The 115,343-nt window shown below is 46.1% G+C and carries 109 protein-coding genes, 3 tRNA genes and 2 pseudogenes (2 of these 114 running past the window's edge); 87 read left to right on the forward strand and 27 right to left on the reverse strand.

Annotation, left to right across the window (positions count from 1 at the left end; all coding sequences use genetic code 11):
- A protein-coding gene (locus ACFVRY_RS12835; RefSeq protein WP_387500582.1) for a coiled-coil domain-containing protein crosses the window boundary here: on the reverse strand, positions 1-556 show its 5' portion. The gene continues 650 nt to the left of window position 1, outside the view; only the first 556 of its 1,206 coding nucleotides appear in the window; the start codon lies at positions 554-556; the stop codon falls past the left edge of the window.
- Positions 557-672: 116 nt separating this feature from the next.
- Positions 673-909, reverse strand: coding sequence for a DUF2626 domain-containing protein (locus ACFVRY_RS12840; RefSeq protein ID WP_066364179.1), 237 nt, complete (start codon positions 907-909; stop codon positions 673-675).
- 344 nt (positions 910-1,253) lie between these two features.
- Here ACFVRY_RS12840 and ACFVRY_RS12845 point away from each other — a divergent pair, with 344 nt between their 5' ends.
- From ACFVRY_RS12845 to ACFVRY_RS13020, 36 genes and pseudogenes are all read left to right on the forward strand, one after another.
- A complete protein-coding gene (locus ACFVRY_RS12845) occupies positions 1,254-1,904 on the forward strand; it encodes an RsfA family transcriptional regulator (RefSeq protein WP_387500583.1) in 651 nt (216 codons plus the stop codon).
- 133 nt (positions 1,905-2,037) lie between these two features.
- Positions 2,038-3,018, forward strand: coding sequence for a ketopantoate reductase family protein (locus ACFVRY_RS12850; RefSeq protein WP_387500584.1), 981 nt, complete (start codon positions 2,038-2,040; stop codon positions 3,016-3,018).
- A gap of 16 nt (positions 3,019-3,034) precedes the next feature.
- Positions 3,035-3,412: a DUF3397 domain-containing protein gene (locus ACFVRY_RS12855; RefSeq protein ID WP_387500963.1), complete on the forward strand. Its 378-nt coding sequence runs from the start codon at positions 3,035-3,037 to the stop codon at positions 3,410-3,412.
- A gap of 150 nt (positions 3,413-3,562) precedes the next feature.
- A complete protein-coding gene (locus ACFVRY_RS12860; RefSeq protein ID WP_387500585.1) occupies positions 3,563-5,272 on the forward strand; it encodes a peptide ABC transporter substrate-binding protein in 1,710 nt (569 codons plus the stop codon).
- A gap of 219 nt (positions 5,273-5,491) precedes the next feature.
- Positions 5,492-6,424, forward strand: coding sequence for an ABC transporter permease (locus tag ACFVRY_RS12865; RefSeq protein ID WP_387500586.1), 933 nt, complete (start codon positions 5,492-5,494; stop codon positions 6,422-6,424).
- Between the two features lie 2 nt (positions 6,425-6,426).
- Positions 6,427-7,374 (forward strand): ABC transporter permease, encoded by a 948-nt coding sequence (locus tag ACFVRY_RS12870; RefSeq protein ID WP_387500587.1) that lies wholly within the window; start codon positions 6,427-6,429, stop codon positions 7,372-7,374.
- 567 nt (positions 7,375-7,941) lie between these two features.
- A complete protein-coding gene (locus tag ACFVRY_RS12875; RefSeq protein WP_387500588.1) occupies positions 7,942-8,862 on the forward strand; it encodes an ABC transporter ATP-binding protein in 921 nt (306 codons plus the stop codon).
- 320 nt (positions 8,863-9,182) lie between these two features.
- Positions 9,183-10,814: a bacillithiol biosynthesis cysteine-adding enzyme BshC gene (bshC, locus tag ACFVRY_RS12880; protein WP_387500589.1), complete on the forward strand. Its 1,632-nt coding sequence runs from the start codon at positions 9,183-9,185 to the stop codon at positions 10,812-10,814.
- Positions 10,815-11,088: 274 nt separating this feature from the next.
- A complete protein-coding gene (gene mraZ, locus ACFVRY_RS12885) occupies positions 11,089-11,526 on the forward strand; it encodes a division/cell wall cluster transcriptional repressor MraZ (protein ID WP_387500590.1) in 438 nt (145 codons plus the stop codon).
- Positions 11,527-11,565: 39 nt separating this feature from the next.
- Positions 11,566-12,519 (forward strand): 16S rRNA (cytosine(1402)-N(4))-methyltransferase RsmH, encoded by a 954-nt coding sequence (gene rsmH, locus ACFVRY_RS12890; protein ID WP_387500591.1) that lies wholly within the window; start codon positions 11,566-11,568, stop codon positions 12,517-12,519.
- 23 nt (positions 12,520-12,542) lie between these two features.
- A complete protein-coding gene (locus tag ACFVRY_RS12895; protein WP_066364151.1) occupies positions 12,543-12,935 on the forward strand; it encodes a septum formation initiator family protein in 393 nt (130 codons plus the stop codon).
- Between the two features lie 45 nt (positions 12,936-12,980).
- The gene (locus ACFVRY_RS12900; RefSeq protein WP_387500592.1) at positions 12,981-15,203 is read left to right on the forward strand and encodes a penicillin-binding transpeptidase domain-containing protein; all 2,223 of its coding nucleotides are present in this window, start codon (positions 12,981-12,983) and stop codon (positions 15,201-15,203) included.
- Positions 15,204-15,285: 82 nt separating this feature from the next.
- Positions 15,286-17,211, forward strand: a complete 1,926-nt coding sequence (locus ACFVRY_RS12905; RefSeq protein WP_387500964.1) for a stage V sporulation protein D — start codon at positions 15,286-15,288, stop codon at positions 17,209-17,211.
- Between the two features lie 107 nt (positions 17,212-17,318).
- Complete coding sequence (locus ACFVRY_RS12910; RefSeq protein ID WP_387500593.1) at positions 17,319-18,806, forward strand: UDP-N-acetylmuramoyl-L-alanyl-D-glutamate--2,6-diaminopimelate ligase; 1,488 nt, start codon at positions 17,319-17,321, stop codon at positions 18,804-18,806.
- The gene (locus tag ACFVRY_RS12915; protein WP_387500594.1) at positions 18,803-20,206 is read left to right on the forward strand and encodes a UDP-N-acetylmuramoyl-tripeptide--D-alanyl-D-alanine ligase; all 1,404 of its coding nucleotides are present in this window, start codon (positions 18,803-18,805) and stop codon (positions 20,204-20,206) included. Before ACFVRY_RS12910 ends, ACFVRY_RS12915 begins: the two co-directional genes overlap by 4 nt.
- A 22-nt stretch (positions 20,207-20,228) precedes the next feature.
- Positions 20,229-21,194 carry a phospho-N-acetylmuramoyl-pentapeptide-transferase gene (gene mraY / locus ACFVRY_RS12920; protein ID WP_175372879.1) on the forward strand — a complete coding sequence of 322 codons (966 nt, stop codon included), beginning with the start codon at positions 20,229-20,231 and terminating at the stop codon, positions 21,192-21,194.
- A 3-nt stretch (positions 21,195-21,197) separates the two neighbouring features.
- Positions 21,198-22,619 carry a UDP-N-acetylmuramoyl-L-alanine--D-glutamate ligase gene (murD, locus tag ACFVRY_RS12925; protein WP_387500595.1) on the forward strand — a complete coding sequence of 474 codons (1,422 nt, stop codon included), beginning with the start codon at positions 21,198-21,200 and terminating at the stop codon, positions 22,617-22,619.
- A 48-nt stretch (positions 22,620-22,667) separates the two neighbouring features.
- On the forward strand, positions 22,668-23,765 hold the full coding sequence (spoVE, locus tag ACFVRY_RS12930) for a stage V sporulation protein E (RefSeq protein ID WP_387500596.1): 1,098 nt from the start codon (positions 22,668-22,670) through the stop codon (positions 23,763-23,765).
- 5 nt (positions 23,766-23,770) lie between these two features.
- Positions 23,771-24,883: an undecaprenyldiphospho-muramoylpentapeptide beta-N-acetylglucosaminyltransferase gene (gene murG, locus ACFVRY_RS12935; protein ID WP_066364136.1), complete on the forward strand. Its 1,113-nt coding sequence runs from the start codon at positions 23,771-23,773 to the stop codon at positions 24,881-24,883.
- A 259-nt stretch (positions 24,884-25,142) separates the two neighbouring features.
- Entirely contained in the window at positions 25,143-26,426 is a 1,284-nt protein-coding gene (gene murA / locus ACFVRY_RS12940; protein WP_387500597.1) for a UDP-N-acetylglucosamine 1-carboxyvinyltransferase, read from the forward strand.
- Positions 26,427-26,492: 66 nt separating this feature from the next.
- Positions 26,493-27,242, forward strand: coding sequence for a cell division protein FtsQ/DivIB (locus ACFVRY_RS12945; RefSeq protein ID WP_387500598.1), 750 nt, complete (start codon positions 26,493-26,495; stop codon positions 27,240-27,242).
- A gap of 346 nt (positions 27,243-27,588) precedes the next feature.
- Positions 27,589-28,851: a cell division protein FtsA gene (ftsA, locus tag ACFVRY_RS12950; protein ID WP_066364130.1), complete on the forward strand. Its 1,263-nt coding sequence runs from the start codon at positions 27,589-27,591 to the stop codon at positions 28,849-28,851.
- 63 nt (positions 28,852-28,914) lie between these two features.
- Positions 28,915-30,036 (forward strand): cell division protein FtsZ, encoded by a 1,122-nt coding sequence (gene ftsZ, locus ACFVRY_RS12955; protein ID WP_387500599.1) that lies wholly within the window; start codon positions 28,915-28,917, stop codon positions 30,034-30,036.
- A gap of 82 nt (positions 30,037-30,118) precedes the next feature.
- Positions 30,119-30,516, forward strand: a pseudogene (locus ACFVRY_RS12960) (Rpn family recombination-promoting nuclease/putative transposase); the annotation flags it as partial.
- Positions 30,517-30,900: 384 nt separating this feature from the next.
- Positions 30,901-31,851 carry a sigma-E processing peptidase SpoIIGA gene (gene spoIIGA, locus ACFVRY_RS12965; protein ID WP_387500600.1) on the forward strand — a complete coding sequence of 317 codons (951 nt, stop codon included), beginning with the start codon at positions 30,901-30,903 and terminating at the stop codon, positions 31,849-31,851.
- 82 nt (positions 31,852-31,933) lie between these two features.
- Positions 31,934-32,653, forward strand: a complete 720-nt coding sequence (sigE, locus tag ACFVRY_RS12970) for an RNA polymerase sporulation sigma factor SigE (RefSeq protein ID WP_066364125.1) — start codon at positions 31,934-31,936, stop codon at positions 32,651-32,653.
- A gap of 78 nt (positions 32,654-32,731) precedes the next feature.
- Positions 32,732-33,514: an RNA polymerase sporulation sigma factor SigG gene (gene sigG, locus ACFVRY_RS12975; RefSeq protein ID WP_066364124.1), complete on the forward strand. Its 783-nt coding sequence runs from the start codon at positions 32,732-32,734 to the stop codon at positions 33,512-33,514.
- Between the two features lie 243 nt (positions 33,515-33,757).
- Positions 33,758-34,069: a YlmC/YmxH family sporulation protein gene (locus tag ACFVRY_RS12980; RefSeq protein ID WP_286154934.1), complete on the forward strand. Its 312-nt coding sequence runs from the start codon at positions 33,758-33,760 to the stop codon at positions 34,067-34,069.
- Between the two features lie 135 nt (positions 34,070-34,204).
- A complete protein-coding gene (gene pgeF / locus ACFVRY_RS12985) occupies positions 34,205-35,056 on the forward strand; it encodes a peptidoglycan editing factor PgeF (RefSeq protein ID WP_387500601.1) in 852 nt (283 codons plus the stop codon).
- 9 nt (positions 35,057-35,065) lie between these two features.
- Complete coding sequence (locus ACFVRY_RS12990) at positions 35,066-35,755, forward strand: YggS family pyridoxal phosphate-dependent enzyme (protein ID WP_387500966.1); 690 nt, start codon at positions 35,066-35,068, stop codon at positions 35,753-35,755.
- Positions 35,756-35,758: 3 nt separating this feature from the next.
- A complete protein-coding gene (locus ACFVRY_RS12995; protein WP_066364116.1) occupies positions 35,759-36,208 on the forward strand; it encodes a cell division protein SepF in 450 nt (149 codons plus the stop codon).
- 7 nt (positions 36,209-36,215) lie between these two features.
- On the forward strand, positions 36,216-36,485 hold the full coding sequence (locus ACFVRY_RS13000) for a YggT family protein (protein ID WP_387500602.1): 270 nt from the start codon (positions 36,216-36,218) through the stop codon (positions 36,483-36,485).
- A 6-nt stretch (positions 36,486-36,491) separates the two neighbouring features.
- Positions 36,492-37,274, forward strand: a complete 783-nt coding sequence (locus ACFVRY_RS13005) for a YlmH family RNA-binding protein (RefSeq protein WP_387500967.1) — start codon at positions 36,492-36,494, stop codon at positions 37,272-37,274.
- Positions 37,275-37,496: 222 nt separating this feature from the next.
- Complete coding sequence (locus tag ACFVRY_RS13010) at positions 37,497-37,982, forward strand: DivIVA domain-containing protein (RefSeq protein ID WP_387500603.1); 486 nt, start codon at positions 37,497-37,499, stop codon at positions 37,980-37,982.
- A gap of 1,077 nt (positions 37,983-39,059) precedes the next feature.
- Positions 39,060-42,152, forward strand: a complete 3,093-nt coding sequence (gene ileS / locus ACFVRY_RS13015) for an isoleucine--tRNA ligase (RefSeq protein WP_387500604.1) — start codon at positions 39,060-39,062, stop codon at positions 42,150-42,152.
- A gap of 322 nt (positions 42,153-42,474) precedes the next feature.
- Complete coding sequence (locus ACFVRY_RS13020; protein WP_066365569.1) at positions 42,475-42,777, forward strand: DUF5665 domain-containing protein; 303 nt, start codon at positions 42,475-42,477, stop codon at positions 42,775-42,777.
- A gap of 432 nt (positions 42,778-43,209) precedes the next feature.
- Here ACFVRY_RS13020 and ACFVRY_RS13025 read toward each other — a convergent pair whose 3' ends face one another.
- Positions 43,210-43,944, reverse strand: coding sequence for a TraR/DksA C4-type zinc finger protein (locus ACFVRY_RS13025; protein ID WP_387500605.1), 735 nt, complete (start codon positions 43,942-43,944; stop codon positions 43,210-43,212).
- Between the two features lie 243 nt (positions 43,945-44,187).
- Between ACFVRY_RS13025 and lspA the strand changes: the two genes are divergently transcribed.
- The 4 genes from lspA to ACFVRY_RS13045 all read left to right on the forward strand — a co-directional run bounded on the left by lspA (position 44,188) and on the right by ACFVRY_RS13045 (position 47,813).
- Entirely contained in the window at positions 44,188-44,670 is a 483-nt protein-coding gene (gene lspA / locus ACFVRY_RS13030; protein ID WP_387500969.1) for a signal peptidase II, read from the forward strand.
- Positions 44,671-44,684: 14 nt separating this feature from the next.
- Complete coding sequence (locus tag ACFVRY_RS13035; protein WP_387500606.1) at positions 44,685-45,656, forward strand: RluA family pseudouridine synthase; 972 nt, start codon at positions 44,685-44,687, stop codon at positions 45,654-45,656.
- A gap of 94 nt (positions 45,657-45,750) precedes the next feature.
- Positions 45,751-47,004, forward strand: a complete 1,254-nt coding sequence (locus tag ACFVRY_RS13040; RefSeq protein WP_175372896.1) for an LL-diaminopimelate aminotransferase — start codon at positions 45,751-45,753, stop codon at positions 47,002-47,004.
- 236 nt (positions 47,005-47,240) lie between these two features.
- Positions 47,241-47,813 (forward strand): DUF4352 domain-containing protein, encoded by a 573-nt coding sequence (locus ACFVRY_RS13045; RefSeq protein ID WP_066364099.1) that lies wholly within the window; start codon positions 47,241-47,243, stop codon positions 47,811-47,813.
- A gap of 130 nt (positions 47,814-47,943) precedes the next feature.
- On the opposite strand, the gene ACFVRY_RS13050 is transcribed toward ACFVRY_RS13045, so the two are convergent.
- On the reverse strand, positions 47,944-48,768 hold the full coding sequence (locus tag ACFVRY_RS13050) for a class I SAM-dependent methyltransferase (protein ID WP_387500607.1): 825 nt from the start codon (positions 48,766-48,768) through the stop codon (positions 47,944-47,946).
- A 336-nt stretch (positions 48,769-49,104) separates the two neighbouring features.
- Positions 49,105-49,452 carry a winged helix-turn-helix transcriptional regulator gene (locus ACFVRY_RS13055; protein ID WP_387500608.1) on the reverse strand — a complete coding sequence of 116 codons (348 nt, stop codon included), beginning with the start codon at positions 49,450-49,452 and terminating at the stop codon, positions 49,105-49,107.
- 166 nt (positions 49,453-49,618) lie between these two features.
- Here ACFVRY_RS13055 and ACFVRY_RS13060 point away from each other — a divergent pair, with 166 nt between their 5' ends.
- The 5 genes from ACFVRY_RS13060 (at position 49,619) to ACFVRY_RS13080 (ending at position 54,771) form a co-directional block, all read left to right on the forward strand.
- Positions 49,619-50,629 carry a sigma-70 family RNA polymerase sigma factor gene (locus ACFVRY_RS13060; protein WP_387500609.1) on the forward strand — a complete coding sequence of 337 codons (1,011 nt, stop codon included), beginning with the start codon at positions 49,619-49,621 and terminating at the stop codon, positions 50,627-50,629.
- 147 nt (positions 50,630-50,776) lie between these two features.
- Positions 50,777-51,790, forward strand: coding sequence for a kanamycin nucleotidyltransferase C-terminal domain-containing protein (locus ACFVRY_RS13065; RefSeq protein WP_387500610.1), 1,014 nt, complete (start codon positions 50,777-50,779; stop codon positions 51,788-51,790).
- A gap of 128 nt (positions 51,791-51,918) precedes the next feature.
- Complete coding sequence (locus ACFVRY_RS13070; protein WP_387500611.1) at positions 51,919-52,815, forward strand: serine/threonine protein kinase; 897 nt, start codon at positions 51,919-51,921, stop codon at positions 52,813-52,815.
- Between the two features lie 67 nt (positions 52,816-52,882).
- Complete coding sequence (locus ACFVRY_RS13075) at positions 52,883-53,728, forward strand: GNAT family N-acetyltransferase (protein WP_387500612.1); 846 nt, start codon at positions 52,883-52,885, stop codon at positions 53,726-53,728.
- A 32-nt stretch (positions 53,729-53,760) separates the two neighbouring features.
- Entirely contained in the window at positions 53,761-54,771 is a 1,011-nt protein-coding gene (locus tag ACFVRY_RS13080; protein ID WP_387500613.1) for a phosphotransferase enzyme family protein, read from the forward strand.
- 5 nt (positions 54,772-54,776) lie between these two features.
- Here the strand turns inward: ACFVRY_RS13080 and ACFVRY_RS13085 are convergent, their stop codons facing one another.
- A complete protein-coding gene (locus tag ACFVRY_RS13085) occupies positions 54,777-56,426 on the reverse strand; it encodes an AraC family transcriptional regulator (RefSeq protein WP_387500614.1) in 1,650 nt (549 codons plus the stop codon).
- Entirely contained in the window at positions 56,419-57,396 is a 978-nt protein-coding gene (locus ACFVRY_RS13090) for an ABC transporter substrate-binding protein (RefSeq protein ID WP_387500615.1), read from the reverse strand. The genes ACFVRY_RS13085 and ACFVRY_RS13090 overlap by 8 nt, the downstream gene beginning before the upstream one ends.
- A 431-nt stretch (positions 57,397-57,827) precedes the next feature.
- On the opposite strand from ACFVRY_RS13090, the gene pyrR reads away from it, so the two are divergent.
- The 11 genes from pyrR to ACFVRY_RS13145 all read left to right on the forward strand — a co-directional run bounded on the left by pyrR (position 57,828) and on the right by ACFVRY_RS13145 (position 69,132).
- Positions 57,828-58,412, forward strand: coding sequence for a bifunctional pyr operon transcriptional regulator/uracil phosphoribosyltransferase PyrR (gene pyrR / locus ACFVRY_RS13095; RefSeq protein ID WP_387500616.1), 585 nt, complete (start codon positions 57,828-57,830; stop codon positions 58,410-58,412).
- A 2-nt stretch (positions 58,413-58,414) separates the two neighbouring features.
- Positions 58,415-59,323 (forward strand): aspartate carbamoyltransferase catalytic subunit, encoded by a 909-nt coding sequence (locus ACFVRY_RS13100; RefSeq protein ID WP_387500617.1) that lies wholly within the window; start codon positions 58,415-58,417, stop codon positions 59,321-59,323.
- A 104-nt stretch (positions 59,324-59,427) separates the two neighbouring features.
- A complete protein-coding gene (locus ACFVRY_RS13105) occupies positions 59,428-60,711 on the forward strand; it encodes a dihydroorotase (RefSeq protein WP_387500618.1) in 1,284 nt (427 codons plus the stop codon).
- A gap of 41 nt (positions 60,712-60,752) precedes the next feature.
- The gene (gene carA, locus ACFVRY_RS13110) at positions 60,753-61,931 is read left to right on the forward strand and encodes a glutamine-hydrolyzing carbamoyl-phosphate synthase small subunit (protein ID WP_387500619.1); all 1,179 of its coding nucleotides are present in this window, start codon (positions 60,753-60,755) and stop codon (positions 61,929-61,931) included.
- A 1-nt stretch (position 61,932) separates the two neighbouring features.
- Positions 61,933-65,154: a carbamoyl-phosphate synthase large subunit gene (gene carB, locus ACFVRY_RS13115; RefSeq protein WP_387500621.1), complete on the forward strand. Its 3,222-nt coding sequence runs from the start codon at positions 61,933-61,935 to the stop codon at positions 65,152-65,154.
- Between the two features lie 138 nt (positions 65,155-65,292).
- On the forward strand, positions 65,293-66,066 hold the full coding sequence (pyrF, locus tag ACFVRY_RS13120) for an orotidine-5'-phosphate decarboxylase (RefSeq protein ID WP_387500622.1): 774 nt from the start codon (positions 65,293-65,295) through the stop codon (positions 66,064-66,066).
- On the forward strand, positions 66,063-66,704 hold the full coding sequence (pyrE, locus tag ACFVRY_RS13125; protein ID WP_387500623.1) for an orotate phosphoribosyltransferase: 642 nt from the start codon (positions 66,063-66,065) through the stop codon (positions 66,702-66,704). The genes pyrF and pyrE overlap by 4 nt, the downstream gene beginning before the upstream one ends.
- A 308-nt stretch (positions 66,705-67,012) precedes the next feature.
- On the forward strand, positions 67,013-68,563 hold the full coding sequence (locus tag ACFVRY_RS13130) for an ABC transporter substrate-binding protein (protein WP_387500625.1): 1,551 nt from the start codon (positions 67,013-67,015) through the stop codon (positions 68,561-68,563).
- Between the two features lie 58 nt (positions 68,564-68,621).
- Complete coding sequence (locus ACFVRY_RS13135; protein ID WP_175372781.1) at positions 68,622-68,855, forward strand: hypothetical protein; 234 nt, start codon at positions 68,622-68,624, stop codon at positions 68,853-68,855.
- A gap of 81 nt (positions 68,856-68,936) precedes the next feature.
- Positions 68,937-69,013: transfer RNA gene (locus ACFVRY_RS13140), tRNA-Met, on the forward strand.
- Positions 69,014-69,058: 45 nt separating this feature from the next.
- A tRNA-Ile gene (locus tag ACFVRY_RS13145) sits at positions 69,059-69,132 on the forward strand.
- 86 nt (positions 69,133-69,218) lie between these two features.
- Here the strand turns inward: ACFVRY_RS13145 and ACFVRY_RS13150 are convergent.
- A complete protein-coding gene (locus ACFVRY_RS13150) occupies positions 69,219-70,046 on the reverse strand; it encodes a DUF3862 domain-containing protein (protein ID WP_387500627.1) in 828 nt (275 codons plus the stop codon).
- A gap of 125 nt (positions 70,047-70,171) precedes the next feature.
- On the reverse strand, positions 70,172-70,603 hold the full coding sequence (locus ACFVRY_RS13155; RefSeq protein ID WP_387500628.1) for a type II toxin-antitoxin system HicB family antitoxin: 432 nt from the start codon (positions 70,601-70,603) through the stop codon (positions 70,172-70,174).
- Positions 70,604-71,169: 566 nt separating this feature from the next.
- Here ACFVRY_RS13155 and ACFVRY_RS13160 point away from each other — a divergent pair.
- Together ACFVRY_RS13160 and ACFVRY_RS13165 are read left to right on the forward strand one after the other, a co-directional pair.
- Entirely contained in the window at positions 71,170-72,078 is a 909-nt protein-coding gene (locus ACFVRY_RS13160; protein WP_387500629.1) for an HNH endonuclease, read from the forward strand.
- A 605-nt stretch (positions 72,079-72,683) separates the two neighbouring features.
- Positions 72,684-73,001, forward strand: a complete 318-nt coding sequence (locus ACFVRY_RS13165; protein ID WP_387500630.1) for a hypothetical protein — start codon at positions 72,684-72,686, stop codon at positions 72,999-73,001.
- Between the two features lie 157 nt (positions 73,002-73,158).
- Here ACFVRY_RS13165 and ACFVRY_RS13170 read toward each other — a convergent pair.
- A pseudogene (locus tag ACFVRY_RS13170) lies at positions 73,159-73,282 on the reverse strand (YHYH domain-containing protein); the annotation flags it as partial.
- A 194-nt stretch (positions 73,283-73,476) separates the two neighbouring features.
- Between ACFVRY_RS13170 and ACFVRY_RS13175 the strand changes: the two are divergent.
- Positions 73,477-73,683: a hypothetical protein gene (locus ACFVRY_RS13175; protein ID WP_387500631.1), complete on the forward strand. Its 207-nt coding sequence runs from the start codon at positions 73,477-73,479 to the stop codon at positions 73,681-73,683.
- Between the two features lie 137 nt (positions 73,684-73,820).
- On the opposite strand, the gene ACFVRY_RS13180 is transcribed toward ACFVRY_RS13175, so the two are convergent.
- The 4 genes from ACFVRY_RS13180 to ACFVRY_RS13195 form a co-directional block, all read right to left on the reverse strand.
- A complete protein-coding gene (locus tag ACFVRY_RS13180; RefSeq protein ID WP_387500633.1) occupies positions 73,821-74,183 on the reverse strand; it encodes a hypothetical protein in 363 nt (120 codons plus the stop codon).
- A 162-nt stretch (positions 74,184-74,345) separates the two neighbouring features.
- Positions 74,346-74,519, reverse strand: a complete 174-nt coding sequence (locus tag ACFVRY_RS13185; RefSeq protein ID WP_387500634.1) for a hypothetical protein — start codon at positions 74,517-74,519, stop codon at positions 74,346-74,348.
- 109 nt (positions 74,520-74,628) lie between these two features.
- Entirely contained in the window at positions 74,629-75,141 is a 513-nt protein-coding gene (locus ACFVRY_RS13190) for an ImmA/IrrE family metallo-endopeptidase (RefSeq protein ID WP_387500635.1), read from the reverse strand.
- Positions 75,142-75,313: 172 nt separating this feature from the next.
- The gene (locus tag ACFVRY_RS13195) at positions 75,314-75,490 is read right to left on the reverse strand and encodes a YjfB family protein (RefSeq protein ID WP_387500636.1); all 177 of its coding nucleotides are present in this window, start codon (positions 75,488-75,490) and stop codon (positions 75,314-75,316) included.
- 254 nt (positions 75,491-75,744) lie between these two features.
- Here ACFVRY_RS13195 and ACFVRY_RS13200 point away from each other — a divergent pair, with 254 nt between their 5' ends.
- Both ACFVRY_RS13200 and ACFVRY_RS13205 read left to right on the forward strand, forming a co-directional pair.
- Positions 75,745-75,837, forward strand: a complete 93-nt coding sequence (locus ACFVRY_RS13200; RefSeq protein ID WP_387500971.1) for a YjcZ family sporulation protein — start codon at positions 75,745-75,747, stop codon at positions 75,835-75,837.
- 187 nt (positions 75,838-76,024) lie between these two features.
- On the forward strand, positions 76,025-76,360 hold the full coding sequence (locus ACFVRY_RS13205) for a YolD-like family protein (protein ID WP_387500637.1): 336 nt from the start codon (positions 76,025-76,027) through the stop codon (positions 76,358-76,360).
- Between the two features lie 36 nt (positions 76,361-76,396).
- On the opposite strand, the gene ACFVRY_RS13210 is transcribed toward ACFVRY_RS13205, so the two are convergent.
- Positions 76,397-76,831 carry a DNA-entry nuclease gene (locus ACFVRY_RS13210; protein ID WP_387500638.1) on the reverse strand — a complete coding sequence of 145 codons (435 nt, stop codon included), beginning with the start codon at positions 76,829-76,831 and terminating at the stop codon, positions 76,397-76,399.
- A gap of 136 nt (positions 76,832-76,967) precedes the next feature.
- Between ACFVRY_RS13210 and ACFVRY_RS13215 the strand changes: the two genes are divergently transcribed.
- Together ACFVRY_RS13215 and ACFVRY_RS13220 are read left to right on the forward strand one after the other, a co-directional pair.
- Entirely contained in the window at positions 76,968-77,132 is a 165-nt protein-coding gene (locus ACFVRY_RS13215; RefSeq protein ID WP_387500984.1) for a hypothetical protein, read from the forward strand.
- Between the two features lie 89 nt (positions 77,133-77,221).
- Complete coding sequence (locus ACFVRY_RS13220; protein WP_387500639.1) at positions 77,222-78,706, forward strand: glycosyl hydrolase; 1,485 nt, start codon at positions 77,222-77,224, stop codon at positions 78,704-78,706.
- Between the two features lie 96 nt (positions 78,707-78,802).
- Here the strand turns inward: ACFVRY_RS13220 and ACFVRY_RS13225 are convergent, their stop codons facing one another.
- Entirely contained in the window at positions 78,803-79,291 is a 489-nt protein-coding gene (locus ACFVRY_RS13225; RefSeq protein WP_387500640.1) for a PH domain-containing protein, read from the reverse strand.
- Between the two features lie 178 nt (positions 79,292-79,469).
- Between ACFVRY_RS13225 and ACFVRY_RS13230 the strand changes: the two genes are divergently transcribed.
- Entirely contained in the window at positions 79,470-80,081 is a 612-nt protein-coding gene (locus tag ACFVRY_RS13230; RefSeq protein ID WP_387500641.1) for a hypothetical protein, read from the forward strand.
- 179 nt (positions 80,082-80,260) lie between these two features.
- Positions 80,261-80,596: a YolD-like family protein gene (locus ACFVRY_RS13235; RefSeq protein ID WP_387500642.1), complete on the forward strand. Its 336-nt coding sequence runs from the start codon at positions 80,261-80,263 to the stop codon at positions 80,594-80,596.
- 11 nt (positions 80,597-80,607) lie between these two features.
- Here ACFVRY_RS13235 and ACFVRY_RS13240 read toward each other — a convergent pair whose 3' ends face one another.
- Positions 80,608-80,766: a hypothetical protein gene (locus ACFVRY_RS13240; protein WP_387500643.1), complete on the reverse strand. Its 159-nt coding sequence runs from the start codon at positions 80,764-80,766 to the stop codon at positions 80,608-80,610.
- A 282-nt stretch (positions 80,767-81,048) separates the two neighbouring features.
- On the opposite strand from ACFVRY_RS13240, the gene ACFVRY_RS13245 reads away from it, so the two are divergent.
- The 4 genes from ACFVRY_RS13245 (at position 81,049) to ACFVRY_RS13260 (ending at position 83,586) form a co-directional block, all read left to right on the forward strand.
- Complete coding sequence (locus tag ACFVRY_RS13245) at positions 81,049-81,732, forward strand: M15 family metallopeptidase (protein ID WP_387500644.1); 684 nt, start codon at positions 81,049-81,051, stop codon at positions 81,730-81,732.
- Between the two features lie 75 nt (positions 81,733-81,807).
- Entirely contained in the window at positions 81,808-82,203 is a 396-nt protein-coding gene (locus tag ACFVRY_RS13250; protein WP_387500645.1) for a WGxxGxxG family protein, read from the forward strand.
- 182 nt (positions 82,204-82,385) lie between these two features.
- Positions 82,386-82,471: transfer RNA gene (locus ACFVRY_RS13255), tRNA-Leu, on the forward strand.
- Between the two features lie 173 nt (positions 82,472-82,644).
- A complete protein-coding gene (locus tag ACFVRY_RS13260) occupies positions 82,645-83,586 on the forward strand; it encodes a tyrosine-type recombinase/integrase (protein ID WP_387500646.1) in 942 nt (313 codons plus the stop codon).
- Positions 83,587-83,627: 41 nt separating this feature from the next.
- On the opposite strand, the gene ACFVRY_RS13265 is transcribed toward ACFVRY_RS13260, so the two are convergent.
- Together ACFVRY_RS13265 and ACFVRY_RS13270 are read right to left on the reverse strand one after the other, a co-directional pair.
- Entirely contained in the window at positions 83,628-84,272 is a 645-nt protein-coding gene (locus ACFVRY_RS13265; RefSeq protein ID WP_387500647.1) for a hypothetical protein, read from the reverse strand.
- Positions 84,265-84,843 (reverse strand): helix-turn-helix domain-containing protein, encoded by a 579-nt coding sequence (locus ACFVRY_RS13270; protein WP_387500649.1) that lies wholly within the window; start codon positions 84,841-84,843, stop codon positions 84,265-84,267. Before ACFVRY_RS13270 ends, ACFVRY_RS13265 begins: the two co-directional genes overlap by 8 nt.
- A gap of 236 nt (positions 84,844-85,079) precedes the next feature.
- On the opposite strand from ACFVRY_RS13270, the gene ACFVRY_RS13275 reads away from it, so the two are divergent.
- Positions 85,080-86,129, forward strand: coding sequence for a hypothetical protein (locus ACFVRY_RS13275; RefSeq protein WP_387500650.1), 1,050 nt, complete (start codon positions 85,080-85,082; stop codon positions 86,127-86,129).
- A 67-nt stretch (positions 86,130-86,196) separates the two neighbouring features.
- On the forward strand, positions 86,197-87,153 hold the full coding sequence (locus tag ACFVRY_RS13280; RefSeq protein ID WP_387500652.1) for a hypothetical protein: 957 nt from the start codon (positions 86,197-86,199) through the stop codon (positions 87,151-87,153).
- Here ACFVRY_RS13280 and ACFVRY_RS13285 read toward each other — a convergent pair.
- The 7 genes from ACFVRY_RS13285 to ACFVRY_RS13315 form a co-directional block, all read right to left on the reverse strand.
- Positions 87,128-87,667, reverse strand: a complete 540-nt coding sequence (locus tag ACFVRY_RS13285) for a hypothetical protein (protein WP_387500653.1) — start codon at positions 87,665-87,667, stop codon at positions 87,128-87,130. The two genes, ACFVRY_RS13280 and ACFVRY_RS13285, sit on opposite strands and share 26 nt — an antisense overlap.
- Positions 87,668-87,702: 35 nt before the next feature.
- Positions 87,703-88,656, reverse strand: coding sequence for a hypothetical protein (locus tag ACFVRY_RS13290; protein ID WP_387500654.1), 954 nt, complete (start codon positions 88,654-88,656; stop codon positions 87,703-87,705).
- Between the two features lie 295 nt (positions 88,657-88,951).
- Entirely contained in the window at positions 88,952-89,554 is a 603-nt protein-coding gene (radC, locus tag ACFVRY_RS13295; RefSeq protein ID WP_387500656.1) for a RadC family protein, read from the reverse strand.
- 69 nt (positions 89,555-89,623) lie between these two features.
- Positions 89,624-90,052: a BRO family protein gene (locus ACFVRY_RS13300; RefSeq protein ID WP_387500657.1), complete on the reverse strand. Its 429-nt coding sequence runs from the start codon at positions 90,050-90,052 to the stop codon at positions 89,624-89,626.
- Between the two features lie 92 nt (positions 90,053-90,144).
- A complete protein-coding gene (locus ACFVRY_RS13305; RefSeq protein ID WP_387500658.1) occupies positions 90,145-90,366 on the reverse strand; it encodes a hypothetical protein in 222 nt (73 codons plus the stop codon).
- Positions 90,367-90,462: 96 nt separating this feature from the next.
- The gene (locus ACFVRY_RS13310; protein WP_387500659.1) at positions 90,463-91,008 is read right to left on the reverse strand and encodes a hypothetical protein; all 546 of its coding nucleotides are present in this window, start codon (positions 91,006-91,008) and stop codon (positions 90,463-90,465) included.
- Positions 91,009-91,496: 488 nt separating this feature from the next.
- A complete protein-coding gene (locus ACFVRY_RS13315; RefSeq protein WP_387500660.1) occupies positions 91,497-91,838 on the reverse strand; it encodes a helix-turn-helix domain-containing protein in 342 nt (113 codons plus the stop codon).
- Between the two features lie 227 nt (positions 91,839-92,065).
- Here ACFVRY_RS13315 and ACFVRY_RS13320 point away from each other — a divergent pair, with 227 nt between their 5' ends.
- The 8 genes from ACFVRY_RS13320 to ACFVRY_RS13355 all read left to right on the forward strand — a co-directional run bounded on the left by ACFVRY_RS13320 (position 92,066) and on the right by ACFVRY_RS13355 (position 101,812).
- Complete coding sequence (locus tag ACFVRY_RS13320) at positions 92,066-92,683, forward strand: J domain-containing protein (protein WP_387500972.1); 618 nt, start codon at positions 92,066-92,068, stop codon at positions 92,681-92,683.
- A gap of 193 nt (positions 92,684-92,876) precedes the next feature.
- On the forward strand, positions 92,877-93,296 hold the full coding sequence (locus ACFVRY_RS13325; RefSeq protein WP_387500661.1) for a hypothetical protein: 420 nt from the start codon (positions 92,877-92,879) through the stop codon (positions 93,294-93,296).
- A gap of 228 nt (positions 93,297-93,524) precedes the next feature.
- Positions 93,525-94,595 carry a hypothetical protein gene (locus tag ACFVRY_RS13330; protein ID WP_387500663.1) on the forward strand — a complete coding sequence of 357 codons (1,071 nt, stop codon included), beginning with the start codon at positions 93,525-93,527 and terminating at the stop codon, positions 94,593-94,595.
- 130 nt (positions 94,596-94,725) lie between these two features.
- Entirely contained in the window at positions 94,726-95,445 is a 720-nt protein-coding gene (locus tag ACFVRY_RS13335) for a hypothetical protein (protein WP_387500664.1), read from the forward strand.
- Between the two features lie 151 nt (positions 95,446-95,596).
- Positions 95,597-97,093 carry a type I restriction-modification system subunit M gene (locus tag ACFVRY_RS13340; protein ID WP_387500665.1) on the forward strand — a complete coding sequence of 499 codons (1,497 nt, stop codon included), beginning with the start codon at positions 95,597-95,599 and terminating at the stop codon, positions 97,091-97,093.
- Positions 97,083-98,378: a restriction endonuclease subunit S gene (locus ACFVRY_RS13345; protein WP_387500666.1), complete on the forward strand. Its 1,296-nt coding sequence runs from the start codon at positions 97,083-97,085 to the stop codon at positions 98,376-98,378. The genes ACFVRY_RS13340 and ACFVRY_RS13345 overlap by 11 nt, the downstream gene beginning before the upstream one ends.
- The gene (locus ACFVRY_RS13350) at positions 98,375-101,308 is read left to right on the forward strand and encodes a type I restriction endonuclease subunit R (RefSeq protein WP_387500667.1); all 2,934 of its coding nucleotides are present in this window, start codon (positions 98,375-98,377) and stop codon (positions 101,306-101,308) included. The genes ACFVRY_RS13345 and ACFVRY_RS13350 overlap by 4 nt, the downstream gene beginning before the upstream one ends.
- Before the next feature lie 12 nt (positions 101,309-101,320).
- The gene (locus ACFVRY_RS13355; RefSeq protein WP_387500668.1) at positions 101,321-101,812 is read left to right on the forward strand and encodes a hypothetical protein; all 492 of its coding nucleotides are present in this window, start codon (positions 101,321-101,323) and stop codon (positions 101,810-101,812) included.
- Here ACFVRY_RS13355 and ACFVRY_RS13360 read toward each other — a convergent pair.
- Positions 101,807-102,535 carry a M48 family metallopeptidase gene (locus tag ACFVRY_RS13360; RefSeq protein ID WP_387500669.1) on the reverse strand — a complete coding sequence of 243 codons (729 nt, stop codon included), beginning with the start codon at positions 102,533-102,535 and terminating at the stop codon, positions 101,807-101,809. The two genes, ACFVRY_RS13355 and ACFVRY_RS13360, sit on opposite strands and share 6 nt — an antisense overlap.
- 238 nt (positions 102,536-102,773) lie before the next feature.
- Between ACFVRY_RS13360 and ACFVRY_RS13365 the strand changes: the two genes are divergently transcribed.
- The 8 genes from ACFVRY_RS13365 to ACFVRY_RS13400 all read left to right on the forward strand — a co-directional run.
- Entirely contained in the window at positions 102,774-103,532 is a 759-nt protein-coding gene (locus tag ACFVRY_RS13365; RefSeq protein WP_387500670.1) for an HNH endonuclease, read from the forward strand.
- Positions 103,533-104,612: 1,080 nt separating this feature from the next.
- On the forward strand, positions 104,613-106,850 hold the full coding sequence (locus tag ACFVRY_RS13370; RefSeq protein ID WP_387500671.1) for a penicillin-binding transpeptidase domain-containing protein: 2,238 nt from the start codon (positions 104,613-104,615) through the stop codon (positions 106,848-106,850).
- Positions 106,851-107,869: 1,019 nt separating this feature from the next.
- The gene (locus ACFVRY_RS13375) at positions 107,870-108,832 is read left to right on the forward strand and encodes an SHOCT domain-containing protein (RefSeq protein ID WP_387500672.1); all 963 of its coding nucleotides are present in this window, start codon (positions 107,870-107,872) and stop codon (positions 108,830-108,832) included.
- A 349-nt stretch (positions 108,833-109,181) separates the two neighbouring features.
- Positions 109,182-110,105, forward strand: a complete 924-nt coding sequence (locus ACFVRY_RS13380; RefSeq protein ID WP_387500673.1) for a glycosyltransferase family A protein — start codon at positions 109,182-109,184, stop codon at positions 110,103-110,105.
- A gap of 258 nt (positions 110,106-110,363) precedes the next feature.
- Positions 110,364-110,885 (forward strand): serine O-acetyltransferase, encoded by a 522-nt coding sequence (locus ACFVRY_RS13385; RefSeq protein ID WP_387500675.1) that lies wholly within the window; start codon positions 110,364-110,366, stop codon positions 110,883-110,885.
- 337 nt (positions 110,886-111,222) lie between these two features.
- Positions 111,223-112,233, forward strand: a complete 1,011-nt coding sequence (locus tag ACFVRY_RS13390; RefSeq protein WP_387500676.1) for a LacI family DNA-binding transcriptional regulator — start codon at positions 111,223-111,225, stop codon at positions 112,231-112,233.
- A gap of 179 nt (positions 112,234-112,412) precedes the next feature.
- Entirely contained in the window at positions 112,413-114,758 is a 2,346-nt protein-coding gene (locus tag ACFVRY_RS13395) for a glycoside hydrolase family 65 protein (protein WP_387500677.1), read from the forward strand.
- A 16-nt stretch (positions 114,759-114,774) separates the two neighbouring features.
- Positions 114,775-115,343 carry the 5' portion of an ABC transporter substrate-binding protein gene (locus ACFVRY_RS13400; RefSeq protein ID WP_387500679.1) on the forward strand. It continues 736 nt past the right edge of the window, so 569 of the gene's 1,305 nt are visible here — the first part of the coding sequence; its start codon is at positions 114,775-114,777; its stop codon lies off the right edge, out of view.

Raw genomic sequence — 115,343 nt, forward strand, 5'->3', positions numbered from 1 at the left:
CTTTCAAACTTTTGTATTGTTTCTCATACTGCGATAAAATATCGCGGTCCCGCCCGATGATAATTTCATAGAAATCCCACAGAACAAGCACTCTGCTGATGCTTTTGGCGGACAGAAACGCTTCCAATAGTCCATCCCGATCTCCCATATAATAAGAACGAATAATCGCACCAGCGCGTTCCTGCTGATCTGCAATCGCAGTCTTTTGTTTGGCAGCCTGGATTTCCAACCCCGCCACTTTGTTCTCTAGAACTTCTTGATCACCATTAATCCGGGTGATCTCTTTCTCAATCTCGGTAGAAGACAAGGTCTGCTCCAGCAGCTTGCGGGTCTCTTCATTATCAGTAAGAGAAGCGGGCGGAGGCGCGACAGTACCGACAGGGTCAGCAGACAGATATGCGGAGGGAACCAGTGGCAGGAGTGCGCAGCAGAATAAAATGAGTATGGCTGCAATCATACGGCGTATAGAAGGACGGGAGAGCACCACACCACCACCTTTGCTTGTATAAAATAGTTCAGGATCAGAAGTACCAATATTACTAATGATATGATTCACCCTGCTAAAATAGCATACTCCGTTTTTAAGTCCATGTCCTATAAAAAAAGCATGCAAAAAAACGGAAGAGCCCCTTGCAATAAGGGGACATCGTCCGTTCCATGAGAGAATTACGCTTATAACGGGAGACCCATCTGGAATATCGTCCAGTAGCTAAAGCCAGTGAAGGTCACAATCATGTATCCCCAGAAGAGTAGAATGTATGTCTTTTCAGTAAATTTAAGATACCCCAGGATGACGAAGAATGCGGTTTGCAAAAAGAAGAGCAAGGCCATTTCGGTCAAATTTCCGGCAAAAGCCATCAAGCCGATCGCCAGCGTGAAAAACCCCAACACCCGAAACATGCGGTCCAAGAGCGAGTCCCCCTTCAAATATGTATCTTCATTCCATTTATTTTAATTATACCCGCTGCGGAAATCAGTGTAAACGAATTCATCGAAAAAAAGTGCGGATTTGTGAAAAAATGTGATTTTTACAATTGACACATTTTCTGTAGGAGGGTTCAAGAGAATTAATAAAGCATAATGCGTATGAGGTGTACGTAAAATGGAAATACAATTTAGTATCAAATAGATTCTATGAACTCTTTAAGAGGCATAGAAATGGAGTAAGCAGCTTTTATCCCTATTCACTACCCGGCGGAGCTGCCGGTTATGAAGATGGTTATTTCAAGATGTTGTTAGGAGGTTTGGCTTTTATGACAGCCGTTAGACAGGACGCTTGGAGTACAGAGGATGATCTAATCCTGGCAGAAGTAACTTTGCGCCACATTCGGGAGGGTAGCACTCAGCTTGCTGCTTTTGAAGAAGTGGGAGAAAAAATCGGCAGAACTTCCGCTGCCTGCGGATTCCGCTGGAACAGCTGTGTCCGCAAGAGTTATGAAGATGCGATCAGCATCGCTAAGGGGCAACGCCAGAAACGCAGTTATTTGAAGAAACAACCGGCAGTAAGAGGTGCACAGGTAGCTGGTTTGATTCTGGGAGAAACGGAAGAGGATTACACTAGAAGTGAAGGGCTAACCGAGAACACATTGTCTATTGATGCGGTCATCCGTTTCTTAAGGCAATGGAAGGGAACTTTTCATGAGGCCGGCCGGCAGCTAAAAATGCTTGAGCGGGACCTGCGGGAAAAGGAGGAGGAATTGACCGAACTGCGGACGGAGAATGAGCGTCTGTCTAAGGAAGTCAATCTTGCACAAACCGATTACAGGGTTGTAAATGACGATTATAAAGCATTGATTCAGATTATGGACCGTGCTAGAAGGCTGGCCTTTCTGAATGAAGAAGAAGAGGAACTCAAGACCCGCTTTAAGATGGATGCCAATGGTAATCTGGAGCGAATTGAGTAAAGTTTCTGAGCTTCGAGAATCCCGCAATGTGCAGGTGCAATCACCTGTCTTGCGGGATTTTTGCTTTTGCTTTTGCTGAAGGGGGCGGGATATACTAAGGGGAAACTATGGGTAAATGTGGCAGGGGGCAAGTATGAGAATAGATATTATAGGCGCGGGGTCACTGGGGCTGCTGCTGGCCGGACGGCTTATTTCAACTGGGAACGAGGTCAGACTGTGGTGTCGCGGGAGCCAGCAGGTCCATGCGCTGCTGCACAGCGGGATCAGCATTAGTTATGAGGATGAAGGAACGCCAATTAGAATTAAAAGCGATCTTTTCTATGCAGGTTTGGTTAGCGATTTTACCGAGACCTATCTACGAGAACCTGCTAGCTGCGTTGTAATTACCGTTAAACAAAATGTTTTGCATGATGATTTACCTGGGATATTGCAGCCACTTCGCAACGAGCGTCCTAGTATTGTATGTTTTCAAAATGGAGTTGGACATATTGAGCTGCTGAAAACACTGTTCCCGGAGAGCAATATATACTCAGCTGTAACCACCGAAGGCGCCAAAAGGAAAACATTAACAGAGGTTATTCACGCTGGAAAAGGGGAAGTATGGATAGGGAAGGTTCCAGCAGAAGCCTTCACGGGAGTCACTTTAACGGGGGCTCAGGATAATTTTGAAGCAATTCATTTACTTGAAACACTTTCAGTTGCAGGATTCTCCGCGTTTTTGTCGAATGACATGAATACCATGATTTACCGAAAGCTCTTAATCAATGCTGTAATTAATCCACTTACTGCCCTTTGGCGCATTCCGAACGGGAAATTGCTCGCCTCCGAGGAACGTATACAGATCATGAGAGAACTGTATGATGAAGCCATCGCAGTATATGAAGCATGCGGTATCCCTTATGAAACCGATTCATGGGAGGTCATCGCACAGGTATGCCGATCCACTTCGGGTAATACCTCATCTATGCTTGCGGACGTTCTTGCCGGAAGGGCAACGGAAATCCGCTGGATTAATGGCAGTCTTGTAGAAATGGGAGAGCGTTCCGGCCTGGCGGTTCCACTGCACCGCTGCATGTGCCGACTGGTAGAGGGTATGATCGCGGAGGAGAGGTGAGGTTGCCTTGGAATTTTTGCAGAATTCGTTCGTTACACTAAGTGTTATTCCGGTTGTCCCCTTTTTGCTTGTTTATTTTATCGGAACAGGTATGAAAAAAGACAGGAGAAAGATCTTTTTTCTGGCCATGGATGTTAGCACGATTTTTTTATTGCTATCGGTCTCCGCGCTTTTTAATAACATATTCAGTTCCAAATCCGGCTTCTATCTTATACTACTTATTGTATTAATATCCGCTGGACTGATTGGTGGAGCGCAAAATCGTATGAAAGGAAAAGTGGACGGTAAACGAATTCTACGCGCAGTTTGGCGGCTCAGTTTTATCGTAATGAGTACTTTTTATGTTTTGTTCATGTTCGTAGGCCTCATAAAGTACATATCACAAGCCATGTAATGTTCCACTACTTCGGTGAAGCGTCAACGTCACAAAATTTTAAAGTTTTAAAAAAAATGTGTTTTCAGAAAACATTAGTCTAGATTTTTTTGACCACTGGTTGTATAATCATAAACCATATACCACATTCTATTTAGGGGGAACTGCTAGATGAAGAAGAGTAAAAGTCTATTGCTTATGATTGCTCTAGTTCTTGTAATCGGCACAGCGCTTGCTGGTTGCGGCGGGAACAAAGCAAACAATGGCAACACAGCCAGCCCAACTAACGCGGCAGGCAACACAAACACAGGTAGCGGTGACGAAAAACTGGCTGCTGACCAAACGCTTAGACTTAATATGAGTGCAGATGTACCGACATTTGATCCTGGACAAGCTCAGGACAGCCAAGCGAATGTGGCTCTTAAGTTAATGTATGAAGGTCTAGTGCGTATTGACAAAGATGGAAAAGAAGGCCCAGGCGTTGCTGAAAAATGGGATGTTTCCCCAGATGGATTGGTTTATACATTCCACTTGCGCGACAGCCAATGGAGTAATGGCGATCCGGTAACTGCAAATGATTTCGTGTTTGCATGGAAACGGGTTCTTGACCCAGCAACTGTACCTGCACCACCATATGCACAACAACTGTACTATTTGAAAAATGCAGAACAATTTAACAAAGGTGAAATTAAAGATTTCTCTCAAGTAGGTGTTAAAGCAGTTGATGAGCACACTCTTGAAGTAACTTTGAATAACCCAACTGCATATTTCTTGAACTTGATGTCCTTCTATACCTACTTCCCGGTTCACAAATCGGTAGAGGGTAATGAGAAATGGGCAACTGATCCTAAAACAATGATTACAAACGGACCTTTTAACCTTAGTAGCTGGATTACAGGTCAATCCGTTGAGTATACTAAGAATGATAAGTATTGGGACAAAGATGAAGTTAAATTGAATAAAATCACTGCTACAATTGTAAACGAAGCATCTACAGAAGTTCTTAGTTACAAAAATGGTGAAATTGACCGTTCAGGCGCACCGAATGGTGACATTCCACCAGACCAAATTCCTGTATTGAAAAATGAATTGCCAGATGACTTCACACTGAAGGCAATTGCAAGTATCTACTACTATGAGTTCAATACTAAAGCAGAGCCATTTGACAATGCGAAAATCCGTAAGGCTTTCTCAATGGCAATCAGCCGTCAAGATATCGTTGATAAAGTAACGTTGGGCTCCCAAGTTCCAGCATTCGGCTATATCCCACCAGGTATTAAAGGTGCAGCTGAAGGTAGCGAATTCCGTTCCGACTATAAAGACGACTATTTCACTGAGGATTATACAGAAGCCAAGAAATTGCTTGAAGAAGGTATGAAAGAAAAAGGATATACTACATTGCCACAAGTTACATTGATCTACAATACAAGCGAAGGCCATAAGAAAATTGCTCTTGCCATCGCTGATATGTGGAAAAAGAACCTTGGTGTTGACGTGAAAACTGAAAACCAAGAGTGGGGCGTATTCATTAAAAACCGTCAAAATGGCGATTACCAAGTAGCACGTGCTGGTTGGAACCCAGATTACAACGATCCAATGACATTCTTGGATATGTGGAAAACTGGTAATGGTAACAACGACATTAAGTTCGACAATGCAGAATATAACAAGTTGCTTGATGATGCTTATAAAGAAGTAGACAATACTAAACGTATGGAAAGCTTCCACAAAGCAGAAGAAATTTTGATTAAAGATGAGATGGGTGTTATGCCGATCTACTATTACACTCAAGTTTCTCTTGTGAAACCATACCTCAAGGGCCTCACTTCCCAGTATGACGGTTCTGTAGATTACTCTAGAGCGTATTTGTTGGAACACTAAAAGTTTGCACAAATATTATGTTTTAAAATAAGAGTGCATGTTATAAACTTTAGGGATATATGTGGTAACACATCATATATATCCCGTTTTTTTGTGTAAGTCCAATGATGTGTATTTTTTCCTCATTATCCATAAACATGTATTGGACAAGAGGTCTGGTTTTTCCTACAATTGAAAAGGATTGTTTTTTAACTCGAAAAAGGAGGTGCGCAGTAGGATATGGTGCGTTATTTTTTAAATAAATTTTTCTACATGCTAGTATCTATTTTGATTCTCATCACTGCAACATTTTTTCTAATGAAAGCAATACCTGGCGATCCATTTATGTCTGAAAAGAAAGTTCCACCTGAAGTACAAGCTAGACTTTACCAGCAGTACGGTCTGGACCAACCTGTCTGGAAGCAATATCTGAAGTACATGGGGAATATTGCGCAAGGTGATTTAGGGATCTCTATGAAGCAGTTGAACCAAGATGTAAGTGGCTTGATTGGAAAAACATTCTCTGCTTCTTTAAAACTTGGACTAGTTGCTATAATTGTGTCAGTTGTAGTGGGTGTACTTTTGGGTATGCTTGCCGCCTTGTATCATAGGCGCCTAATTGATAATTTAGCAATGGTGGTGGCGGTCTTAGGTATTGCTGTACCGAGCTTTTTAGTCGCTGCTCTACTCCAGTATGTCTTCTCTTATAAATTGCACATGTTCAGAGTTATGGGCTTCACTGGGCCACTGGATTATGTATTGCCGGTAGCTGCGTTAAGTTTTCAGCCGATTGCATTTATCGCTCGCTTGACACGTTCCAGTATGCTTGAAGTCCTACATGCAGAGTATATTAAAACTGCAAAAGCCAAGGGATTAAGCTGGGCTCACATCATGTTTAAACATGTCATTCGTAACGGAATAATGCCTGTAGTTACCTATGTTGGACCGATGACGGCTAACATTGTAACGGGTTCAGTGGTTATTGAACAAATTTTTGGTATTGGCGGAATCGGAAAGCAATTCGTACAAGCTATTGGTGTTCGAGATTATACGCTCATTATGGGGATAACTATTTTCTACGGAGTGTTACTTATGCTTGCGCGTTTTGCAACAGATATTCTGTATGTGTTTATCGATCCTCGAGTTAAGCTTGTTGGAAGAAAGGAGGGTTAGTTTTGTCTGCAAATCAAACCATATCATCGCAGAGTACACAACTTAAGCCGGAGGATTTCGTGCAGGTTGGTACAGATAAAAAGGTAGCCGAAACTATAGAACGTGAGAGTATTTCTGCTTGGAAAGACTCCATGTACCGTTTGCGTCAAAATAAAATGGCCATGACAGCTTTAATTGCGATGATTATCATTATAATCGCAGCGATTGTTGGTCCGTTTATTTCGAAATTCAATTACTACTCAAATGATTTGTTGAATACTAATCAGCCTCCTTCATCAGAGCATTGGTTTGGAACCGATGATTTGGGACGGGATATGTGGGTACGGACTTGGATGGGCGCACGTATTTCACTTATCGTCGGATTGGCTGCAGCCATGATTGACTTGCTCATCGGGGTTATATACGGTGGAGTCATGGGATATTTTGGCGGGCGTGTAGATGAGATTATGAATAAATTCTCGGAAATTCTTTATTCTATTCCTTACCTGCTTGTTACAATTCTTTTGCTGGTTGTTTTAGAGCCTAGTTTAGGCACAATTATTTTGGCGTTAACAATTACAGGCTGGATTAATATGTCATGGATTGTTCGCGGTGAGATCATGCAACTCAAAAATCGTGAATTTGTTCTCGCTTCACGTTCGATGGGGGCAGGATCTGGTCGTCTATTGTTCCGCCATTTGTTGCCGAATGCAGTGGGGCCGATCATTGTAACCATTACTCTTTCTGTTCCAAATGCGATTTTTGCAGAAGCTTTCTTAAGTTTCCTAGGTCTAGGTGTTCAAGCACCAGTTGCATCACTTGGTTCTATGGTTAACGATGCCAGAACTGGTTGGATGACTTATCCTTGGCGGATGATTTTCCCTGCCGTCGCGATTAGTGTGACTATGCTTGCATTTAACGTTCTAGGTGATGGTCTTCGGGATGCATTGGATCCTAAATTGAAAAAATAAGGATTCTGGGGAAATCAATTTTACAAGTTCAGTGTTTTTCAGCATAACTGTTTAATTCATGATTTCCTCTGATCTTCTCGTTAATTTAAAAAGACATTCAGAAGGGTCATAACATCGAAAACGATTGCTAAAGTTCTGACCCAATATCAAGCATGATCAGCATTTGAGTCCATCATAAGGTATTGGAGTGCTGAACCTGGTTGATATAAATGATACAGGTATCCGTTGTAATCAACATTCTCACAATTTTTCGGGTATGCGATAGTTGTTGGTTACTATCGCGTTATTTTGTGTCCTGAGTGCTGATTAAAGACGAGCGGCGTTTTGCTTAACGTTACTATTCTTCAGAATGTAATGTTGCTTGTAACATGAATGGAAGAGATGTTGTTTTAATTAGCGACACACAGCCTTATTCTTTTAATCACCGATCGTCTATCTGTCACTGTACGTTATTGTGATAAGGTACATACATGTGAATGGTTCGATCCCGGTGTCACAGAATTCAGTATATGTGTATTTGCTGCATTGCTGGAATCTGCATTTGATGGCCAAGGAGGTGCAGTTCTTATGAGTAAGAACTTGATTGAAGTAGAAGGTCTTAAAAAATATTTTAATGTAGGTAAAGGCAAGGTACTTAAAGCGGTTGATAATATCAGCTTTAATATCCGCGAGGGAGAAACGCTGGGTATGGTAGGTGAGTCTGGTTGTGGTAAAACTACAGCAGGACGTACGGTTCTTCGTTTGTATGAGCCTACTGCCGGAAGCGTGAAATATAACGGGACTGACATCTATAAATTATCCTCAGGAAAAATGAAGGCTTTTCGTCGGGATATGCAGATGATCTTTCAGGATCCATATGCATCTCTGAATCCGCGATTTACCGTTTCGGATATTATTGGCGAGGCGTTGGACATCCACGGTATGGCTGGAAGTAGTAGCGAGCGCAAAAAACGTATTGAAGAATTATTGGATATGGTTGGTCTGAATCATGACCATGCCACTCGGTATGCTCATGAATTTTCCGGTGGACAACGTCAACGGATCGGTATTGCTCGAGCGCTTGCCGTCAACCCGAAATTTATTGTTTGTGACGAACCAATTTCTGCACTGGACGTATCCATTCAGGCGCAAGTTGTCAATCTTCTTAAAGAACTTCAAGATCGCATTGGATTGACATACCTCTTTATTGCCCATGATTTATCTATGGTTAAGCACATCAGTGACCGAGTAGCGGTAATGTATCTTGGGAAAATGGTGGAGCTTGCAGAAAGTGAAGAACTGTATTCGAACCCGATACATCCATATACCAAATCATTGCTATCTGCAATACCAGTTCCTGATCCGGAGATTGAGGCGAACAAGAAGCGGATTCATTTCCATGATGAATTGAAAACGCCGATTTATACTCAAGGCCAGAAAGATACTGAGGCGGATTCGCAGTTGGTTGAGGTATCCAAAGGGCATTTTGTGTCCAAAGCGTATGCTTAATATTAAATGAATTTCAAAATCATCATAATAGTATGATGATTTTGAAGTGCACCCCTTAGAATGGCTATTGGATTAACCGCTCGGTTATCTGATGAGATTCTAAGGGGTGCATTTTTATGGTGATTAAAGGATAAGGTTGAGCCTAATGAATGCATACTAAATAAATAAAAATTAAGATCGATAGGTAGTCAGCCCAACCTTGATTTTCGGTTTAAGATAAGTGACTCTTTGACGAAGTCCCCTCCTTTGGATACAATCAGATAGAGTTTATCACTCTGTAATTTATATATAGCAGAGATAGCAGACAGGAGGCTACAGCAATGAAGATTGTAACGGAGCCGCTTGCGGGCGGATCTGCGCTTGCCAGGGACTATATGAACCGTTATGAGACGGTAGAACATTTATACGGTGGTGACTTCCGTAATGAAGGCAGCAGAGTGTTGCGGGCGGAATGGCTGGACAGCCGTGAGGCCTTGCGTGCTGACCGGGCGCAGGTGGCAGCTTGCCTGCGGAGTTATAATGAAGCGCACAATTCACATGAGGCAGTAATGTCTTCGCTTGCACTACTGGAGCAGCCGGGAACGCTGGTAATTTCCGGTGGCCAGCAAAGTGGGTTGTTCACGGGACCACTGCTTGTGATATATAAGGCAATGACAACCATATTGGCGGCAAAAGAAGCCGGAGAGCAATTGGGCCGGCCTGTTGTTCCATTATTTTGGATTGCCGGGGAAGATCATGACTGGGATGAGGTCAATCATACCTATGTGCTGAACCGCAGCGGAGAAATCAGTAAGATCAAGATTGAGAAATCCGGAGATGTGCGTTCATCGGTTAGCGATATCAAGGTTGAAGAAGAAAGCTGGCAGCAAGCCGTAGCTCAACTGGATGAACTGCTGCAGGACAGCGAGTTTAAAGCAGGGATTATGGAATTCATTCGTGAAGCCTCTTCTGCTTCCAATAACATGACAGATCTTTTTGCCAAGCTGATGGGGAATCTGTTTGGAAAATTTGGTCTGATCCTGCTTGATTCTGCTGATCCCTGTCTACGCAAGTTGGAGCAGCCGTTTTTTGAAACGTTGATCCGGGAGAATGGAGAACTGGAGACAGCCTATCTAAATGCGGCTACCGCTATTCGTGATAGCGGGTACGAGCTTCAGGCCGATGTGACAGAAGGTAGTGCCAACCTGTTCTATATTCATGAAGGCACACGCTTGCTGCTACACAAGAAGGATGGTTTCTTTACAGACCGTAAAGGAACTGTATCCTTTTCTAAAGAAGCACTTCTGGATATACTGTATACCCACCCAGAGCGTTTCAGCAATAATGTGCTGACCCGGCCGCTCATGCAAGACTATCTATTGCCTACATTGGCTACGGTGCTTGGACAGGGAGAGATTGCTTACTGGGCCATTCCTCATCAGGCATTCCGTACGTTGGGCGGGACCATGCCGCTGATTATGCCGCGGATGTCTTTCACCCTGGTGGAGGGCACGCTTCAAAAGCATATGGACAAGTACGGAATCGGAGTCCCTGATGTACATCAGGGACTGGACAGTAAGAGACAGGAATGGTTGACTGCGCAGGACGAGCTTCGTCTGGGAGCCCGTTTTGAAGAAACAAAAGCAGCATTCAATGCGCTCTACGAGCCTTTGATTGAACAGCTTGGCACTATACAGGCCGGACTGCTGAAGCTGGGAAGTAATAATAAGGACAAGATCTTGGATCAGATCTCTTTCTTGCAAGCCAAAGCTCTGGATGCTGTCGAGAAGCAGAATGAAGCGGCACTGCGACAGTGGGAACGGATTGAGTTGTCCCTAATGCCGCAAGGAAAGCTGCAGGAGAGAGTCTACAACATCATGTACTACTTGAACCGGTATGGACCAGATTGGCTTGATAATCTAATGGCTGTTCCTGCTGATTACAGCGGTACCCACCGCATGATATATATGTAACTTTGCATAGTGGATACGATGCAGAAGCCGTTCTGCCGGAAGCATATTCCGGTCGGGCGGTTTCTTGCGTGTTTCTGGTAATTTATACAGGGGTGAACAGAGGTCGAACAGGACCTTGGAACCATATGTATAGGCGCTTAGATGTGATTTTACATTTAGGAAACAATTACCTTGGTCTGGAAAAAGGTTTTTGATTTTTAACGGCGAATCTATTATGCTTAGGTGGTGAAAAGTGGGGTAAAGTGGGGATTTGGGGAGCGGGAGTGGGAAAACTATGTTCATGGGTGAATACCAGCATAGTATCGACGAGAAAGGCCGAATTATTATTCCGGCCAAGTTCCGTGAAATGCTCGGAACTTCCTTCGTGGCGACCCGCGGACTTGACTCCTGCCTTTTTGTTTACCCCATGGAAGAATGGGGCATCATGGAGCAAAAGCTCAAAACCCTATCGTTGATGAAATCGGATGCCCGCGCATTCAGCCGCTTTTTTTTCTCGGGAGCGACAGAATGCGTCTGGGACAAGCAGGGCAGGGTAAACTTGCCGGGTAATTTACGGCAGTATGCCAAGCTGGACAAGGACTGTGTTATTCTAGGCGTTTCTAACCGGGTGGAGATCTGGAACAAGGGGCTTTGGGAGCAGTACTTCGAACAGTCAGAAGAATCATTCAACGAGATTGCCGAGAAATTGGTCGATTTCAACTTTGATCTATAAACCACACAAATATCGAATACTGTCCTGGAGGGATGCAGCTTGTTTCATCACATCACGGTGCTTAAAGAAGAAGCGACAGAAGGGCTGCACATCAAAAAAGACGGAATCTATGTAGATTGCACGCTCGGCGGGGCAGGTCACAGCTCACTTATCGCTTCCAAACTCAGCGGAGAAGGCCGTTTAATCTGCTTGGATCAAGATGACTGGGCCCTGAACAACGCCAAGGAAAAACTGGCTGAATACGGGGATAAAGTTGTTCTTGTGAAGACGAATTTCCGTGATTTGGAATATGTGCTTAGAGATGTGCCTTTTGTCCCGAAGAAAGACGGAGTTCCCCAGGTTGACGGGATTCTCTTTGATCTTGGCGTCTCATCGCCCCAGTTCGACGAGGGGGAACGCGGCTTCAGCTACAATCACGATGCGCCGCTGGATATGCGAATGGACCAGTCGGGAATGTTGACTGCAGCTGATATTGTGAACACTTGGTCCGAGCAGGAGATCGCACGCGTTCTTTTCCAATATGGAGAAGAGAAATTCTCGCGACGGATTGCCGGACGCATTGTAGCGCGGAGAGCCGAGAAGACTATAGAGAACACTGGCGAATTAGTAGAGTTGATCAAGGAAGGTATCCCTGCGGCTGCGCGCAGAACTGGCGGACATCCTGCCAAACGTAGTTTCCAGGCCTTGCGCATTGCTGTAAATGATGAATTAGGTGCTTTTGAAGAAGGGTTGCACGGAGCGGTACGCTGCCTGGCGCCTGGAGGAAGAGTATCTGTCATCACCTTCCACTCGTTGGAAGATCGAATTTGCAAGCAGATTCTGAGCAGTTATGTCAGCAAATGCACATGCCCACCTGATTTTCCGCTATGTGTATGCGGTGCTGAAGGCTCGCTCAAGCTGATCAATCGCAAACCACGCTTGCCTTCCGAGGAAGAGCTTGAGCTTAACTCTCGTGCCCGTTCAGCGAAGCTGCGTATTGCAGAGAAATTGTAAATTACGATAAAGGAGAGTCAGAGATGGCCTATACCCGCGGCAACTTGGCAGTCCAGCCCAAAAGAAAAGAAGAAAAAAACCCACTATACCGCGAGAAGACAAAAGTAGTCACCAGGCGAATGGTGCTCCCCATGCAAGAGAAGCTGCTGTACATGCTGACTCTAAGTGTATTTGTCCTGGTAGCCGTCACCCTGATTTGGCGTTACGTTCATATTTACGATTTGAACAAGCAAGCGCAGAAGCTGGATGCTGAAATTGCCAGAGATAAGAAGCAGATCGCTACATACCAGATGGAGAAACAGACGCTGGAACAGTTGATCCCGCAAAAAGCCAAGGAACTGGGATTTGTCCCACCCAATGAGGATACTACGATATTTGTTCCGAAATCAGGAACATCTACTGACGGAGATAACTAGTAAGCGATTGGCAAGATCGCAATAATAGAGTCTGTGAGGTTAGGTATGATTAAAAGAATAAAACTTCGCACGCTGTTTATAGGAGGGTGTATCACCCTCTTTTTTCTTGTTTTGGTCGGAAGGGTATTCTATATCCAGGTGCTAAACGGGGATTTCTGGCAGGAACGGGCACAAAAGCAGTGGGCGCATACCTCCACAATCAAGGCGACCCGCGGGGTGATTACCGACCGCAATGGAAGTACATTGGCCAGCGACGTTCCAGCGTACACTGTTGTTGTAAACCCTGAGGTGATTAACGAGAATGGTATTGGCGAAGAGGTGATCGCCGGGCTTAAGGATCTGCTGAAGAAGCCGGAGAATGAACTGCGGAAACTGGTTGAAGCCAAGGATGAGAACGGTAATTTTTTGAAGAACCGCGAAATTCGTAACGAAGGCTGGAAAATCGATCAGGATCTTTATGAGAAAGTAGTGGCTTTTCGAGATAAGCTGAAAGAAGAGCATAAGATTCAGGAGACGGGGCTCGGATTTGTACGGGAACAGAAAAGGTATTATCCCAAGAATACTTTTGCGGCCCATGTTCTCGGGTATACAGACCGTGACGGCAATGCCGTTATGGGTTTCGAGAAGTACTTTGACGATCAGTTGAAAGGTAAGGATGGTCAGTTACTCTATAAGAGTGACGGTAAGGGAGTCAAGCTGCCCAATGCCGAAGAATCTTATCAACCAGTTGTCAATGGAAACAATTTCAAGCTGACGATTGATAGTACCATTCAGTATTATATCGAAGAGGCAATGAAGAAGGCCTTTAACCAGTATAAGCCAAAGAGCATGACTGTCATCGCGGCAGATCCGAACACAATGGAGATTCTGGGGATGGCGAATATGCCCACCTTCAACCCTAATGCTTTTTGGGAAACTAAAAATCAAGGTGATTTCCGAAATCATGCCATCCAGTCCATTTATGAGCCTGGCTCTACATTCAAGATTGCTACACTGGCCGGGGCAGTGCAAGAGAAGTTGTTCAAGCCTGATGATACATTCATGTCCGGATCGATTCGGATCAAGGGCTATAGCAAGTCACTGCATGATATCAAAAAAGCCGGCTGGGGCCAAATCTCGTTTCTTGAGGGTGTAAAACGCTCCAGTAACGTAGCTTTCGTCAAACTAGGTTATGAAATGCTAGGACAGGATAGACTTTTAAAGTATATTCAAGATTTTGGTTTTAAAGAGAAAACAGGTATCGATTTGCCGGGGGAAGTAACGGGTAGAGTATCGCCCCAATACCCCGTTGAATTTGCCACACTGGCTTATGGTCATGGTAAAGTGCAGGTAACCCCGATCGAACAGTTAACGGCGGTTGCAGCTATTGCCAACGGCGGCAAGCTGATGGTTCCACATGTGGTCAAGGAAGTGACCAACCCGAATACTGGACAGACGGCAGTTACCAAGCCAGAGGTTGTGCGGCAGGTGATTTCGGAGGAAAGCGCTAGGGAGACCGGGGGCTATCTGGAACAGGTTGTTGCTGACCAGACTATCGGTACTGGACGCCATGCTTATATTGAGGGCTACCGGGTAGCAGGGAAGACGGGGACGGCTATTAAGGTTGAGGGTCAGGACTATGTAAAATCCAAAGTACTTGTATCCTTTATTGGCTATGCACCCGTGAATGATCCGAAAATTGCTGTCATCGTCATCATTGACGAGCCGAACGTCGAGGTAGGCGGCGGAACGGCAGCGGGACCAGTGTTCAAGGAGATTGTCTCTCAGTCGCTGCAATACATGGGTGTTCCGAAGAATGTCACCAAAGATGATAAAAACAGCAAAGAACCGGTCAAAGCGGCGGCTCCGGTTCTGCGCACGGCCCCAGATCTTAAAGGGAAAACGATGAAGGAGGCCCGTGAACTTCTGCTTAGCGGTGGATATGATTTCGAGACTGTTGGTCAAGGAGCTTCTGTGGTCAGTCAGTATCCTGCTGGTGGAACGAAGCTTGCTTCAGGCCAGCGGATTTATCTGCTGAGTCAGGAGGGAGATTCGTCGATCATTCCGGACTTGAAGGGACAGTCCTTGCGCGATGCGCTGGAAGTACTCAGCCTTCTCAAGGTTGGAATCGTTGTACAGGGTGAAGGTTATGTAACAGAGCAAGTAGAGAGTACGAAGAATGGCAAGAAGCTTATCACCCTCAAACTAACTCCGCTTAACGAGCCAGGGGGAGATCAGGCAGCTGATCCACCTCCGGACGGAGGTAGTGAGGGCAAAAGCAAACCATAGGCTTGTTCTAACCCCTGTTTGTCCCGAATAGTCATGAAGGTAAGAGCGCATGTCTATTACCTGGGAAACGGGGGAGAACGGTATGAAGGTATCGAAGGTTACAAGCCGGCGAAGAATGTTGTGGACGCTGCTGGGACTGGCTTTGTTGTTTGGTTCGCTGGCAGTTCGGCTGGCTTATGTACAATTGTCCAAAGGCCAGGAATTGACTGCCAAGGCTGAGGATTCTTGGCGCCGGAATATTCCCTTTACCGCCAAGCGCGGTGAAATATTGGACCGCGAAGGTGTTCCGCTGGCCTATAACATCAGTTCACCTACGATCTACGCTATTCCTGTGCAAGTAAAAGATAAAGAGACGACAGCACAGCAGTTGGCACCCTTGCTTGGCATGACCAAGGAGAAGCTTGTGCCTATGCTGTCCCAAAAGAAAGCCTCGGTGAGACTGCAGCCCGGCGGCCGTAAAATTACGATGGAGCTTGCTGCCGAAATTCGTGATTTGAAGCTGCCGGGCATCGTTGTGGCTGAGGATAGCAAACGCTATTACCCCTACGGTGATCTTGCAGCTCATATCCTAGGCTTTACAGGGATAGACAATCAGGGCATTACCGGAGTAGAAAGCATCTATGACAAGCTGCTACAAGGCATTGGTGGTAATATCTCTTATCTCTCCGATGCCGGTGGGCGATTAATGCCAGGTTCCTCTGAGAAGTATTCCAAGCCTCAGGATGGTCTTAATCTGGAACTGACGATTGATAAGCAGATCCAGTCGATTATGGAACGAGAGCTGGATCAGGCGATGGTGAAGTATCAGGCTCAGGGGAGTTGGGCCATTGCCATGAATCCCAAGAATGGCGAGATTCTGGCGATGGCCAGCAGGCCGGGGTATGAGCCAGGGAAGTACAAGGAATATGATGCTCAGACCTATAACCGGAACTTGCCGATCTGGATGACCTACGAGCCAGGGTCCACTTTTAAAATTATTACCCTAGCGGCTGCACTTCAGGAGGGGAAGGTTGATCTGCAGAACGATCACTTTTTTGATCCTGGTTTTATCGAGGTCGGCGGGGCCAGACTCCGTTGCTGGAAGAAAGGCGGCCATGGCAGCCAGACCTTCCTGCAGGTTGTGGAGAACTCTTGCAACCCGGGCTTCGTGGCTCTGGGTCAGCGGCTGGGTAAGGACTCATTGTTCAAATACATCCGGGATTTCGGTTTTGGCAGCAAGACGGGAATTGATTTGAACGGGGAATCGAACGGTATCCTGTTCAAGCCATCGCAGGTGGGTCCCGTCGAGTTGGCAACCACGGCGTTTGGCCAAGGTGTCTCGGTTACACCGATTCAGCAGATCACAGCAGTATCGGCAGCTATTAATGGCGGCAAGTTGTATAAACCGCATGTAGCCAAAGCCTGGATTAACCCGGATACAGGAGAAACCGTCTCAGAGGTGGAACCTGAACTGGTACGGGAGGTTATTTCTGAGGAGACCTCGAAGAAGGTTCGGGCTGCGCTGGAGAGCGTGGTTGCCAAAGGCACTGGCCGCCCGGCTTTTATTGATGGATACCGAGTAGGTGGCAAGACGGGTACTGCACAGAAGGTCATTAATGGCCGCTACTCTCCGACAGAACACATCGTTTCTTTTGTCGGTTTTGCGCCAGCGGATGATCCGCAAATCGTTGTTTATACGGCGGTGGATAATCCGAAAGGCATTCAGTTCGGGGGCGTTGTCGCTGCGCCAATTGTACAGAATATTTTGGAAGACTCCTTGCATTACATGAAGGTGCCTGAACGGACTGATCAGCTAGCCAAGAATTATAAATACGGTGAAACGCCAATTGTGACTGTGCCAGATCTCACCGGCGCCACCGTACAAGATATTTATGAAGATCTGAATATGAACTTTACACTGGCCCGCTCCGGAACGGGTAATACCGTAATCAATCAGGCCCCCAAGCCGGGAGCCAGAGTGGAACGGGGATCGACCATCCGCATTTACATGGGTGCATCACCCGAATAACCAGTAATGGATGGAGTGACAGACCGCCAGAGCGTCAGTATCAAATATGCATCCCAAGAGGTATACTACTATATCTCTTATCCGAAAATGTAGAGTGAGGGATTACTATGAAAGTTAATGAATTGGCTTCCTGTCTCGCTGTATCACGGCTATACGGGGCAGGAGATATTGAGATCAAGAATCTGCAGACTGATTCCCGCCGGGTACAGTCAGGTGACTTGTTCATCTGTCTGCCCGGCCACACTGTAGACGGACATGAATACGCCTCGCAGGCTGTGGCAAACGGAGCTGCTGCTATTGTGGCGGAACGAAGACTTGACCTTGATGTGCCGCAAATTGTAGTAGGCGACAGTCGTTTTGCGATGTCTGTGCTGTCTAATGCCTTTTTCGGTTCCCCGAGCAGCCGTATGCGCATGATCGGTATCACGGGCACCAACGGTAAGACTACGACAACCTATCTTATCGAACGGATCATGGAAGATCATCAGGTGAAGACAGGACTCATCGGAACCATTCAAATGCGCTATGATGGTCAAAGCTATCCGATGTCTGGCACCACGCCGGAATCACTGGAGCTACAGCGCTCACTGAACGATATGGCGACCAAAGGCGTGGAATTATGCGTCATGGAAGTGTCCTCGCATGCGTTGGAGCAAGGACGCGTAAAAGGAACGGATTTCCGCACAGCGATATTTACGAATTTAACCCAGGATCATTTGGATTATCATCATACAATGGAGGAGTACCGGGCAGCCAAGGGGTTGTTCTTCTCCCGTCTGGGCAATGTGATCTCCCCCTGGAAGGAAGAGCGCAAATACGCGGTGCTGAATGCAGATGACGGGGCCAGCGTCTATTTTGCAGCCCAGACAGCTGCGGAAGTCATTACATACGGCATTGACAATGAAGCCAATGTTCGTGCATCCCAAATTTCAATTACTGCAAAAGGAACATCTTTCCATGTGGATACGTTTAAAGGAGAGACGGACATTTCGCTGCGTATGGTCGGCAAGTTCAATGTGTACAACGCGTTGGCTGCCATTACGGCCGCTCTTTTGGAGGATGTGCCGTTAGAGGAGATCAAGGCTAGTCTGGAAGCAGTACCCGGTGTGGCCGGGCGGGTAGAATCAGTAGACGAAGGCCAGGAGTTTGCGGTGATCGTGGATTATGCTCATACCCCGGATGGCCTGGAGAATGTATTGCGCGCGGTGCGGGAGTTTGCAACGGGCAAGGTACTAACCGTCTTCGGCTGCGGCGGGGACAGAGACCGCACCAAACGTCCTCTAATGGGCAAAATCGCTGCCAAGTACAGTGACGCTATCCTTGTTACCTCCGACAATCCGCGTACCGAGGACCCACTGCTGATATTGCAGGATATCGAAGCCGGATTGGTGGAGGATGGGGTTGCACGGGAACGCTACGAACTGATCGCAGACCGAAGGGAAGCTATTAGGAATGCTATTGAAATGGCAAGCCCCGGCGATGTAGTATTGATTGCGGGGAAGGGTCATGAGACCTACCAATTGATCGGCGGAGTGGTTCACGATTTCGATGATCGCGTCGTCGCTAAAGAAGTGATAAGGGGCCGAAACTATTGATTACTAGTACACTTGGAAATATCGCCGCTATGTGCGGGGGGCAACTCTTGGCTCCTGCTACTGCCGATATAGAGGTTGCGGGGGTCGTTACGGATTCTCGCAAAATTGTGCCTGCCTGCCTGTTCGTTCCACTGGTAGGCGAGAAATTCGATGGACATGATTACGGTGCTGCATCGCTTGCGGCAGGGGCGGCTGGCACGCTCTGGCAGCGTGATAGGGGACCTGCCCCTGAGGGTGGAGTCATTCTCGTTGAAGATACGCTAGTAGCTCTTCAGAAGCTGTCCGCTTCTTATCTGGATATCGTGAAGCCTCAGGTCGTAGCCATTACGGGTAGTAACGGCAAAACAACGACCAAGGATATCGTTATGGCCTTACTAGAGAGCCAATATAAGGTTCATAAGACACAAGGTAATTTCAACAATCATATCGGCTTGCCGTTAACGATTCTGTCGATGGCTGCCGATACCGAGATTGCCATCCTGGAGATGGGCATGAGCGGTCGAGGGGAAATTGCTCTGCTGGCCTCACTAGCCCCCCCGGATATCGCTATCATTACCAACATTGGCGAGTCTCATCTACTGCAGCTCGGCTCTCGTAAGGAGATCGCCCGGGCGAAGCTGGAAATTGCTGAAGGCTTGAAGCCTGGCGGCGTGCTCGTTTATAACGGGGATGAGCCACTGCTTGCGGAAGTGATGGAGGAACCAGGGTTCCAGGCTCCGCAAGAGATGAGAACCTTCCGTTTCGGCTTATCCGCAGATAATGATGATTATCCGACAGGTATGATGGCTCACAGTGCGGGAATGAGCTTCACTTCCCATCTTCATGCCGAGTGGGCCTTTACTCTGCCGCTGCCGGGCCGCCATAATGTGGTGAATGCTTTGGCTGCGCTGGCGGTTGCGCGTCACTTCGGCATTACGGAGGAGCATATCGAGCAAGGCCTCGGCGAGCTCCGGCTGACAGGTATGAGGATTGAAGTGATCTCAGTGCCTTGCGGACTAACCCTGCTGAACGATGCCTACAACGCCAGTCCGACATCTATGAGGGCAGCGATTGATGTCATCCAAGCCATGAAGAGCAGCGGCAGCAAAATCGCCGTGCTTGGGGACATGCTGGAACTTGGGCCGGAGGAAGAACGGTTTCACCGTGAAATCGGTAGCTACCTGAATGCCGATGAGCTTGATTTTGTATTTACTTTTGGCCCTCTGTCTACACATATCGCAGAAGCTGCCACCAAGACATTCGGGCCGGACAGAGTATTTGCTTTTACCGATAAAGCGTCTCTGACGGACCTTCTGATCGCCAAAAGCACGCCAAGGGATATTGTGCTCTTCAAGGGCTCAAGAGGCATGCGACTGGAAGAAGTGCTGGGGTCACTGAATGCACATTATCAACAGACATAGAACACTAGGAGGGGGTGTACCCATGGATTATCAATTATTGCTACTTACTATTGCTGTTTCCTTTATCCTTGCGGTCATTGCCGCTCCGCTCTTCATTCCGCTGCTGCGCAGGATGAAATTCGGACAGCAGGTTCGTGACGACGGGCCGCAGAGCCATCTTAAGAAAGCGGGAACACCTACAATGGGCGGAATCGTGATCATTGTAGCCTTTACTTTGTCTTTTCTTAAGTTTTCCGTAGTAAACTCAGATTTTTATGTTCTTCTTGTGGCTGCGCTGGGCTTTGGCCTGATCGGCTTCTTGGATGACTATATCAAAATCGTCTTCAAACGTTCCCTCGGACTAACAGCGCGCCAGAAGCTGATCGGACAGCTCCTCGTGGGAGCTGTAATGTGCTATCTGCTGATTTCTGCGGGTCATAGCACGAGCATCAGTGTACCGGGGACATCATGGAGTTTTGATTGGGGTGGCTGGTTCTACTATCCATTCGTCATCGTCATGATGATGGCCGTCACCAATGCTGTTAATTTTACCGATGGCGTAGATGGTCTGCTGTCCGGGGTTAGTGCGATTGCCCTTGCGGCTTACGCTGTTATTGCCATGCAGACGACTTCCATTGCGGCAGGCGTATGTGCTGCGGCGATGATCGGCGCTGTGCTAGGCTTTCTGGTCTTTAACGCCCATCCGGCCAAGGTGTTCATGGGGGACACGGGGTCGTTCGGGATTGGTGGAGCCATTGGTGCCATAGCGATCGTAACGAAGAGTGAGTTGTTATTCCTAATCATTGGCGGTGTATTTGTAGTAGAAATGCTATCCGTTGTATTGCAGGTAGCTTCCTTCAAAACTCGTGGCAAGCGTATTTTCAAAATGAGCCCGATCCACCATCACTTTGAACTCAGCGGCTGGTCGGAATGGCGGGTCGTCATCTCGTTCTGGGCGGTAAGTCTGGTGCTGGCGGCCGTAGGACTTTATATTAGCAAGGGGTTGTAGACTATGAAACATCCAGATTTGTATCGTGGAGAAGAGGTCGTCGTTCTGGGTCTTGCCAAGAGCGGCGTCCAGGTGGCCAAAGTGCTGCATGAACGCGGCGCCGTAGTTACTGTCAATGATAGAAAAGAAAGAGAACAAAGTCCCGAAGCTTCCGAATTGGAATCTTTGGGAATTTCTGTTATATGTGGTGGGCATCCGGAAGGGTTGATTCATCCTGGCATCAAGCTGGTGGTTAAGAACCCTGGCATTCCATATTCTGTACCTCCCGTGCAAAAAGCGCTGGAACTCGGCATAGAAGTGGTGACAGAGGTTGAAGTAGCTTACCGCCTTTGTGCCGCGCCGATGATTGGTATCACCGGTTCTAACGGCAAGACGACCACAACGACCTGGGTGGGCCAGATGCTGGCTGCGGCGGGCATGAAGCCGATAGTGGCCGGCAACATCGGCACACCACTCTGTCAGGCCGCACAGGAGGCCTCTGAGGACAACTGGATGGTGGTTGAACTTAGCAGCTTCCAGCTTAAAGGGACAGAGACCTTCCGACCGAAGGTAGGCTGTCTGCTTAACGTAGCTGAGACGCATCTGGATTACCATGGGGACATGAAAGACTATGTGGATTCCAAAGCGAAGATTTTTGCCAATCAACTGAATAGCGACACAGCCGTGCTGAACTGGGATGACCCGGTTTGTCGTGAGTTGGTTCCTTATGTAAAAGCAGAACTGCTTCCATTCTCTATGACAGAGGAACTGGTACAGGGTGTCTTTGTTAGCCCATCCTATGTACCAGATGTAGAAGATGATCTGGAACGCGTCATTCTCTATCGGAATTCGGAGGGTCGGGAGATTGAGATCGCTGCGGTAGATTCTATCAGTCTTCCAGGACGCTTCAACGTGGAGAATGCGCTGGCTGCCAGCGCCATTGCCATAGCAGCGGGGGCAGACCCTGCCGGACTGGCAGCGGTTCTAACTTCTTTCCGTGGTGTGGAGCACCGCCTGGAATATGTCGCCGATAAGAACGGTGCTGCGTATTACAACAATTCCAAAGCGACGAATTCCAAAGCGACTACGATGGCGCTGACCTCCTTCCGCCGGCCGGTGGTGTTGATTGCTGGCGGACTGGACCGCGGTTCGGATTATCTGGAGCTGCTGCCTGTCTTAAGCGGCCGTGTTAAGGCCCTTGTGGCGTTGGGAGAGACGAAGGACAAGCTAGTTAACGTGGCGAAGCTGGCAGGATTAAACGCGGTGGTCTCCGTCGATAATGGGAAGAGCGCCGCCGCCGTGCTGGAGCAGGCCGTGCGGGAGGCTTCCGCTCTGTCGGAAGAAGGAGACATTGTTCTCCTGTCACCTGCATGTGCAAGCTGGGACATGTTTACATCCTATGAAGAGCGCGGGCGTATTTTTAAAGAGGCGGTGCATAACCTTTAAGTAGGGGGGCGGATAAGCCCCTACTACGGAAGCAGAGGTGTGCTCCTCATGAACAAATCCCGTCATGCGCCGGATATTTGGCTGCTGATCCCTATTCTTGCCCTGCTGGCTATCGGCATGGTGATGGTATACAGCGCCGGATCCGTCTTGGGCTTTCGCAATTATGGAGACTCGTTTTATTTTGTCAAAAGGCAGCTGTTGTTCGCGGGTCTAGGACTGGTGGTCATGTTTCTTACTGCCAATACGGATTATCGCGTTCTGAAGAAGTTTGCCAAACCGCTTTTGATCGTTTGTTTTGTATTACTGGTGATGGTGTTGATTCCTGGAATCGGGGTCGTGCGCGGCGGGGCGCGCAGTTGGCTGGGCATTAGCTCCTTCGGCATTCAGCCTTCGGAGTTCATGAAGATGGGCATGATCCTGTTCCTGGCCAATTGGCTGGGGCGCGATGATTATGATATTTCCACCTTCACCCGTGGACTGCTACCTCCGCTGGCGCTGATTGGTACAGCTTTTGGTTTGATTATGCTCCAGCCCGACCTTGGGACGGGCACCGTCATGTTCGGCGCCGCATTGATGATGGTCTTCACAGCTGGTGCCCGGATGAAGCATTTGGTATCTCTGGGCATTGCGGGCCTGGCCGGATTTGCCGGGCTGATTGCCACGGCGCCGTATCGTTTACAGCGGATCACGGCGTTCCTGGACCCTTGGTCCGATCCGCTCGGCGCGGGCTATCAGATTATCCAATCGCTGTACGCCATCGGTCCTGGCGGGCTTGGGGGTATGGGGCTTGGAATGAGCCGCCAGAAGTACAGTTATGTGCCGGAACCACAGACTGATTTTATTTTTTCTATATTGGCCGAGGAACTGGGATTTATCGGGGGCTTGGCGGTACTGAGCTTATTCCTGATTCTGATCTGGCGCGGGATGAGGGTGGCGATGAGCCTACCTGACCGCTTTGGGAGCTATCTGGCCGTAGGCATCGTCTGTATGGTGGCTGTGCAGGTCGTCATCAACATTGGTGTGGTTATCGGCCTTATGCCGGTAACGGGCATTACGCTTCCGCTGATCAGCTATGGTGGGTCCTCGTTAACCCTCATGCTCACGGCACTCGGTATTCTACTGAATTTATCCCGTTATGCGAGGTGAAAGGCATGCGTATCGTATTAAGTGGCGGCGGCACAGGTGGACATATCTATCCGGCCGTCGCTGTTGCAAGGCAATTGGAAGCAGAGGACGACCAAGCTGCTTTTCTGTATATTGGCGGCACGCGCGGCCTGGAGAGCAAACTGGTTCCCCAGGAGAACATTCCGTTCAAATCTATTGATATTACCGGCTTCCGCCGCAAGCTGTCTCTGGATAACGTTAAGACCGTTATGCGTTTTCTGAAAGGAGTCAGAGCTTCTAAAGCGATGCTCAAAGAGTTCAAGCCAGATGTAGTGATTGGGACGGGTGGTTATGTCTGCGGGCCTGTCGTGTATGCCGCATCAAGGCTGGGTATCCCAACATTGATTCATGAGCAGAATGCCATTCCTGGTCTGACTAACCGCTTTCTGAGCCGTTATGCGGATACAGTGGCTGTCAGCTTTGAAGGCACGGAGTCCGCGTTTCCTGGAGGGAAACGGGTCATCTATACCGGCAACCCGCGGGCGACTACAGTAACCACGGCAAGCGCACAGCGTGGATATGCATCGCTTGGAATTCCCGAAGACAGCACGGTTGTGCTGGTGGTCGGCGGCAGCCGGGGAGCGAAGGCCATTAATGATGCGATGATTGACATGGCCCCTTTTGTGGGTAAGGGTAATGGAGTTCATTATGTTTATGTGACTGGCGAGCCTTATTTTGAAGAGACCCGCAAAGCTCTGCGGCAAAAATTGGGGAGTATTCCAAACTGGCTGCATGTGCTTCCTTATATTCACAATATGCCGGAAGTACTAGCATGCACGTCCCTGATTGTTAACCGTGCGGGCGCTTCATTTCTTTCGGAGATTACGGCCCTGGGAATTCCTTCTGTACTTATACCTTCTCCTAACGTAACGAATAATCACCAGGAAGCCAATGCCAGACAGCTGGAACGCGAAGGCGCTGCCGTGGTGGTGTTGGAGAAAGAACTGAACGGGCAGGCGCTACATGGAGCTGTTGCCAAGATTATCGGAGATGAGGCTGTTCGCCGTAAAATGTCTGAGTCCTCACTGCGTTTGGGTAAAAGGGATTCTGCCGCGCTGGTTGTCAGTGAGCTGTACAAACTTGTCGGCAAGAAAAAGTAATTCTTGAGCGGCTATAGCACAGCCCGTACGAAAGTGGGGAATAAGTCTGGAATTAGGACTGCGGCGGCGGAAAATGCCTTATTGGCTGCCGCAGTCACACACCCGAGAGATTGAACATAGGATAATCCTATAATCGTGACAATCACCCAGACACTTCCGGCATTGAGATGAGGTCAGGCGGGCGTTCCTGTTCATTTCATGAGGACCCTGGTACCGGAAGTGTTTGTGGTGGGTGAGCGGTAATCTCGGAGGTGATACATTGGACAAATTGGTGATTGAGGGTGGGAGTCCCCTGTCCGGCACCATTCGGATCCATGGAGCAAAAAATGCGGCGCTGCCGATCCTAGCGGCAAGCCTGCTGGCCGAAGGAGTTCACTCACTGCATAATGTGCCGAAGCTGCTGGACACCGTGACCATGCTGGATATTCTAGACCGGCTGGGCTGCAAAAGTGTGCATGAAGACGAGAGGGTGACGATTGACACGTCCTCCGTGTCTACTTCTCATGTTCCAGAGGATTTAATGCGGCAGATGAGGTCCTCGATTTTTCTGATGGGTCCGCTACTCGCCAGATTTGGCGAGGTGAAGATCTATCAGCCGGGGGGCTGCGCTATCGGCGAACGCAAGATTGATCTTCATTTGCAGGGTCTGAAGGCGCTCGGTGCGGTGATCGAGGAAAGTAGCGGCCAAATCTCCTGCAGGGCGGAAAAGCTTACGGGGAGTGATATTCATCTAGACTACCCAAGCGTAGGGGCGACAGAGAATATTATGATGGCTGCGGCCACGGCGGAAGGCACCACAACGATAACCGGTGCGGCCAGGGAACCGGAGATACAGGATCTTCAGCATTTTTTGAACAAGATGGGGGCCCAGATCATGGGTGCAGGGACTGATACCATCACCATTCAAGGGGTGAAGAAGCTTAGTCCCTGTACGTATGAGGTCATTCCGGACCGGATTGTAGCTGGAACCGTAATGATTGCGGCGGCGGCAACACGGGGCAACGTTACGTTGACGCATACTAACGCAGGGCATTTGACCTCGCTTATTCATGTGCTCAAGCGCGCCGGTGTTCAAATTACAGTCTGCAATGATATAATTAATGTCAGTTGTATGGGGCGTCCCCGGGGAGTAGAGCGGATTGTGACCTCTCCTTATCCTTCGTTCCCGACGGACCTCCAGTCTCAGGTGATGGTGCTGCTGTCGCTCGCCGACGGTTTTAGTGTGATCAAAGAAACCGTGTTTGAGGGTCGATTCAAGCACGTGGAGGAAATGGCCCGTATGGGTGCGGATATTTCTATTGACCTGAACCGGGCGTTTATTCGCGGTGTGCAGAGGCTCTACGGGGCTACTGTAGAGGCAACCGACCTGCGGGCGGGGGCAGCGCTTGTGATTGCCGGCCTTGCCGCCAACGGGACGACCATTGTCGAGCAGGCGCATCACATTGACCGGGGCTATGACGGTATTGAGAAGTTGTTTCAGAAACTGGGTGCCCGCATTAGCCGCAAGGTGCCTGTTCCGGGACCGATTGATTTGGCCAATTAAAGCTCCCTGTCTCCTTCGGATGAATTGCTCAGGAAGGAGACAGGGCCTTACTACGGAGAAATGAGAATGCCTAAAACCACTGTGCCTCTCTTGAAAGAGGACAAGCCCAAAAAGAAAATGAGCCGCAAGATTACCTTTATTCTAATCCTGCTGTTCACCGCGCTGCTTGCTATGATTTTTTTTCGTTCGTCTGCTAGCCGGATTACAGAGATAGATTTTGAGGGAAGCAAGTATTCCACGCGAGAAGAATTGCTAGCCCAAAGCGGTCTGCAGACCGGGGGACAGTTCTTTGCTGTCTCGAAGGGTGCTGTGGAGGAAGCTATGATGAAGCTGGATACTGTGCAGAAAGCAACGGTGGACAAGAAGTTTCCTGGCTTAATCTCCATACACATTGAGGAGTATCCCGCGGTGGCTTATGAACTGGATCAGGAAGGCAGCCTTAAGGCCATTCTCTCCAGCGGAGCAGCTGTTAAGGTGAATGAGACTGGGATTGCCGTCGAGAAGCCTATTCTGACCAATTGGAAACCATCGGATCCGTTTAAGGCAAAGTTGTCCCAGGTACTGGCTGGGATTCCTAATGAATTGACTAGCGATATTTCTGAAATTGTACCTTCGCCGACGTTGTCTTTTCCGGATAGAATTAAGCTGTACACACGCTCCAAATTTGAAGTGATTACGGCGATTTCGCTGCTGAAGAATAAGGTTGGCTATCTGAATCAGGTCATAGAAACGGAGCAACCCGGATTGATCACGATGCTAGAGGCGGATTCCTACGTTCCATTCCAACCGGAAGAGGCAGAAACAGAGGGGAAATAGGTACACAAGAGTAAATAGTCCCTACTAATAGATTTAAAAAAATGCTAAAATAGATTTTATGGGTTGTGAGCTCCATCCCTCTTTTTTCTCCGGATTTTTTGGAATCTGAGCATATTTATGGATATATTTTCACTCTTTTGCTTATATTTCTTGTGTAAAATGGTCTGCTTTTTGATTTTTAGCAGAGTCATTTGCTTCTGGGATAGCTGTATTATTATTCCACTCAAAAAATTTGTAGAAAAAAGAGGGAAAGGATTAGGTATGTTGAATATGTACAGAAGATGTTTCCCGAGACCGGGAAAGGCTTTGCAATTTACTTTGATTATAACAGGAGGTGCCATAGGGCTTGAGCAACAATGACATCATTGTTAGTTTGGACATCGGTACATCCAAAGTTCGGGCGATCATTGGTGAAGTTACCAATGGAACCTTTAATATTATTGGCGTTGGATCTGCTGATTCGGAAGGAATACGCAAAGGTGCGATTGTAGATATCGACCAGACTGTGCAATCAATCAAAAGCGCTGTAGATCATGCAGAGCAAATGGTTGGTATTCAAATATCCGAGGTCTATGTCGGGATTACCGGCAACCATATCGGCCTGCAGTCCAGCCACGGTGTTGTGGCCGTTCAGAATGAAGATCGTGAGATCGGTGAAGATGATATTGATCGCGTGATCAAGGCGGCAGAGGTGCTCGCCTTGCCTCCAGAACGCGAAGTGATCGATGTTGTCGCCAAGCAATATATCGTCGATGGCCTCGAGGGCATTCAGGACCCGCGCGGGATGATCGGCGTCCGTCTGGAAGTTGACGCGACCATTATCACCGGTGCGAAGACGCCAATACATAATTTGCTGCGCTGCGTAGAGAAATCAGGACTGAAAGTTAAGGATCTTGTGCTGATGTCTCTTGGCGCTGGCGGATTGGCGCTCTCTAAAGACGAGAAGTCGATGGGAGCGGTCTTGGTCGATATCGGAGCAGGATCAACTACAATTGCCGTATATGAAGAGGGTTCCCTCACTGCAACCTCCACGATTCCGATCGGAGGGGAATTTGTAACCAATGATATTGCTTATGGACTTCGGACACTGACCGATCAGGCGGAGAAGGTGAAGCTGAAATATGGCTGCGCCTGGATCGACGATGCGGCTTCGGATGTAGTCTTCAAGGTGCTGCGTATTGGCAGCAACGTGGAGAAGGAGTTCAATCAGGAGGATCTAGCGGCGATTATTGAACCGCGAGTTCAGGAAATTTTCCATCTAATCCGCAAAGAAGTGAAGCGCCTGGGTTACAGTGAGCTTCCCGGAGGTTATATACTATCGGGCGGCACTGTTTCTATGCCAGGTGTGTTAAAGGTTGCTCAAGCAGAGCTGGCGGCATCTGTACGTATAGCTGTACCCGATTATATCGGTGTGCGCGACCCCGGATTTACCGGTGGTGTCGGCATTCTGCATAATGTGGTCCGCAGATTCCGTGGACGCAGTACCGGCGGAAGCGGCAACAAGAAGACGGCGGCCCGCACGAAGCAGAGTGCCGCTCCAAACCAGGATACCGCTCGGAAGCCTGGCTTGGTAGAACGTTTGAAGAACATGTTCAGCGAGTTTATATAACTGTAAGACCAGATATACTTGGACCGGGCATCCAAGCACTTTTCTAGGGGGAGATGGAACAATATGTTGGAATTTGATTTTGAAATGGAGAGCTTGGCGCAAATAAAAGTCATTGGCGTGGGTGGCGGCGGAAGCAACGCGGTCAACCGAATGATCGAAAATGGCGTTCAAGGCGTCGAGTTCATTACCGTTAACACGGATGCCCAAGCGCTGCATATGGCCAAGTCGGAGCATAAGCTGCAAATTGGGGATAAATTGACTCGTGGACTTGGTGCAGGAGCCAATCCAGAGGTCGGCAAAAAAGCGGCGGAGGAATCCCGCGATTTGATCTCAAACACGCTTAAAGGTGCAGATATGGTGTTTGTTACCGCAGGGATGGGCGGCGGTACAGGAACAGGAGCAGCACCGGTAATTGCTGAAATTGCCAGAGAGTGTGGAGCATTGACTGTAGGCGTGGTGACACGCCCGTTTACCTTTGAAGGTAGAAAGCGTTCCAATCAAGCTGATCTTGGTATTGAAGCTTTGAAAGAAAAGGTCGATACCCTAATCGTTATCCCGAATGATCGACTTCTCGAGATCGTGGACAAGAAGACCCCGATGCTTGAAGCTTTCCGCGAAGCGGACAACGTATTGCGCCAAGCGGTACAGGGTATCTCGGATTTGATTCAGGTTCCCGGCTTAATCAACCTTGACTTTGCAGACGTGAAAACGATCATGACTGAACGTGGTTCAGCACTAATGGGCATCGGGATTGCCAACGGTGAGAACCGTGCTGCGGAAGCTGCACGCAAAGCGATTATGAGCCCGCTCCTGGAGACGTCTATTGAGGGCGCACGCGGAGTTATCATGAATATTACCGGTGGATCTAACCTTTCACTTTATGAGGTTAATGAAGCGGCGGAAATCGTCACTGAGGCCTCAGATCCGGAAGTAAATATGATCTTTGGTGCCATTATCGAAGAGAGTATGAAGGATGAGATCAAAGTTACGGTTATCGCAACTGGCTTTGAACACAAACCTTCACCAATGGCACCTGGTCGTCGTCCGGCAGCTCCGAGCACGAGTACCGAGCCAGCAGCGACGGATAAGAATGCTAATTTGCGTCCGTTCGGCAATCAGAATACTTCTGATCAGCTTGATATTCCAACGTTCCTCCGGAACCGTACACGCGGCAATAATGACTAAATAGAATTTTTAATAAGATATACGGAAGCACCGTATTGCTTTAGCTGACAGCTAGGGCAATGCGGTGTTTTTTGTTGTGCCTGCTGGTAAACCTGCTCTGGATGAGGTGGTACTGCTGAATCCGTATACGGATAAGGATGATCCGCTGGATAAGCAATCTATCTTTGATATATGGGCCAAGACCGTGGATGGCAGACTGATTGATATTGAGATGCAGTTGTTCACCAAGTATGATATTGAAAAACAAACGCTTTATTACTGGAGCAAACGGTATTCTGGACAGCTTCAAGAAAGCGGTAAATACAGAGATCTTAAAAAGTGTGTGACGATCAACATTTTGAATTATAGTTGGTTGCTCGGCGAGAGTATCAAAGTGTTTTTCATTTGCGTGAAGATAATAGCGGCATTGCGCTCATACAGGATATAGAGATTCACTTTCTGGAGGTGCTAAGCATGAATGAACCGGTCATGAAGAAAGCCTGAAAAGTAGGCGTACATGAAGGACAACTAAAGGCCAAGCTGGAGATCGCCAAGAAACGGTTGGCAATGGGGTTAAACCGGGCAGAAATTCGCGAAGCCACTAGACTGGAGTGATGAGGAGATTGAATCTAGTAACCCTTAGATTTAAGGCATTGTAGATGATTATGACTGTATGAAAGGATATTCCAAGGGCCAGCCGGAAACGGCTGGTCTTTTTATGCTGCAATGACGATTGCTGTTCTATAACTCGACAAAAAAACCGCAAGAATGCCCCCCAAGTTTAGACAGACTTTGAATACGAGACTTTCTATACTAATCATATCGTCCAAAAAAGAGAGCCTGCTCTATTGTCCGTTTCGGGAATAGATTGCAGTCTGTAGGCAGGTGAATGTTCTGGTAGTTTATATTGACTTGATATTCGCCGCCAATTTGCTGATTGACGGAGTGTTGCTCTGGCTGACAGGCTGGCTGGTCAAGCTCAAGGTATCTTGGTGGAGGCTTGTGCTGTCTGCTGTCGTTGGAGCGCTGTATGTAGTCATGATGTTTGTACCGGAGCTGACCTTCCTGTATACCTTCCTTATCAAGTTCGGATTGTCAGTGATTATGCTGTGGATTGCCTTTGGGTTCGGGAGCCTTCAGCGCTATCTGCGGACGATGGGCGCTTTTTATATCATCAATTTTGCGGCAGCAGGCGGAATTGTTGGCATTCATTATCTACTGCAGAGCTCAGGTGATATCTGGAATGGCATCATGTTCACGGCGGCAGGCGGGCATGCCTACAGGCTGAAAATCGGTATTTGGTTCGTTATTGCACTTCTGCCGTTGGTGCTGCTCTGCTTCAAGGTGGTACACACTTCTAGGATTAAGCGTGAACAGCTAGAGTCTTATATTGGAGAAGTGACTGTAGAGATTGATGGTGTTACTGTTACCTGTCTTGGTCTGCTGGATACAGGTAACAGGCTAAGTGATCCGTTGACCCGGATTCCCGTCATGGTCATGGAATCGTCGCTCTGGGAGACACAGCTTCCAGCATCTTGGAAGGGGAGGCTGACACAGAGTAGTGCGGACCAACTTTTGCTGGAGACGGACGGGCAGTCCTTTACCTGGCAAGACAGAATTCGGCTGGTCCCTTACCGGGGAGTGAACCGAAGTGCATCGTTTATGCTCGCCCTGAAACCTGACCTTGTGACCATCAAGCTAGATGCAGACACTTTTTGCAGTAAGCGGGTGCTGATCGGGCTGGATGGCGGGACACTTTCGGGAGACGGAGCGTATCGGGCTGTGATACATCCGGATCTGGTTGTGCGGGAAAGTGCCGAGGCGGTGCCTTCCTGATATGGGCATACGACTGACAGACACGTACGTTTCTCAAGGCCATTCTATTACGAGCCAGGCACATCTTGAAGGAGGAACAAGAATGATCAAATGGAAAATTTCGCTGCAGCTACAATATTACCGCATGCTGTTTCTGCTGGGGCTGAAGAGCCAGGAAATTTATTATATCGGCGGGAGCGAGGCCCTGCCACCCCCGTTAACTCGCGAGGAGGAGGAGTTTCTGCTGCAGCGGCTGTCCAGCGGTGATGCGGCGGTACGGGCGATGCTGATTGAGCGAAACCTGCGGCTTGTCGTCTACATTGCCCGCAAATTCGAGAACACTGGCATCAACATCGAAGATCTCGTCTCCATCGGGGCGATCGGACTGATTAAGGCGGTTAATACCTTTGATCCGGAGAAAAAAATCAAACTGGCAACTTATGCCTCGCGTTGTATCGAGAACGAGATCCTGATGTATCTGCGGCGCAACAGCAAAACACGCAGCGAGGTTTCCTTCGACGAGCCGCTGAATATTGACTGGGACGGTAATGAACTGCTGCTGTCTGATGTGCTAGGAACCGAGAATGATACGATTTACCGGAACATTGAAGAACAAGTGGACCGCAAGCTGCTGCAGAAGGCACTGGAGAAGCTGAGCGAGCGGGAACGGCTGATTATGGAGCTGAGATTCGGGCTGCGCGGCGGCGAGGAGAAGACGCAAAAAGACGTGGCTGATCTGCTGGGTATCTCCCAATCCTACATCTCGCGTCTGGAAAAGAGAATTATCAAGCGGCTGCGCAAGGAGTTCAACAAGATGGTCTGAGGTGAGATCATCAAGGAATAAAATGCCGGGCCGGGGAGATAATGTACAGTAATGTTTCTCCTTGGGAGGTTAATCATCATGACCCGTAATAAAGTCGAGATTTGCGGTGTGGACACATCCAAATTGCCCGTTCTAACGAACGTTGAAATGCGTGAATTGTTCACTTCGCTGCAGCAACAGGGGGAGCGATCCGCCAGAGAGAAATTGGTTAACGGCAACCTGAGATTGGTCCTGAGTGTAATTCAGCGGTTCAACAACCGGGGGGAATTCGTGGACGACCTGTTCCAGGTGGGGTGCATCGGGCTTATGAAAGCCATCGACAATTTTGACTTATCGCAAAATGTTAAGTTCTCCACATATGCGGTTCCCATGATCATCGGTGAGATTCGCAGATACTTGCGCGATAACAATCCGATTCGTGTCTCCAGATCACTGCGGGATATTGCCTACAAGGCGCTGCAGGTTCGCGACAGTCTGACCAACCAGAACTCGCGGGAACCGACGATTTTCGAAATTTCGCAAGCCCTTGGTGTACCGAAAGAAGATGTTGTCTTTGCCCTTGATGCCATTCAGGACCCAGTCTCTTTGTTCGAACCGATCTATCATGACGGCGGGGATCCGATTTATGTCATGGACCAGATCAGTGATGACAAGAACAAGGATGTCTCATGGATTGAGGAAATTGCCCTGCGGGAAGCTATGCGAAAGCTTGGTGGCCGGGAAAAGCGGATTCTGTCCATGCGCTTTTTCGAAGGGAAGACCCAAATGGAAGTCGCGGATGAAATCGGTATTTCACAGGCTCAAGTCTCGCGGCTGGAGAAATCCGCGATTCAGCAAATGCAGAAGCATGTTAAATCGTAATTATTTGCTTCACTAAAAAAAGGGATGTTCCTTCAGCCGCATTTAGGGCCTGGGACATTCCTTTTTTCTATGAATACTTCTGTCTTCTGAATAAATGGTGCTTCCAAATTATATTTGTCCAAGGGAGGAAGATTGGGGACGAAATAGACATGTTGCCAAGCTTAGGGATCATATATTGGACTATAGGTCTGTTGGTACAGGGGTGATGAAATGAATCAGGATACTATAGGAGCGGGCAAAAAAATGAAGATCTCTGATTTTCAGACGAAGGATGTCATCAATATCGTGGATGGTAAGCGGCTAGGACAGATCAGTGATTTGGAGCTGGATCTCCGGCGGGGTGTTATTGATGCTATTGTGGTTCCCGGGTATACCCGGTTTATGGGATTGTTCGGCGGCGGTGCAGACCTGATCATTCCCTGGAGGAATATTGTGAAGATCGGCTCGGATGTTGTCCTCGTGAAAATCGAAGAGAACCGGATGCCCCAGGCTGAGGAAGAACGGCAAACGATGTATTTGGAGCGGGGAGACCGCAGTGAACGGCGCATGTATTAATGATGCGTCTTTTTCTTTGGCTGTTTTCTTGCAATCTAGGTCAAAATGCCTGAATTTTCGGAGATCTGCCCTGGATCAAAGGCATTTCTTTGTGGGGAGTTTTGCCCTGTGTTACACTAAGGCGGAGGTGAGGAAATGGAACCGTTTGTACGGAGTGAGGAGTCTCCCATACTGCTGTGGGTGGAACCGTGGGCAGAGGAGCATCCGGAAATAACTGCGGGATTTACTGGCAGAGAGGGTGGGGCTGGCACGGCGCCCTATGATAGTTTTAACTGTGCATTCCATGTCGGGGATAACTCCGCCGATGTAATGAATAACCGGACAAAGCTGGTCGATAATCTGGGATTTGCTCTGGAGGACTGGACCTGCGGCGAGCAAACGCATGGCGCTGTAGTCGCTGTCGTTACTGAGAATGACCGTGGACGTGGGCGTTTAGACAGGGCCTCAGCTTTTCAGGCTACAGATGCAATGGTCACCAACGTTCCGGGTGTACTGCTGACTTCATTCTATGCGGATTGTGTACCGCTGTATTTCTATGATCCCATCAATTGTGCCGTAGGTCTTGCTCATGCAGGCTGGAAAGGGACTGTAGCGGAAATTGCTGCTGCCGCTGTTCAGGCCATGGAGCAAGCGTATGGGAGTCGTCCGGAGGATATTCGTGCCGCCATCGGCCCTTCGATTGGTGATTGCTGTTATGAAGTCGACGATTATGTGATGAATCATATCCGGCGTCTAGAAGCAGAGTGTGGGGAGTCGCCAGGGCTGGGAGGGGTGCTGTACAGCGCTTCTGCTGCGGATAGCAGTAAATGTATGCTGAACTTGAAAGAAATGAATCGACGCATTATGATAAAAGCAGGAATATTGCCGACTCATATCGAATGTACATCATGGTGTACAAGCTGTAATACAGATATTTTCTTTTCATACCGTGCGGAAAATGGGATTACAGGCAGAATGACGAGCTGGATCGGAATAAAGGAGAGTTGAAAGTTGGCTTTGACACTACAGGATAGAATAGCCGAGGTAGAAGAGCGCATAGCGCGCGCCTGTGCGACGAGCGGACGGGACCGCAAGGATATCAAGGTAATCGCGGTTACGAAATACGTTTCCCTGGATACGGTATCCGCTGTGCTGGAAGCAGGGCTGGAGCATGTCGCTGAGAGCCGCTGGCAGAATGCTGAGCATAAGTGGTTGGCCTTGGGAGAGAAAGGGACCTGGCATTTCATCGGTCACTTGCAAACGAACAAGGTAAAAGATGTTATCGGTAAATTTCAATATATACACTCCCTGGACCGCATCTCGCTGGCCCGGGAGCTGCAGCGAAAGGCCGAGAGCATCGGACAGAAGGTCAATGTTTTTCTGCAGGTTAACATCTCGGGTGAGGATACGAAATTTGGCTTGTCTCCTGCTGATGTGCCGGGATTTTTGCAGGAAATCGCTGACCTTGACCGGGTTAACGTGATCGGACTAATGACCATGGCGCCTTATGAGATGGAGCCTGAACTGACTCGCCCTGTCTTCCGTGGACTTCGAGAATTGCGTGATGAGCTGAATCGGCAGGGACTGACACCGGAGCCGATCACGGAACTGTCGATGGGAATGTCAAATGATTTTGAAGTGGCGATAGAGGAAGGAGCTACCTGGGTTCGCTTGGGTACGGTGTTGGTAGGTCACAAGGAGGGATAGGTGATGGGTGTTATGAACCGTTTTATGAGTTTTTTTGGCTTGCAGGAGGAAGAGGAGATTGTGGAGCGGGAGCAGATTTCTTCACGTGAGGAAGATGAGTACGAGCCAACCCCTGTAGAAACCCGCAAGAATCAGCGGACCAACAACGTCGTCAGCATCCACTCACAGAAAAATGTCAAGGTTGTGCTGTATGAGCCCCGCTCCTATGAGGAAGCGCAGGAAATTGCCGATCATCTCCGGGCACACCGGACCGTTGTAATTAACCTGCAACGGGTGCGCAATGACCAGGCTATGCGAATTATTGATTTTCTAAGCGGAACTGTTTATGCCCTGGGTGGAGGAATATCCAAAATCGGGGGCAATATATTTATGTGCACTCCGGATACGGTTGAAATTCAAGGCTCCATCACCGAGATCCTTGGCGACGAACAAGACTATAACAGAATGAGGTGAACGGGCTTTGTATTATGAAGTTAGCTCCATTATTGATATCCTGTTTAATATTTACTTCTACATGATTTTTATCTATATCCTGATGTCCTGGGTTCCTAGTGTTCGTGAGAACTTTATCGGGGAACTGCTAGCGAAGCTGGTTGAACCGTATTTGTCCCCTTTCCGCCGGATTATTCCGCCACTCTTCGGAATGCTGGATATCTCGCCGATCGTTGCGTTGTTTGTCCTCAGATGGGCAGTGTACGGCCTCAAATCTTTGCTGAGTTACGTTCTGTAACCTATGCTGAAGACAGAAATCTACGGGCATTTTCATCCCGACGAGCGGCAGTTTGTGGACAGGACCTGGGACTGGGTGACGGCTGCGGGGCAATATCATGAGAGTAAACTGACTGATTTCCTTGATCCGCGCCAAGGCCATATTCTGCAAAGTTTGGTGAACCGCCACCCTGATGTCATCGTCAGATTGGAAGGTGGGCATGAAGATGCAGAGCGGTGTAGAGCCCTGATTGCGCCAGATTACCGCGAGCTGGATGGCGAAGACATGGAAATGAAAGTGTTAGCGATTACCTCTGGAGAACAGAAATTTCTGGCTCTGGAGCACGGGGATTATATGGGCGCCATTTTGGGCCTTGGAATCAAACGAAGCAAAATCGGTGATATTCATGTGCTTGCGGATGGTTGCCATGTCGTAGTAACAGCAGATATCGCCGATTATCTCACTATGAATCTGCATGGTGTGCATAAGGTTAATGTCAGCACTGAAATCTTGCCGCTTTCCTCGCTGCGTAGCAGTGAGACCAAGCTTGAAATGATGGATTTGACTGTAGCCTCCCTGCGGCTTGACGGCATTGCTGCGGATGTGACCCGTCTTAGCCGGAGCAAAGTTCTTGCGCCGATCAAAAGCGGACGGGTACGGGTGAACTGGAAGGTGGAGGAGGATCCGTCCACCACACTCAAGGAAGGCGATGTGGTATCTCTGCAAGGCTTTGGCCGGTTCAAGGTGCTGGAAGTGGGCGGCTTGACGAAAAAAGGTCGATACCGGGTTCAGGTTGGCAAATTTGTGTGAGTCCCTTTGCAGGAATCCCGCTTTCCTTGTCGAAAATGATTAACTCATGGGAAACAAACGAATTCGAAGCTGGACGCCGATAGTGTAGAAGAGGCGAACCCTAGCCGGCAGAGAGAATGAAACAGCAACTTATGCCTAATACTTGAGTTACAATCTTGCTTCTTTGTCCGCTGCACGGCTGCAGAGGTCAGGAAGGTCCGAAATTTCTAGGAGGTGCACAGCATGCCATTAACGCCGCTCGATATACATAACAAGGAGTTTTCCCGGCGGCTCCGCGGTTATGACGAGGATGAGGTCAACGAGTTTCTGGACCAGGTCATCAAGGATTACGAAAGCGTCATCCGTGAGAACAAGGAACAGCAAAATCAGCTCCTGGCCCTTCAGGAGCGTCTGGACCACTTTGTGAACATCGAGGAGACGTTGTCCAAGACGATCATCATTGCTCAGGAAGCAGCAGATGAAGTGAAGAACAACTCCAAGAAGGAATCGCAGCTGATTATCAAGGAAGCGGAGAAGAACGCTGACCGTATCATTAACGAAGCTTTATCGAAATCCCGCAGGATTTCGATTGAGACTGAAGAGCTGCGTAAGCAGGCCTCTATTTACCGGACACGTTTCCGGACGTTGCTTGAAGCTCAACTGGAACTGCTCTCTCAAGATGACTGGAATGCGCTTGAGAGCCGTGAGGTTACCGAAAACGCATTTTAGGGCGTTTGCCATGCGGTTGACAATTACGTTCAAAGAGGCTATAACTAGAACATATCTACAACCATGTTTATATGTAATTCGATGAAGGGCCAAGTACGACAAGAATCTGTTCCCCAGAGAATCGGTGATTGCTGAGAGCCGATGTTCAGACCCTGCCGGAAAATCTCCCCTTAGAAGCGACGCTGAAGCGCATATCCTGCGTGTGTAAGCCGAGCCGTCTGCCGGACGTTACACCGGACCCGCGTCATAAAGTAACGGCGCGGAACTGAGATCGTGCCTGAATACTCTCCCTCTAAGGAGGTGCTCATGCACTGAATTAGGGTGGTATCGCGAGCGTCGTCTCGCCCCTTGTGGGGCGGGATGACGCTCGTTTTTGCGTGGGGTCATCCCCCTAGTGCGTGGCATCCCCCTAAATCCCCCTTCTAAGGGGGACCCCAAGGGCCGCAGCCCTCTGGACACCCGCAAGTAAATCTCGACGGAAGAAGGTTGGCAAGCGGACAGGTGGTTTGTTCGGCGGGGGAGCGTCCCTTCTTAGGCTCCCCTGGCGGGTTCGCCTGCGGGGCCTCCACGGCGTTAAAGAGCAAGGAGACTGCGCCGCTACGCCTGTCGGAGAGTCCCCGAGCCTCAGGCTGCCTCCTTTGGAGGATCGCGGGCTCGGGTCAGTGTAAGGAGACTGCGCCGCTACGCCTGTCGGAGAGTCCCCGAGCCTCAGGCTGCCTCCTTTGGAGGATCGCGGGCTCGGGTCAGAGCAAGGAGACTGCGACGCTACGCCTGTCGCAGTCCCCGAGCCATAGGCTGCCTCCTTTGGAGGATCGCGGGCTCGGGTCAGAGCAAGGAGACTGCGCCGCTACGCCTAACGCAGTCGAGGCCACGCAGGCGAACCCGTAGGGAAGCCTAAGAAGGGTCGGTCTTCGCGTCAACGTATCAGTTACTGCTCCACCTCAGCCACCCCCACCTCGAGCATTGCTTCCGGGTGTCCAGAGGGCGGCGCCCTCTGGGGCCCTCCCTTGGGAAGGGAGGGTTTGGGAGGGATCGAAAAAGTTTTAAGATCAGAACCAAGGAAGGATTTGACCCTAAATGCAAAAAGTTGATGTCAGAGAAAAAGCGCGGGCTAGAGACGTCCGTATCTTGAAAAAATGGAGCGACGAAAACACGTTCCGCAGATCCATGGAGAACCGCGAAGGTCGTCCGAACTATGTGTTCTATGAAGGCCCTCCTACAGCTAACGGTGCGCCGCATATCGGGCACGTGCTGGGACGCGTAATCAAGGACTTTATCGGCCGTTACCAGACGATGAAGGGCTACCGCGTTGTTCGTAAAGCGGGCTGGGATACACACGGTCTGCCGGTTGAGCTGGGGGTTCAGAAGCAGCTCGGAATCTCTGGGAAACAGGAGATCGAAGAATACGGCATCGAGAAGTTCATCGAGAAATGTAAAGCGAGTGTCTTCGGATACGAGAAGCAATGGCGTGAATTCACGGAAGCAATCGGTTACTGGACCGATCTGGATAACCCGTATATCACCCTGAACAATACGTACATTGAGAGTGTCTGGAACATCCTCGCTACAGTGCATGAGAAAGGTCTTTTGTACCGCGGGCACCGCGTTAGCCCTTACTGTCCGAGTTGTCAGACGACACTGAGCTCCCACGAAGTAGCGCAAGGCTACAAGACGGTCAAAGACCTCAGTGCTACCGCCAAGTTCAAGCTGGATGACAGCGGAGAATATGTACTGGCATGGACGACAACGCCTTGGACGTTGCCGGCGCATATGGCGTTGGCGATGAACCCGGACATGGATTATGTGCGGGTGCAGCAAGAGGATGGCGTGTACATCCTGGCGAAGAATCTGGTGGATGATGTGATGAAGGGTGAGCATACTATCCTTTCCACGCATAAAGGTTCCGAATTTATCGGCAAAACCTATGCCCCTCCATTTGGTTATATCCAGGCTGAGAAAAGCAATGTCATTGTCGGCGCTTCTTTCGTTACGGATGCCAGCGGTACAGGGATTGTACACATGGCTCCGGCGCATGGTGAGGATGACTACAAGACTTGCCGTGAGAACGGCATCAGCTTTGTGAATGTGGTGGATGCTTCCGGTAAATATACGGACTTGATTGCTGATTTTGCCGGACGATTCGTCAAGGATTGCGATCTGGACATCGTTAAGACGTTGTCGGAAAAGGGGCTGCTCTATAGCAAGGAGAAATATGAGCACAGCTATCCGTTCTGCTGGCGCTGCGATACTCCGCTTCTGTATTATGCGACAGACAGCTGGTTCATCAGCACGACAGAGATCAAGGAACAACTCATTGCCAACAACAACGGTGTGAGCTGGTACCCTGAACATGTACGTGATGGACGTTTTGGTAAATTCCTGGAGGAACTGGTGGACTGGAACATCAGCCGTAACCGCTACTGGGGAACACCGCTGAATGTATGGGTTTGCCAGGATACTGGTAAGGAGTTCGCACCGCACAGCATTGCTGAGATGAGAGCGATGGCCGTGGATGAAGTACCAGAGGATATCGAGCTGCACAAACCGTTCGTGGATAACATCAAGCTGCGCAGTCCGTTCAGTGAGGGCGGAGTCATGGTACGTACATCAGAAGTCATCGACGTCTGGTTCGATAGCGGATCGATGCCTTTTGCCCAAAGCCACTATCCGTTTGAAAATGCTGACGCGCTAAATGATCAATATCCGGCGGATATGATCTGTGAAGGGATCGATCAGACTCGTGGCTGGTTCTACAGCTTGCTGGCAGTCTCCACGTTGTTCAAGGGCGTTGCCCCTTACAAGGCGGTTATTGCACATGGGCACATTCTCGATGAGAACGGCCAAAAAATGTCCAAATCGAAGGGCAACGTCATTGACCCATGGGAGATCATGAACGATTACGGTACCGATGCTTTCCGTTGGGCGATCCTGTCCGACAGCGCGCCGTGGAACAATAAACGCTTCTCTCGTGGTCTGGTTGGTGAGACCAAATCCAAAATCGTGGATACACTGGTCAACACGCACGCGTTCCTGACCTTGTATGCCGGTATTGACGGTTTTGATCCAGCGGATCATCCGTTCAAAGTGTCCGATCATAAGCTGGACCGCTGGATTCTCTCCCGTATGAACAGCCTGATCCTTCTGGTAGATAAAGGACTGGCCGTGAATGATTTTGTCAATACGTCAAAAGCGATTGAGAATTTCATCGACGAGCTCAGCAACTGGTATATCCGTCGTTCCCGTGACCGTTTCTGGGGTAGCGGATTGGGCGAGGAAAAGCTGGATGCTTACCGTACGCTCACTCATGTATTGTTGACCACAGCACAATTGATGGCACCGTTCACTCCTATGTTGTCAGAGGATATCTTCACAAACCTTGGCGGCGGAGAAAGCGTCCATCTGGCGGATTACCCGGTAGCCGACGAAAGTCTGATCGACAAAGAGCTGGAGCAGGATATGGAAAGTGCACGGGGCATCGTCGAGCTTGCACGCAACGTGCGTAACGAGACGGGCATCAAGAACCGCCAGCCGCTGTCTGAGCTGATTGTGTCGCTGGATCGCAGCTTCCATGTGGCTGACTATGAGGAAATCATCAAGGATGAGATCAACATCAAGAACATTGTGCTGGAGATCAGCGATAGCGGCTTTGTTGATTTTACCTTGAAGATGAATTTGAAGGTTGCTGGTAAAAAATACGGCAAAAACATCGGCTTCCTGCAAGGCTTCCTGAAGAGCCTGGACAGTGAGGCTACACGCAAAGCCGTACAAGACGGCGTAATCGCTATCGTCTCTCCGGAAGGCGAAGAGCTGCAAATCACTGCCGATGAGCTGCTGGTGGAGAAGCAGGCTAAGCCTGGATTTGCCTCTGCTTCTGGCTACGGTATCACTGTAGCGCTGAACACCGAGATCACGCCTGAGCTGGAGCAAGAGGGCTGGGTGCGCGAGATCGTACGGGCGGTGCAGGATTACCGCAAACGTCTGGATCTGCCGATCGATAAGCGTGTTGCACTGACACTGGATCTTGACGACGAACTAAAGGCGGCGGTTACTGCATTTGAACATGTGCTACGTGAGAACGTCCTGGTTACCACTGTTGAATTAGGTGGGGCACAATCCTTTGAGACCGTGGAAGCCGGAGGCAAATCTATCGGTATTCACATCGGTGCTTAAAAATGTATTACTTGTCCGTTAATGGCATATACTAGCGTCACAAGCATAGACGAACAGTCTTCGGACCGTCCGTCTATGCGTGAGATATAGTTCCTTATATTTCGGCGCAAAATAACGAGCCCGTGCTAAAGGAAAGATATTTCCTTTGCCGGGCTCGTCTGTTTTGTGATGCCAGGAACATGGGAAGGGACGGGTGACAGTGACGGAACAAAAGGAAGACAGCAAAGGTTCAGAGCCTAAAGGGAGAATCTCCATTAAGACCCCGGACAAGATTAAGGGGCACAAGGAAACTCCAGCCTGGGATCCTCGAACCCCCGAAGAAATTCCAACGGAGGAGAAGCTAAATCTCGTTTATCGGATGACTTTCGAACTGGCACAGCAGATGGAGAAGTCGCGGATTGCCCAGTACACAGAACTTCTCTATTCTCCTTGGCGCCTAATTTGGCTGAATGTGCTCTCGGGAACATCACGTGGAGTTGGGATTGCAGTGGGCTTCACGTTTTTTGCAGCAACGATAATTTATGTCCTTCAAGTGCTAGGGGCGCTTAATCTGCCGATTATCGGGGATTACATTGCGGATATCGTGCGGATTGTACAACATCAACTGGAACTGAAGACTTTTTAAAATCCGGGGCCTCTGCGCTGCTCCAACCGCTTGCTTTGATCGGCTTTCTAAAGCTGTTCCATTCTCTCTTCAACCGCTGCAGCGGGGTGTACTGCTTCTTTTCTGCATAGGTAATCCGCAGTTTTCTCATGAGCAGTTGATAACGCCGGTCATCTTGATGACTGAACTGATGGACTTCTTTAAAGTAATTAGGTTTCATTATGCATACTCCTTCTGAGTTGGGTTCGTGATACGCATAGACAGAAAAGAATTGATACAGTTATATAGGCCAACAGATATATAGTTCATCAGAACTATTATACTAGGACATTCTGAACATTTTCTCAAAGTTTTCTTAACAAAAAAAAGAGGAGCCGGTTTATAGCGTCCTGCAACCGTCTCCATCCGATTTATTCTGATGTTTTTCTGTGCATAATTCATGAATAGGTTCTATTAGTCTTCCCCGTCTTCTTTGCCATGAGGGTCAAGCAGGTAACTACCCTCGCCGCTGTCCATATAGTGCTGGTAGCTGCGCCCTCGAACGACCGTTACATTGTTACCTTCGATGTCGGTAGCGATAAAATTTTCCCAAGGCTCTACGAAGCCTTCGGTCTCGTCAGCCTCAATCTCCATGTCTTCATAAGCTCCGATCTCATTGCTTTCTGCCATGGCTGGAGAATTGGAGGTACCCCAGCTCTCGACAATTTGCCAGGCGTCCTCGCCGTCAAAACCATTTTGCTCTTCATTCTCGTCAAGGCTGGTTCGGCCAAAAGGCGGTGTGAGGAATTCCTCTTCAGCAGGACGGTTATTCGGCTTCGTTTGTTTGGGATTATGCTCTTTGCAATAACGGGTAGCAGGGACGACGGCCAAGCGCTCGAATGGAATAGGCTCACCGCCGGTTAGGCAGATGCCATAGGTTCCTTCATCCATCGCTTTCAAGGCTGCATCGATATCTTCAAGTTCATGCTCGTCCCGCTCCAGCAGCGAAATGTCCATGGAACGGTGATACAGGTCGGTAGCGGCATCGCCTGGATGATTATCAATTTCCGATAGCTCCCCTGAGTTGTCGCGCATGGATTCCTGCAGCCCGTAATGCTCATTATTCTGCAGTCTGTGGCGGATATCGGCCCGTTGTTGATGCAGATTTGCCCGAAGTTCCGATAGCTGCTCTGCTGTCAGTTGTGTCATTTGGTGTGCTCCTTTCTGAACCTGCTTCAGAACATCATTCCTTCCCCTTCGCCTGTGCGGGAGGGCTCCTTGATAGGTTGACCGTAGCGAAGGGATTTTAGCGATGGAAAATAGTCCCCAAGAGTCCCTGCACGAAAGCGTCTGCAATAGACGGGTCTTTAGGCCTGTGCTACAATATACGAGTCTTTAATCAGTATTTGACCGCGTAGACGCGGGAAAAATAAGAACGGAGTGACAACTTCTGTGGTGTATTATCTGATAGCTCTCATTGCTTTTTTGATCGACCAGGCAACCAAATATGTAATCGCTACGCGTCTGGAGCTCGGGGAACAAATTCCGGTGATTGGGAACTTCTTTCTGATTACCTCCCACCGCAACCGCGGGGCCGCGTTCGGCATTCTGGAGGGACAGCAGTGGTTCTTCATTTTGGTTACCATTGTGGTTGTCGCCGGTATCGTATGGTATCTGAATAAGGTCAAAGCGACACGCAAATTGCTGCCTACCGCATTAGGTCTTGTACTTGGTGGAGCCGTCGGCAACTTCCTAGATCGGATGTTGAATGGCGAGGTTGTTGATTTTCTGCAATTTAATTTTGGAAGCTATACCTTCCCGATTTTTAATGTCGCGGACTCCTGCATCGTTATCGGTGTGGCGCTGATTATTCTGGATTCGCTGCGTGATATGAAGGGCGGAGAAGAGATAACGGAAGTAAAGGAATCAAAGTAAGTTTACGGAAAGGAATGAATGATTTGAATAATGACGTCAATCAGCAACCGGCAACCGGCCACGAAGAAGAGAGGGACGTCACGGAGTGGACGGTCTCCGGCGAGAATGCCCGGGAGCGTATTGATAAGTATATCACCGAGGCTTGGGAGGAAGAGATATCCCGTTCACAGGTTCAGCTGTGGATCAACGGCGGATATGTTACCGTGAATGGTGCAATGGTCAAAGCCAATCACAAGCTCTGGGAAGGTGATGTGGTAGCGGTCACTGTACCTGAAGCGGAGGTTACGGATCTGGTTGCGGAAAACATCCCACTGGAAGTTGCGTACGAAGACAGCGATGTGATTGTTGTGAACAAGCCGCGCGGAATGGTCGTGCATCCGGCAGTAGGTCATCCCTCAGGAACGCTGGTTAATGCCCTGATGTATCATTGCAAGGACTTGTCCGGCATTAACGGCGAGATCCGCCCAGGCATTGTACACCGCATTGACAAAGATACTTCTGGCCTGATTATGGCTGCCAAGAACGATGCCAGCCACGCTTCGCTGTCTGCTCAGCTGAAGGAACACAGTGTGACCCGTCGTTATATCGCCGTGGTTCAAGGCAATCTGACGCATGACAAGGGAACTATAGACGCACCGATCGGCAGAGATCCGCATGATCGCAAGCTGTACACCGTTACAGAGAAGAACAGCAAAAAATCTGTGACCCATTTTACTGTACTGGAACGGTTTGGTGATTGCACGCTTGTGGAGTTGCAACTGGAGACGGGGCGCACCCACCAGATCCGGGTACATATGAAATTCATTGGTCATCCTTTGTCCGGTGATCCGATCTATGGCCGCAGCAAAGGAACTACGATGAAAGGCCAGGCTTTGCATGCAGCTGTTCTCGGTTTCGTTCATCCATCTACAGGAGAGTATATGGAGTACAGTGCACCACTTCCAGCAGATATGGAAGAATTATTGTTCGCTCTGCGTAGCAGATAAGTACAAATGAAGTGATAATAAATCCATGGTTTTGCAGCACAGTTTACGTCATATTTATGATTAGAACTTTGAAAAAAGCCAGGAGATGACCTTTATGAGTATTGAACAATATCAAGATACATTCATCCAGAGTAACTTTGCAGACCGTATTGGCGGTGCCAATTACGGTAAGGACACTGCGATTTATAAATTCGAGAAAATCAAACGCGCCAAGGCATCCGCGAAGCTGGATTTCCCTGACATCGAACTCATTGACATGGGCGTTGGTGAACCGGACGAAATGGCGGACGCGGGCATTGTTGCCAAATTGGCCGAAGAAGCATCGAAGGAAGAGAATCGCGGCTATTCGGATAATGGTATTCCAGAATTCAAGGCTGCAGCAGCACAATACTTGCACGATGTATTTAGTGTGGAAGGCATTGATCCGGTAACAGAAGTTGTGCATTCCATTGGTTCAAAGCCAGCACTGGCGATGTTACCATCCTGCTTCATTAATCCCGGCGATATCACCATCATGACGGTTCCAGGCTATCCGGTATTGGGCACACACACCAAATATCTGGGTGGACAAGTCTACACGGTGGAATTGAAGAAGGAGAACAAGTTCCTGCCGGATCTGAACGCCATTCCAGAGGATATTGCTAAGAAAGCTAAACTGCTCTATTTGAACTATCCAAACAACCCAACTGGAGCCAGTGCAACGCCTGAGTTCTTTGCTGAAGTAGTAGCTTGGGCCAAGAAATACGATGTTGTCGTGATTCATGATGCACCGTACGCTGCTCTGACCTATGACGGTGTGAAGCCGCTTAGCTTCCTGTCTGTTCCGGGTGCTAAGGATGTCGGGGTTGAGCTGCATTCCCTATCCAAGTCATACAACATGACGGGATGGAGAATTGGCTTTGTAGCCGGCAACCCGCTGATTGTCAAAGCATTCAGCGATGTGAAAGACAACAATGACTCCGGTCAGTTTATCGCTATTCAAAAAGCCGCAGCTTATGGTCTGGCTAACCCTTCGATCACAGAAGCAATCGCAGACAAATATTCCCGCCGTCATAACCTGTTGGTGGATGCGCTGAACAGCCTCGGCTTCCAGGCCGAGAAGCCTAAAGGCTCATTCTTCCTGTACGTGGCTGCGCCGAAAGGCGTGAAGGGCGGACGTCGTTTTGAGACTGGCGAAGACTTCTCGCAGTTCCTGATCCGTGAGAAGCTGATCTCCACCGTACCTTGGGACGATGCCGGAGCCTTCGTACGGTTCTCCGTAACCTTCGTTGCCAAAGGCGAAGAGGAAGAGCACCGCGTGATCTCTGAGATCAAACGCCGGCTCAGCGATGTTGAGTTTGAATTCTAATATAGTGGATATAGCATACCCCGCAGCCGGTAATGGCTGCGGGGTATTGTTTTGTGGAGAAGAATATTATTAATTATGCTAAGGAAAGGAGGATTATAGAAGGTCGATAAGAATTCGTCATGTCCCTCAAAATATTTTTTCGGAAAATATTTCATCCTTATTAAAAATTTCCTATAATTTCCGATATATTGATAGTATAATAAATGGTTCAAACTACCTAATTAGGAGGGTTTTACTTGAAGAAGATTTTTAAAATGGGGTGTCTAGGATTCATCGCTTTAATTGTACTAGCTATTGTCATTGGTTTATTTTCCAAAGATAAGGATAGTTCAAGTAATACAACTGACAAGGCTAATACCCCTGCAAGCTCTGTAGGTACAAAGGGTAACTCTAAAGAAGAAGTAAAAAAATTGGCAAAGAAGGGGGAAGAACTGCAGGTTGGGGATGTCGTATTTAAAGTTAACAAAGTAACCACTACCAATAAAATTAAAGATGGACAATTGTTTTCCTATTCCCCAAGTGCTGAAGGAAGTACTTTCCTTGTAGTAAATGTAACTGTTAAAAATGCTGGTAAGAAGATGATCACCACGGACTCCTCATACTTTCAGCTCCTAAAAGACGAGGTTACATATGCACCGTCAACGTTGATTACTTCTTCCGGAGACTATTTTTTATATAAGGGAATCAATCCCGGGTTGGCTCAGACAGGCAATGTAGTATTTGAAATTCCGGAAGATCTGACTGGCTTTATTTTAAATGTCCAGACTGGATTCTGGGGAACTGAGCAAGGCCAGATTGAATTGAAATAATAAAATATGGATTATGAGCCACCAATAAAGAAAGAGCCATCCGACAAAGGATGGCTCTTAAATTTACCGTTCCAGTCAGCACGGGGAACAGCGTATCCCAATAGTGCTAAGCCCAAAATATTCGAATAGTCTATAAAGGCTTTGTCCCACACGCCATAAAAAATAGCATCATGGCATGAGCTTCCGGAGAACTAACAAAATGGTCATAGGATTTATTTAATTCCTCAAATTCAGATGAAGTAATAATTCCATGCTTATAGAAATCAGCAAAACGGTTGATATCAAATTGTCGTTTGAAACCCTCGATATTATGTAAATCACTATGTTGGATGAGTGCGTCCATATCCACGTCTATAAAGCCTGAATCGGATAGAATCCGCGGCAAGCTTCTTCCAATATTCCGGTTACCACCTCTTGAAGCCTGTAATTGTGACAGCTTTTTCAATATTGATGGTAAAACATCTAATTCAGGTTGAATAGCACCAAATACCCCATCATCTATATCAATAATAATGAGCTTCCCACCCGGTTTTAAGACACGGCTAAGTTCTTCCGCAGCTTGCAATGGATCATGAAGATGAAGAAATATTAATCGTGCAATAACAAAGTCATAGTGATTGTCAGGTAGTCCAGTATTGTAAATCGATGCATTAACAAAATTAAGTCTTGATTCAGGGATATGACTTAGCCTCTGTCTAGCCTTTTCAAGTAGAATATCATCAATATCCAATGCGGTAATTTGACTCTGTGGTAATTCGTCCAGTAGTTGTTCAGTAACAAATCCGGGGCCACTTCCAACTTCCAATACCTTGATCCCATCCTCTAGTCCAAACCATTTTAGGGTGCGGTATTCTTTTTCCCAACCCATCAACGCTTGTTCTTTTAAGCGTAATAATTCTGCGTCTGCTCCAATACTAACATTCTGAAAGTTATATGTTGATTTACGTTCTTCCAATGATATTCCCTCCTGTTAGATTATGAGATTATTGGAATAAAACAATCATAACATCGCTTGGAATAAAAGTGAAAATTATTACAGTGAAGACTTGTTCAATAGGTTTTCAATAAACCAAGGTTTAATCGGCCTGGAATTTTTTTATCATCGAAATCCACTAAGTTTTTGTACAGGGTGACAAATTGCTTGGTTTGTTTTGGGTCTATGGTTACCTGTAAGTTATCCCAATTCAATTCCTCGGGACTGATAAGTCTTTGTGGTTACTATCATCATTTAGTTCGGTTTTTCCCAATATAAAAAAGAAGTATTTCCTTGTCGGGAGATACTTCTTTTAATTTAAACCAGAATGGGTGGTTTGTTGTTCATTCCCCAATCGCAAATCATATCTAACAATGGAATCAGAGAAAGGCCACGTTCAGATAGTGAATATTCAACTTTTGGAGGGACTTGGGGATATTCCTTCCGTAGGATAAGGCCATCAGCCTCCAGTTCTTTTAACATAATGCTCAAGGTTTTAAAAGAAATGGTACCGATACTTCGCTTCAGCTCATTATGCCGTAAAACCTTATTTTCAGACAGCCAATACAAAATAATCATTTTGTATTTACCGCCGATCAAAGACAATGTATATCCAAAACCAGTATCTTTTAGCGTCACGCCAGTAGGAACACAGCTTTCAGTCATAAGTTACACTCTCCTATAGGAACATACATGTTCTAATTATATATACTTTATATATTACAGTGTAATTGAAAAGAGGTAAACAAGGTTATTCCAAATAAATTTATAATAGTTAAGACGGTTTCTTAATTCTTCTTACGTCTAATGTTATGAACTTAATTTGAGGAGGATGAAAGTGGGTTGTTCGGATACAGAGCTGGTAAATAGGGTGTGTAAAGGAGAGGTTGATGCATTCGGTGAACTTATCAGCAAATATGCCAATGCTGTTTACGGGGTAGCTTACGGCAAATTGGGTGATTTTCACACTGCACAGGATGTTGCACAAGAGGTCTTTGTCAAGACATTCAAAAAGTTGTCCGACATAAAGGAACCCGAAAAACTTAGCAGTTGGCTATATGCGGTTACCACAAGGGAATGCATGGATTGGTTTAGGGCCAACAAACACAAGGAAGTGTACAAATTAGCAGAACAAGTAGATACTCCGCAGCTAGAAAGCACCGAAGATCAATTATTAAAGAAAGAACTTCGCATTGAGGTATGGAACGCTCTGAACACCCTATCCGAAGCTAACCGTACAGTCACAATTCTGTACTATATTGATGAATATAAGATTAGGGAGATTAGTGATTTCCTTGGCATATCCGTCGATGCAGTAGAGAGCAGACTTCGCAGATCAAGAACGGCATTAAAAAGGGAGATGTTAAGCATGGTAAATGATAATCTCAGCCAGAACAGATTGAATGAGGAGTTTAAGAAGAAGGTATTTCAAGATGAAAGAATGCCAGAAACGCAGTTCCGGCGTGTGGCTATGGGCGGCAGTGATTTTGACGACAGCGATCTGAACACAACAAGATTCTATAACATTAATCTGGAGGGTTCCAGTTTTGATGATATCAATATGAGCAAGACCGTCTTTAATAATATAAACATGCATCTTGCGAAATTTGTTGAGGTTGGATTGTGGGAGATTGAGGTGAGTAATTGTCAGATGGGAGGAGCTCATTTTCATGATATAAAGATGCATGGAGAACCGAACAGGTTCGAAAACTGCGAATTACAGGGGAGCTCCTTCCTAAACTGCAATCTTTCAAACGTAGATATAAAAGACTGCGATATCTCGGGGCTTAAAGTTAATGGGGTGTCCATCGAAGCCCTTTTAGAGAGCTATAATAACAAATAAACTAGTGGGCTGTTTAAATACAAAGGCCATTCTGTTCTCAGGATGGTCTTTGTTAATTCCTAATTATAATTAAACTTTACCGAAATAATTCCACAGACTTTAGTATTATAAAATGGGATATCCATTTATATACAAAGGGGAATTGAAATGCTGAATGTATTTGATGTTGCCAAGTCACTTTTGAATCATATAGAGAAAGTCTACGCTGAAGAGATTGCGATTGTTGCTTACTATGGGTCATACGCGCAGGGGACCGCGACGAAACGTTCTGACTTGGACTTCTTTTTTATACCAGCCACACCGAAAGGTTATGACGCAAGTGTTCAGTTTATCATTGATGACATAAGCTTTGATTTCTGGCCGATTAGTTGGGAACGTGCGGAGAGAATGGCTTCGTTTCAAGAGGATAAAACGACGATTATCACGGATTGTAAGCTCCTCTATACTCGTTCGGATGAAGAGCGGAAAAGATTTATGAAGCTGCGAGAGACCACCTCTGCATTGCAGGCCTCTGAGAATGCGCAAAAGATGATAGAGAAGGCTGAAGCCGAGCTCCGTGATGTTTATGTGCATTTGTATAAGCTGACCCGCGCTAAAGAATCTGGTTCTTTAACGTTCTACAGAACAGAAGCACACGGCATTCTAACAAAGGTATTTCAAAGCCTTGCCTTGTTAAATCGGACGTATTATTCAAAAGGCTTTGGTAAAAACAAGGAACAAATATTAAGTCTACAGATCAAGCCAGCTCGCTTGGAAACCTATATAGAAATGATTACAAGAAGCGGCGTGAACGCCGATATTCTTGAGGCATGTGAAGCACTTGCGGCAGATACACTAGAGCTAATCCTTGCGCAAAAAGAAAAGCACTACAGCAAACCTGCTTACCCCGATAGAATGAAGGGCTTTTACGAAGAGGAAAAGGGGGTTCTGGATAAAATCATTACCGCTTGTGAAAGAAATGATTTCGATACCGCATTTTTCTCTGCTGTCCATGTACAGGATTCGATCGCTGCCTTTTTATTTTACGCTGAAACCGGGCAATGGCCTAGCGATTATACCACTGATTTTACATACCAGGAGCAATACAGACAATTGGGATTCCCCGATCTGGTGTCATTTCTTCACTGTCATGATCTATCGGCAATTACAAGCAGCTACTGAACGGCTAAGCTTGATGTTAGAAGCCTCTCTCCAAGGCAAAGGGGTTGAAATCAATCGTTTTGAGAACATTGAGCAGTTTGTAGCGTTTCTTCAAGAAAAGGAAGCAGCCAGACTGGGGAGGCAATAGAATGGATCCTATTTTCACTAAGACAAGCGGTGCACCCGTTACCTATTCTTTCGATGAGGTTACCTTTCAGCTTCAAGAACAACACGATTTTGCATGGCTGCGGTCTCTAGGCAAAGTATTCTGCGTGTTTGATCAACAGGATTCAGGTAATATCTGTTTCGGAATGGAGAAGGATGGGGAGAAGAAATTCGTTAAGTATGCAGGAGCCAGGCCGCTAGATTTTTCGGGAAATCCTCAAGAGGCTGTGTCGCGGTTAATTGCGGCTGTTCCGTTGTACGCTGCTTTAAATCATCGGAATCTTATTCAGCTCAAGGATCATTTCCGTACCGCTAACGGATACGCAGCAGTCTTTGAATGGTTCGAAGGGGAGTGTCTTCATTCGCATTGGTCCTTCGCAGGTGAAGCAAAACATAACCATCCGGACTCGCCATTTTATAAATACAAGCATTTGCCCCTTGAAAAGCGTCTGGAATCTCTGAATGCCATGTTTGAATTTCATACTTTTGTTGAAGCACAAGGGTATGTCGCAGTTGATTTTTACGATGGAAGTATTTTATACGATTTTTCACATGATATAACGAAAATATGTGATATTGATTTCTATAGAAAAGCTCCTGCTGTGAATGATATAGGGGAAAATTTCTGGGGTGCCACAAGATCAAAAGCGCCTGAAGAGTTTATATTAGGTGCGCCTATTGATGCACAGACCAATGTTTTCACGATGGGCGCTATTGCCTTTGGTTTGTTAGGCGGAGAAAAGGATCACGCTTTCTCTAAATGGGAAGCAGGGAGGCCTCTCTACGAAGTAGCACTGCGAGCAGTTAGTGAAGATCGAGAATTGAGGTACGACAATGTCAGCACGTTCAAATGCTTCTGGGATGAAGCAAAGGGCTTGTAAATTGCAATGATGGAACAGCATGTTTGCTAAATTGCTTTGCTTAAATACACTCAAGGAGGTAGATAAGATGATAGAGCTATCTGATGAGGAGTACATTCGCGTTCTGCCACTGTTGAAGAATCAAGCGTATGAACCTGTGTTTGCCTATTCCGTAATTGATCATAATCAGTCTGGAAAAGTGTTTGTGGATCACCGTGAGAATCCTGCCACCAGTCTTATCGTCAATTCATATGGGCAGTACCTTTTGGCCGGGAATGGCAGCGATGAGCATTTTATGAACGATATAGTTGAATATTTACTAAATGAACAGAACCATTCAACGTACTATGATCTTTATGTTACAACGCCGGAACTGCTATCTCTAATTAGCGAAAGGCTAGCGGGGCGGACTGTTTTGTTGCACCGATCTTCTTTTACATTCGATCCATCCCGATTCCAGAATCTTAAAACTACTCTAAAAGCATTGCCCGAGCATTATGTAATGAAATCAATGGATGACACGCTGTTCAACAAATATCGAAATGAAATGGACTCTTCCTATGACTCGCTATGGAATTCGTCCCAACATTTTATCGAGCGAGGATTTGGTTATTGCATAATGATGAATGATCATTTCGCTAGCGTGTGCAATTCTTTTTTTGTAGGTGGAGGGTATGCGGATATTGATATCGTAACGGTGGATGAATACCAGAAGCAAGGGTTAGCAACACTTACAGGTGCAGCATTTATCGAGCATTGTTTGAAGCATGATGTAGTGCCAAACTATAATTGCGACGCAGGCAATCAACGTTCGATTCAGTTAGCGACAAAATTAGGATTTGTAAGAAATTATGATTTTCCAATGTTATGGTGGCATCAGGACAAAATAATCATTAGTAATTATTTGGAAAAATTCAATTATTCAAACCAGTAGAAAATCCTGAAACCTAACGCTATGGAGGTACGATGAAAAATAATATTGCTTTAACCAATGAGCTACTTGAGATAGCGGCACAACTTTTTAACACGAGCAGCAATGAGCTCTCTTATATAGGAGGCAGTCAGAATATCGTCTACGAGTATGAGCGGGAGGGAACAAGCTTTATTCTGAGATTTACGCCAAGTGCCAATCGTTCTGACAGTTTGGTCCAAAGTGAACTGGATTGGATTATGTTCCTCGCAAATGCAGGGATTGCAGTGTCCAGACCTATACTTTCGAACAAGGGGCGATGGACGGAGGTTATTCATTTTCCTGGCGGGTATTATACCTGTGTGTCTTTTGAAAAAGCTCAGGGAAAAAAGGTTGAGTATCCGGATTGTCTTCAGGATGTTGAGCTGTACGAGCAATTGGGCCGGCTGACAGGTAAGCTGCATGCTTTGTCCGAAAGATATCGTCCTCAAGAGGGGATTGTCAAAAGACAGGACTGGAGCCGGAATTGGTTCCTGCAAAATATTGACTTGCTTCCTGGGTCACAGGTCAGCGTTCGTGAGAGTTATTTGGCCCTGGTCAAGACCCTTAGCGCGTTACCCAAAGATAATAGCTCATACGGATTGATTCATGGTGACATCAATGTTGGAAACTTTCGGATAGATGAACATGGGGAGATTACTCTATTTGATTTTGATGAAGCGCAGTATAGTTGGTTTGTGGAGGATATAGCGATACAGCTCTATTATTTGGTATATGTCTATGGCGGTGATGACGGGCAGGTTTACCGGGAGGAGCAAACCCGCCGATTCATGAGTCACTTTATGAAGGGTTATCGCTTAGAGCATACATTAGATGAATATTGGATCGGGCAAATCCCCTTATTTTTAAGATTAAGAGAATTGATCGTATACATAGGTTCATTTCGAAACTGGGACGGAGATGAAATCTTCAGCAGTTCCGACAATCAATGGTTTAAGGACTGGATTGCAGAAAGTAGATTCCGGATCGAGAACGAAATTCCTATTGTGAATATTTGGGGGGATTAATTGACTCATAATCTTGTTCCCATATCAACATCCAAAATCCCAGGCACACTACTTATAAATCGGTCAAAATGATCCGCAGCGTACTCCCCCCAGGGCGCTTCAAACCAGGAATAGCCTGTGATGAGGTGAATCTTATGTTCACGGACAGCTTCTAGCCTGTTCCAGGCATCTGACCCTAAGAGCTTGGTCCATAGTGCTTGGGAGACGGGATCTTCATTAAGGTGTACGATAATACGGTTCGCGCTGAAACTCTGAAGCTCAGGGGCTTCTACAGGTTTTTTCCAATCAAATTCAGCGACGGCTGGCGGCATAGAGAACCGTAGATCGTCGTAGAAGACGGTACCTGCGCTTTTTCCCCATACATATAATTGGTCACAACTTATGAGTACAACGAGCAGTGAATCTTGGCCTATTATCGGCTGTAATTGCTCTCGTATCGCTGCTACTTTGCGATCATAATGACTTAGCCATTTCAGGGCCACGTTCGTTCTACCCAGAAATTCTGCGATAAGGCACAGGTGCTGGCGCCAGCTTGCTCCAGAAGGAAGTAGCAGCAATGGGGCAATCGTTTCAAGTCTGACCTGCTCCTCTGGAGGGATTAAGCTGTCCATACCGATGATATAGTGGGGTTTAGCTTGCTTCAAAGCTTCCCAGTTAAAATCATATTGATGGCTTAATGGAACCTTCACTTCGTATTTATATTTGGTTCTATAGTAATCTGTCCAGTAATGATCAATCGGTGCGGCAAAAGGGATGATCTGCAGCGCAAGCAACTGACCGAAGTTGACCCAACTGTAGGCGGCGACTCTGCATTTCTGATTGCGCTGGTAGACAGCGGGAGCAAGTCCGGTTTGTTTTTTGAATAGACTGCTAAAATAGGTTTCGCTCTTATAGCCTATTTGATAAGCGATGCTACTGATAGAGGGAGAGTCAGGATTGTCTAGTAGCCGTTTGGCCTCCATAAGCCGCAGGTCCGTCCTGTATTCCATCACCCCTCTGCCATAACGCTCTTTAAATAATCGCATGAAATGGAACCGGCTCAGTCCGGCTATTCCCGCCAGGCTATCTATTCTAATATCGCTCTGATAGTGCCGTTCAAGCTCCAGACGGGCACTTTCCAGCGCAAGGGCAGTCTGTTGCTCCTGATAACCAATTACAAGACTGAGCAGCTCCAGAAGTCCGGCTTCACAGCGAAGCTGAGCGGAGGGGGAGTTCTTATTACTCCAATGGGTTTTGATGATGTCGTACAGATGGGCGACCGCCGAAGACGGGCTAATCATCGCTTCCCCGCGAAAAGGAAAAGTAACGTCTGCTCGAGTGCTCTTACTGGTTTCTTTTTCTAGCGGAAGCGTTTGGACTTGAAAATATAACAGCAGGAGTTCCAGCTCACTGCCAGAATAATTAGTCACTTCGACCAACTGGCCAGGCGTACATACAAATAAGGAGCTTGCGTGAATAGGGTGAAAATGTCCATCAATCACTAGACGTCCACGATCCGATGAGGAGAGCAGCAGTACATGCGACTGGGTCTCTATGAATTTTCGTTCCGGCCAATGCGGGCGTGAGTGGTCCTTGATGCATACGACATCCAGCAGCTTGTAATAAAAGTGACCCGCAGCAAAATGCTGCAGGTCGAGGCTATTCCTATTATTCATGGATATACCGTACAATATCGTCGATGACTAAACCGTTTGCAATAGGGTTGGCATTGAACCAATGTCCGGAGTCCACTGCAAACACATGACCAGATTTGACAGCAGGCAATTCCTGCCACAGCGGATTGTTTTCAGGTGGCTTAGCTCGTCCTTCACCGGAGAGTACGAAGATATAGTCGACATCTTTCAGCTGTGGAAGTGTCTCAAGTGAGTAAGTCTCATAACTTCCGTTAATTAGACTAGGTGCTTTAAAGCCGAAGGCATCATACAGCATAGCTCCCCCGAAGAAGCCTGGACCGAACAGGTTATAACCTTTTTCATCTCCGCCTTGGAGCAGAATGGCTGTTTTGTCAGTGAGTGTACCACCCAGTTGTTTTTTCGCATCGCTAAGTTTCTTGTCATAGTCGGCCAGCGCTTGGTTCGCCGCATCCTCTTTACCTAATAAGGCACCCAGCTTCTGAAGATTGCCTCTCCAATCGCTATCGTTATCAGAAAGCACGAAGGTTGGTGCAATCTTGGCAAATTGCTCATAATCTCCATTTCGGAGATAAGAGGGTGAGAGGAAAATAATGAGATCGGGATTATAGGACAGTGTCTCTTCTGACTTAAGACCTCCATCCACGTTCAGTACTGGCACATCACCAAGCTTGTCCTGTAAGTAATGTTGAGGCGCACCTTTATAGCCCCATTGAGCGACTGGTTTCATGCCGAGTGCTGTAAGAGGGTCCTCCAAGAAAGAAGCGATGATTCGCTGCGGATGATTAGGTACTTTCACTTCATTCCCGAGGGCATCTGTTAACAAGCGATATCCATCATCATTCGAAGCAGTGTCGGCTGACTCCGATTGGGCCGAGGGAGACGGTGCAGAAGTAGAAGTGGACTGACCCTCGTTGGAATTGCCGCAAGCGCTCAGTACACTGATGATTAAAATAGTAACGATTAAATACATGAAACAGTTCTTCGATGTCATTTTGTATATACCCCTTATCATGAGATTGATTATCATTATCTTTTAACAGTATAGTGGGAGGCCGGACGTTTGTGAATAACCGATAATGCTCTCTTCTATAGAAGGACAGCACAATGACTGTATGTGCTATAACCCTGTGGGGCGTCACTTCTTCCCGAAACCATCTCTGGGAGTTGACATGCCATCATCATTCTGTCATACTTCTGTTAAATGAATAGCGCCTTTAATTCAGTCCCGTGAGACTGGCAAGGTAACGTGAATCGAGGTTCGCGACTCTTAGAATGGTATCCGTATGACTATACGGAAGTCTTTTTATGTGCGCAGCCGTCATCTTCTTCATGTGTGGATTCCACTCCTTGCCTGTTTCAGGCAAGGAGTTTTTTGTTTTCCAAGGAACTTGAAGTGGCGTTCAAACAGAGAGGATGACAATCATGGTTACTGAAAAAAACGTCATTATGGACGAAACGGCGATTCGCCGGGCATTATCACGAATTGCGCATGAGATTTTGGAGAAGAACAAAGGTATTGAGAACTGCTTGTTAGTGGGCATTCGCACTCGGGGCGTGTATCTGGCACGCCGGATTGCAGAGCGAATCAAGGAGATTGAAGGGGTAGCCATTCCTTACGGTGAGCTGGATATCACCCATTATCGCGATGACCGTAGTGATGAGGGCAAGAGCAATAGTGAAGCGGGAGCCTCGGCGGTAGTAAGCAGCAATCTGATGTTGAATGCGGATAGCACCGGCATCCAAGATCAAAAAGTTATTCTGTGCGACGATGTACTCTACACCGGACGGACCATTCGGGCGGCGATGGATGCCCTGATGGACTGCGGCAGGCCGCGCATGATTCAACTAGCGGTGCTTGCGGATCGTGGTCACCGTGAGCTGCCGATCCGACCAGACTATGTCGGCAAGAACGTACCTACCTCCAAACATGAGCAAATCGAAGTGGCGCTGAAGGAATATGACGGTAAAGATGAAGTGTCCATCATTTCGCAATGGGAGGAAAAATAATCATGATGACAGCAACCAAGGTGAAGGAACGCAGTTTGCTCGGCTTAAAAGATCTGGATCGCTCAGAGATCGAACAACTGCTGGAGAGAACGTCCCATTGGGATAATCAGAGTCAGAAATTAACACCCGTTCTGAAATCGCGGTTTGTGTCCAACATGTTTTTTGAGAATAGTACCCGTACCCGCTTCTCATTCGAAATGGCTGAGAAGCGCCTCGGTGCACAAGTATTGAACTTCACGGCTGCCGCTTCCAGTGTAGAAAAAGGTGAATCCATCTACGACACGGTACGGACGCTGGAGTCGATGGGCATTGATGCCGGTGTAATCCGGCTCAAGCCAGCGGGTGTGCTGGAGCAGCTTGCGGAGAAAGTAGCCATCCCGCTGATCAACGCGGGTGATGGTAACAACGAGCATCCGACACAAGCGTTGCTGGATATGTACACCATGACTAGGCACTTCGGCGCTCTGAAAGGCCTGAAGGTGTCGATCATCGGAGATATCCTGCACAGCCGTGTGGCTCGCTCCAACCTATGGGGGTTGACCAAGATGGGAGCACAGGTGCAGTTCTGCGCACCGGAGAATATGAAGGCACCCGAGCTTGCAGACTACGCGCCATATGTTTCCATGGAAGACGCAATGCAAGCTGATGTTGTAATGATGCTACGGGTACAGCTCGAGCGTCATGCTAGCGGAATTCTGCAGTCGGCAGAAGAATATCGCCGCCAGTTTGGCCTGACCGAAGAACGCGCCTCGAAGCTCAGTGAAGGCACGATCATCATGCATCCTGCACCAGTGAATCGGAACGTTGAGATTGATGATGCAGTGGTAGAATGCAGCCAGTCGCGCATCTTCCCGCAAATGTCCAACGGAGTGCCGGTACGGATGGCTGTACTCGAAAGAGCGCTTCTCTAAAAAAAGCTAACATTAACCGATTAATAAATATACACAATGATGAATTTTTATTATATAATAACGGGGAAGCTTGCGGCAGTGGTCTGCAGGCAAAAAGGAGAATCATGACAGTGATCATTAAAAACGCCAGCGTATTGAATAAGGAAGGCAAGCCGGAGCGAAAACACATCGTCATTGAGGACGGAGTGATCTCCGCTCTTATAGATGGAAATGAGGAAGTAACCGGAACTACTGAGATCGTTGATGCAGAAGGAAAGCTGCTGATTCCCGGCCTGATTGATATGCATGTGCATCTGCGTGAACCAGGATTCGAACACAAGGAAACGATTGAAACGGGCAGTCGTTCGGCAGCCAAGGGCGGTTTTACCACCATCGCCTGTATGCCGAATACGCGTCCGGTGACGGACAGCCCGGAAGTGGTGCAATTGGTTAAAGACAAGGCGCGTGAAGCCGGTCTAGTAAAGGTCCTGCCTTATGCAGCGATCACGAAGAATGAGCTAGGCAGAGAGCTGACTGATTTTCCAGCGCTGAAGGAAGCTGGAGCGATTGGGTTTACAGATGACGGTGTGGGTGTACAGAGCGCGCAAATGATGAAAGACGCCATGAAGCTCGCTGCAAAGTTGGATATGCCGGTGATTGCCCACTGTGAGGATAACTCGCTGGTAGAGGGTGGCTGTGTGGCTGAAGGCAAGTTTGCAGACCAGCATGGTCTGATCGGAATTCCGAATGAGTCGGAGGCGATCCATGTTGGACGTGATATTTTGCTCGCGGAAGCGACCGGGGTCCACTATCATGTCTGCCATGTCAGCACTGAGCAGTCAGTAAGGCTGATTCGTCAAGCCAAGGAGATCGGGATTAAGGTAACCGCTGAGGTATGTCCGCACCATCTGCTGCTCTCGGAAGAGGATATTCCGGGTTTGGATGCCAATTGGAAAATGAACCCGCCGCTTCGTTCCCGATGTGACGTAGATGCTTGTATCGAAGGTCTGCTGGATGGTACGCTCGATATGATCGTTACCGATCACGCACCACACAGCGAAGAGGAGAAAGCTAAGGGCATGCAGCTTGCGCCATTCGGTATTGTAGGCTTTGAGACAGCGTTCCCGCTGCTCTACACGGCTTTTGTAGCCACAGGCAAATGGGACTTGTCCCTGCTGGTCCAGCGGATGACGGCTGATCCGGCTCGCGTATTTCGATTGAATACCGGGGTATTGGAAGCTGGAGCGCCTGCAGATTTGACACTTATTGATCTGGAACAGGAGAAGGAAGTGAACCCCGCGGATTTTGCGACGAAGGGTCGGAATACTCCTTTTGCCGGATGGAAGCTTAAAGGTTGGCCAGTAAGCACCTGGGTGGATGGCAAGCTGGTCTGGAATGAGACAAACTAACTAACTTTTATAATAGAAACAACAAGAAGGAGTGGAAGGGAATGCAGGCAAGATTGTTGCTGCAGGATGGCACGCTGTTTACAGGTACCGCATTTGGTGCCGAGGGCGAGAAGACAGGCGAGGTAGTATTTAACACAGGAATTACAGGATATCAAGAGGTACTGTCGGATCCTTCTTACTGCGGTCAGATCGTTACCATGACCTATCCGTTGATCGGAAACTACGGCATCACCCGCGATGATTTCGAATCGGCACGTCCGTTTGTACACGGATTTGTGGTGCGTCGGCATGAGACGGTGCCAAGTAACTGGCGCGCAGAATACAGCGTAGACGATCTGCTGAAAGAATATGGCATTCCCGGCATCAGCGGAATTGACACTCGGATGCTGACCCGTATCATTCGTCACTACGGAACAATGAAAGCAATCCTGACCACGTCCAACAAACGGGTAGAGGAACTGCAGGAAATGATGGGTGATACCAGTATTGAGGAACTGCGCAACCAGGTAGCACGCACCTCTACACCGAACACTTACATTAGTCCTGGCAACAAGGAAAGAATCGTACTCGTCGATTACGGTGCTAAGACAGGTATTCTGCGCGAGCTGAACAACCGCGGTTGTGACGTTGTAGTCGTACCGCATGATGTGACAGCAGACGAGATTCGCCGCCTGAATCCGGACGGTATTCAACTGTCCAACGGCCCTGGGGACCCTAAAGACGTACCTTACGCGGTACAAACGATCTCCGAGTTGCTTGGTGAATATCCGATCTTCGGTATCTGCTTGGGTCACCAATTGTTCGCACTGGCTTGCGGTGCTGATACTGAGAAGCTGAAGTTCGGGCACCGCGGCGGGAATCACCCGGTCAAGGAACTGGAAAGCGGACGTTGCTTCATCACTTCGCAGAACCACGGCTACACCGTTAATGAAGATTCCATCACTAGCACAGAGCTGGAAGTTACACATATCAACAATAACGATAAGACAGTCGAAGGACTAAAACATACCCGTTACCCTGCTTTCTCAGTGCAATATCACCCAGAAGCAGCGCCGGGACCGCATGACAGTAGCTATTTGTTCGACCGTTTCCTGCAAATGATTGCAGACCATAAGGCGAGCAAGCCTGTCAGCACGCGTCAGGCGCAGCTTGCAGCCAACGCCAGAATCACGGCGCCGCAGCCCACGCCCCAGCTTGAAGCCGTGAAAGGAGCAAGATAACATGCCTAAGAATGATAAGCTCAAAAAGATACTGGTGATCGGCTCCGGTCCGATCGTTATCGGCCAAGCAGCCGAGTTCGACTATGCAGGAACTCAGGCTTGCCAAGCCCTGAAAGAAGAAGGCGTTGAAGTGGTGCTGATTAACAGTAACCCGGCGACCATCATGACCGATACGAATATGGCTGACAAGGTCTATATTGAACCTATTACTCTTGAATTTGTCACCGGCATTATCCGCCAGGAGCGTCCGGACGGCTTGCTGCCAACGCTTGGTGGACAGACTGGTTTGAATATGGCTGTAGAACTGGCCCGTGCAGGTGTGCTGGAGCAGGAGAATGTGAAGCTGCTCGGTACCCAGCTTGAGTCCATTGAGAAAGCTGAAGACCGCGACTTGTTCCGTGATCTGATGCGTGAATTGGAACAGCCGGTTCCAGAGAGTACAATTATCACTACGCTGGAAGAAGCCCTGAGCTTCGCCGATGAGATTGGCTATCCGCTGATTGTCCGTCCTGCCTACACTTTGGGTGGTACAGGCGGCGGTATCTGTGATAACGAAGAGGAACTGCGTGAGACTGTTAAGGCAGGTATCCGTTACAGTCCAATCGGACAATGTCTGGTTGAGAAGAGCATCGCCGGCATGAAGGAAGTCGAGTATGAAGTTATGCGCGATGCCAACGATAACTGTATCGTGGTCTGCAACATGGAGAACTTTGATCCGGTGGGTGTACATACCGGGGACAGTATCGTTGTGGCGCCAAGCCAGACGCTGTCTGACCGTGAGTACCAAATGCTGCGCAGCGCGTCGCTCAAGATTATCCGTGCGCTGAACATCGAAGGCGGCTGTAACGTACAGTTCGCGCTTGATCCGCAAAGCTATCAATACTATGTCATTGAAGTGAACCCGCGTGTTAGCCGTTCCTCGGCACTGGCTTCCAAGGCAACAGGCTATCCGATTGCGAAGATGGCTGCTAAAATTGCCCTCGGCTACACGCTGGATGAAATCGTCAACCCGGTAACCGGGCAGACTTATGCCTGCTTCGAGCCTACCCTTGACTATATCGTGAGCAAAATCCCACGCTGGCCGTTCGACAAGTTCACGTCGGCTAACCGCAAGCTGGGCACACAGATGAAAGCGACAGGAGAGGTTATGGCGATCGGCCGTACCTTCGAAGAGTCCATTCATAAAGCGGTTCGTTCCCTGGAGATCGGCGTTCACCGCTTCCGTCTGCCAGGTGCAGAGAAGCTGGAAGAACAGGTCCTGAGAGATCGGTTAGCAAAAGCCGATGATGAGCGTCTGTTCTTGATCGCCGAGGCATTCCGCCGCGGCTACGGATTGCAAGAGGTTCAGGATATCACTAATGTAGACTGGTGGTTCCTCTCCAAGATTGAAGGTTTGGTGAACTTCGAGAGCGTCATTCGCGGGGAAGAAAGTCTGACAGCGGAAACGTTGTATGAAGCTAAGCGGTTTGGCTTCACTGACCGGGCTATCGCCGAGATCCGTGCTGAAGGTGACCCTAACGGCAAGCAAACGAAGGAATCTGAAGTGCGGGCATTGCGCCTCAGCCAGGGGCTGAAGCCGGTGTTCAAGATGGTAGATACCTGTGCGGCTGAGTTTGAGGCTTCCACACCTTACTACTACTCCACCTATGAGACCGAGAATGAAGTGACGCCTTCTGACAAGCAGAAAGTAATCGTGCTCGGTTCTGGTCCGATCCGTATCGGACAGGGGATTGAATTCGACTACTCCACTGTACACGCGGTATGGGCGATTCAGAAGGCTGGCTACGAAGCCGTAATTATCAATAACAATCCGGAGACCGTATCTACAGACTTCAACACATCGGACCGGTTGTATTTTGAACCACTGTTCTTTGAAGATGTAATGAACGTAGTAGAGCAGGAGAACCCGATTGGGGTAATCGTTCAGTTCGGTGGACAAACCGCGATCAACCTTGCGGCACCACTGAGTGCTGCCGGGGTGAAGATCCTCGGAACAAGTCTGGAAAGTATCGACGAGGCGGAGAACCGCAAGAAGTTCGAAGCACTGCTCTCCCGTCTTGACATTGCACAACCGAAGGGTAAGACGGTTACGACTGTCGATCAAGCCGTTGAAACCGCACAGTCGCTGGGGTATCCGGTATTGGTTCGCCCATCCTATGTACTTGGTGGACGTGCGATGGAGATTGTCTACAACGATACTGAGCTGCTGAGCTACATGGTGGAAGCTGTGAAGGTGAATCCAGAGCATCCAGTACTGATTGACCGTTACATGCTGGGTAAAGAGGTTGAGGTAGACGCCATCTGCGACGGAGAGACTGTAGTCATTCCGGGCATCATGGAGCACGTGGAACGGGCAGGGGTTCACTCCGGTGACTCTATCGCCGTCTATCCGCCGCAATATCTGGATGAAGGTCTGAAGCAGAAGATTTCGGAAATTACAATCAAGATTGCCAAGGAACTGAAGACGATCGGATTGGTAAACATTCAGTTCGTTATTTATAAAAATGAAGTTTATGTCATCGAGGTTAACCCGCGCTCCTCGCGTACGGTTCCGTTCCTCAGTAAAGTGACTGGTATTCCTATGGCTCACCTGGCGACCAAAGTTATTCTTGGCGGTAAGCTCAAGGAAGATGGCTACCAAGAAGGACTATGGCCGGAAAGCGATTATGTATCGGTTAAAGTGCCGGTGTTCTCCTTTGCCAAGCTGCGCCGTGTAGAGCCTACACTGGGGCCGGAAATGAAATCTACCGGTGAAGTTATGGGTCGCGACAAGCTGTATGCCAAAGCATTGTATAAAGGTCTCATCGGAGCGGGTATGAAGATCCCGGCTACGGGAGCCATTATCGTGACGGTAGCTGACAAGGACAAAGCCGAAGCTGTTGAACTGATGAAGGGCTTCCATGCGATGGGTTACAAAATCATTGCTACAGGCGGTACAGCAATTGCCCTTGAAGATGCAGGCCTGAATGTCATGAACGTGAACAAGCTCGGCGAGGGCGAGCCGAACATCATCGACTTGATTCGTGGCGGACAAGCGAATTTTGTCTTCAACACCCTGACTAAGGGTAAAACACCAGAGCGTGACGGATTCCGTATCCGCCGTGAAGCGGTAGAGAACGGCGTGGTCTGCATGACCTCCCTCGACACCGTAGCGGCGCTGCTGAGAATGCTGCAGACAATCAACTTCTCGTCGCAGTCCATGCCTGCATTCGTCGGTCAATAAAGAACTGAATAGACAGCATTGATCATGCTACAGGGACGGTTTGCGGATGATTCGCAGACCGTCCCGCCATGACCGGGCCATGAAGAAGATGGATGAGGTCCTCGTGGACAAGGTGAAACTGAAATAGGAGCGGTGGTTATGGCTTACGAGAAAGAACAAGAGGTGAAGCCAGGGCACGATGTTGCATGGTCAGACATGGCTAAGCGGCTGATGATTGCTTTGGATTACCCGGATGTAGGAAGTGCAAGACTGCTTATGGAGAAGCTGGAAGGCATTCCATGCTATATGAAAGTAGGTATGCAGCTGTTCTATGCGGCAGGGCCGGAGTTCGTACGGGAGCTGAAAGACCGAGGCTACTCTGTATTCCTGGATGTTAAAATGCATGATATCCCGAACACGGTAAAAGGCGGAGCAGGCAGCATTACAAGACTGGGCGCGAATATGTTCAACGTGCATGCCGGAGGCGGCAAGGCCATGATGGCGGCAGCCCGTGAGGGCGCAGCAGCTGCAGTCAGCGCTAATCCGGAGCTTGACATGCCGGTGATTATTGCGGTGACCCAGTTGACTAGCACCAGTCAGGAAGTCATGAACGGGGAAATTGGAATCCCTGGCAATGTAGGCGATACGGTGGTTCGGTATGCCAAGCTGGCTGCGGAAGCGGGCTTAGATGGCGTTGTAGCCTCTCCGCAGGAGTCAGCGGCCATTGCGTCCGCCTGCGGCCCGAATTTTCGCACAGTGACCCCTGGCATCCGGCCAGCGGGCTCATCCATGGATGACCAGACGAGAGTCCTGACACCGGGACAAGCGATCCGGCAAGGCAGCCACTATCTTGTCATCGGTCGACCGATTACGGCGGCATCTGATCCGCGTCAAGCGGCATTAACCATTATTGAGGAGATGATTCAAGCGTGAGCCAATTTTCAAATAAAAGTGAACAAGTCGCTTCATATTTGCTGGAGATCGGGGCGGTAAACCTGCGTCCCCAAGAGCCGTTTACCTGGACTTCCGGTATTAAGTCGCCCATCTACTGTGATAACCGTCTGACCTTATCGTATCCAGAGGTTCGTAACTATATCGCTGATGCATTTGCCGAGCTGATTAAGAGCCGTTACCCGGACGCTGAAGTGATTGCCGGAACAGCAACAGCGGGTATCCCGCATGCGGCTTGGGTAGCTGATAAGCTGAATCTGCCTATGGCATATATCCGTGACAAGGCCAAAGGTCACGGTAAGCAGAACCAGATCGAGGGCCTGATTGCTCCAGGGCAGAAGGTTATTGTCATTGAGGACCTGATCTCCACTGGTGGCAGCTCCATTAAGGCCGCGCAGGCGGTTGAGGAGGCCGGTGGCGAACCACTGGCGGTATTGGCTATTTTCAGCTATGAGCTAGATCGGGCCACACAGGCGTTCACGGATGCAGAGATTCCGCTGCTGAGCTTGTCCAATTACACCACGTTGATTGATGTTGCACTGTCTCAGAGCAAAATTGCTGCAAGTGATGTGGATCTTCTACATTCCTGGAGAAAAGATCCTGCGGCGTTTGGAGTATAACGGATATTTTACAGTCCCTCGCCTTGGTGCGCAGGGGCTTTTTTTTACAAAAGAATGTATATGTTTTCGCTATAAATCATTTTTATATTTCTCGCTGAAACGGATACCGTCCCCTTTGCGGACGGCGAAGCCGGTTCTACTTGTTCCAATATAAGGGGATTTGATGAAAGATTCGTTGTTTAACTTTAAATTTGCTGTAACTTTCATGATGCTATAAACCTATATAATACATAAAGAAGGAATGGATGATTACTCCAGTAACCAAGGATTCATGATCTATTGTTTATTAAGTTCAGGAGGGATATGTAGTGAAATTTAATAGGAATACAACTGACAAGAAACGAAAGGCTATCCGCCGGGTGAGTCTGGGTCTCAGTGCAGCATTGTTGCTGCCATTGGCGTCATCGAGCTTACATACGGCGTGGGCAGAATCAGGGCAAGGCCATGCTCAGCAGAAAGAACGTGTGCTGCGGATCGGTAGCTTGTGGAGCGGAGAAGAGGATACCTATTTTCGGCAACAGTTTACGGATCTGTATGAATTGAAGCATCCAGAGGTCAAGCTTGAGATTGTGCCCGCTATAAACAGTAGTGACACCCGTTTCAATCCTGGCCCGCAAGCACCCGCAGGTAACAACCTGGAGAGCATTCGTAAGCTCATGGGCGGAGACAAACCTGTGGATGTTATTGTCGGGGACAGCACGCTCATCAAGAGCCTGAGAGACCACAATATGCTCAAGCCGCTTCAGCCGCTGATTGATCGTGACCATTATGATATTAGCAATATGGCGCCGACGATGCTGGATGGTATCCGCGAGCTCGGTAATGGCAGCCTGTACGCTCTGGCACCGACCTTTAATTCCAGTGCTTTGTATTATAACAAAGCTATTTTTGACGAGGCGGGGTTGCCTTATCCAACGAATGGAATGACCTGGGATGAAGTCTTCACACTGGCGACGAAGGTTGTCAATGCTTCCAAGGTGGCCAAAGTGTCTGGTCATCCCGCCAGCCGTGTCTACGGATTCTCCATGAGCCGTTATTCCAGCGATCCATTCTGGGATTTGTTGACCTATATATCGCCGCTTCAACTGACCATGTACGATAACAAAGGCGAGAAGATGACTGTCAACAGTCAGCCATGGAAAAAAGCATGGACAACCTATAGTGAACTTGTACATAAGGGGATTATTCCCGGGTTTGTTAGCGATGAGTCTGTCGGTAGTCCCGAGAGCAATGGCTTCAACCCGCTTCAGGGAGATATGTTCGCGACAGGCAAGGCTGCCATGGTTATCGGAGAGTATGGCTATGTGAAAGAATTGGCGGATATTGAGCGAAACGCCTCCAAAATCCCCAACTACAAGCTGACGGAGTGGGGCATTGTGAATGTACCTTCGCATGCGGAGAAGCCGGGGGTGTCATCTGGCACTTGGCTGGGAAATATGATGGCGATCAGTGCTAATGCACCCGATCAAGAGGATGCCTGGGACCTGATTAAGTTCGTGAACAGCAACGAAGTGGCGAAAATCAAAGCCCATAACAACTACGAATTGACATCCCGCAAAGACTACATTACTTCCAGTCAGCCGGGTCTGGATTTGCAGCCTTTTTATACACAGAAACCACTGCCTGCCGGTGATCCCGCTATGGATCAACTAGAGGCGCAGAAGCCGGGAATTACCCAAATCAGCGATGCCGGCCGACAGTTGTTCATCGAAGTATATAACGGCCGCCAGTCCGTAGATCGGGCACTGAAAACTTGGGAATCTCAGGGCAATAAGATGCTTGAGAAGCTGAAAAAATCCCCTGCGTCCACCTTTGATCTGGAGGATGGCTGGTTTTCGCAAGGTGCTGTAAGGAATTAACCAGTATTTATTCCAAATAAAAGGTTCAAAGCCGCCGGGGGTTTCGGCGGCTTATTTTATGAAAACTGGGTATGATAAGCTCATGAAGGAATCCCATTATTTTGCCGACAAAGGAGCCGAATACAGCATGAACTGGATATACTTCGCCAAGTTGTTCCGAACCCGATTTCAAGCCGGATGTCTAGCCAAACGACTGGAGCAGGACGGATGGATTTACGGCTATCATGACCCACGTTTCGTGGAAATTTACCGCTCTCGCAAGGGGAAGTACGGGGTACGTTTCCTCCCTTGAGAAGTTTTTCTAATTTCTCTTGACATAGAGGTATCATGTAATGTATATTAATTATTGTCGCTGTTTGAATTTAATGAATGACGCGGGGTGGAGCAGCTCGGTAGCTCGTCGGGCTCATAACCCGAAGGCCGCAGGTTCAAATCCTGCCCCCGCAACCAATTTTATTCATCCTCAGCACTCCTAAATACGGATATTTTAGATCCGGGCCCTTAGCTCAGTTGGTTAGAGCGGTCGGCTCATAACCGATTGGTCGGGGGTTCGAGTCCCTCAGGGCCCACTTCGCTAAAACCCTTACATTGTAAGGGTTTTTTGCTGTTTTAAGGCTCACGCCCCGTCAACCTTAATTGGTCGGCGGGGCTTTTTTTATTTCAATCCTAACTGAGCTTTGTTTAGAAGTTTATCTCCCTGGAACATGAAGTTTGCATTTGCTCCTAGACTGCCTTCACCATAGTAAACGACCATTATAGTGTAAAACTCGGTTCCCTTTTCCCCTCCCTCAGATAATACTTCACCTGGGCCACCAATAATCTGCTGAACTTTTTTGTATGACATTCCGTTTTCAATTTTTTCGTATTCCGACTTAGTGATTGTAGGTGGGTTTTCCTTTGTTGGTTCTTCTTTAGCTACTACAGGTTTAGCGGCTTTATGAAGCTCCGGGAAATCTTCTCCGCCTAATTCTGTGTAAATCTTTTTTACATTCTCCGTGTCGTCGGCGGCTACAGCTGCAGCTAAATCCATGAATTTTCCTTTGTCATCATTTGTAATCTTGTCGGCCTGTTGTTTTATAACTCCAGAGCGGGATTTAATTAGATCATTAGTCATAGTGCCTTTTACCTTTATTTCTATGTATGCTCCTGCCTCATTCAGCGCAATTTTTCTAAAGGACTTCTGCCACGCTTCGTCGCTTGGCTCCGTTGCTTTAGGTTTCTCGGTTGCGGGTGGCACAGTTGGATTTGCTGTAGGTTCAACGGTTGGTGCAGCAGAAGCTGGCGACGCTGACTCCTTAGCAACTTCAGCCGGTTCATTATCTGCACCTAGATTTACAGCGCCTATGATGAACAGAACAAAGGCGGCTATAGCAATGATAAAATTGCGCTTCATTGTATCCTTCTTTCTCAATTTTGCAACGATCCCCATTATCGCAAAGATAATCGCTGCCAAAAAACCAATAATCTCAATAAACAGCCACATGATGAGTCTTGCCCCCTAATATGATAGTAATTCCATAATCAGTCTATCAAAATAAGGGAAATGTTGCTATATGAAATGAAAGAAAACGCACTCCAGTTTTCAGGAGTGCGTTTCAGCAACTTCAATTATTGTCGTTTGTCTACGCCTAACGCATCCTTTAAACCGTTCTGTAAAATCTGAGAGAAGTTAAGTCCTGCTTCGTCCGCCGCGTCACGCAGCCACTTAGGCAAAGTGCAATTCTTCGTTACGGCTTTGTTGGCAGCCGCGTCGCGGTAAGGGGGCATGTATACGTCAATGAACACGATCTTGTCATTTTGATCTTCGAGTTCAATTTGATCCGGAGCCGAAGGTGGCGGTGGCGTATCTCCTTTCTCTTCAATCTCCAATAGGAGGTTGATCAACATGTCTTTCGCGTTTCCGACAGCAGTCTGGATATCTGGTGCGAAAATGGCCGTGCCAGGGAAATCGGGAAAGTATAATCCATACCCTCCGTTTTCTGTTTGCTCTGCAACTACGGGGTAAAAATAAAAAGATACTACATTTGTCAATTTGTTCATCCTCCTAACGTATCCCTTCAGGGGAACGAAATTATTTCAATCCACGCTCTAACATGTGAAGCGATAATTTTGTATACATACCTACCAGACGATTTGCTACGAATAGAGGGGAGATAAGGGAAAGCCCGGGGTTAGAACTTAACCCCGGAAGATCTTTCAACACTCTTTAATGTATCTTTCGGCACCATCTGGCCCATTGCGTGGATGCTGATGCCAGAATAACACGCATTATAATGCGTGTAAATTAATGGCAAGCATATTAACGCTTGTTAGATATGATCCTCCCTTGTTAGGGTTAATTTTATCGCATGGCAATTTCTGGTTGGTTCTTCTACCATTTCTTCTACCGTCATACCGGAAATAATAGACACTTACAGAACCTTAGAATGATATACAGTGCAAGAACTTGGCTGTATATAACCTAATAGAACTCTATAAAAATTAGATGTGTCGCACTCGTAATGCGTTTCGCAAGGAATTCCGATTTTATTGTCGAATTCAGTTAATGAGAAGTGTTATTAATTAATGGACTATACAAATTCTTGAAGATGAGAGGACGTATATTGATGAATTATTTTATTGTTTTTCAAAATGCAAGTTACGATGAAGAACGATCAGGTGGGTTTCTTTGGGCACCAACAAAAAATAATGATGATAGGACCTTTCATTATTGGACTACAATGACTAATGTAAAAAAAGACGATTTAGTATTTAATAGTGTTGGTGGTTACCTTCTGGATATTATTACTGTACTCGAAGATTGTAATGAGCAGGAGAAGCCGGTTGGTCTAGATAAGAAAGAACTATGGAGAAACCATGGTTGGTATGTAAAAGGAGAATATAATAGAGTTGAAAATCCGATAAAATTCAGTGACTATTCAGAAGAAATAAGGAACCTTCAGGCTCCCAAATATGCTCCTTTTAATATTAAGGGTGGTGGGAATCAAGGATACCTTTATCAGATTTCTCAGGAATTCGCGAATTTTTTGTTAGAATTATTAGGTTATATAAGACCTGATGAGGAAGCTTTTATAATAGACATTGAAACTAGGTTGCCTTCTGGTTTAGATCCAACGGAGAAGGAACAAATTGTGAAAACTAGAGTAGGCCAAGGCTTATTTAAAACGAAATTGTTGAAGTTCGGATGTAAGTGTAGAATTTGTAATATAAGCAATCCTAATTTTCTTATAGCCAGTCATACTAAGCCATGGAGAGTATCAAGCAATAAAGAAAGATTAGACCCCTATAACGGCTTTTTACTTTGTCCTGCTCATGATGCTTTATTTGATAAAGGCTATATCAGTTTTGAAGATAATGGAGCAATCCTAATTTCTGATAATCTAAATGAACAAGAAAAAATCTTCCTGAATGTAAATGAACATATGATAATAGATGTTATTGATGAACATGCAAAGTATTTAACATATCATAGAGAAATGGTATTTAAACAATTGGATATCATAAGAAATACCTAGAGAATTCGTTGGAAATGTTATAATGAAGGAACTGGAACAGAGTTAAGTACAATTTAACCTTTCCCCAAGCTCAGTAGGTTAGAGTGGTCGGCTTGGTCGGGGGTTCGAGTTCCTCAGGGCCCACTTCACAAAAACCCTTACGTTGTAAGGGTTTTTGCTGTTTATTTATAAATATTTCGAAACTGAAAAAAGACTTCAGTATAATGCTGATCTAATGGTAAACCCTTGCATTTTTCCGCAAAGAAGTATAGATACCTGTTTTTTATATGGTAATATATAACTATTTGGAAGAGTAAATCCATATGAACAAATATGGTCTGTGACACTGTTGTATTGGGCTGCTGGTCTTATGTCGGGAATGTTTTTCAGAGGGAGACGATCTACGTTTATTAAGCGATTAAGCGGGGGAATAGAATGTTAGTAAATATCGAATGTCCTGTTGAATGTCTTGATTATAAATTATATGAGAGTAGAAGCACAGGAAAGATTTACTGCTATGACCGATTCGGTGATCCAGTTGAAGATCAGCGGAACACATTTGAATGTAAGGTTGAATTTAAAGATGGTATACTCCCGAGCTTTAGACAAGCATAGAAGTGGATATCGTGAAAATCTTGTTTGATGATAATTCAATGTGGAACAACCCCGATGATTCATTTGAAGTGAACTCCAAAGTGGACATATGGAATTTAAAGCATAATTTAAAACTGACTGTCGAGTATGTAATAGACACAATTGATTATCTTGATCTGGGAGAATTTGATCAATGGACCCAGAATCAAAGCATGAGTGCTTTGGGCAAGCCGGCAGAAGTTGAGAAAGAGGAATATTCATATCTTACTTCGACTCAGAGGCTTAGATTCCATACGATGGTTAAATCTGGGGAATTTAGAGTACAGCTTATGGATTCTGAAATTCCTTAGGTTTAGGAACGCAGAATAAGACGCATTATTCTAGTTAATGAGAACACATTGAAGAAAATTTAGGGTTTGTTTTTACTCTGGCAGCTCTTTTAATTTCAAATATTGAGATTGAGGTGCCAGAGACGCTTGTAGACTTAGTGTTTTTTCTTTTTGGATCCACTGTTGTGATAGTGGTATTCTCCCTTTTTCAATCCCCACTTTTCACAGTTGGTGCGGCAGTAGTGACCACCGTTTGCATCAGTTCGACCGGGATGGGCACTGGCCAAAGCAGGTGTGAGCATTAAAATGATTGATATGAACAATGGAAGTATTACTTTTTTCACGCAAAATCCTCCTGGATTGAATAATATTTTAGATATAGTCTATCAGAACTAGGTAAATATTACTATAATATTGAGAAATGTTTACAGGAATCAGACAAACTGGTGAAAGCATATGGGTTACATAAACGCTTTTAGAGGTGGATGGTGAGCCCATGCTGCATAATCAAGAGTTCAAGGTGTATATTATAACCTCCGGTGATATCCTGCGGTTTTTTGTCATGGAGATCGTGATCGGAACGATGGCGTATTCCATAGCCATGAAGTTGTTTCATAACGTGTTTTTGGCGAGTGCCGGGAGTTGGGCTGGGACAGAGGGAATTAAGCGGCTGACGGGTGTTTTAAGAGCGATAGCCAAGTAGTCATGGAGAGGCGCTTGTGGAAAGCCGCAAAATAAGCACCTTGCCGATAAGGCGAGGTGCTTTGATGTAGTCAGGCCTATGTATGAGTAGGATGAACATAGTATGATGTCTGCTTACAGAGTTTGTCAGTAAAATAGTTAATCGTAGATTTTCTTATCTAGATATGTGATTAGAAGCTCTGCCAAGGCTCTTAGTTGCCTGGGGTTATTCTCTTGGGCGATTGCCTCTTGGATGCGGCTGATAGTGATGTGACTGTCTTTCTCTCTGCTGGCTTCCTGATCCACTGGGGTACCGGTTATATTGTGTTGCAATGTATGGGACACGCTCTCGATCTCCGTAATCGGAACCCAGAGGGATTGTTCCTCCGTCTGTATCTTGATCATTCGGTAGGTCAAGGCTTCGGCTGTGCCCTTCAGGTTCCCGCCATTCAATAAAACGAGGTTGATACGTTCGTTCTTTGCGACTGCGGCTTGCAAGTTCTGACGTACTCCTTTATTCATCAAATTGCCTCCATAGATTAGTCTGTGTCAATTATACCCATATTATGATTGGTATAACAACCGTCAGCGGGAGGCGGTTCATGCTTATACAGGTCACATAGATCTTATAGTCTCATGAATCATAAGGGCTCCGCCGGTCGCTCAACCTAACGGAGCGTGTGATTATAGGACTATATCATCTTCCCTAGGTTCTTGCAGCAGGATGGAAAAGGTCTGAGTCTCGTGGTCCACTTCAATCGCTTCGATTCCGACAAAATCAGGCATTTCGGGGTGTACTGCATCAACATTGTATTCAGGATGGGTCAATAATAAGGCAATGACTTTAGTGGCTTCCATAGGGCTCCCTCCAATGAGATCATTCCGCCATGCAACGCGGGTGGGCCGTATAGCTTGGCGATTCTGTTATCGCTATTATCTCCGCGAGCCGGACTGAATATCAGTGGAATTAATTTGCTGGGGACATTACCGCAAGCAGTTGACCTTGAAATATACGTCTTTGTATCTGGTCGATCCGCTGGACAGCCAACTCGTTCGGGACTTGAAACATAGCTGAGAGGTATCGGATAGCCTCACCACGATGCTCGGGCAACGGCATGCGCGAGATCATGGAGTAGGGCATGGAGGCATACAGAATGAAACGGTCGGATTCATCCTCCTGATCCTGAGTGAAGATTTCGGGCATCAGCGTACGCTTCCCGGAGTGGCGCAGCAGATGGCAGAGGGCGTGAAGAAATTCCAGGCGCTGCATGCTTGCTGGCAGACGGTTATCAATGAACATGCTGTACATCCCGGCAGAGGCTTCCACCGCCTTGCTTCTCACATCGAGATAATGAACCCAGATATTCAAGCGCTCTGAAATATACTCAATGGAGATTTGGGAAGGCTGCTTTATTTGGAGCCGGTTGTATAAATCCTCTGTCCATTTCTCCAAAACAGTCATTTGATAATATGATTTCACTTCATTCACCTCGTTATAGGATCGTATGTTCGTGTTTAAAATCAAAAGAAAAGCCCAAAGGGCTGTGTGAAATACAGTGAGGCGGAGAAAGCAGGTGTCTGCTTTCCGCCTGATACCTTTTGAATTTTTTAAAAAGGGAACTGATGTTCTTGTGAAGATTAGCATAAAACAATCAGACGCGAATATCAAGTGTTTTTCCTAAGTTCGGATGAACGCTTTGTTCAAGCATCTGCACCAGATTCTGGGACTGGATCTCTGCTTGATCCTTAGCAATACTTAACACTTGTATACCCACGGCTTGGGCCAAGGATACCTGGCCCATTGAAGTGGATAATGCTGCAATATCCATGTCGCACCTCCTCCTATAAGCTATATCGACAGGGATATTCTTTTTGATAAGCAGGCAGGATACACAAAAATCGCTCAGTCAAGGTCTTGATGCAATTGTCAGGTATTTCTTTACCTGTTGGCCCATACCTCAAGGCGAAATTTCACATATTCTGAGCTGTATTCAATATTCATCATTCTAAGGAGGAAATTTAAATGGGTGCAGGGTATGGTTGCGGTTGTGGAAATGTTAGTCCGGTAAATGAAGCTCCTGTCGTGGCTCCGTGTGTAAGTCCTTTTACTTCTACAGGTGCTATTCTGGTTCTCTTCATTCTGTTGGTTATCATCACAAAAGCCTGTTTGTTCTAGGATAGTTTTATCGGACTGTCCCCCCCCTGGCCTTAGCCGGGCGGGGGTTATTTCTTTTTTCTGCGAGCAGGCTCAATTTGGCGTTTGGTTCTTTCGGTAGTCATAGAGGATTTTAATCATTGCGCTAAGAACATTTGTTCGCATATAATATAATCAATCGTTGGATTTCGGCAGGGGGACAGACATCATGACCAGCAATCTTGGGAATATCGGAGTAACAACAAGTCAGGAACTTTGGATGAAGCGCTTACTGGAGCGGCTAGAGGTGGATTGTAGAGATATGCAATACCGCGGTAAGCCTGAATTGTCGATGGCGCAACGGAAGGGAATGATGAAAGATATCTATTGTTCGTTTCAGACCGGGTGCAGGATTTCCATGTATACTTGGGACCCTTTTGGCACTGAAGAATTAAGTGGTATTGTGAGGATTATGAACGTCAAACCGCTGCAAATCAAGCTAGAGTTGAACAATGGCACATTCAGATGGGTCTGGATGGCGAATATTGTGGAGATCTTTACATAATAAGGCCCCGGAGGTTATCCGGGGCCGGTTCTTTCATTATTGGAACATGAACTCTACACGGACGCCGTCCGCATATCCTTCCAACTGATTGCCAACCCAACTTCCGGCACCGCGGTTGTCGCTTGGCGATATGTATTCAATATCTGCGCCTTCTCCGCCTTCCTGGCACATCGCCATCGGCCATTCGTCGCGGTCATATCCCTTCTTGGTAGGGACGCCCTTTAAAGAAAGGCGACGGTTGTTCTCTGCTTGCTCACGATCGATTGTACATATGGCAGACTCACCATTCGCAATGGCATCCTGGATATGCTTGGCTGTCTCTGGATAACGATCTGAAGGGAAGACCAACTGAACAATTTCGGAATCGGATGGGGATGATGGCGGGATTTGTCCGTCCTCTTCATACCAGTAAGAACCCAGAGCTAGCAGCGCAACAATGATGAGACTGCCGATTAATTTACGTAATTTCACTTCTGCTCCTCCTTTTTCTGCGCTTCAACCAGTATAGCGCATTTCCAATTATAGCGCGATTCTCTATAATCAGGAGGAGGATGTGGCTTTAGTCACTTATAAATGTTTGTAAATCTATGTAATGGAGGGGTTATTCGTGATGATGACGGGCTTTGGAATCTTTGGTGTTCTGCTTTATTTGTTCTTTTTGGGTTGTGGAGTGTATGCCTTCATCCTGTTCGTTAAGCTGGCAACTCGCGGAATTAGGGCATTGGATTTGTATATCGCTGATAAAATCGAGCAGAGAAACAGCAGATTCTAAAGACAGGCTCTCTATCCTGTAGATTAGCCGCGTCCTTGTTCAGGGCCTTTTCATACTATGTACCAAAAGTACAAGGGTGGTGAGGGCTAATGGAACAAGGGGTGCTTTGGCAGCTGTTAGATTCTGCATCACGGCTGGTAAACGATGTGCAGTGGCAGACGGCGTTCAGGAATTGGGTCATGACCCCAGCCAATCCGAATTTGACGCGTCCTGCCCGAAATCTTCTGAGGACGTTATATGCTTTGCAAGGCACGGGGGTTATTAACGGACAGCATGATTATCTCGAAAGTCCCGATGAGTTCAGCAACAAGCTGAAGACGACGGGAGGGCAGTATGCCGGACTCCATGGATACGAACTGGGGGCCATCAACAACCAGAAGCCAGAACTGGTCCGCAGTCAAAGAGACGGGGTAGTCGCCAGTGCAATCCGCTGGTACCAATCCGGGGGGATTGTAGCCTTGACCTATCACGCTCATCTGCCTGGAACAGCCCCGGCCTGGTCTAATGTATCTATGAATCTGAGCAATGCAGAATTCGATAAATTCGTAACGCCCGGCACTCCCCAGAATGCTGCACTGCTTGCCGATCTTGATGATGTTGCTTTGTCTTTGCACAAGTTAGCGGATGCTGGTGTTCCTGTACTATGGAGGCCATATCATGAGATGAACGGCGGTTGGTTCTGGTGGGGGCGCAAGAGCAAGTTCATCACACTTTGGAATTTGATGTTCGATCATTTCACGAAGACTCATAAGTTGAACAATATATTGTGGGTATGGAGCCCCAATGCAGACGGTGATGGAGTTGAAGCACAGGAAGCCTATTACCCCGGTGGGGCGAGGGTGGATATTCTGGCACTCGATATCTATAACGGTGAATTTAAGGATGAGTTTCATAATCGGTTGTGGGATCTTGGACGGGGTAAGCTGATTGCTATTGGGGAGAATGGCAAGCTTCCCTCACCTGCACTACTTGCTAAGTCACAGCGCAGGTGGTCTTACTTGATGACCTGGGGGAAGCTTCTCTATGAGAACAACACGGAGGCGGCTATCCAGGATTTTATGAATGCCAGCTTCACTTTGAACAGGAGTGAATATACGAAGGCGCTTGCAGTCCAAGCTTCCAAGCCTGAGGGTAGCCCGGCAGTCCCTGTCAGTGGTTTGCGAGGAGAGTATTATAACAACATGGTTCTTAGCGGAATGCCAGCTTTGGTACGGACGGATGCCAATATTAACTTCGCCTGGAGACAAGGTTCGCCGGACCCGGCAATCGGCGTGGACTTCTTCTCTGTACGCTGGAACGGAAGGCTCAGTGCTACTTATAGTGAGGGTTACACGGTGTACTCTTCATCTGACGATGGCATCCGAATCTGGATTGATGGTCAATTGGTTATTGATAGCTGGATCAAGCAGAGTGGGCAGGAACGAAAAGGTAGTGTTAATCTGATTGCTGGCAAGCTGCATGACATCAAAGTGGAGTTCTATGAGAATCAGGGTGATGCGCGGGCCGTGCTGATGTGGGAGAGTTCCAGTCAGGGCAAGGAGGTCATCCCGGCGGTGGCGTTCTTTCTCCCTTAAAGTAGGACGATGTGAGATTCTATATATAGAAGTGAACGAGGTAAAAGCCCCGAAAATGATCCGGGGCTTTTTGATCTGCAACAAAGGCGTATAGGGTTAAATCTGTTCACGATAGCTGATGTTATTGACTGTCTTCTCATCACGTACTGCTTTGCGCAGCGCATCCTTGACAGTATGGGCACCATGGATCTTGCGGAACCACAGCTCGGGCGACGAAGCGTCATCGGAAAAGATCGTCAGTGTCCCGATCCCAAGCATGCGGTCCAGAATGGATTGAGATACTCCCAGGTCACGAATTCGGAGCAGTTCAATCTCTTCGACATTTTTACCGATCAGGCCTGTCTTTACTATAATTCTCTGGCTTGTAATCGTATAAGTAGTCGTATTAAGGCCCACAAGACCCTTCAGTCGGTCGGATATGCCCGCAGGCTTTCCTTCCCATAGCTTGATTTCCTGAGCAGGCGTCAGGTCTCGCAGCGTGCGCCCGGCTGTTGGTGAAGCTCCCCCGTTCAGCGCGGTCCCACATTCTCCGCAAAATTTAGCCGCTTGCTTATATTCTATTCCACAGGCTGTACAATAAGGCATCGAATGAGCCTCCTCTCCCAATTAACATTTGTTTTATTTATTATTATACTGCCTTATCCGGTCATTGGTTGCACACATAGATGTGACGTTTTTTTTGAATTTTCCCCCGATTTACATTAATTTCATTTGCACTTTACAATAACCGACATTATTCTGTTATGTGGGGGGAATGTAAACGATGAAACGAGCTTGGCTAATAGGGTTGATTGGGCTAGTTCTAATGCTCTCAGCCTGCAGCTATAATGATTCTGCTTCAACCGCGCCGCTGTCGGAGGAAGAAGTACAGGAATCTGTACAAACTTACTACAATGAAATGTCCAAAATTGAACAATTAGGGAAATCGTCCCGAGAGCAATTTAACGAGACGATCGCCGCTTACTCGGCTGGGACAGCTACATCCAAAGAAATGGAGAAAGCCATTGCCCAGTTCAAGGATACGGCTACTGATATTTCATCTCAGGCGAAGAAGGTTGAAATCTCCGACCGTCTGCCGGAGAAAGTCAAGAAGCTGTTGGATGAGGCCCAGATTGCTTTTCAAAGTGCCTATTCTTTAAAGGAAAAAGCATCCAAAGGTGCCGATTCTACTGATGTGTCCGCCGACGAGTTCAACGAGCTTAATCAAAATGCTGATCTCGCGATGCTGTACGGCATCTCTAAGCTCAACGAAGCCAGAGTGGCAACCGGATTGCTGGAGCCGGAAGAGGATACGAATGCGAATACGACGAGTACGAAGGCAACCAACGATTCCAAGGTGGTAACAGGAACAGATTCGGAAAGTGTTAAACCATAAGACAACCCGGCCCCTATGTGAGGGGATAATAAAAGGCGCTGCACAGCACAGCTGTGGGCGCTTTTTTGCGCGCAGACTGTCATTTTTTTCATATTGATTAAAGGACCTGACTGTGGATATAATACAAACATACGTTCGTGTCGTGTGGGATTATTAATTGAACACAAGGAGGCCAGGCAATGGGTAAGAAGCTGGAAGGCAACGGATTATGGGAGAGCAGTCGGATGATGCTGCCGGAGCACAAGAGCCGGATTATCAGCGATGAACGGGAGACGCTGCGCCGCATCCAGCCGGTGCTGGATGAGCAGAAGCAGGAGGAGATTGAGAGCACCCTGGCGCTGTCCCTGCGAAGTCATGTGCGCGTCACAGTGATTCTGTTCGATCCGTTCGAGAATGAGGCGGTGAGCGGCTTTGTGACCTCCATTCACACCCACTCGCGTGAGATTAAGCTGCAGTGGGCGGAGGAATGGAAGTGGATTCATGTAGACCAGATTGTGGAGGCCTATATCGTTTAATAAGCTACTGCCTAGGTGTGTGCTTCTGTATTTTTTTCATAAGCGATCAAGGTTACGGTGGGGTTGCCTGTCAGTTCGGCAAGGGCAGCTTCCGCGTCCCGGATAATCTCAATCGCTTCATCCCGTTCGCTTAATGCGGCGATTGTGTAGCTGTCGGTATGGATGTCCATGACGAATCTCCTTTCACTGTTGTATAAGATGCCTATTTAGGTTGTCCTTATGGATGGGAAACATCCAGATGGTGAGGCGAGGAAAAGATGTGATATGGATTTCTAGACACCACTAAGTGAGATCGTGGATTTCTTAGAGCAGGCCCCGGATGGTTGTCCGGGGGCTTTTTTTCGTGGGCAAGAGACGTGCAGAAGCATTGAACTGCAAACATCTAGGCATAGGGGTATTTGTACAAGCAGAAGAGAAAATTCGGACATTTACTATACCAGGGGGGTGAATATATGCTGACTTTGAACGTGGTGAAAAGCAAATCTATCGCTTCTCTGACCGGGCTGAACCCAGCCGTACTGGCCGGAGCGAATGCGCTGATTGAGCGCAGCTTCGCCAAGGGAGTGCCGATTATCATTACTCAGGGACTGCGGACTCTTGCCGAGCAGAATGCTCTCTATGCACAGGGCAGAAGTAAGCCGGGGAATATCGTGACCAATGCGCGCGGGGGATTCAGTTATCATAATTATGGATTGGCGGTTGATTTTGCACTATTGCTGCCAGATGGCAAGGGCATCTCATGGGATATGAAGCGTGATGGAAACGGCAATAAAATCGCAGACTGGCAGGAAGTGGTGCAGGAGGCGAAACAGCTAGGCTTTGAATGGGGTGGAGACTGGACTTCCTTCAAAGATTATTCCCATCTGCAAATTGCATATGGACTTTCAATTGATCAATTGCGGGCAGGCCTCCGCCCGTCGGCAGAACAGATCAAGGCTGCACTTAACGTGATCAATGGGGGTGACAATGTGAACCAAGACGTGAAAGTAAGCATCGTCCTGAACGGTAACAAGCTCACAGACGGCGTTCTCGATACCGGCGTCACCTATGTGCCCGTGCGGGCGCTGGCGGAAGCGTTGGGTGCAAAGGTTACGTATGACGCCGCAAGCAAGACCGTGAATATTGTTACAGGATAAGCAGTTCGGGGTTGCATAGAAAATAAGGGATAAGGGGAAATTATCAGCAACCAAATTACAAGGGGGCAACATATCTTGAATAAGCTGATAACAAGCCTTATCTGTACGGCTGCACTGTCTATGACGCTGCTTGGCACTGGCTATACAGCCGGGGCTGCTGGAGTCGACGGGGTGGGTGATACCACGCGTAATACAGGCACCATTAGAAATGACGCGAACCGAATGCATCCTAATGGTAGCATGATCAATGGTACGACAGGGACGAACAGAAGCAACAGTAACATCCTGGACAACAACGTTCGGACTGAAGATAACCACAGAGTAGCTCCGTTGTCCACGACGAACCAGAATGGTACCTATCGGGCCACCAGCACGACCAGTACCGGAACCGGGTCGAGCTGGGGCTGGTTGGGACTCATCGGACTACTCGGTCTGGCTGGCATGAGAAATCGTACTGGAGAGCGCAACTGAATTGTGGCTTAGGTTAAGGTCAAGACGAGATCCGCCCGGCCAAGTCGTGCGGGTCTCTGCTTACCAACTCGTAAAAATGAAAAAAATATTAAAATAAGGATTGCGTCATCGTCAAATACGTGATATTATATCTCTTGTCGCGTTATACATAAGTTCGAACAGGAAACGCACATATCATCCCTGCCGGGGTGGCGGAATTGGCAGACGCACAGGACTTAAAATCCTGCGGTAGGTGACTACCGTACGGGTTCGACCCCCGTCCTCGGCATCCTTGATTTAAAAGGGTTTTGGCCCTTTGGATTAATTTCCGTAAACCAGAAAAATAGTGAATCCTGTGTGTTTCAAATGGGCTGCTACAGCCGCACAGGATTCGCTGCTAGAGGTCCTCTTTTGAGCTATCTGTTCTTCAAAAAACAGGTAGAGGCAAAGGAGGATTTTTTTATGGCGTCACGCGTAAACAAAATCAAGAAAACCCCCGCAACAATGGAAGAGGCGATGGATCGGTTCATCACCTGGAAGAAGGCAAACGGTATCAGCGAGCAGACACTGCTGGATTACACCACGCATATACAGCTTCTGTATAAACGGTATCCAGAAGCTGGAAACTCCTACGATGAACTAGAGAACGCTGTCTGTGAGCATTTGAGTCAGGAAGGTATTAAGCCAGCAACCTATAATAATCGTCTAGTGTACCTGCGGACCTTCTTTAAATGGTGCTGTGAGCATGGTGTTCTGGAAGATAACCCTCTGGATGGTTTCAAGAAACGCAAGGACGAAGGCAGATCTGTTGCCATTGACGAAGAGATGCTGGCCCGATTAATCACTTTGCCCAATCGGGAAACCTTTGCTGGGTTGAGGGATTACGCCCTATTCCTGATGTTTCTGGATTGCGGCATACGGCCAAAGGAAGCCTTTGGGCTAATGTTGGATGACTTTCATCCCCGCGCCTATGAGATCCGTATAGATGCTACGAAAGCCAAGACACGAGTTTCCCGCACACTGCCGCTGTCTCCGATTACAGTGGATGCTATCTCGGAACTGATCTCCATGCATCCTGAAGAGTGGAAGGGCAAGGCTCCAATCTTCTGTACTAATGAAGGTAAGCCTCTGACTAGACACACCTGGGGTGATCGAGTAGAAATGTATGGCAAGAAGCTGGGCATTCATATCTGGCCTTATGCGCTGCGTCATGCGTTCTCTGTGGTGTTCCTGAGAGGTGGAGGCAATGCATTCGGCTTACAGCGTATGCTGGGTCATGTAGATATGACTATGACGAAGCGATACGTGCGGCTCTCGGACAATGATATGAAGGAACAGCATAATACGGCATCCCCGCTGAATCGTTTAGTGCAGCAGAAGAAGCGAGTGGGGAAGGTTCGATAAAATGGCAGGGGGTACCAAACTGGTATCCCTTGATTCTTTATTTAGATCCCCATTACATCTAGGTATCCTTGATTAAAATTCTTTGAAGCATATTCGATTATGTGGTTCAACAAAACGCCAACGTGGTTTTCGTTATAAAAGCTCCAGCCGTTGACTGTAGTACCTGAGCTTAAATCTAGTGGTAGTTCAATGGAGTTAACCTGTGGAGAACGTGGACGGCATCTTTTCCTTCTTCTGTACTCCAGAGATCTTTCTGTATGCACATAACAAGAAATTCCGTAATTATGTCCTCCACATTCCACTGAGATATCTGTACCTTCTTCTACATCTGAAAGCGCTGAGTAGTATACATATTGGAAGAATCCAGACTCCTTGACCAGAGCATAGAAATGTATTTCTCGTGTTATGGAAGGAAAGGTTCTCAGCAATCGAGCTTTTACAGCAAGCTCATCCAAGAAGAACAACACCTCAGGATGGATTCGCAAGAAATACTGCATATATTCTGTTTGCGTTGGATACCTTCTATTTGCGCAAATGAATCCCCAAAGAGCATACATCATGTTCGGAAAGTCAGAAGCGTTTTCTACTGAGTCCTCTCTCTTGTTGATGAATCTCGGAGGAGATGCGCTAACAGCTTGCTTAATACTTTCTGGTGTCAGATTAATGCCAGAAGTGAGATCAATCATTTTTTGTACCCCCTGCTTTGCTCCACTCATTCATTTCCTCTAAGGAACTACGCTTCTTACTCCAGGTTTCGCGGCGGATTTTGATCTTCTGGATCAATTGTTCAACCTCCCATATAAATTCTTCAGATTCTAGTACGGAAAGCGGAACGATTTCATCCAGTTCTTTATAAAGCACACCAGAGGGTGAATAGGCGTTCAGACTCAATTGTATGCGGTATGAAGGATCAAGGACATCGAAGTTTTGGACGTTCGAGGTAATGCCGCAAATAGTGAACGGTTTAGGAGTTTCTGTCTTGTAGTAGGCAGGGCTAAAAACTTCAATTGGAACGGACATTTTTCTAGATATCTTATCCAAAATGTCTGATGATAATTTCTTTTGTTTACCAGTCTCGACTTTGGAGATTGTGGAAGGGGATACTCCAACCATTTCTGAAAGGGAGTTTACTGTAAACTTTCCAGGGTTAAACTCGTTTGCCTTTTCCCGAATGAATTTGTGTATACCACCAAAATCCAGATTGCTGAGTTTTGAAAGATCTTCTTTGGTTGTTAGGTATGGTATCAGTTCGTTCATTATTGTCGCCTCCTCAAGTGGATAAACTTAGTATATCATTAATTTCCTATTATGCATAGTAAGTATTGCTTTTTAGAAATTAGCATGATAATCTGTTCTCGCAGTATATTTCTGGAAGGAAGGGGAATACACAATGAAGACATAAAAAGATACTTTGTAATACCAACTCCAACAAGTATGACAACTGTTGTACAAATCAAGAAGAAAAGAACAGAATCTTGGGGAGGATATACGATATGAAGATAGATACATTGAATCTAGAAACGAGAGCACCTCTTAGCCGAGAAACATTGCGATTACTTCGAGCAACTGATCATCACACGTATTACAAAGAAAACGGAAGTCGATATGTTTGCTATAGTTACACCTTACAGGGATATCCGTGCAGAGTTATGATCTTCTACACTGAACAGAATCAGAGACTAAGGATAAACATTCCCTCGTTGCCAAAGTTGATTACAGGCTCTTCTCTGATTCCTCTTGATGATAGTTCGCGTGATGAAGTGTTCTCTGCTATATCCGATTGCTTAGGTAGTATAGGTATTCATGAAGTAGATCCCATATCAGAATGGAATGTGCGGCGGATGGATACCTACCACGATTTTCAGCTTGGAGATAAAGTCAGTAGTTACCTCGCGGCTTTGAGTAATACTCAGATTGCACGTTATACGACAATATCTGTTTTGGGTGAGTCTGTAAATTTTAAATGTGATTCAAAAGAGCATTATTGCTATAACAAACAAAAAAAGCTGCTTACTGAGCGTGGATATACACAGGAGGATGTAGAGCGCAGTGCTGGAATCATGAGATATGAAGTTCGCCATAAAGCAGGGGATTTAAACAGAGACAACAGAGTGCCTTCCCTTAAATTCGGGGAAATCTGTACAGACGAGGTGACAGGTGCTCTTGTGGAAAAATATTTTAATACACTGCCTATAGCTAACCTTAGTGTATCTACAGCTACTGAAATTCAAAAGAAATTAGCAGAATTTTATGGTACAAGTACCGTCTTCCGACTAATGGGCTTTATAGATGCTTACAGAAGAAATGCGATTGACGAAATCAACCCTCGTACAAAAATTCGTTATATGGATCAACTGCGAGCAGTAGGTGTGTCACCAATTATTGGAATTGAGGATTTGCCGCCGCTGATCCTTCCTTTCGCCTCCTCACCACCCTCGACTTTAACATCAAGTACAGAGCCGCAGACAACAGCGAATACGGAATATAGGAGACGCCCAAGCAATCGCCGAACAGCTAGAGATAGAGATATCACGCAAGAATAGAAAATGGAAATGGGAGGACACTAGTTGTTCTCCCAACTATAAAACATCTAACCAAAGGAGTGACATTATGTCTCTGACAAGCCTATTGACTTATGACAATGACATTAAAGCCCTTTTTGCAACTATTCCGAACATGAAGGCGTGCTTCTATTCTGCCGAAGGTGAAGAGCCTTTTCCAGCAAAGCTTATGCCGATAGCCCCGCGAGAAGAGTCAACAGCTCGGCTAATAGGACAAGGATATGATTATCTCCTACGAGCTTTCATACAAAGGGTAAATAATAAACATCAGGAGCAAGCTGTAGATGATCTTGATGCATATAATGGACTGAATAGATGGTCTGGAACGGATGATAACCTTCGAAGCCGATTTGACGAGGTTGTTCAACACAGAAATGAGTACATTCTTGGGCAACGGGATATTGATCATACTCTTCTGCAAGACAGCATGGTTTTAGCTCATCTGGACAGCTACTATCGTTCTGGGTATATGGATGAGCGCGGTCCTTTATATGTGAATGAAGAGGATATTACGGACCTTAAACATCTTATTGCAGCCACTCAGGAGCGCAGCTCACTATTCATTGCAGAACATGAGATTATCTGTAGTCCTTCATTTGGAAGGGCCATTACGAGCTTGGTGGGAGGGGCAGACGGCGATCTAATTCTGGATAATATGCTTCTTGACTTCAAGACCGAATCAAGTTTTAAATATGCTGTCAGGCATCTTCGTCAGCTTATAGGTTATTGGGTATTATCATGCTTAACTGCAGACTACAGCACACCAATTCAAAGACTTGGTATCTGGAATCCAAGGTACTGCCGTATGGTTTCTATTTCAGTTGAAGACGTATGCCAATCCATGGATGTGATTGCCTTCACAGACCGATTTATTGATGTTCTCAGCATTCCTTTAAAAAGTCAGAACGTTTATCTTTCCAGCGTACGAAAGCAGCATATAGAGGAGGTGAGGAGCCTCTGGGAGAGCCCAGATCAACCTATCAGACAATTGTATGCTGCCTTATAAAAGTAGTCTGAAACTTTGAATCATGTTTCCATTTTGCATATGAAATAGGGAAATATCGTTTAGCAATTTTCACTCCTTTGGCATTATCAAGCAGAGCGGCTTCAATATCTGAGGAGTCGAAAATTTTGTAGTCCAAGAGTCGTTTTTGTTTTAACCGCTCTAATTTGCTGCTTAGCCCAGAGCTTGGGAGTGTAGAATAAAAACCAATGAAGCCTTTAGCGCCATGAGAACATACTCGGTCCGTGATATCTTGTTCGTCGCTATCCAGAACAGATTTACATGAGTGCGCCTTATGCTTGCAGCTTACAAGCCATTTAAAAACGGTTGTCCCGAGAACTCCTTGGCGTTGTTCTTCTACTATAAGATCTCTACCGCCGTCCTGACCACGATCAGGTCCTATGATGATCCTCATATTCAGTAGTCTGAAAAATTCTTTTGCTAAGAGTTCAAAAGTATCTTGTTGTCCGTTAGAGCCATTTGCTCGAGGGATCTCTCTGAAATCTAGTGCTGGCAAGCGTATCTCTCCTTAATACGTGAAGTTGTCTTAAACTATCCAGTAACAGGTTCTGTATCTTCGCTCTTGTACATGGATAAGAATTGGCAAAGCTTCTGAACAACTTGCTTGGTTTCATCCGATCGAAGATGCTCAATCAGCAAAGAACGGTTTGAGAGCGGAAATGAGTATACTAAAACCAGATACTGTATTAAAGGGATGTTGATCGTCTTAAATCCACCAGGGTAGTATCGATTTAACAGGCCAAGGAGCATCTGAAAGGCAAGGTTTCGATCTGGATCGCCCATGTTTCTTTTAAGTTCGTTCCAATATTCTTTTAAACAGGATATGACATCGGGCAAAGTTCCAAAATCCCTTTCATTTAGTTCATATAATTCAGAGCGCATATTTTTTAGACTGAAATCTTGTAAAGTGTTCGCGATGCTACCTTTCAAGTTCTCTGGAAGAGTGGCACCATGATATGTGAAAAAGTTTTCAAAAGTTCCTAAAGACATGTGTTGTCCATTAGTCATCTCATGGATTAGATGTAGAGCCATCCGTGCGAACTCTGTTTCTTTTGCTAAAATCTCTTCCGATTTTTTCTTAGAAGGTCTACCATTTCCTTGTTTTGGTATTGATGTTCTAGCGATCTCATTAATAGCGATTGTAGCGGTATGTGAATCCTCAGTCTCTTTAACAATCTTTTTGAAGAAGGACTCCACATGTGTGATGAGATCCAATGACGATTGTTGAAGTTTAACCCATGACACTGGATGACCCATCCAAAGCAAATAGTAGATCATATGTTTTTGCTTTATTTTTGGTGCAGCTATGATCTCCTTCAAAGTATCGAGGGCTTTCTCATCATACCTTGATTTTTCTCTACCTTTACGCCCAAGTCCTTTGGATTTTGATGTTATCAGGCCGAGTTCTTTATATTTCTGTATCTGCCTTTTTGATATAACTATACCTTCTGTGGCTGCCTTGGATATTAACTCCTCTATGTACATTCTCAATCACTCCTTATGGCTTAATCTTAAAGGTGTGAATAGAGCTAAACAACCCAGAAAATGAGGGTAAATGTAAACATCCTTCGTTTATTGTTGTTCAGTAGAGTATTGCGCAAAAAAAAGAGAGTATACAAAGCACAAGTATAATCTGTGTCTAAGTACACTCTCGAATATGGGTGTGTTGAAGTCTCATCATTAAGGTGAATGATGCCCCCCGACTTCATAGTTAATCTAACCATTAGGACTGGGATAGTCAATAAATAGTTTGAAGTATTTAGAGCAACAAACTAGCGAACTACATCAATCCTCGTTCCTTCAACGACACGTACTGCTGATCACCAATAATGAGATGATCTAGAACGCTGATACCTATGATCTCACCTGCTTCAGTCAAGCGCTTGGTGAGCTGAATATCCTCAGCCGAAGGCGTAGCATCTCCGCTGGGGTGGTTGTGAGCGCAAATAAGAGAGGCACTGGCGCGCTTGATAGCTGCCCTGAAGACTTCTCTAGGTGACACAATAGCCGAGTTTAGATTGCCTACAGAGACGGTCTCCTTGGCAATAATACGGTTCTTGGTATTGAGAAAAAGACAGATGAAATGCTCCTTGGACAAGTATGACAGTTCACTGTACAGATGTTCATAGGCATCCTGAGGAGAGCGTATAAAAGCAGGAGGTTGCTTTGGGCTATTTAGCAGCTTGGCCAGTTCCAAGGCAGCTATGACCTGCTGTGCTTTTACTTTGCCAATTCCACGTATCTGCATCAATTCCTGTTCTGTAGCACCCAATAGCTCCTCAGGTGTGCTGAAAACCTTCATGATTTCCTCAACTGTGTAGCTACTCTTTTTCTCGTGCAATGTATTAGCGATTATGGCCATATATGAATTGTTATTTGTCATAGGTTATTCCTCCGATAAAATATAATAGGAGAGGCCGCAGCCCCTCCTTGTTTTGTTGCATTGTTTCGCTTATGATGGAACTGGAATTTGTAACACAGGCCGCTCTGCAAAGCGGTCTTTTCTATATTTTGAAATTTCGGCAGTGAGAACTGTAGGTTCGCCATTACGATAATCCTCAACAATGCCCCAAACCCAATCCATGAACTCGTTCGCCTTAGCTTGTCTGCTCCATCGGCAAATCTCATATACACCTTTAGCATTGTAAACCGTAGTGTCATAAGTTTTTCCATCAGTACTTACCAGTTTGGTTAATACTGAAAAACGATCTAATCGATCTTGATAACGAGCATGTATCTTTGCAATAGCAATCATTGGATTACTGTACCCCAATGCTGTACCGATCTGGTCTCTAGTCATCCAGATTTCATTACCACTGTCCCCATAAAAATCACATTGTACTTCTCCAAAGTTCTCATTACGTATAACTGATAATTGCATCGCTAGTAACCTCCTCTAATGTGCATCCACGATAGATTGCTCATAACTAAAGTTTCTCTTTTTTGAACCTCTTTTAAAGACATTCATTTGGATTATGAAATAGTGGTTTGCTTCCTGTATTTCTCCAACTGCTTCGGATAATACTTGCCAAAATAGCGAACCACATAATAAGCCGCAAGTTCATCTTCAAGCTGCCAGCAGCGAAGGAAGTAGACATGCAAAACAGTTCCCGCCATCTTCAAGTGCCCATTCATAACGAGTTGCTTCATTGTTGCTGTTAGTTCATCAGATAAGCCTTTGTTTTCTTTGGTCATGGAAATCACCTCCTTGTATGGGCTGCTCTCACTGGCCCTGTATTCTCTCTGTCATACAAAAAAGGATCACATCCTCGTTTTTAGAGGAGATGATCCTTAATCATGTTTGTATTCTGGAAAGGGGTGCTTCGCTAATGCTGTGGAGGCTTCTATTGCTCGCTTCCGTCTAGAAAAAGACAAATTGAATGGTTGCATTTTAATAGAAGGTAATCCAATATTCTTTCTCGCTTTTTGAGACATTAGTTTCTCTGCTGCTTTACCGAATGGACTGTTCCATTGATTTTTGCACCATTCTAGTGACTCGGCGTGAATATATTGATCAATCTTTTGCATGTCAGGCTCATTCATGCGGCACAATCTGTTTAATAACGTACTAGCCTCATAATGCTGACTGGAGAGAGGTCCTTTATCAAATTCAGTAACATCTTTACGGTTTGAATACGTGACTACTTCATTAACTAAAAGGCCATAGGTTTCAAGCTTGGTAAAGCCATGAAGAATGCCGTATTTACTGTAAAAGGGATGAACATAGTAGTCTATGAACTTCCGATACAGTATAAATTCGTAGGAGATGGTCGCTCCACGGGCGAGTAAAAAAGTTTGGGGATGAAATTTTCTGAACAGTACGGTAGGGTCAGACATTTTAGTACCTCCCTTTAAGTTGGTTTATAAATGATTTATTGATTTGTTCAGCTATCATTCAGTAAGCTCATACTTCTCACCTCCTCTCACAATGTTTTAAAAAAACCAAAAAAGCCAGCACCCATCCATTTACGGATAAGCACTGGCTTAAGTAGCTTATTATGTTAAGCTTTTCATTTTCTTCTCCTGAATATATACCTCAGAGTATCTACAATGACTCCTGTTAAGAAGGAAGAGGCGAAGTGCAAGAGATAAGCAGTAGGAAGAAATGCATCATTTGCTCCAACGATCCAACTGCGAAAGGGTTGTTCGTATACAACTGAATTTAACAAGGATTTAGACCGATTAACAGGATGTTTTAGCATCATTACCAGTGTAGTTGACTACGCAAACGAAGATGCTTGCGAGTGAAAGCCATATAGTTGTCTTCCTTAAAGGGGACATCAGCTTCCTCCAAACATATTGCTATTTAAAACGAAGTTGACTTGCTATTCATCTTTCCAGTTAAGTACGAATTTTAGTAGCTCCAAAGCTTTCTTCTGATCTTCTAGATTCCGATTATGTACTAGATTTACTATGGAGCTTAATGTTTGGTCATTCTCCTGTTCAGACAAGGGCTGAATAAAACGGAAAATATTTTCAAGTGGAAGTTCCAATGCATTCATTATATTTTCGATGCTTTCAATCGTAAAATTAACCTCACCACGTTCAAGTTTACCCACATATGTGAAATGAACATCTGCGCGATCAGCCAGTTCTTCCTGAGTTAACCCTTTATCTGTTCGAAAGCTTCTCAGACGTTCGCCAATTTTAACCTTTAAATCACTCATCGAATCACCTCTAAAGGTTACGATAGTCGAAGAGCGATTCATCTTCTAAGCAACATAATGATTATTTTTAATTAAATATACCACACGAATAGTATATGTAATATAATGAGATTTAAGCGTAAGATACATATAATGGAACAACTAGTGTGTAATGATACGCTTATTAATCTATTTCAAAGGAGAAGGTATAGATAAGTACGATAAACGGAGTTCCAGATTACTATTCTATTTTGGGAGTTTCATGCTCGGCCACTGCTGATGAGCTGAAAAAAGCTTTCCGAACCAAAGCAAAAACGTATCATCCTGATGTTTGCAAGCTGCCGAATGCACATGAGATTTTTATAGAAATAGCTGAAGCTTATGAAATACTCCGAAATCCAGAATCTCGCCGTAACTATGACTGCATTCGTAAGGAAGAATCTGATCATACAAGAAAACAAAGTGATTATGATGATACGGCAAGAAACGATTATAGAGAAACTGAACGAAAAGCAAAAGAACAAGCAGGAAGATATGCTTACATGACTTTGGAAGATTTAATAATCGTAATTTTCAATTATAGCTACGAAACGGGAAGAACTTTGCTGATCGGTGAAAGAGATATGCCGACAAAAAATGTGTTTGATTATGTGAAATATGGACTTATAGGTATTCTGTTTACAATATGTATTATTATCACTTTTACAGGTATAGGAACCATTCCAGGAGCAGCTTTTGCTCTCCTTTTATCAAGGGGATTAAGGAAAGATGACTCATTTATAGGTCTTGGACCTTTCCTTCTTTGTACTTTAGTTGCTGACGTAGTTGTACTTATCGTTATTTTTTCTATACTATCTAATCTTTAAAACAGGGGGTGGGCTCTTTTTCTCTTTACTCGAATATAAATAATACATAGTTTGTGGTTGGAAATTTTCTGTTTTTTAAGTTCCTATAGGATTTTTCGATAAAGGAGGGGGTAATGCGTGTCTATCATTTTGTTAATTATTGAAGTGATCGTTGTATGTTCTTTTTTTGGAAAGGGGGGATGAAAGACGAAAGGTGCAGAAACAAATCAATCAGAACAGTCAGATTGCATTAGACCATCACTGGAGCGATGCCCGCTATACTGTTACGCAAGACTTGAAAAGCGTACTTAGTCCTGAGGATTTTGATTTCTGTTTTGGGCAGAGCCAAGTGCTGAATTGTTTTCTGGATACTTTCTGTGCTCAAATTTTTGCGGTAGGCTATGATGTTGGAATGTTTGTGGCAGATGGGAGTAAGCTTTCTCGGCAGGAGTTGGACGCTATTGCTGCTCGAAAACAACAAATAAAACAGGCGGCTGAAAGGTTCATCTTCTCCAGAAATACAAATTGTGAAAGTAATACGATGCGGGAGATTATGCGAGTGGTAGAGCGTACATACAGTATTGGAATCGGAGCTGGCAAACTACAAGGACCGTATGTGCTTGTATCGCGCTAGCAATAAAGATGACTCCACTAAGAACTGTTCAATACAAGCTGGAAGAAGCAGCTACTCCCCCAGTGCGACAGCTATAATTCTGTTTATTTCCCCCAATCCGTTCATCCCTGTAATGTCTTGATAGTCAAGGGGATTTCTTTGTTACAACTGCGGACATGTGTTATCAGATGTAAACATACCTATTATATGTATTGATACTCACAAATGATAAAAAGGGAGCTTTATAATATGAAGAAAAAAATCGGATCAGCAGTTATTGCCGCAAGCTTGCTATTCACAGCAATACCTTCATCCTCATTGGTCTTCGCTTCTTCTGTACAACAGCAAACTATTTACTCTGTTCAGTCTAACTTCGCCAAGGAGTTTGGCATCAACGTAAAATCAGTGTCTTCTCCGATCGTGTATGATTTGAACAATGATGGTGATGGAGAATTTATTGTTACAGCAAAAAGCAGCAATGATATGGGCAACTTTATTGGGTACATAGGGGTTTACTCTAAAAACGGAAAAAAGATTGTTACCAAAAATGTAGAGGATGACGGTGTAATTGGAATAGCGCGTATTAAGAACAGCACTTACAAAAATTCTCTCGCGATTATTCGAGGTGGCGGTAGTGGCGGTGTATCTGTGGAAGTAGCTATTCTCAAAAATGGTGTTTTGCAATCGCTATTGGTTACAGAAGCCAACAATCGAGACGAGGCTATAATAAAGGACTCTGATAAAGACGGAAGTGATGAGATTTACGGATATCAATATTATTTGGCTCCAGAAACGCAGGTCCTTAATAAGGCTGACGGGATATATGATAAGTTCGTTTATAAGTGGGATAGTTCCAAGAAGAAATATACCAAACTTGTATACGGTCAGGACGGCATTAGAGAAGATCAGCGGAAAAAAGTAGAGACAATTACGAGCCAAGAAGCACTGACTCTCTTGAACAAGGCGCGCACCACACAGCTTTCTATTAAAACGCCGATGGATCTGAGCAGTTTTAAGAAGAAGATGGAGTCGTTATTTACTTATAACTATCTGTATAGATTGCAATCTAAGGGTCTTGCTTATACTAGCACTGGTTTGGTTGTTCCGAATTATCTGATCAGTGACAATTACAGTTCGCTGGTCCCTGAATTTAATTCTAAAAAGAAGGCGACCTTTAAGTTGACTGCTGATAAGCAAAGTGCAACGGTGACACAGACGATACAGGAGGATTTTGAAGGGGAAGTTTACAGCACAACGTATAAAGCAACATTGTTAAAGACGAAATATGGTTGGAAGGTAGAAGGATTTAGCGTGAATTAAGAATAAATAATCAGCCTAAGCACCCAAGTGGTGCTTTTTTATTCCAAAAGAAGGGAATAAAATCAAATAAGGAGAAATACGTCATTCATTATCGTATCTGTGGGAATCTATGTTTCGGGGAGGTGTAAATATGAAGACTAAAGGAATATCTTTAGGGGGGGTAATAGTAGTGGTACTTCTGGGTATATTCTTTGGAACTAATGTTATTAATTCGCCAGACATAAAAGAGACATCCCCAGGAAATACAAGTGAGAAAAAAGTTTCGCCTTTTACTGCAGATACTTTGAAGAATGAAATGGAATACAATTTCAAAGAAACGACATGGTATCCTTTGATTAACTATTATTTAATATCGAATAAGGATAGAACAATAAAGATTATTCTTAACAAAGCAAAGAAAGAAGTTTCCAAAGAAAAAGCTCAATCCATCTCGAGCGCTGTAGCGAACCTAACCTATAACGAGGGGCGTCCAAATTACTTTGTCTATAAAGTGGTGGATAACAATAATCAAATCGTTTATACCTTTGATCGGATAAAACAAAATGCTGAGAAAATGGCAGAAAAATTCAAAGAAATCTATAAGCAGGCTGACGGGGTAATTCTAAAAATCAAACCGCGTGATAATAGCTGGAGTCAGATCAACGTTACGGTCTCAGATTCCTGGTATTACTCTCGAGATTTTCAGAAAGAGCGATTTGTTGAGTCGTATGGAACTTTAATTTCGCAAGCGATAGTGAACTCCTTATATGTTGTAACAGGTGAAGATAAGGTTTATGTCTACTTTATAGATGAGTTTGGTAAGAGATTGGCATCGCCAAAGCTTCTCGGAGGTTGGAAGATAGAGGGATAATAAGGTCTATTAGACGGCCAGCAATTATCTTTGTTAAGAGGAAACTTTAATTACTATGAAGATATATAGTATTATTTAAACATCTGCTTTTGCAGAATAGATAATAAGACCTATTATCTCAACAGGAAAGATGAAATACATGGAGGCTAGCATGAGTAATCTTACACAACAGCAACTTGAATCCCATCTGTGGGAGTCCGCCAATATCTTGCGCGGAAGTATTGATTCATCTGATTACAAAAACTATATCTTCGGCATGTTATTTCTGAAGCGGCTGAACGATGTATTTGTGGAAGTGGCTGAAAAAATCGAGCGTGAAGAAGGCGAAACCTATGGATGGACAGACCGTGACGAGCACCAGTTCTTCGTACCTGAGCGTGCTCGTTGGTCTTATTTGACCACCGTGACAAGCAATGTAGGCGAAGCTATAAATGTTGCTTTTGAAAGTCTGGAAGAAGAAAATACGAAACTGCAAGGTGTTCTTGCCAGCATCGATTTTAACGATAAAGAAAAGTTGCCCGACACGTTGATTTTGAGACTGATCCAACATTTTGGCACAATTAACTTGCGTAACGACAATCTTTCCGAGCCAGATATGTTAGGACGGGCTTATGAATATTTAATCAAGAAATTTGCAGACGATGCAGGGAAAAAGGGCGGAGAGTTCTATACGCCAAGTAAAGTGGTTGAACTAATCGTCAGACTGATTAAACCTGAAGAAGGCATGCGTATTTGTGACCCGACCGTAGGATCTGGCGGTATGCTCATACAATCCGTGGACTATATTAAGTCTAAAGATGGCAATCCACGTAACTTAACTCTGCACGGTCAAGAACGAAATCTCAACACTTGGGCTATTTGTAAAATGAATCTGCTTCTTCATGGATTAAGCGATCATCGTATCGAAAAGGGTGACACGATCCGTGATCCTAAGTTGACGGAAGACAGTGAACTTATCCTTTATGACCGTGTTATTGCTAATCCGCCATTCTCTTTAAGTAACTGGGGACGTGAGGAAGCGGAAGGAGATTCCTACGGGCGTTTTCGTTTTGGTATTCCCCCGAAAGATAAAGGAGATTTAGCGTTTGTTCAGCATATGGCTGCTACGCTTAACCATAACGGAAAAGCTGGCATAGTTATGCCACACGGGATTCTGTTCCGTAGTGGAAACGAAGGTCAGATTCGTAAAGGGTTGCTTGAAGGTCTGCATGGTGAAGAGGGACTTATCGAGGCGGTAATCGGTCTACCATCCAACCTCTTTTACGGAACGGGAATTCCTGCTTGTATCGTGATTCTAAATAGGAATAAGGAAGAGCACAAGAAGGGTAACGTACTTATTATTAACGGGGCACAGGATTACCAGGAAGGCAAGAATCAGAATGTGCTTCGTGATCAAGATATCGATAAGATCGTTTCTACCTGTGATGCTTGGAAGAATATTGAAAAATATTCACGGGTGGTTGGTCTTGATGAGATTAAAGAGAATGACTACAATTTGAATATCGCCCGTTATATTGATTCTGCTGAAGAAGAGGAAGGGGTCGACGTAGAAGTAGCGCTTGCGGCCCTACGGCAACTAGAGCAGGATCGCTGTGAAGTTGAAGCTAAGATGTATGGGTTTTTAAAGGAGTTGGGCTATGGTGTGTGAATATAAAAAGACAGAGATTGGTCTTATTCCTTTACATTGGGAAATAAAAAGAGTTGGAGAAGTTGCAGTTGAAAAAAGTGTAAGGAACAAAAAAAATAAAGATATCCCAGCCCTATCAGTAACAAAACATAAAGGTATCGTTTTAGCAGAAGAGTTTTTTTCACGTAAAGTGCATAGTGAAAATACTATGAACTATAAAATTATTGAACGTGGACAATTTGCATATGCAACTATTCATTTAGATGAAGGATCATTAGGAATACTACGGAATTGCGAGCAAGGAATTATTAGTCCTATGTATACTGTTTTTGAAGTGGATACAAAAATTATTGATAGCGAATTTCTATTTACGCTCTTAAAATCCAAACCATATATCAAACGATATGCATCTTTAGGGCAGGGGAGTATAAATAGAAGGATGTCGATACCATTTAAAGTTTTGGCGAAGTTTCCAATCCATTATCCCCCAATAGAAGAGCAAAAAAAAATAGTTGAAATTCTCTCTTCCGTTGAAAACGCCATTGAAAAAACAGAAGCGATTATCAAGCAAACGGAAACGGTAAAGAAAGGCTTAATGCAGCAATTGCTGACAAAGGGAATTGGACATACGGAATTTAAGGAGACAGAGCTTGGGGTGATTCCTTCTACGTGGGAAGTTCTTTCATTAGGAGAAGTTATTAGTGATCTTAAGGCTGGTGTAAGTGTTAACTCCGAAAACAGAACTACAATTAATTCGGAACCAGGTGTTTTAAAAACAAGTTCTGTTTCAAACAGAGTTTTCAACCCAAATGAACATAAAGCTATTCTACCCGAAGAATACAATAGAGCCACGGTTAATCCTAAAAAAGATCACATTATTATTAGTCGAATGAACACACCATTATTAGTTGGATCAAGTTCATATGTTGATAATGATTATCCTAACTTATTTCTCCCAGATCGTCTTTGGCAGGCGACAATGATTTATGATAGAACATGGCCCCTATGGTTAAGTTTTTTATTAACTTGGACATATATGAGAGACAAGATCGGTGGAATTGCTACAGGGACTAGTGGAAGTATGAAGAATATTTCAAAGCAAGCCTTTCTTACCTTAAACATTGGTCTCCCACCCTTAGATGAGCAAAAAAAAATATCAGATATTCTACAGTCCTTAGATAATCGTATAACAGCTGAAAATAGTAAGATCAAAAAGCTTGAAAAAATTAAGACAGGACTAATGGCGAATTTGTTAAGCGGCAAAATCCGTGTCAACATCGACCAACTCGAAGAGGTACTGGCATGAGCACAACCAATTGGAACGAAAAACAACTGGTCGAAAACAGATTAATTCAACAGCTTCAGGATATGGGCTATGCGCATTTGCATGGCCCTTCCCTGGATTCTGAACGGGAAACAGGCCGCGAAGTAGTGTTGGCCCAGCGACTGACCAAAGCGATTAGAAATCTGAATTCCTGGCTTTCGGATAACAACTTGAGCAAAATTGTTCGTTCTATTAAGCATGTGGAAGCAGCCAGCTTGATGGAAGCCAATGAAAAAATCCATGATATGCTGGTGAACTACATTTCCATCCAACAGGACCTCGGCAAAGGTAAAAAGGGTCAGACTGTCAAATTGATCGACTTTGATAACCCATCCAACAATGAATTCCTGGTTGTTGATCAATTTACAATCACTGGTGGGGAAAAACCGATCCGTCCCGACCTGATTTTGTTCGTCAATGGACTACCGCTTGTGGTTATCGAATGTAAAAGCCCGATGGTCTCCATCAATGAACAAATTGGTAAGGCCGTCAAGCAAATGCTTCGTTACCAAAAGTGTTATGAGCATCTGTTTCATTATAATCAAATCCTAATCGCTACAAGTAATGACCGTGCTAAAGTGGGAACAATCGGGGCACAAGTGCAGCACTTTGGAGAATGGAAAGATCCGTACCCATTAACCAGTCCTGAAGTTGGAATCAATCCCACGCCTCAGGATATTCTAGTCGCAGGCATGCTGTCTAAAGCGAACCTGCTGGATCTCATACAGAACTTTATTGTCTTTGAGCCAGAAGGCGGCCGCGTTATCAAAAAGCTGGCCCGCTATCAGCAATTCCGCGCCGTTCATAAGGCAGCAAACCGCATCCTGACGGCATACGATCCAAGAGATCGTGGTGGCGTTGTATGGCATACTCAGGGCAGTGGGAAGTCACTCACCATGTTATACCTGGCGGTCAAGCTGAGGCGAATCGAAGTATTAAGTAACCCGACTATTATCATCGTTACGGATCGTAAAGATTTAGATAATCAGATAACGAACACATTCCGACGCTGCGGGTTTGCTAATCCTCAGCAGGCCGAAGGTGTGCGCGACCTGAAAAGATTGCTTCAGCAGGGACCAGGCTCAACCATTATGACACTTGTTCAGAAGTTTCAAACGGACAAAGATCAGGAGAAATTTCCTGTACTTTCTACCGCTTCAAACATAATTGTTATGGTTGATGAATCTCATCGCTCGCAGTATAAAGGTCTTGCCATGAACATGCGCACCGCTCTACCGAATGCCTGCTACCTTGGTTTTACAGGTACGCCAATCGACAAAGAAGATAAAAGTACAACCCGCACATTTGGCTCCTATATCGACAAATACACGATTGAGCAGGCGGTGGATGACGGGGCAACGGTTCCTATCTTTTATGAAGCACGCCTATCGCATCTGCATGTGGAAGGGGAAACACTGGATCAGTTGTTTGACCGCAAATTCCGTGAATACGACGGAGAGACCAGAGAGCGAATTAAGAAGAAGTATGCTGACGAAGAAGCTATTATCGCTAGCCCGAAACGGATTGAGCAGATTGTATTGGACATTATTAAACATTATGAAGAACACATTCAACCTAATGGACTTAAAGCTCAGATAGTCGCCATTTCCAGAGATGCTGCAGTGACCTATAAGCAGAAGATGGATGAACTCAGTGATCTGGATTCAGCGGTCATATATTCATCCAGCAACGATGATGACGACCGTAAGAAGGAGTATGCAATCTCCAAATATGAAGAAAAGCTGCTGATAGAACGTTTTAAAAAGCCAATGGATGAAGACAAGCTATCCTTCATGATCGTATGCGACAAGTTGCTGACAGGTTTTGACGCACCAGTTGAGCAGGTCATGTATTTGGATAAGCCTCTTAAGGAGCACAATTTGTTGCAAGCGATTGCTCGTACCAACCGCATATACGACGGTAAAACTTATGGCCTCATCGTGGATTACTTTGGCGTATCAAGCTTTCTGGAAAAGGCGCTTGATATTTTCGCCAAGGATGATATTCAAGGAGCACTTATGCCAATCGGCAGCGAACTTCCTAGATTACAGAGCCGTCATCGTGCGACCATGAGATATTTTGACTATATCCGTAAAGACGATCTGGAGAGCTGCATTCAAATCCTGGAACCAGAAGATGTACGTAGCGAATTTGAACATGCCTTCAAGCTATTTGCTAAGAGTATGGACATGATTTTGCCGAATCCGATGGCACAACCTTATGTGAGCGACCTGGCCTTTCTCGGTAAAGTAAGACAAGCTGTCAAGTCCCGATATAAGGTAGAAAATATGGATATCAGTGACCTCGGAGAAAAGGTCAGACTGCTAATCGCTGATCATCTGCGGGCTTCAAAAGTGGAAATTTTGCATGATCCCATTGATATCTTGTCTAGTAAGTTCGAGCAACATTTGAGCCAGTTCCAAGGTGAAGCCAAAGCTTCCGAGATGGAGCATGCCATCCGTCATGAAATTCGGGTGAAGCTGGATGAGAACCCTGTACTGTATACTTCACTGAAGAAGAAGCTGGAAGAGCTGATCGAAGCGCGGAAGCTGAAGCAGATGGATATTTTTGAAATGATGGAGAAGATGCAGGAGATTATGGGCGAGATGCGGGATGCAGCCAAGCAGGGGGAGCATCTTGGGCTTACCCGAGAGCAATATCCATTCTTTTTAATGCTGGAAAAGCAGCTTCCTGAAGAGGACAATAAAGAGGCGCTTAAAGCCTTAACCGAAGTTATCACGGAAAAGATTCAAGAGCTGTCTGTAATTGAATGGACGCAAAAGAATGATGTAAAGCGGGAAATGCGTCAGCAGACCAAGCGTCAACTGAGGGTATTTAAGTGTCCAGAGGACAAGCTGGAGTCATTGACCATTCAGCTTGTCGATCTGGCAGGAATTCATTATAAAAAATAGGGAGGTAAACATGTGGATTTAAATAAGGGTAAATTCCAGTTTAATAAAAAACAACAAAGCAATGCTAATGATCTGAATGCTCAGTTTAATGAGTTTTCGAAAGACAAAAAATTCACCGCTGATATGATCAAAGATTACTTGGATAGTGTTAATCCGACAGCGACTGCTTTGTTAGATGCTTTTAAAACTTTTGCTGAAGCACAAAGAAATTCATCTCATAATGTGAAAGAAATGTTAGCGGCAATTTCCGATATTCTAAAAGAAGAGCTCGCACGTGAGTTGACTGATGATCAAAGAGATAGGGTTCATGCTATGTTAGGAACGATGATCACAGAGATTAGAGAGGAGTCTAAGGAAAATCGTGAATTTTACAGGGACCTAACCAAATATGCAATTGGGTCAGTTGTTATTGTAGCTGGAGTAGGAATCTTATTAGCGTCCCAGGGAAAAAACAAGGATTTGCTCGAAAAGGGTGCTCAAATGTTAGTGTCAAAAAGGTTATAGATTTAGCATTGGACCATTTACTCGTAGCCATTCTTTTCGTTCTTCATAATCTGGAATAACTGATTTGATAAAGCTCCAGAAAGCTTCAGAGTGGTCAGGTATTCTTAAATGTGCCATTTCATGAACAACTACATAATCCACAATCCGCAGGGGAGCCATCATGATACGCCAGTTGATCAGAAGCTCTCCTTTTTGAGTACAACTGCCCCAGCGTTTTTCTTGGTCTTTAAGGAGCAGAGAATATGGGGTTAGACTCATCAGTTTGCTGTATTGTTTTATACGTTCTTGAATTTTCACAGTGCCATAGGCTTTGTACCAGTCAATACAGAGGTTTTTAAGTTTCTCGGTTTGCTGTTCTTGGTTATAATGAATAGGTATACCCGCACTGAATTTCCCGTTTTTAAATTGAAGTGTAGCTGTACGTATTGGCTGCTTGGTTACTTTCAGTCGATATGATCTCCCAAGGTAACGAATTTTCTCACCGCTTAGGAATTCATGATGTGAAACCTGTTCCTCAATCTCACGGAATCCATACTGTTTCTTTAAAATCCAAGGTGCTTTATTATACATGATTTGATCAATTTGAACTTGCTCTATGCCATCAGGAGCAATAACACGCACTCCTTCGTACATATCTACAGAAATGGAGACGTCTTTTTTGTCTGGCTTACGTATCAGAGTATATTCTATGGTGGTTGTACCGTAAGTCATTTGATGCTGCATCTGTAACGCTCCTTTAAATTCGTTGAGCTCTTGTGTTTCAGTATAAAAAGTATAGATCAATCTGTTGTTCGCTGGCAAGTTGTTAAGTTTGAAGGTGAAACGGAACTTTACTAATTAAGTGAGGCTTAGTTAAAAAATGACTATTAATAATGATTCAAAGATTAATGTGGATAAAAACAGAGAAACCGACAGTTTAGTATACTGTTTCAATAAAAGTAAGAATGGGAGTGAGGAATAGGTGCGTATTCAACAATGGAGATGGGAATATATAGAACGTAATATGTTAGAGTTTAATCGTGGATTACATACGAAAAGTTTTGCAAATAAGAAATTCAATATGTTCTATCATTGGTACTATCACCCTATTTTAGATCTGTTTGCTCCGAGTAAATTCATTGGGTATAGTAATACAAATCATGAAAATTATAAAGGGGAGGGAGACGGGGGGCAAACCCAAAAAACATTGAAAAATTATTTTGATCCCGTTTCTATCGATGAATATGAATTTTATTTAGATAAATTAACTAAATATGCTGATTCATTTGGGCATAGGCTTTCGAAAAGACTATCCACAGCAGGTGGAGGTTGGGTTTATATACCGAATAAAATCGTTGATTGTTTTATTGAAAATGATAAATCATATGAAGTTGATATAGACAATGAAGAAGCTTTGTTTAAAGAGGGAGAGGGAAAAAGAGTTACTGTTAATAAATATGAACGAGATCCAAAATTAAAAAAGGCCGCAATATTGATTCATGGTGTAACATGCATGGGTTGTGAGTTTAACTTTGAGGAACACTATGGTGAGTACGGTAAGGGTTTTATTGAAATACATCATCTTGAATCGCTCGCCAGTGTAAAGGGAGAACACTATGTAGATCCCAAAGAAGGTATTGCAGTCTTATGCTCAAACTGTCATAGAATGGTTCATCGTAAAAAGGATACCCCATTAACTTTAGAACAGCTAATGGTGATGATAAAAAGTAACAAGGTATAAGACAATTCTTATTCAGATTTCAATATGGGAACTTGTGTTCCTGTTGATGTACTGATATAATACGCTTAAGCACACAGGATTTTACTAATTTCAATACCATCGAATCCTGTTAAGCTAACATTGAACAGATAGCTAAAAGTGCACTCATAGCAAGGGATTGCGGAATTGGCAGACGCACAGGACTTAAAATCCTGCGGTAGGTGACTACCGTACCGGTTCGATCCCGGTCCTCGGCACTAGAACAACAAGGGTTTCAGCTCATTAGAGCTGGAACCCTTGTTTGTTTTTAAGTGGGTTTGCTAACATTTTGCTAACAGTTCTTCTTTTTCGTGTAGATTCGGGGTTTCCGGTACGCTCGGAATGATGCTTGTGCCGACTTCATGATGAGTGGTTTTGGCTCGCGTACAGAGAAATGGAGACTTCACACCAATGCTCCAATGGTCTATTACATTTAGCCTAAGTTCCCAAACAGTATAGTGACAATATATTCTCAAAAATGGTTGAGTTTACCTTGTTGTACATTGTACAATGTGTAACAAGGCTGGTGTTCATTATGGCAATCATTTATCAAACTAATTGCAGAGTGTCGGAGACGGAGTGTGGCGACCCTGCTAAAAAGCGAGGCCTCTACCGATCACCCGCTTTTAGCACAGTTTCTACGGCGAATTCTACCTGTTAGAATCAAATCGGACAGGCCACCGGCATTGAAACTGATCTCTAGACTTGTTTCCCTGACACCTACAAGAAGATCTTGTCCATCGCCTATTATCTGATTCTGGAAGGAAATAACTCACTCAGCCGCTTCTCGCTGATAGCGCATACATATTCAGCCCTTTACAGCAGATATTCCTTTTCAGCGAAGCAGCAAGCTGTTCTAGTAGATTGAAGAGGCTAGGCGTATAGCCTTTATCGAAAGACAGGGGAATCCATCGAAAAGGAACTGGGTATTTGCTATATATATTGGTGGTGGTCGTTTTTGCTTTCGTGGCTGTCCTCTTGCTATGGCGTTACGTCCATATTTATGAGCTGAATGGAGCGATTTCTCGGAAATCGCAATATATATGTTTGTGGGGTTTGCTTATGGTGAAGAGAATAAAACTTCGCACGTTGCTTATAGGAGGGTGTATCACCCTTTTTTTTCTTGTATTGCTCGGCAGAGTATTCTGGATTCAGGTGCTGGACCGGGAATTCTGGCAAGCCAGGGCCGCAGGGCAATGGGCCCATACCTCGGTGATTAAAGCGGTGCGTGGCACGATCGAGGACCGCAACGGCAAGGTGCTGGCCAGCGATGTGCCGGCCTACACGGTAGTGGTCAATCCGGATGCGATTTCTGTGCTCGGCATCGGGAAAGAAGTGATCACCGGCCTGCATGAACTGCTCGGCAAGCCTGAGGATGAGATTAAGGCGCTCGTGGAAGCCAAAGACGAGAACGGAAAGTATCTGAAGAACCGGGAGATCCGTAATGAAGGCTGGAGGATAGACCGGGAGCTACGTGACAAGGTCGACGAGTTTATTGAGAAGCTGAAGGATGAGCACGAAACTCTGGAGACTGGCGTCGGCTTGATTAGGGAGCAGAAGCGCTATTATCCGCAACAAACACTGGCCGCACATGTTTTGGGTTATACAGACCGCGACGGCGATGCGGTGATGGGGTTAGAAAAGTATTTTGACAAGCAGCTTAAGGGTGAGAATGGTAAGCTATTCTACCAGAGCGACGGCAAAGGCATCAAGCTGCCTGACTCGGAGGATACTTACCAGCCGGTGGTCAATGGAAGTAATTTTAAGCTGACGATTGATAGCACCATCCAGTATTATATCGAACAGGCAATGCAGAAGGCTTATGAAGAACTCAAGCCCAAGAGTATTACGGTAATTGCCGCGGATCCCAGCACCATGGAAATATTGGGGCTGGCGAATATGCCGAACTTTAACCCGAATGAGTTCTGGAATTATGCCTCTAATCCCGGGGTATTTTTCAACCATGCTATCAAAACGAGATTTGAACCAGGCTCCACGTTTAAAATTGTACCGCTTGCCGGAGCGGTGGAGGAGAAGTTGTTTAATCCGGAAGCCACCTTCATGTCCGGTTCTATCCGCATCAAGGGGTACGGCAAGCCGCTGTATGACCAGAAGAGAAGTGGTTATGGCGAAATCACCTTCCTGGAAGGCGTGAAGCGTTCAAGTAACGTGGCTTTCGTCAAGCTTGGCTATGAAATGCTCGGTCCGGAAAGGCTGCTGCAATACGTGGATGATTTCGGATTTAACGATCTTACCGGTATTGACCTGCCGGGCGAAGTCAGAGGAATCGTCAATCCAACACCGAACAATGCTTCGGAGAACGCGACGATCGCATTCGGGCACGGCAAAGTGCTTGTTACTCCGATTCAGCAGCTTACCGCCATCTCGGTCATCGCGAGCGGCGGCAAACTGATGGTGCCGCACGTGGTCAAGGAGACCACCGATCCCAATACCGGCAAGATTACCGTAACCCAGCCACAGGTGGTACGTCAGGTTATTTCCGCGGAAAGCGCCAGTGAAACCAGCAGTTATCTGGAGCAGGTCGTTGCAGACCTGCTCCATGGAACCGGCCGTCATGCGTACATTGAAGGCTATAGGGTAGCAGGCAAGACCGGTACGGCGATTAAACCTGACGGTAAGGGCGGGTATGACCGCAACAAGGTGAATTCGTCCTTTCTCGGATACGCACCGGCTAATAATCCGAAGATTGTGGTCTATGTCGGCATTGACGAGCCTGCTAATGCTGCTGGCGGTGGTGCTGCGGCGGGACCGGTATTTAAAGAGATCGTATCCGAGGTATTGTCATATATGGGTGTGCCAAAAGTTACAACGGGCGATGGAGGCAGTGTTTCCATATCCGTCAAAAATGCACCTTCCGCGCAGCGCTCCGCACCCGATCTGACCGGCAAAATGGTGCAGGCGGCCAGAAAATTGCTGATGGATCAGGGCTTTGATTTTGAAACGGTCGGAGGCGGAAGCGAAGTGGTCAGCCAGTATCCGGAGGCGGGCACCCTACTTGCTTCGGGACAAAAGATCTATCTGTTAAGTCAGCAGGGAGACCAGGCATCTATTCCTGACCTCCGGGGACAGTCGCTGCGTGATGCGATGGAGGTGCTCAATCTGCTGAAGGTCAAGATTTCCGTTGAAGGCGAAGGATATATCACCGAGCAGACAGAATTAATCCAGAACGGCAAAAGGCTTGTACAGCTGAGGCTTAGTCCGATGGGTGCATACGGCGAGGATATTCCGGTATCTACGGCGGAAGAGGAAGCTTCGGATACCGGGGGTAGTGGAGGGTAGCCGGCAGATAAGCCGTTCATCTTTTTAATTCGGCTTGTTGATTTTTGTTTTTGCCGTTAAGCGAGGCTTGTTATAAGCCCTGTTTGTCCCGAATAGTCATGAAGATAAGAGATTATATCTACTGAATATTGAAGGTCTAATTCTGTAAAAGTGGAATAAGATAATCGAGGTAAACACAGGTCACATGAGCTGAAGGGCCTATGTAAGAGTCATTGGCGTCTGAAACATAAAAAGCCCCCTGTAACTCGCATGGTTAAAGGATTTCAGCTCGATCTTCCAAAAAAAGGTCTACGAAGGAAGACTACTTCAGAACTTAAAATCCTGTGGTAGGTGACTACCGTACCGGTTCGATCCCGGTCCTCGGCATCCACGGAAAAACCATGAGAAATCAAGTTTTTTTGTTTGTATATACCATTATTTTAATAATGAGTCCGGTGAGCTTCGGAAAAGGTTGGTCGAGGCATAACAGGACTCCTGCTAAATGGTCCTCTTTCGAGCTATCGGTTCTTCACAAAACAGGTAGGGGGAAGGAGGATTTTTATTTGTCTCGTCTTCCAAATACATAACTCAGAATATCTACAACAGATCCTGTTAAAAAGAAGGAAGCAAAGTGTAACAAATAGGTAGTCGGACGAATGACATCATAGGTTCCGATTATCCAACTTCGAAAGGGTTGATCGTAAACGACAGCGTTCAGGAAGGGGTTAAAACCAATCAGCAAAATATTCTTGTCGTCATTCCCCGTGTAGTTAGCCTCGCAAACTAGAATGCTTACTAATGAGAAACAGAAAGTAGATTTTCTGAAAAGAGACAATAATTGTTGATAATTTTCATAGTTAGACGGCCCCCCACAAAGATATGTATTGTATGTTTTAAATAAATGTAAGAAAGAGAATTGGATAATTTCGAAAAATATAAGATTAGCTCTGGATGAAGAGGGTATTATTACCTTAATGTCGAAATATTAGGGAGAGTTTTTATTAAAGTTTTTATTAATAAGTATTAAGGGGGAAGTATTGTTGGGAAGTCGACAGTCATCAAATAATTCTTTTGAATTGGTACTAGTGAATGCTCTTAAAATTCCTGGTGTGAAAGTGAATCGAAAAGAGTTTCTGGTTCATGCTTTAGCTGATAAGGTGAGTTCAGAAAAGTTGCATGAAGTGCTGGATAAAGGGCCTATTGAGGCGGGAGTTCCTCTTCATATTCTTGACAAAGTTGCTAAGTTACATATTGAAAAACGAACACTTCAGAGTACAGGTGCTTCATTTGCAGCAGGTCTTCCTGGGGGCTTAGCAATGGCTGCTACTATTCCAGCAGATACATTGCAGTTCTTTGGCATTGCTTTACGAATGGCACAAGAACTAGCATATATTTTTGGGCATAGAGATTTGTGGGATAATCAAAAGATAGATAGTGATAGAGTGAAGGGTGAGCTTACAATATTTTTAGGGGTAATGTTCGGTGTTGGAGGGTCTGCATCAGCATTAAAAATCGTATCTGCGAAATTATCACAGCAGATGTTGAGGAAACTGCCGCAACAGGCACTTACAAAGACGATATATTATCCTATTATAAAAAAAGTAGCTGCTTCAATCGGAGTGAAAATAACCAAAAAGACGTTTGCTCAAGGTCTATCAAAAGCTATACCTGTTCTTGGAGGAGTGATTTCTGGTGGTCTTACATATACGTCAATGAAGCCTATGGGGAATCGTCTTAGAACAACATTACATGATACAATAAACGGGTACTCAAATGAGGATTTCGATAGAGATTATGAAGATGTTAAGAGAGAGATTATAGATATTACAGGTGAGTTTGTGGAAGAGGATTACAGTGATTTTTCTGATGAATCAGCTGCAACGGTTCATAATGAACCATTTAGTATTGCAGATGAGATACTGAAATTTAAGCAACTCCTAGATATGGGAGTTATAACGCAGGAAGAGTTTGATGAAAGAAAATTCAAATTATTAAGTCAATAGATCATTATTCTACTAATTGCTCTAGCTCAAGGATTTGTAGGATAAAGGCGCACAGGACTCGAGCGCTTTCCGTTCATTACGAATGGGAGGCGTTTTTGTTTTGGCTAGAGTAACGAAAATTAGCGAAGGTAAATTGTGGGAGTCGACGGTAACACGTTTCATCGAATATAAGCGCGCGAGGGTCTATCGGAACAGATGGAGAGCGACTACACGCAGCATTTTTGTTTTCTAGAAGTATATCAATTCATTGCAGACAAATTCACACACAAAAAACTTTAAATCCACACAATTTTCGACATAATATCTATCCTTATACGTGTATTATTATGGAAAAAAGGCTGTGGTGACTATGGGCAACTCTATCGAACTGTCTGTCGCTATATGCACCAGGAACCGGCATAAGGATCTGATGAAGTGTGTGGAGTCCATCTCAAGACAAACGAACATGGAGGAGGACAGCATTGAGGTCATTATTGTGGATGATGGTGATACCGATAGAGACTGGCTCGACCACGCCGGTAGCCTCATTAACAAGGGGAATATGTATCTTCGATACTATAAGAAAGACCCTAGTGAAGCTGGTTTGATCAAGTCTAGAGTTAAGTCTATTGAGATTAGCAGCTACGAGACGATTCTTTTCATAGATGATGATGTTGAGCTTTCAGCTAATTATTTGGATGTTCTTAAGCAAACGCTGATTTCGTACCCGGAAGCTGTTGGAATTAGCGGCGCTGACCAAGGCCTTTCATGCTCTCTCAAAGGTAGATTTATGATGATTCTTAGTGGCCGCAGTTTGTTTTCTCCGGGAAAATACTCGTTAAGCGGATTTGCTTCAGCTATGAATTTGTGGAATATCCAGAAGAATGTTTTTCGGACAGAGTTTTTGCATGGCTGCAATATGTGCTACCGGAAACAGTACCTTTCTGAGATCGAAGCGGTGAGCTGGCTCCAAGGATATAGTCTGGGCGAAGATTTGTATATCTCTGCTTTGGCTGGTAAACACGGCCCGATGTATGTAAATCCAGATCTGAAATTAATACACCACGGATCACCGACCTCAAGGGATAATGCCGAGCAGGTTGCTCACACGAAAATCATAAATCACTTCCATCTGCTAAAGACGAGAAATAAGGCGAATTACTTCAGGTACTTCATGCTCAGATGGACGGCCGGATTCCTCAGTTTGGAAGCAAAGTTTAATCGTAATCACGAGGCTTACCTTGGATATAAAAAAGGAAAAGAAGAGCTCCGTTCACTTTTTAAAGGTGCGTAGCACGAATTTCTTTTTCCAAATAAATGATACTAAAATTGGTTTATTAGTTTTATCAGATGGAAGTATTGAATATTTCTACCACCCCTCAGATCCACCCCTCCTTAGCTCTTACATAATGAATTTTACTCCCACATCAGCACTGAATTAAATCCAACCCAGAATAAAACATGCCGAAGTTCACCACTTTATGATACAAGTCTGTTGGAAATAGATCCTTATATGAAATGGAAATTCAATATGTAAATGGAGGGAGCCCCGGTGATTAAGTCTTTTAAAACAGATTTAAAAGCGAATCGCAGAAATCCGCAAACGCTCATGGTCTTATTTACTTATCGTTTTGGTAATTGGGTGCACTATCAGGTGAAACATAAGATTGTGAAGAAACCGCTGTGGATACTTTATAAGGTGCTGGATTTGTTTTTCGTCAGGATTATTTCTAACGGAGAATTACATGCACAGGCTAAGATCGGGAACTATCTTCATTTACCGCATGGCCTAAATGGGATTGTTATTAGTCATAAGGCAGTGATCGGGAGCTATGCTACTATTTTTCATCAAGTGACGATTGGGGGAAGAAACGGTTTAGGTGAGCCAGTCATTGGAGACAGAGCCTTGATCGGAGTGGGGGCTAAAATACTTGGTCCTATCTGGATTGGGAATGATACGAATATTGGAGCGATGTCGGTAGTGGTCAAGGATGTGCCTGACAATGCATCAGCGATAGGAATTCCGGCACGAAATTTGCTCCGCAATGAACCTAAAGCAGAACATGCTAGATAGGATGAACAAAAGAAAGAAACAAAAGCGAGGAGGAACGAAGGGGGAAGTTTGGAACTGTAGGAGCGAACCGCATTGTCCTGAATGAAGCTGCATAAAATCGAGCAATCCCCCCTTGAATTGGGCTAGAAATAAAGCCATTGAATGCAGTCTTTATCTTTGGTCCAAACTTCTAAAAGGCAAGCCAATCAAGGGGAAGCAGCACTTTTACGGTAAGCACTATGGTTCTAATTCCCTTCTTTTTTGTGATCCCCTTAAATTCCTCATCACTCCCTATGTGCTATAATGGGGGATAAATACAGTCATAACTGAAATATCAAGAAGGATGGTAGTGCGGATTATGGTATCGATTAAAGATGTGGCAAAACATGCGGGCGTGAGTATTTCTGCGGTCTCGAAGACGCTTAATGGGTACAGCGATGTCAGCGAAGCTACGCGGAAGAAGATTCTGCAGGCTGCGCAGGAGCTGAATTATTCGCCCAATATGTTAGCTAAGAATTTGAAGCATAAGGTGACAAAGACGATTGCGCTGATCATCTCGAACTTTGAGCAGGCCAATGGTAAGGACGGTGTCATGTTCCAGATCATGAGCGGTGTCTATGCGGCGGCTACGCAGTTCAGATATGAGGTCGTGATCTATACCCGCAGTCTGTCCGAACAGCAGGATAAGTCCTATTGGCAATTCTGCAAGGACCATAAGATCGCGGGCGTGGTGATCTCTGGTCTGCGGACGACGGACCCTTATTTTGAGGATCTAGTCGGGAGTGATATTCCCTGCGTGGTTATTGATGCAGATACGGTTGGTCCGCACGCTGGCTCTGTAATCACGGATAACCTTACGGCTGCCCGGCAAGCGGTGAAGTACCTGATCGGCAAGGGACATCGGGAGATCGGAATGATCAACGGGCATAAATATGCTACGGTCAGCATTGTCCGGCAGCAGGGGTACCGTGAAGCGCTAGAAGAAGCAGGGATTGAATACAAACCTTCGCGTGTGGTAGAGGCCGATTATAGCGAAGAACAGGCTTATGATCTGGCAGAATCCTACATTACGGACAACCCTCACCTTACAGCCGTATTTGTGGCCAGTGATCTCATGGCGATTGGATTCATGAATCGTTGCCGGGAATTAGGACTGCAGATCCCAGGCAATATCTCGATCCTGGGCTTTGATGACATTGTGCTGTCGAGCTATACAACACCGAAATTGTCCACGATCAGCCAGGACTTTGCCGGGATTGGATACTCCGCGTTGGAGCAGGTTGTGAAGATGCTGGAAAATAATACCCCTGGATATCATAAGATTCTTCCTTTCAAAATAGTTGACAGAGAGACAATCATGCTTTTATAATAAGGTCGAAAACGTTTTCGAAATCCCTTACACAATTTGTTACACAAAGGGATCTTAATGAGTTTATCGAAATCGTTTTCGATGTTTTTTCTGAAGTTCGAAAACGATTTCGATATCGCTTACAAAGATTCCCTGAATTAGAGAGAGAATACTAGGAGAAAGAAAGGAAAATCTAACCCATGCTAAATTACAACAAGACACTACCTGATGGAGCCCCGGGGTGGGTTGTATCGGAAGACCAATTCTCAAGCTTGGCACTAGCCAAATGTGAAGCTGTAATGTCTCTTGGCAACGGCTACATGGGACTTCGTTCCGCAGCGGAGGAGTCTTATGTAGGTGAGAAACGCAATTTGTTCGTAAACGGTACATTCAACCGTTTCGATGAACTGGAAGTCAGCGAGCTGCCGAATGCGGCGGATCTAACCAAGCTGGACATTCGGATAGATGGCAAACGCTTTACTTTGGAGCAAGGTGAAGTTAAGACATATAGCCGCAGCTTGAATCTGCGCGACGCTGAACTGGTTCGTACCTTCATCTGGAACAATGGCGAAGGCAAGGAACTGGAATTCACATTCCGTCGTTTCGTTTCTTTGGATTCCCTGCATGTCATCGGACTGAAGATGGAAGTGAAAGTACTTCGTGGTTCGGTGAATCTGTCAGTGAGTTCCGGTATTGATGCTCAAGTCAGCAACAGCGGTAGCCAACATTTCCATGAAGGCGAGAAGCGCATCTATGACAAGACATATCTGGAACTGATCCAGACGACAACAGAATCGAAGGTTGATTTTGCTATCGGCGCATCACATCGTTTGAAGGTAGACGGTCAATTGGTTGAAGTTGCGCCAGCAATGGAGATCGACCGCCGTATTGTAGCTGTTGGTTACAGCTTGAAGCTGGAAGAAGGACAATCCCTTACATTCGAGAAGGTAGCGACTGTATACACTAGCCGTGACAAGGAATTCGGTGACAACTACAGTCTGCCAGTGATGCGGGAAGTAGCACTTGCAGCATTGAAAACAGCACAAGAGTCCGGGTACGACGCATTGTTCAGCAGCCATACTGCTGCTTGGGCTAAGGTGTGGGACAATTACGGAATTACGATTGAGTCCAGCAATTCATTTGACTTGCTTGGTGTACGCTTCGCACACTACCACTTGGTAGTCATGACGCCAGCTCACGATAACAGAATGGGTATTGGCGCTAAAGGATTGAGCGGCGAAGGCTATAAAGGTCACTCTTTCTGGGATACAGAAATCTTCATCCTGCCATTCTACATCTACAGCAATCCGGAAATTGCTCGTTCTTTGCTGGAATACCGTTACCTGGGATTGGAAGGCGCTCGGAACAAGGCTAAGGAAAATGGTTTTGCTGGAGCGATGTATCCGTGGGAAGCAGCTTGGCCGTCTGACGGCGAAGTAACACCAGTATGGGGTGCAGTTGATATTGTGACAGGTGAGCAGACCAAGATTTGGTCCGGATTCATTGAACAGCACATTACATCCGATATAGCTTATGCAGTATGGCATTACTTCCGGTCTACTGGAGATACCGATTTCATGGAGAAATACGGCTATGAGATCATCTTCGATACAGCTGTTTTCTGGGCAAGCCGCCTGGAGTGGAATGAAGAGCTCGGACGCTACGAAATTAACGAAGTTGTCGGACCAGACGAATATAAAGAGCATGTCGACAACAATGCTTTTACCAATTACATGGCTCACTTCAACATCGAGCTGGCAATGGAGTACTATCAGGAGCTTGAAGCTCAGCGTCCAGAACTGTTCGCCCGTTATGATGGATTGTTGAACCTGAAAGAAGCTCATAAAGTTTGGGAAAGTAAGCTGAATCTGATCTATCTCCCACAACCGAACGAGGATCTGATTATTCCGCAGGACGATACGTATCTGCAAAAGGAAATTATTGACCTGACACCATACAAGGATCAGGAAAAAGTGGGCAGTATATTCAATGACTACAACCTGGATCAGGTTGGTAACTTGCAGGTTTCGAAGCAAGCAGACATTATGATGTTGTTCTTCCTACTGGAGAATAAATTCTCACCAGAAGTAAAACGTGCTAACTACGAATACTACGAGGAAAAAACATTGCATGATTCCTCGCTGTCACTGTCCACACACTCGATTCTGGCCAGCGACTTTGGTGACAAGGAACTTGCTTACCGTCTCTTCCACAGAGCGACTGAGATTGACCTCGGACCGAAGGTTCATTCCTCCGATGCGGGTATCCACTCGGCTTCACTTGGCGGAATTTGGGAATGTGCGGTAATGGGCTTCGCCGGCGTGAGAATGCTGGACGGAAAACTTCATCTGGCACCAAAACTGCCTGAGCATTGGGACCGGTTGTCCTTCCCGCTCTACTGGCAGGGTAAACGCCTTGAAGTTAACATTACCCCGCAAGAGATTTCCATTACCAATGTTACAGGTGGGTCGATTCAACTGATCGTTCACGGTAAGCAGCAAGAAGTACATGAAAATGCTACATTTGCTAATACATCGACATTATAAGGGGAGGTCTTTCTATATGAAAAAGACAGTATCCATGAAGGTTGCCAGCGTGCTTGCAGGCGTTATGTTGCTCTCGGCTTGTTCTGCTGGTAACACAAACACAGGTAATAACGCAAGCTCCGGCAATGCCGGGGGTAAAAAGGTACAACTTACCTTTACAACTTGGGGTGACGTAACTAGCGGTTCCTCTGAGCAACAACTGGCAGATGAATTCAATGCAGCACACCCTGATATCGAAGTGAAATTCGAGCCAGTTCCAGGCGATGGCTATGCAACAAAGCTGACAACTTCTTTGGCAAGTGGTACTGCAGCGGATGTATTCCTGATTGGGGAAGGCGACTTCTATTCTTACGTGGATAAAGGTGTAGTAGAGCCGCTTGACGATTATATCGCCAAGGATTCTACATTTGACCTTGCTATGTACCAGAAAGACCTGATTGACATGGAGCGCATCAACGATAAGCTCTACTACCTGCCGAAGGATTTCAATCCACTGGCACTATGGTACAACAAACGTATCTTTGACGAAGCAGGCGTTCCTTATCCAAGCGATGACTGGACTTGGGATGATATGTTCGCTACAGC

It is taken from the genome of Paenibacillus sp. NPDC057934 (genome assembly GCF_042887565.1).
Lineage (GTDB): Bacteria > Bacillota > Bacilli > Paenibacillales > Paenibacillaceae > Paenibacillus_AQ.

Excerpts from the sequence above, each read along its gene's own strand:
- ACFVRY_RS13345 (WP_387500666.1), top strand. The coding sequence starts at position 97,083 with ATGGTGTGTGAATATAAAAAGACAGAGATTGGTCTTATTCCTTTACAT.
- ACFVRY_RS13395 (WP_387500677.1), top strand. The coding sequence starts at position 112,413 with ATGCTAAATTACAACAAGACACTACCTGATGGAGCCCCGGGGTGGGTT.
- ACFVRY_RS13240 (WP_387500643.1), bottom strand. The coding sequence starts at position 80,766 with ATGGACATCCATACCGACAGCTACACAATCGCCGCATTAAGCGAACGG.
- ACFVRY_RS13025 (WP_387500605.1), bottom strand. The coding sequence starts at position 43,944 with ATGACACAACTGACAGCAGAGCAGCTATCGGAACTTCGGGCAAATCTG.
- ACFVRY_RS13040 (WP_175372896.1), top strand. The coding sequence starts at position 45,751 with ATGAGTATTGAACAATATCAAGATACATTCATCCAGAGTAACTTTGCA.
- ACFVRY_RS13270 (WP_387500649.1), bottom strand. The coding sequence starts at position 84,843 with ATGAACGAACTGATACCATACCTAACAACCAAAGAAGATCTTTCAAAA.
- ACFVRY_RS13035 (WP_387500606.1), top strand. The coding sequence starts at position 44,685 with ATGAATGATTTGAATAATGACGTCAATCAGCAACCGGCAACCGGCCAC.
- radC (WP_387500656.1), bottom strand. The coding sequence starts at position 89,554 with ATGACAAATAACAATTCATATATGGCCATAATCGCTAATACATTGCAC.
- ACFVRY_RS13185 (WP_387500634.1), bottom strand. The coding sequence starts at position 74,519 with ATGGAAGCCACTAAAGTCATTGCCTTATTATTGACCCATCCTGAATAC.
- ACFVRY_RS12860 (WP_387500585.1), top strand. The coding sequence starts at position 3,563 with ATGAAGAAGAGTAAAAGTCTATTGCTTATGATTGCTCTAGTTCTTGTA.
- sigE (WP_066364125.1), top strand. The coding sequence starts at position 31,934 with ATGATCAAATGGAAAATTTCGCTGCAGCTACAATATTACCGCATGCTG.
- carB (WP_387500621.1), top strand. The coding sequence starts at position 61,933 with ATGCCTAAGAATGATAAGCTCAAAAAGATACTGGTGATCGGCTCCGGT.
- ACFVRY_RS12875 (WP_387500588.1), top strand. The coding sequence starts at position 7,942 with ATGAGTAAGAACTTGATTGAAGTAGAAGGTCTTAAAAAATATTTTAAT.
- ACFVRY_RS13105 (WP_387500618.1), top strand. The coding sequence starts at position 59,428 with ATGACAGTGATCATTAAAAACGCCAGCGTATTGAATAAGGAAGGCAAG.
- ACFVRY_RS12995 (WP_066364116.1), top strand. The coding sequence starts at position 35,759 with ATGGGTGTTATGAACCGTTTTATGAGTTTTTTTGGCTTGCAGGAGGAA.
- ACFVRY_RS13055 (WP_387500608.1), bottom strand. The coding sequence starts at position 49,452 with ATGACTGAAAGCTGTGTTCCTACTGGCGTGACGCTAAAAGATACTGGT.
- sigG (WP_066364124.1), top strand. The coding sequence starts at position 32,732 with ATGACCCGTAATAAAGTCGAGATTTGCGGTGTGGACACATCCAAATTG.
- murD (WP_387500595.1), top strand. The coding sequence starts at position 21,198 with ATGAAACATCCAGATTTGTATCGTGGAGAAGAGGTCGTCGTTCTGGGT.
- ACFVRY_RS13100 (WP_387500617.1), top strand. The coding sequence starts at position 58,415 with ATGATGACAGCAACCAAGGTGAAGGAACGCAGTTTGCTCGGCTTAAAA.
- ACFVRY_RS12905 (WP_387500964.1), top strand. The coding sequence starts at position 15,286 with ATGAAGGTATCGAAGGTTACAAGCCGGCGAAGAATGTTGTGGACGCTG.
- mraZ (WP_387500590.1), top strand. The coding sequence starts at position 11,089 with ATGTTCATGGGTGAATACCAGCATAGTATCGACGAGAAAGGCCGAATT.
- spoVE (WP_387500596.1), top strand. The coding sequence starts at position 22,668 with ATGAACAAATCCCGTCATGCGCCGGATATTTGGCTGCTGATCCCTATT.
- murG (WP_066364136.1), top strand. The coding sequence starts at position 23,771 with ATGCGTATCGTATTAAGTGGCGGCGGCACAGGTGGACATATCTATCCG.
- ACFVRY_RS13010 (WP_387500603.1), top strand. The coding sequence starts at position 37,497 with ATGCCATTAACGCCGCTCGATATACATAACAAGGAGTTTTCCCGGCGG.
- ACFVRY_RS13205 (WP_387500637.1), top strand. The coding sequence starts at position 76,025 with ATGACCAGCAATCTTGGGAATATCGGAGTAACAACAAGTCAGGAACTT.
- ACFVRY_RS13380 (WP_387500673.1), top strand. The coding sequence starts at position 109,182 with ATGGGCAACTCTATCGAACTGTCTGTCGCTATATGCACCAGGAACCGG.
- ACFVRY_RS12845 (WP_387500583.1), top strand. The coding sequence starts at position 1,254 with ATGACAGCCGTTAGACAGGACGCTTGGAGTACAGAGGATGATCTAATC.
- ACFVRY_RS13230 (WP_387500641.1), top strand. The coding sequence starts at position 79,470 with ATGAAACGAGCTTGGCTAATAGGGTTGATTGGGCTAGTTCTAATGCTC.
- ACFVRY_RS13300 (WP_387500657.1), bottom strand. The coding sequence starts at position 90,052 with ATGCAATTATCAGTTATACGTAATGAGAACTTTGGAGAAGTACAATGT.
- pyrR (WP_387500616.1), top strand. The coding sequence starts at position 57,828 with ATGGTTACTGAAAAAAACGTCATTATGGACGAAACGGCGATTCGCCGG.
- ACFVRY_RS13070 (WP_387500611.1), top strand. The coding sequence starts at position 51,919 with ATGGATCCTATTTTCACTAAGACAAGCGGTGCACCCGTTACCTATTCT.
- ACFVRY_RS13175 (WP_387500631.1), top strand. The coding sequence starts at position 73,477 with ATGCTGCATAATCAAGAGTTCAAGGTGTATATTATAACCTCCGGTGAT.
- ACFVRY_RS12900 (WP_387500592.1), top strand. The coding sequence starts at position 12,981 with ATGATTAAAAGAATAAAACTTCGCACGCTGTTTATAGGAGGGTGTATC.
- ACFVRY_RS13280 (WP_387500652.1), top strand. The coding sequence starts at position 86,197 with ATGTCTCTGACAAGCCTATTGACTTATGACAATGACATTAAAGCCCTT.
- mraY (WP_175372879.1), top strand. The coding sequence starts at position 20,229 with ATGGATTATCAATTATTGCTACTTACTATTGCTGTTTCCTTTATCCTT.
- ACFVRY_RS13080 (WP_387500613.1), top strand. The coding sequence starts at position 53,761 with ATGAAAAATAATATTGCTTTAACCAATGAGCTACTTGAGATAGCGGCA.
- ileS (WP_387500604.1), top strand. The coding sequence starts at position 39,060 with ATGCAAAAAGTTGATGTCAGAGAAAAAGCGCGGGCTAGAGACGTCCGT.
- ACFVRY_RS13135 (WP_175372781.1), top strand. The coding sequence starts at position 68,622 with ATGAAAACTGGGTATGATAAGCTCATGAAGGAATCCCATTATTTTGCC.
- ACFVRY_RS13290 (WP_387500654.1), bottom strand. The coding sequence starts at position 88,656 with ATGTACATAGAGGAGTTAATATCCAAGGCAGCCACAGAAGGTATAGTT.
- ACFVRY_RS13260 (WP_387500646.1), top strand. The coding sequence starts at position 82,645 with ATGGCGTCACGCGTAAACAAAATCAAGAAAACCCCCGCAACAATGGAA.
- ACFVRY_RS12910 (WP_387500593.1), top strand. The coding sequence starts at position 17,319 with ATGAAAGTTAATGAATTGGCTTCCTGTCTCGCTGTATCACGGCTATAC.
- ACFVRY_RS13350 (WP_387500667.1), top strand. The coding sequence starts at position 98,375 with ATGAGCACAACCAATTGGAACGAAAAACAACTGGTCGAAAACAGATTA.
- ACFVRY_RS13390 (WP_387500676.1), top strand. The coding sequence starts at position 111,223 with ATGGTATCGATTAAAGATGTGGCAAAACATGCGGGCGTGAGTATTTCT.
- ACFVRY_RS13245 (WP_387500644.1), top strand. The coding sequence starts at position 81,049 with ATGCTGACTTTGAACGTGGTGAAAAGCAAATCTATCGCTTCTCTGACC.
- ACFVRY_RS13090 (WP_387500615.1), bottom strand. The coding sequence starts at position 57,396 with ATGACATCGAAGAACTGTTTCATGTATTTAATCGTTACTATTTTAATC.
- pyrF (WP_387500622.1), top strand. The coding sequence starts at position 65,293 with ATGGCTTACGAGAAAGAACAAGAGGTGAAGCCAGGGCACGATGTTGCA.
- ACFVRY_RS13305 (WP_387500658.1), bottom strand. The coding sequence starts at position 90,366 with ATGACCAAAGAAAACAAAGGCTTATCTGATGAACTAACAGCAACAATG.
- ACFVRY_RS12865 (WP_387500586.1), top strand. The coding sequence starts at position 5,492 with ATGGTGCGTTATTTTTTAAATAAATTTTTCTACATGCTAGTATCTATT.
- ACFVRY_RS13315 (WP_387500660.1), bottom strand. The coding sequence starts at position 91,838 with ATGAGTGATTTAAAGGTTAAAATTGGCGAACGTCTGAGAAGCTTTCGA.
- ftsZ (WP_387500599.1), top strand. The coding sequence starts at position 28,915 with ATGTTGGAATTTGATTTTGAAATGGAGAGCTTGGCGCAAATAAAAGTC.
- ACFVRY_RS13235 (WP_387500642.1), top strand. The coding sequence starts at position 80,261 with ATGGGTAAGAAGCTGGAAGGCAACGGATTATGGGAGAGCAGTCGGATG.
- ACFVRY_RS13335 (WP_387500664.1), top strand. The coding sequence starts at position 94,726 with ATGAAGACTAAAGGAATATCTTTAGGGGGGGTAATAGTAGTGGTACTT.
- ACFVRY_RS13150 (WP_387500627.1), bottom strand. The coding sequence starts at position 70,046 with ATGTGGCTGTTTATTGAGATTATTGGTTTTTTGGCAGCGATTATCTTT.
- ACFVRY_RS12945 (WP_387500598.1), top strand. The coding sequence starts at position 26,493 with ATGCCTAAAACCACTGTGCCTCTCTTGAAAGAGGACAAGCCCAAAAAG.
- carA (WP_387500619.1), top strand. The coding sequence starts at position 60,753 with ATGCAGGCAAGATTGTTGCTGCAGGATGGCACGCTGTTTACAGGTACC.
- ACFVRY_RS13065 (WP_387500610.1), top strand. The coding sequence starts at position 50,777 with ATGCTGAATGTATTTGATGTTGCCAAGTCACTTTTGAATCATATAGAG.
- pgeF (WP_387500601.1), top strand. The coding sequence starts at position 34,205 with ATGGAACCGTTTGTACGGAGTGAGGAGTCTCCCATACTGCTGTGGGTG.
- ACFVRY_RS12850 (WP_387500584.1), top strand. The coding sequence starts at position 2,038 with ATGAGAATAGATATTATAGGCGCGGGGTCACTGGGGCTGCTGCTGGCC.
- ACFVRY_RS13075 (WP_387500612.1), top strand. The coding sequence starts at position 52,883 with ATGATAGAGCTATCTGATGAGGAGTACATTCGCGTTCTGCCACTGTTG.
- ACFVRY_RS13085 (WP_387500614.1), bottom strand. The coding sequence starts at position 56,426 with ATGAATAATAGGAATAGCCTCGACCTGCAGCATTTTGCTGCGGGTCAC.
- ACFVRY_RS13220 (WP_387500639.1), top strand. The coding sequence starts at position 77,222 with ATGGAACAAGGGGTGCTTTGGCAGCTGTTAGATTCTGCATCACGGCTG.
- ACFVRY_RS13340 (WP_387500665.1), top strand. The coding sequence starts at position 95,597 with ATGAGTAATCTTACACAACAGCAACTTGAATCCCATCTGTGGGAGTCC.
- ACFVRY_RS12980 (WP_286154934.1), top strand. The coding sequence starts at position 33,758 with ATGAAGATCTCTGATTTTCAGACGAAGGATGTCATCAATATCGTGGAT.
- bshC (WP_387500589.1), top strand. The coding sequence starts at position 9,183 with ATGAAGATTGTAACGGAGCCGCTTGCGGGCGGATCTGCGCTTGCCAGG.
- ACFVRY_RS13330 (WP_387500663.1), top strand. The coding sequence starts at position 93,525 with ATGAAGAAAAAAATCGGATCAGCAGTTATTGCCGCAAGCTTGCTATTC.
- ACFVRY_RS13275 (WP_387500650.1), top strand. The coding sequence starts at position 85,080 with ATGAAGATAGATACATTGAATCTAGAAACGAGAGCACCTCTTAGCCGA.
- ACFVRY_RS12895 (WP_066364151.1), top strand. The coding sequence starts at position 12,543 with ATGGCCTATACCCGCGGCAACTTGGCAGTCCAGCCCAAAAGAAAAGAA.
- ACFVRY_RS13265 (WP_387500647.1), bottom strand. The coding sequence starts at position 84,272 with ATGATTGATCTCACTTCTGGCATTAATCTGACACCAGAAAGTATTAAG.
- ACFVRY_RS13195 (WP_387500636.1), bottom strand. The coding sequence starts at position 75,490 with ATGGATATTGCAGCATTATCCACTTCAATGGGCCAGGTATCCTTGGCC.
- ACFVRY_RS13225 (WP_387500640.1), bottom strand. The coding sequence starts at position 79,291 with ATGCCTTATTGTACAGCCTGTGGAATAGAATATAAGCAAGCGGCTAAA.
- ACFVRY_RS13310 (WP_387500659.1), bottom strand. The coding sequence starts at position 91,008 with ATGTCTGACCCTACCGTACTGTTCAGAAAATTTCATCCCCAAACTTTT.
- ACFVRY_RS13160 (WP_387500629.1), top strand. The coding sequence starts at position 71,170 with ATGAATTATTTTATTGTTTTTCAAAATGCAAGTTACGATGAAGAACGA.
- ACFVRY_RS13370 (WP_387500671.1), top strand. The coding sequence starts at position 104,613 with ATGGTGAAGAGAATAAAACTTCGCACGTTGCTTATAGGAGGGTGTATC.
- ACFVRY_RS13360 (WP_387500669.1), bottom strand. The coding sequence starts at position 102,535 with ATGCAGCATCAAATGACTTACGGTACAACCACCATAGAATATACTCTG.
- ACFVRY_RS13060 (WP_387500609.1), top strand. The coding sequence starts at position 49,619 with ATGAAAGTGGGTTGTTCGGATACAGAGCTGGTAAATAGGGTGTGTAAA.
- ACFVRY_RS13180 (WP_387500633.1), bottom strand. The coding sequence starts at position 74,183 with ATGAATAAAGGAGTACGTCAGAACTTGCAAGCCGCAGTCGCAAAGAAC.
- ACFVRY_RS13155 (WP_387500628.1), bottom strand. The coding sequence starts at position 70,603 with ATGAACAAATTGACAAATGTAGTATCTTTTTATTTTTACCCCGTAGTT.